This is a genomic window from Bacillus altaicus, from assembly GCF_042136375.2.
Taxonomy (GTDB): Bacteria; Bacillota; Bacilli; order Bacillales; family Bacillaceae_G; genus Bacillus_A; species Bacillus_A cereus_U.
In genome coordinates this window covers 2,127,062-2,242,404 of record NZ_CM143394.1, presented here as the reverse complement: position 1 = coordinate 2,242,404, position 115,343 = coordinate 2,127,062, and the positions used below count along the sequence as shown (strand labels likewise).

Here is a 115,343-nt window from a genome sequence, read left to right as displayed (position 1 = left end):
AGTCTACCGCAATATTTTTTAATACATCCTTATTAACGTCTGGCAACTGAATCGTTATATCTTCCACGCTACTCTTACTATTTTCAATAGTTTTATTAAATTCCTGAATACTTCTAGCAGCCTCCGCTAATGTTTCCATATGTACAGGATTGTTTACATCTAAAACAGTATTACTTCTAAAAACTGCCGTATAATACTGCTTCAAATTTTTCTTCGCTATTTCTTTCTCAGCATTCTTATCAGAAACATTATCCCCAGTCTGCATTTGATCAAAAGTAAGTATAGTATTATTCCCTTTCTCTCCATAATATGTATTGAATCTTTCTTGTAAATCATTCGCTTCTTTTTTTATTTTATAGTTATCATTATTTACTTCTGGAGAGATTTGTCCATCGAAATAAAGTTGAAATTCCAAATACGGTTCATCGACTTGCTGCACAAAAGCTATCCGTCCCTTTGGACCAAGGAAATCCTTTCCATTATCCAGTGTTTCAACTTGGTTTAGTTTAACAGAAATACCATACTCCGATTTTGTATAACTTTGTGCTTTTTGTTCAATTTCTTCATTCGATATATCACATGATGTTAATAGGAATAAACTAAACATTATGATATATATCATTTTTGTTCTTTTCATCTTGCGTCTCCTTTTGCTACTACTGCCTATACAGAAATGTCCTTATGGATTTTAAATTACGATTTATATAAAGAACTTCTTCTAATAACCGCTACATCAAATTTTCTTCGCTGACTTGAATAATAAAAACTCATCATCTTGCTTTAGAAAGCCCTAATAACCACAAGTGTAAAAACACCCATTTGTTATCACTTTACACTTATAGTGTAATTTTACAATATAATCATTTTATCGTAAAGCAAATATAACATCTATTAAAATCACGTTAAAAACATACTAATATTTAGTTCTATAGCAATCACAGTACAGTTTTTATTGTATCCAACTTTAAAGTAATAACTTTAATTTCGTTGCGAAAAAATTAAATAAGCGCCTCCGCTATTGCGAATGTCATTTACTTATCCTAATACATTTAATAATTATGACAAGCAATCATAGGAGGTCACTATATGAGCAAAGAAAATATTATTTTACATGGAACTGCTCTTGAACCAAATTTAATTGGCCCCACACTCCCACCATTTACATTCCCAACCGGACCTACTGGTGTTACAGGACTTACTGGAATCGGAATAACTGGTCCTACCGGTGCTACAGGAATCGGAATAACTGGTCTCACTGGAGCAACCGGTTTAGGAATTCTCCCGGTATTTGGAACAATAACTTCTGAAGTAGGTATCGGTTTTTCAGCAGTAGTTAATACAAATGTTAATTTGACAATTCCAGGACCTGTTAGTGGAACTACTCTAACCCCAGTAGACAACTCCATTACAATTGATACCACTGGTGTGTACTCTGTATCCTTTTCAATTGTATTTGTGATACAAGCTATTTCGTCTAGTATATTAAACCTTACAATAAATGATTCCATTCAATTCGCCATTGAAACACGAGTTGGTGGTGGTTCTGGGGTAAGAACTACATCCGCTAGAACTGATCTATTACCTTTAAACCAAGGAGATGTCCTTCGAGTACGAATAAGAGAAGCCACGGGTGACATTATTTATTCCAATGCATCTCTTGTTGTTTCAAAAGTCGACTAGTTCATTTATTAAAATAAAGATTTAGGAATGATAACAATGTAAAAAGAAGAGGAAACTTATATTTCAGTCTACCTCTTCTTTTCATCACCAATTTACTGCTGAACATATATGGAAACTGAGCCTCCACTTACATGGAACTGCCCCCATCCGTCCTTATTAATTGTTACAGTATTTGTTTGATTACCCGTAATATCGTACCATACTTCCCCAGCGTTATTCTTTCCAACATCCATCCACTTTGATCCTCCTGGTCCGTCCGAGAGTAATGTCGCTAAACCAGAATTAGCATGTACACCATCCCCTTCTCTTGTCCAGCCAATCACATCTGGATGGTCTAAATAATCACGCTGCGTACCATATGCAAAGTTTTTTCGTGCCGTCAAAATTGGATCAATTTTATCTGTTAACGCTGGAATTTCATAACTACTATTTCCACTTGTCCCATAGTAATCACCATAGAAAACTGAAGGATAGCCCTCTGCACGAGTTAAAATAAATGCATATGCCAGCGGCTTAAACCACGGACTTACTACAGATTCCAATGACTGCCCAGGCTGAGAATCATGATTCTCAACGAGAGTAACTGCGAGTGCAGGGTGATTTTTCATTACTGTTCCATTTAAAATATTTCTCATATCATAATTCCCATTTCCTGTTGAAGCATAATGAAAATTGTAATGAAGCGGTGCATCAAACACAGATTGATTATAATTGACTTTCGCTAAATAATTGTTTAAAGCCTGAACATCATTTTGCCAATATTCAGCTACTGTAAACATTTCTTTCCCCGTTTGCTGTCTGGCATGATTTACCCAATCGCGTAAATATTCATGATCAATATGTTTAACAGCGTCCAAACGAAAGCCATCTAAATTTAATTCATTCGCATACCATGTTCCCCAATTTTTCATCTCATTCGCAACATCAGGATGATCAAAATCAAGATCTGCATACATCAAATAATCATAATTTCCATTTTCGCTAGACACTTCCCAATCCCACGCTTTATCTATACCCCTAAATTTATAAATTCGATTTAATTTCCTTCCTTCATCCCAATCCGTTCCGTCAAAATGATACCATTTCCATTTGAAATTAGAATAAGCATCTCCGCGCCCTGGAAAATTAAACCCCGTCCATGCACTAATTTGATAATCACCTGATACTTCAATATTTCGATTGTTACGGTCTACCTCAACAGCTGTTACGGTTTCAGTATAATCAGCCCCACCTTTATGATTCATAACTACATCACCGTATACGTCGATGTTTTGCTTATGTAAAGCGTCAATTGCAGATTTCAACTGTGCTTTTGTCCCATATTTCGTCCGCACCGTTCCTTTTTGATTGAACTCCCCCAAATCATATAAATCATAGGCCCCATACCCTACATCATTTTGCGAAGTCCCTTTATATGCAGGTGGTATCCATACAGATGTGATTCCTTTATGAGCTAAACTTTCAGCATCAGAACGCAAACGATTCCAATGATTCCCATCATTCGGAGCGTACCACTCAAAATACTGCATTAATGTTCCATTGTTCACTGTTGCTGCTTCTGCCTTGTTTCCCTCATATATATTAGGAAAAAGCAAAATAAACAATAAACAGACTACCGTAATCCTTTTCAACATATTTACACCATCCCCTTCAAGAAAACGTTTGCATAATTCGTTAAAGTTATTATAATATTCGTTCTACAGTTAGTAAAGTAACAATCTTTTAATCTCTCACATTATTTTTCAAAATATGAATTCAACTATTCCACAAGTACCCCACATAGTTTAAAATTCACATCGGATTCAAAATTGTATACAATTTATCTATAAAAGTATGACGGAGGGATTTCTATGACAGACTTTCAAAAACAATTTTTCGCACGATTAAATATAGAGAATAAAGAAATAGTTTCTTTTAAAGATTTACCTAACTTTATGTATGCAATGTCACAATCTGTCCCTTTTGAAAACTTAAATATTCTTGAAAACAACTTTAAAGAAATATCAAAAGAAAATCTAAAAGAAAAAATTTTAATAAACAACCGTGGTGGCCTTTGTTATGAACTCAATCCGGCTATGTATTACTTCCTTAAAGACTCTAAATTCGATGTCCATCTCGTTTCAGGAACAGTTTATAACGCTGCAAATTCTATATGGGCTGTAGATTCAGGACATATCGCAACTGTTTTACAACATCATAATGAACTTTACTTAATTGAAGTAGGTTTCGGATCATATTTACCCCTTTCCCCTGTTCCTTTCTCAGGTGAGATCGTTCATTCTGTAACAGGCGACTATCGTATTCGTAAAGAAACGACTGAAAAAGGTAATTATATTTTAGAAATGCGTAAAAACAATGCGTTTCTAGATCAATCTCCTACTGATGATTGGACAGTAGGTTATGCATTTTACTTGGAAGAAGTGGATGAAACGAAAGCAAATGCAGCACAAAAAATTATTGTTGAACATGAAGGTTCACCATTTAACAAAGTACCTCTTGTTGTAAAACTTACTCATGACGGGCACGCATCATTAACAAAAGATAGCCTTACAGTAACGAAAGATAGAAATAAAACAAAAGAAACAATTACAAAAGAACAATATACAAACCTTCTTCATTCAACGTTCGGCATTACATTATAACTTTTAAAGCCTTGCCATTTCCGGCAAAGCTTTTTATTTTCCAGCAGGGATTTTTTGCAATTTGTTGTATTTCATAGTTATATAGGAACATAACTACATATTTAGAAAGGAAATGATTATGACAGAACTTAAAGATCGACTACAAGTAGCTGATAAAGAAAAATGGGATTTAACGGACATTTACCATACAATTGAAGATTGGGAAAGCGACTTTCATAAAATTGAAGTATTAACGAATGAACTACACGGGTTTAATGGAAATATTCACGATGGCAATAGTTTATTAGCTTATTTAACAAAGAGTGAAGAAATATCTAGCATAATATCTTTAATGTTCGCTTATGCAAGACTACAATCTGATCTTGATACACGCGATACTGACGCTCAATCCCTTGTCGATAAAGTATCACAATTACACGTGAAAGTAAGTGCAGCTAAATCTTTCTTTTCCCCATTCTTACTTAGCGTAGATGAAAACACATTACATTCTTACATAGAAGAAGCAGAAGGCTTACAATATTATAAAGAAGACTTATTCGAATTATATCGTTATAAAAAACACGTTTTGAATAAAGACCAAGAAGAGATTTTATCACAAATGGGTGAAGCACTCTCCTCCCCGCAGCATACATTTGGCATGTTAAATAATGCAGATATAATTTTTGGTGAAGTGACTACTGATAATGGAGAAAAAGTAAGCTTAACACGCGGAATGTATGCAAAGTTAATAGAAGATGAGAATCGTGAAAAACGTAAAGAAGCTTATAAAGCTTATTACAAGCCATATGTTCAGTTAAAAAACTCTATCGCTTCTACTTTATCGGCAGCTATTAAAAATAATGTTACTGTTTCAAAGCTAAGAAAATATCCATCAGCTTTAGAAAAATCATTATTTGGCGATATGGTTCCGAAAGAAGTATATGAAAATTTAATCGAGACAACGAAAAAAAATATTCAATCATTACATACGTATAATGAACTTAGAAAAGAAAAGTTAGCTGTAGATGAACTAAGACAATACGACTTGAGTGTTGATTTAGTAAAAGGTGTAAAACAAGACATTCCATACAACGAAGCGTTTGATATAATGATCGCGTCACTAGCTCCTTTAGGTGAAGAATATATCGACACATTAAAAACCTTTAAAGATAAACGCTATATAGACGTGAGAGAAACACCAGGAAAACGTTCTGGTGCTTATAACTTTGGTGTATACGGTGTTCATCCTTTCATTCTTTTAAATCATCACGATGATTTAAATAGCCTTTTCACTCTTACTCATGAATGTGGTCACGGAATGCATACGCATTACTCACACGGATACCAGCCAAGAATTTCTGCACACTATACTATCTTTGTTGCAGAAGTCGCTTCTACAGTAAATGAAGTGTTATTAATTCACTATTTATTAAAAGAAGCAAAAGAAACGAACGTACGTAATCATTTAATTAACTACTTTATCGATAGCTTTAAAGGTACTTTCTTTACACAAATCATGTTTGCAGAATTTGAAAAAATCACACATGAAATGGCCGAACAAGGTAAACCATTAAATGCCAAAGTCTTTAGTGAAATTTACGAAAACTTATTTAGAGAATATAATGGTGACTCCCTCGTATTTGACGAAGAAGTAAAATATGGCTGGTCTAGAATCCCTCATTTCTACCGTCCATTTTACGTATACAAATACGCAACTGGATTCGCTTCTGCCATTCAAATCGCCGATAAATTATTAAGTGGTGATCCAAATGCTCAGAAAAACTATATTGAATTCCTTAAAGGCGGAAGTTCTGACTATCCATTAAACCTACTGAAAAAAGCTGGCATTGATTTAACTACACCAGAACCGATTGAAAGTGCATTAAATCGTTTTAATGCACTTGTTGAAGAGTTTTCAGCATTGTAGAAAAAAAGAATGCAGATTTATAAAATGTACCCTATAGAATAGACACTGAAAAAAAGTCTATTCTATAGGGTATTTCTTGTATAATGAGAGAAAATTGGGATCGGAGAAAGTTCAAAATGACAAAAAAGCTATTTACAGAAAGAGACATTCAAATTCTATCAAATAACCCCTACATAAAATCTGTAAGTCAGAAAGGTATCACTTATACAGATGAATTTAAGCGTATTTTTATTGAGGAAAATGAGAAAGGAAAACTACCTCGAAATATTTTTGAAGAATGTGGTTTTGATATAGATATGATTGGAATGAAACGAATTATGTCATCAGGAAGTAGGTGGCGTGCTGCTTACAGAAAAAATGGTGTATTTGGTTTGCGAGATACACGCACCCAAAACGCGGGAAGAACTCTTGAGAGAGAGCTTACGTTAGAAGAGAAGTATGCTCGTTTAGAAGCCGAACGGAACTTACTAAAGGCAGAAAATGAATTGTTAAAAAAATGAAACTTATGGAAGGGAGGATGAGAAGGAAATAACGTTATCACCTAGTCAGAAATATATCCTGATTCGTTCTGTCATCATAAAATATAACTTAAGAAATATGGTGAGTTATTTGTGTAAAGTAGCTGGTGTATCCCGTTCGGGATACTATAATTATTTTTCCATTTCATCTCAAGAACAACGGAAACAAAAGAACAATCAAGATGAAATCGTGAAAAAAATCATATTAAAAGCACTTCGATTTAGAAATCGAAAGAAAGGGGCTCGTCAAATAAAAATGACATTGGTGGGTCATTTTCAAGTTGTCTACAATTTAAAGCGTATCCGTAGAATCATGAAAAAATATGAGATTATCTGTCCGATTCGGAAAGCAAATCCTTATAAAAGAATGCTGAAAGCTTCAAAAGAACATCGAGTAGTGCCGAATCAATTAAATCGAGAATTTAAACAAAACACCCCAGGAAAACGCTTCTTACAGATATCACTTATTTAGTTTACGGTAAGAATAAAAGAGCTTATTTATCTACAATTTTAGATGGCTCAACCAATGAAATTTTAGCTTACCATGTTTCAGAACAGATGACATTAGACCTCGTAACAACAACTCTTCATAAACTAAAACGGAATAAGAGGATTCGATTGACTGAAGGTGCATATATTCATTCAGATCAAGGAGCCCACTACACAAGCCCTACCTACCAAAAATTAGTCAAAAAGCTAAAGCTCGGACAATCTATGTCAAGAAGAGGGAACTGTTGGGATAACGCTCCACAAGAATCATTTTTTGGTCATCTGAAAGATGAAGCACATATAAAACCTTGCGAGTCTTTTACTGAGTTGAAACAAGAGATTAAGAAATATATGACGTACTATAATCACTATAGATATCAATGGAATTTAAAAAAGATGACTCCTGTTGGATACAGAAATCATCTTCTTGATGTTGCCTAACTTTTTTAAAAATGTCCTTTACAAAGGGTACAGATTATTATACTCTGCATTCTTTTTTCATATAAGTAATATCCCAATGTTAAAAATCGAATATTACGTTTATTCCAAGTGTTGCTGCGTCACACAATGAATCATACCACCATACGCATACAGTTCATTTACATAAACACCGACAATTCTTCTTCCTGGAAATTGCCCTTCAATAATTTGAAGCCCTAACTTGTCATGTTCATCACCGTATATAGGAACCAATACAACCTCGTTTCCAATATAAAAATTTAAATACGACCCTTTACAGTCTGCCTCTTTTACCACTTTTCTTGTTACCGGTACTGGGATGAGTTGAAATGGATTTCCATCTATATTTCTCGCTTGTCGCAATTCTTGATAATGCTTTTCATGTGCCTCCAAAAGGTACGACTCTCCTTCCCCAAAAGGATCATATTCATAAAGAATCGTATTTTCATTTACAAAACGTGCTGCCCCATCAATATGGTAATCCGTATCTTCATCATAATTATCCTCACCGCGAATACCAGTTATCCATATGAAATTCGTTACTCCCAAATACTTCGTTAACTCCATTTCAATCTCTTCCTGACTGAGTGTAGGATTTCGATTTTCATTTATAATAGAAGTTTTTGCCGCCATTAAGGTTCCATTTCCGTTTATCTCTATTCCTCCACCTTCTAGACAGACACTAGATTCAACTTTTGGAATGCTATACATTCCACTTATTTTTTCCGGAATAACAGCATCATTTTCATACGGATATTTATCCCCCCAACCATTAAATACCCAGTGTGTTAAACAGAGATTGCCTTCCTTATCTTTTACAAAGATCGGTCCATTATCTCTTATCCAAACATCATCCGTTTCTTCAATTAAAAAATCAATTTTATCCATATCTACATTCGCTTCAATTAACTTCGATTGGACATGTACTTTTTCTTCCTCATCAAATACAACAATATGCACATTCTCTCCGTAATGAAGCTCCTTTGCCATCGTTACCCAAATATCATCTAGCTTAGATCTGTAACCTTCGCCTCTATGAGCCTTATCATGAGGCCATTGGAGCCATGTTCCCTCATGTTTTTCCCACTCAGCAGGCATATAATATAAACTATTTCCCATATTTCCCATATTTCTCATACATGTTCACCCCTTCTTCGAATGTAAGTTCAGTCTAAACTTTGACATCGTGTTAAGGTCAACAGAAATATCTTCATTTACTTGTAACTACTTCATACGCGGATTCTTTATTCTCCCTTGTGATACACTACTTCTCCTTGTAAAACTGTCATTAAAACTTTCGCATTCGGAATCTTATCGGCACTCATTTTAGTAATATCTTCGTTTAATACTACTATATCGGCTGATTTACCTACTTCAATCGATCCAGTAATTTTATCAAGACCTAGTGCTTTGGCTGGCTTAATTGTATAAGCATCAATAGCTGCATGTACATCGGATAAGCCTTTCTCATCAATACTTAATGCATTCGAAATCGTCACAAGTGGATTTAGTTCATTTACATCCCAATCACTACTAAGCGATACATTTGCTCCTGTTTTCCAAATTCGCCCTAACGGCATAATTCGTTTCATCTGTTGATCTGTAAAATACGTACTTGCCCAGCTTTGTGTAGGATCTTCCGCAAAATCATGGCCTACTTGGAAATCAGCGCTAATACCTAACTTAGCAAAACGATTTATATCACTATCTTCTACCATCTCAACATGTGTGAGCGTATAAGGCTGATTTGCACCTTCTTTTTTCGCTGCTTCAATTGCATTTAAACTCTCTCTTCCCCCGCCATCCCCAATCGTATGAATGAGTGCACCGTAACCAAGTTTATTAAGTTCCGTTAACCACCATTTCATTTTTTCTTCTGGAATATAGTTCAAGCCATACGGTGTTCCCTTAAACCACTCAAATTTATATTTTTCTAGTATTTTAGCTGTGCTGTTAATACTAATTCCATCACTATACATTTTCACTTGATTAATAAGCATTCGAGATGATACATCATCACGCTTAATTTTTTTGAAATACTCCATTTGTTCTGCTTCATTTAAGTTCGGATATACCCACGGACGAAGTACTACTCGTGACGTTAACTTTTTCTCATCATATACTTTATTCCAAACATCTAACCAGCCTCGCTTCCAATAGAGACGTCCATCACCGACTGTAGTAATACCATTCTTTGCAACCTCATCTAAACCGTCTAACAAACCTTCATAGTTTTTTTCAAAGAGGTTTGATTGAGAATTCCATGCTTTTTCCATCACAATATCCCCAGCTGTATCATACAGAATTCCAAAAGGTTCTCCTGTCTCTGGATCCCGGATGATTCTTCCACCTTGCGGATCTTTCGTCTCTTTATTTATTCCTGCTGATTCCAATGCCTTTGAGTTAACCCATACAGAATGAGAGGTTCTTTCCATAATTAATGTCGGATTATTAGGAAACAACTCATCCAGAACTTGTAATGGAGTCTGCTGTTCTGATTTTCCGTCCATATCTTTTAACAGCTCTTCCAAACTAAACCCAGTTCCGCTTACCCATTCCCCTGTCTTTACATCTTTTTTACAAGCCTTTAAATACGAGCGTTGTTCTTGCAGCGAAGCATCTGGTGAGACACTACAATTCCCCGCTGCTGGTGATTTTGCTTCAAAAATATGATTATGATTATCCACAAAACCAGGAAGGATAAAACGTCCTTGTAAATCTATCACTTTCGTATCTTTCTTTATTAATTCTTCTACATCCTTATTTGAACCGACAAAAGTGATTTTCCCATCTTTAATCTCTACAGCTTCTGCCATTTCTTGCTTTTCATTAGAAGTATAGATTGTACCATTTTTAAACACTACATTTTTGGGCAACTGACTAGGTAGAGCAGAGCTACCATTCTCACCTTCTCCTACTTCAGGCGTACACGCTGAAATCCATACCATGCTCAAAATCAGACAAATAATCATGATTGTTCTTTTCATATTCTTTCTCCTTTTTATTATGATAAAGTGAAACTTTAATCAGTGGGGGGGTTCTCCATCACCCACTGATTATTAGCCCACACCAATCCGGCTTTACGGGCAGCAGGGCTCCCACCTAACTCCCTCGCATTCGCCGAATTTTGAGGCGGGAGTCTTACTGCCGCAAATAGCGGGATAAATCGCTCTCGTATATAGAATAAGGATTGACATAATGTTAATGTCAATCCTTATTCTTATTCTATTTTCGTAACTAAAAAACAAATTTGTGTCACATACTCCTCTACTAAACAATCACATTCAGGTCCCTTTATGTAGACCTCATATGGTGAATTATTTATTACATAACCATTTCTTTCAATCCATTCTTCTAACGCTATATAAGCGTAACCTATATAGTCGTAACTTCCATAATGTATAGTAGTAACGATTTGACGCTGATTTAGCTTTTTTATTTCGCATTCTTGTAATACGCCTTTATTGTCCTCATACATAACCGGAATTCTTAATTCAATATCACTGTGATTTGGAATATACTCTTTATCATAAAAAACTACGGATGGAGAACCGACTATTTGAAAGCTATTTTTTTGTACATTTTCATATAAGTCATAAAAATAATCATCCATATCATCTATATCTATTTGTAATCTTTGAGCAATTACCGTTATTTCATTTCTCATTCCAATTAATATATCGTAACTTCTATGACGAGCAATATTTAAACCATTATTCATATTTACCATTTCATTCATTTCTGAAATAACCTGTAAATTTTGTTTCACCTCATGAGACAACTCTATAATTTGTGATTGCATATGTTTAATAAATGAATCTTGATCTGATGATTGAAGAATTATTTTGATTTTCGGTAAAGGAAACTTATACTCCCTTAGCTTTTTAATTTTCAGCGCTATTTCAAGCTGCCCTTGCTCATAATATCTATATCCATTTACCGGATTCACATATGCTGGTTTCAATATTTCCTCTTTATCATAATGCCTTAACATTCGTGTACTCATTTTACAAATCCGTGAAAATTCAGTAATTGTATACATATAAATACCCCTTGAATACATTTTCTTATATATAAGCTTATTTATTAAAACCAATCAAATATTTTTCTGATTGAGGACCCTTCATTCTGATCGTTCAGCCTTTTCATTTTTGAAGGTAACAAATGACTAGGACAATACCACGTTAAACAATTCATCGCGCCTCCCATTGTCGATATTTCTCCTACATGACTTTGAATAACTTGTTTCTCAGTATGCTGTTGAATATATCGTAAAACTTCCTCATCTTTAGCTAATCCAAACTTAGGAACGTAAAGCGTATCACATGTTTCTAACATATTTATATATAAACCTTTTGCTGACGCTATCTCTTCATCGTATTGACCCTTCTCTGTATATGACGAAGGAACAACTATAAATTCAGCCTCTGGCATTTGCTCTTGAATAATCTCTTGAACCTTATATCTAAATTCATGATCCCCTAAAAAATCACTAATAAACATTGTATGTTCATCAATAAATTTAACCATCCCGTCTGCGTGTGCAAGTACATCTCCCTCTTCAGCAGGAATAATAATAACCCGACTCACATCTAAATCCCATTCCAGTTGCTCTATAATTTCTTCTTCCGTCCAATCATAATTATCATCAAATATGCGTTCCGTTAATATAACGGTATCTTTTTTATTCCAAATAAGATTTCCACCGTCTAATATCAATGGAGATGTCACATATTCAAAGTCGTTTTTTTTCAACCATTTATTAAATTGTTGATCTAAATATCGTCCTTGATCTTTCGGTAAGTAATTTGGTTGATATTTGAATTTAACTAGATGATTTGTTACAACTGGTGCAACATCTCTTAGCCAAATATCATCATACTCAAAAAAATTTGTATGAAAGTCTTGCTCTTCAACAGATAAAGATATAAGTTGATCGGTAAATGCTTTATTTTCATTTAAGTATTCATTAAAATAAATAATGTCTTCATAAAATGGTCGATAATATTCATTCGATTCATCTGGTATTGCAGTAAAAATAATGCCACTATGTTTTTGTTCCATATTACTTACCTCGCTTTTTAATAATGATTGAATAACTGTTTTCAATAAGCCAACTATTCCCCAATTCATTTCTCTTTTCATTACAATTTTTGAAACGTGCACATTTCATGAATGGATTATAGCACGGGGTAATATTATATATTTATATAAAAAATATAAAGTGAAACTTTAATCAGTGGGGGTTTTGTCCATCCCCACTGATTATTAGTTGAACCAATCGGGCATTTACGGGCAGTTATCTTCCACCTAACTTCCTTGCATCCGCCATGTTTTGAGAGGGGAGTTTTACTGCCCACAAATAGCGGGATAAAGACGTCGTTAAGCCGTAAACTGACTCTTGACAAGATTTTTAAATTTTAATCGTCGTACACAATGAAGGATTAGATGATTTTTTTATCAAGATTCAAATCCACTACTTCTAATAGAGCGTTTTGATTATATAAATTCACTAAATGCGTTTCTACCCCTATACAAATTCCTTCTAACGGGAGATCATTTGGATCCTGACCAAATGGATCCTCAATTTCAACCCCGATTGCTTCAATCCCTATAAATGCAAAACTTATAAACGTAGTTGCAAGTACTGTAAACCATCCAAGGCTATCAACAAGACCAATCGGTAAAGTCCCGCAAAATATGAGCAGTAAAATTTTAATATGAGCAAAATATGCAAAAGGAATAGGCGTTGTTTTGATTCGATCACATCCACCCACAGCCGTAAGCAGAGTATTCAAATCAGCTTCCATATTAATTATTGCATTTGGATGAATTTGACCCGTTTTCAAACCTTTTGATAGTATATTTTTTAACATAAAAACTATACTAATCGGTAAATGAATAGACTCAGCCAACATTTCTTTTTCCTTCTCAGAACAAATATCAAACAATGCTTTTATTTCGGATAAATCTTTTTCGTCTCTCAAATGTCCTTTCGCTATCTTTGGAAAAGCAATTAATAAATGTAAAAATTTTAGTTTTTCCTTATCCGTATTTTCCTCTTCAGACTCCCAATAACATAAAAAACTAACTGCCAAATTTCTAGTACAAGCACCAATCGTGCCAAATAACTTTCTACCTTCCCAATACCTATCATAGGCAGTGTTAGTACGAAAAACTAACAGTAGACCTAAAGCTCCTCCAACAATTACCCAAGGAGTTTGATTAATTTTTATTTCTACATAATAATAATTAATCACAGTTACTATCGTTGAAATACATATATATAATAAAATTTGCGGGAAAATACCTCTTACAACCGTTCCCTTTAATGTAAATATTTGATGTAAACTATTTTGATTATTGTAATGAACCATATTTACAAAAACCTCTTTCCTTATTAACCTTTTATTCTTTTAAATTATGAAAGTATACAATTAAATAGTAGAATCATAAACCCTATTATTATAAAACTGGTTAAGATTATTTCTTTCAATACTGTTACTCCTTTTTACCAAAAGATAAAACATCTTTTTTGATTTAAACAACAAACGTTCACTCTTCTAAATCACGACGCATTATTTTAGAATTTGCAATGAATAAAGCACTAATTAATACAAGAATCGCGCAAGCATATATCAATGAATCCATTGGACTATCATGGTCTATAATAATTAGACGAACAATAGCCGTAATACCTATATATATAAAATAACGTAATGGAAAATGAAAGTTCATTTGAAAATACTTTATAATCATTACGATGAATTCAAAATATAAAAAGAATACGACAATGCTATCAATTAAATGATAACTAGATTCCTCACTATTTAATTTAAGTTCTTGTATAAATTGAATGACTTCTTTCATAAGAAACACACTTAAAACAATTCCCAAACAGATCAAAGCTACATTTATAATGTACTGTAGAACGATAGGGAAAAACGAAAATACTCTTTTTAAATTCTTTAACACAAACATTTTTCTCCTTTTCCATATAAAACAATAATGACAATATACTTTTATTTAATTATCGTTACATTAAAATTATACATTCCGTTCTTGTTACAGATGTTAAAACAAGACAAAATAAGTAAAGATAGCATTTCACCTATTTTGTCTATAAAGCAACATAACGAAACTATAATCGATTACTTCAATTGAATCGGTTGTTGCTGTGTCACACAATGGATCATTCCGCCATTTTTATAAAGCTCTCTCACATCAATTCCCACTACTTTACGATCCGGGTATAATTTCTGAATCGTATCGTTTGCGATTTTGTCATTTGGATCATTATAGTTAGGCACCAATATAACTGTATTCCCAACATAATAATTGATATACGACCCCTTATAATCTAGAGTTTTTCCACCTTCTAAAGTAACTTTATCTTTACTAAGCGGTAAGTATTCGTACTTATATTTCTGTCCTGAAGCATTTTTTGCATCTAACAATTTATCCATATCTTTGTTTGACAAGCCCCATTCAGCCAAGTCATCTTCTGCCATCGTTACGATTGTAGATTTATCATGGAATTTAGCAAATCCATCAATATGAAAATCAGTAATATCTAAATTAGGCACTCCATCTAACCAAATAAAGTTTGTCACCCCAAGGTCACTTATATATTTTTCAATTTCCGCTTCTGATAAATCAGGATTTCTATTTTTATTCGTTACTGCGCTTCGAGTTAATAAAGCAGTCCCATTGCTGTCTAATTCAATTGCGCCACCTTCAAGGACAAATTTCCCCCAATCAATTCTTTCAATCCCTAATTGTTTACTAACATTCTCACGTATACGGGCATCATTTTTATATGGAGTTTTCTTTCCCCAACCATTAAATGCTGGATCTAATATTTTCAGATTTTTATTATTGTCATAAACAAAAATCGGTCCACTATCTCTTGCCCACACATCATCAGTAGGAGCGATAAAGAAATCAACTTTATCCATATTCAGCCCTTTATCTATTAAAAGCTTATTGATTCGCTCTTTCTCTTCCTCATCATATGCAACAATGTGGACTTTTTCACCCTCAGTTAAAGCACTTGCCATCTTAATCCAAATAGGTTCAACTTCTTGTTTATACTCTTGACCATATGTGTATTCATGAGGCCATTGTAGCCATGTACCTTCATGTTTATCTTTTTCATCCGGCATCGTATATTTTCCAGCGTTTTTCTGTACCTCTACTTTTTTATCCTCTTTCTCTTTCCCTTTGGCATTTTCATTATTCCCTTCAAAAGAACATCCACTAATAATCGTTGTAGATAATGTAGCTATTAAACAAAACTTTACTATTTTTTTCATTTTTCAACCTCCTGTTCATGTCTACAATACTGTAAGGCTTAACATAGTGTGAAGCTCAAGCTTTTTCATCAATGTAAAAATTACCAATTATTCTTCCGCATGATAATCACATAATTTCAATACAAATAGATGACATTCACAAAATACACTTCCTATATTTAACATCCATATCATTTAACTTCCTTCATAAATTTATTCTAATACTAATCCCCTCTCATACATGCTTGTTCACTAAATAAAAAAATCGGTATTGATAATTTTATATCAATACCGATTTTTAAATAATTATTTTCCTTCTATTAAATCATTCGCTAATTTCCTAAACTCTTGATTAAATGTATCATTCATACCATTTTGTACGTTAGAGAATAATATTACAAACGTTCTTTTATCCCAGTTAAAATTATTAAAAGTGTTCCAGCCAGCTAATACACCGTGGTTATGATAATAATCTGGGTAAATATAGAAGCTAAATCCATATTTTCTCGCAGGTGATACTGTAAACATATCTGATAAGCTTTGTTTAGAAATCAGCTTTCCATCCATAATAGCCTCATCTAATCTTTTCATATCTTCAACGGTCGTATACATTTCACCACAACCATACAGCCAGTTCATTTTTAAGCGGGGTGCAGCTATTAACTCATTATCTTTTTTCGTGTAACCTTCTGCTAAGAAAATATCTTCAGGGAGAGTTGCACCCATACCAGATTCATTCATTTCAACAGGAGTAAAAATGTTTTCTTTCACATATTCAGCAAGCGGTTTATTCGATATCTTTTCTACAATATACGCAAGTACCATATAATTATAATCTGTATATTTCCATCCTGTCCCTGCAGGAAATTGCAACTTTTGCGCTCCAATCCACGTTACTAACTTTAAACGTGATGCCGCATCAACACTACCTTGTCCCTGATCTGGTAACCCGGACGTATGTGTTAACAAATTTCGTAACGTAATGTTTTTATCTGCTGGAAACGATGGAATATACTTATTTACATTGTCTTCAATATTCAATTTCCCTTTTTCTCTTAGCTGTAATATAGATATTGCAACTACTGTTTTCGTTATGGAACCGATGCGATATTTTGTTCTTGGCGTTGTTAAAACTTTATCTTTTATATTCGCATACCCGTAGCCTTTTCGTAAAACCACATTATTTTTATCCGTTACGAGAACCGTTCCGTTAAATCCTTTATCTTTTAAATATTGATCGAGTTTCGTTGCTGCAATATCATAACGTTTTTGCTGATTCGCATCAACTTTCGGTTGAACATTTCCAACTTTATCCTCAAAATTTGAAAATGCCTTCAAACTGTATTTCTTTTCTTTATTTGCATGTATGAGTGCAGCGACACTCCCACAAAAAATAGCAAAAATAAAAAAAACAATTAACCATTTCTTAAACATATAGGAACCCTCTTTTATCTAATTTCACTTTATAATTTTCCATTCTATTCTATATCTTTTAATTTTCAAACATTTTATAATCTATCTATCATTCATCATATTACACTAGATTCCTTTTTCTCACACTCTAATTTTGACTACTTTCTATTGTAGTTCTTTTTTACAAAATTTCCACCTTACAATCGGATACATCCCACTTAAATTCATTTTTTTATGTAACATTCGTTACACATTAACAAGAATGGAGGCGTTAATTTGAAAAATACCGATAAGCACCACAATCGTTTAGATGATATGATGTTTCATTATCGAGCAACAAAAAATAACAATATAGTTTTAATTGAATATTACGGAAAACAAATTATGATTTTAAAAGGAAATGACGCTGAAAAATTTTTAAACAAAATAAATCGGACAAATAACGAAAAAGAAAAACAACTTATTATGGCTAAAATTACAGGTAATTTTAAAAGAGGAAATGAGCGTTAATGAAAACGAATCTCATTTCTAAATTGATTATACAGCATATTAAAAAAGAAATGTCACTCCCATGACATTTCTTTAGATTTTCTTCATAAAAGATTTACATTTTTAATATTCGTTTACTTTTATATAAACTTGTCGCTAAAATACAAGAGGTGCTTCTTATTTAATTACACAATAAATGCTTCATTACGTCTTCAAGTAATACGTTCGGCTTTAATACCTCGTTTTCCGTACGCCATCCTATAAATCCATCTGGCCTTATTACTACCGCTCCTCCATTTTCTATCCCATATAAATTTCTAAGATTATTACTTTGATCGATGAACTCACCAGTTAAACCCACCTGATACACTTTTATCTTTACTCCTAATCGGGATGAAACAACATTTGCAGCTTCAGTCCAAGCACTAGGCTCTGCTCCAGTAAGTAACACAAAGTTGCTACCAAATAGATCAAGTATAGAAACTTCTTTTCCTTCATAAGTTCCCCAAAAATGTGGCGTACGCGTTCCCGGGCGTCCGTTCAAATCAACTATATCCATTCTATGCGGTGTGTTACATTCGTCTATAATTGCTTCTGAGCAATACTGATAACCAGCAGTGACAGCTAAACTATCCATATTACTCAAATTACCCCCCTCTCTGCCCGCAGCACGAAATAATATACTACTCGCATGGTCCGTCGTTAATTTTGCAACAGGATATCTCTCGTCATGATACGTTTCTAACAATTTGGGATTTGCTTTACTTTTTATAACAGCAGCCAATTTCCAAGCTAAATTATGTGCATCTTGTATTCCTGTATTTGAACCGAATCCTCCTGTTGGCGGCATAATATGTGCTGAGTCACCAACTAAAAAGATGCGATTGTCCTGAAATTTCACCGCTGTACTTTCACTCGCTTCCCACGGCAAAACACTTAATATTTCTGGCTTAATATCCGTACTTCCAATTGCAGTTTGAATAATTTGTTTACAGCGTTCTATAGAGAAATCCTCTGGTCGCTCCCCTTTTACTGGATCATAAGCTACATGATAAATCCATTTACTTTCGTTATTGACTGGAATAAGCGCACCAATTACTTCTGGATGTAATATCATAGTAAAACCGAATGCGTCTCCTTTAATAAATTCACTCAAATCTGCTTCAAAATATATGTTCATATAATAACCACCGATTGTACCACGGCCCTCGGTTAGAATACCTAGCTGTTCACGTATTTTACTTTTCGCTCCATCTGCTGCAATTACATAATCGCAATAAATAGCGCTCTCTTCTTTCGTTTCACGATTTCGAATAGTTGCTATTACTCCGTTCTCATTTTGCTCATAAGAAACCAGTTCATGATTAAAAGATAGATTTCCGCCTAACTTTTGCGCGTATTGTAACATCATCTCTTCTAAAGTAATTTGATAACAAGCAGTTTGTTTTGATGGGCTAATCTCTTCCACTTTACGAACTAACTTTTCATTATTTTCATACTGTGCCGCCCTTATTTGTTCCAACTCTTCATTCTTTACCTCAGCTATTGTTTGAACCGCAATTCTCCCGTGACAATTCTCTAATGCTTTACCAGCTAATCTAATTCCTTTTTCTAGACCTAATTCTCGAAATAATTCCATTGTGCGAAATGTGATTCCACCTGCTTTCGGATGAATCGCAGTAGACGGATGCCTTTCTATAAGCACATAATCAATGTTATGTTTCGCAAGAAATAATGCAGACGATAATCCTGATAAGCCCCCTCCAACAATTAAAACTGGTACATGTTTTGATTTCATATATTTTCCCTCCACATATATTCTTCTGAGCTCAGTGACATAAATATAATCAAAAAACCAACAAAAATATAGACTTATATTTCATTTTGAATTATCATATAGATAGATTACGCCCCAAATTTCTTTTTTCCTTTTATACAGCTACAACTATGAAGACTGTGTATGAATAAAAGGAAAAAAACAAAAAGAGCCTTCGTTATATAACGAAGGCTCTTTTTGTTTTTATGACAGTTAAATGGACACAATGTAATGAAGTCCTTACAATAGATTTCAAGGGGATCATTTACAATAAACGTATAATATTTTTAATTAACCTCACACAGAATACATATCAGTACAAGAAAATAATTAAAAACCCATTACAATTCAAATTTCAAAAACACACAAAAAGGAGGAGATACGATGACTAATAAAAACGAAACTGGTTGGAATTTAGAGAGTAGTTATACTGACCTGCCCAAATCATTTTTCAACGAAATCCCCCCAACTCCTGTACACTCACCGGAGTTAATTAAACTAAATAATTCTTTAGCAATATCTCTTGGCTTTAATCCTGAGGAACTAAAAAAGGACGCTGAAATTGCCATTTTAGCTGGTAATACTATTCCAAAAGGAGCTCATCCACTAGCTCAGGCATATGCTGGACACCAATTTGGTCATTTCAACATGTTAGGAGATGGTCGTGCCCTTTTAATCGGGGAACAAATTACTCCTTCAGGCGAACGCTTTGATATTCAATTGAAAGGTTCTGGCCCTACTCCATATTCACGCCGCGGTGATGGCCGTGCTGCGCTTGGTCCGATGCTACGTGAATATATTATTAGTGAAGCCATGTACGCACTTGATATTCCAACTACTCGCAGTTTAGCAGTAGTCTCAACTGGCGAACCAATCTATCGCGAAACAAAGCTACCTGGGGCTATTTTAACAAGGATTGCAAGCAGTCATATACGCGTTGGAACATTCCAATACGCTGCAGCTCGCGGCTCAATCGAGGATCTCAAAGCTTTAGCTGATTATACGATAAAGAGACATTATTCAGAGATTGAATCTCATGAAAATCCATATGTCGCACTACTACAAGAAGTTATTAAGAAACAAGCAATCCTTATCGCAAAATGGCAACTCGTCGGCTTCATTCACGGCGTAATGAATACTGATAATATAACGATTAGCGGTGAAACGATTGATTACGGTCCTTGTGCCTTTATGGATAGTTATGACCAAGGAACTGTATTTAGTTCTATTGATGTACAAGGCCGCTACGCATATGGAAATCAGCCGTATATGGCTGCATGGGACCTTGCACGATTAGCTGAATCTTTAATGCCGATTCTACACGAAGATGAAGAAGAAGCGCTAAAGATTGCACAAGATGAAATTTCAAAGTTTAACGTGCAGTACGAAAACAATTGGTTCCTCGGAATGAAGAAAAAATTAGGACTATTTAGCAATGAAGAGCAAGATCAATCACTTATTGAGAAACTTTTAAAAACAATGGAAAAATATAAAGCAGATTATACAAATACATTCCGTGCATTAACTGACACTACATTAGAAAATACACCTTTATTTGAAAGTCCTGAATTTAAAGAATGGTACGAGCTATGGCAATCTCGGTTAGAAAAACAAAAAGAATCGAAAGATGATGCATACAAATTAATGAAAAATAACAACCCAGTAATCATCCCTCGAAACCACCGAGTAGAAGAAGCACTAGAAGCTGCTGTTAAAGATGGAGACTATAGGGTAATGGAGAACCTTCTTCAAGCTTTAGCAAATCCTTATGAATATTCTCAAGAACAAGCGGATTACTGCACGCCTCCAGCGCCGTCGAATCGCCCTTATCGTACTTTTTGTGGGACGTGATTTAGAGAACTAAGACTGTTTTTCTGCTCCTAATTGCATTATTTATTAGTGTAATTCCCACTAAATTCAAGTACACGATTCGTTATTTTCCATAAAGGAACATTATAAATAGAAAAGGTGTTTTCGTATAAAAACACCTTTTCTACTTTTTTCTCCATCTTGTGAAAAAAAACGTAATTTAATACTCTAGTTTGCGTTTATTTTATGTATTACATATCATTAGCATATTCTATGTGATTACAGTTGTATATTATCACCTCTATCAATTTCCTCCCCTGCGAAAAAGGTACATACACCAAACAAGCTGTCACGAACAAAGGAGAGCTCTTTACTTCCTACCTATTTCTTTCCTAATGCGTTAACTTGGTAACTGTTCTATTAAAATTCTTCTATTCAATCTTCATTTTTTCTTATTATATCCAGGTACATCGATAAGGAACAACTATTCTCGAATATAAAAATCTAGCTATTGTACAAATGTTGATAAAAAATAAAGGAGAAGAGAATGAATCCATTTTAATATAACTAATGAGAATTTGCATGTTCCAATATCTTCACTATATTCCTCAACAATCTTTTATTAAAATTCATTACAATATTTTAAAATTATGACGGATTACTTTCAACATAATGTGAAGGTAGCTCTAACAACAAAAAACTTGCTTGTAAACCTTTAATGTTTACAAGCAAGTAAATAATATCAACTAAAGCTAGCACTCTTAAAATAATACTTTAGAGTTGTCTTTCCTCTAAGTATACTAACTCAGGTCCCGTTGGAGACCACCCTTCTCCGTGAGTCGATTGTAACTTATTGACGACAGTATTTGCGCTTGCTGTTTGTTGAATCTTTGGAGTAGTATTTATTGTAAAAACTGTAATACCTGTAACAGCTAAACTCATTACCATTAAACTCAGTTTCTTCATTATTTTAACGCCCCTTTAGCTAAATTTGTTTTTCTTGCTTCAAGACTTAAACAAAAATATTCACTAGACGTTTTATAATCACACATCTCATATAATCTAGCTGCCATCACCTCAGCATATTCTTCTACATAATAAGAAAGATTCTCTTCTTTGAAATAAGAAATTCCTGTAACAATTACCCTTTTTAATTCCTCGATAGTCACATTATTATTTAATGTTTTTAAAATATTGAAATGATGTGTATATTCTTCATTCTCTACTTCTGAACAAAGTTCCAATCCTTTTTCAATAAGGATAGAAGATAAATTTGTTTCACCTAACTTAGAATATTCCCTAGCTTGTAAAAAAACAGCTTTGAAATGATTAGGTATTTTCTCTGTTACTTCTGATAAGTGACGGATAGCTAATTCAGAAAGGTTTTGATTTGCGTATAGCCACCCTAAGTTGTGCCGCACGAATGAAATTAATCTTTCTTCATTATTTTTTTGTAATAAATTTAATGCAGAATTTAAATGTTCCTCGGCCTGTTCAAACTGTTTTAGAGATACACAACTCATTCCAATAGTATTTTCGCAAGAAGCAGTATTACTTTCATAACCTTGGTGTTTAAAGAAGATATCTTTTGAAATAGTTGCATAGTGAATAGCTAAAAGTGGTTCATTATTATTATGATAGAATAAGGCTAACTTAGATTGAAATTCAGCTTGTTCAATTTCTTCTGGAACGTCTTTCAAAAAAAACTCTGCTTTTTCATAATATTTTTTCGCTTCTTTATAATCTTTAAGTATAGTAGCATATACCGCTTTACAAAAATGGTAATAATAAGATAAGAAACCATCCATCGGAATTTTAAAAGAATCTATTTCGTCAAAGCTTCTCTTTGTGATACTAAATCTATCAACAAGCGTTTTATAACGAAAATCTAGTAAGAAATAATATAATAAATTTTGTTCTTGCAACATTTTATTTGATTCTTGTTTCAAAACATCAATATTTTTATCAATTTCTTGTTTTAAATTAGTTGCTTTTGACAATTGTTGTTGTAACATTGCTTGATACCATTCATTAAGTTGCTTTGTAACCTGTTCGCTTCCCTTCACTGGAATGTTCATAAGATCCCCCTTTTTTGAATATTCTCACATAAATAATAACAAATAGATATTAAGATATAAATATCTCATTAATATTTCTCAACATTTATTTAATATTAAATCCATTAAATTAATCACATGCTGTAAATTTTTTAAAACACTAAAGAAAATTGCCTCCCCCTAAATACAGCGTCTAAATTACTATAAAAATCTATAAATACAATATATTAACACTTTATAAGTGTGTATTCACACTCCACCATTATTTTAAACACCCTTCTTCATCAACCCTGCAATCCCCCTGCTCCCCTCACTCTCAACTTTCTCAAGTTCTTCTACAACTAACTTTCTTCTTTCCACAGAATGATTTTGACTTAACTTCGCTTTTCCTTCTATTTTATTTATCTTTATTCTAAACCCAACTATTCCCCTACTTAATCCTTCCATATAATTCGGATCTACATCATTCAGTGAGTACGTGCTCTTTGGATTTTCATATTTATGTACTAAATCTTGAAGAGAATCTATTAATTCCTGTTCATCTTCAACAATTTCTAACTCTCCATATACATGGACCGCAACATAGTTCCATGTTGGTACTGCTTTATTTGTTTCATACCATGACGGAGAGATGTAACTATGTGGTCCTTGAAAAACAGCTAACACTTGTTGATTTCCACTATCTTTCCATTGCTCATTTGGACGTGCAAAATGACCATATAAAGTAAGTGTTTCCTTATTTAACAATAACGGCAAATGTGTTGCGTACGGTGCTCCGTTATGTTGAGAAAATAAAGTTGCAAAGCTATTTTGTTCAATCATTTCGTACTTCGTCTCTTCATCTTGTATAGTGAAATGTTTTGGTATGTACATAAGCTCCCTCTTTTCTTATCTTCTTATTTCCCATTATATTTACGAGATTTATTATTGGGCAGGGACAGATGATAATTGTTTTATAAGGTCAGTGCATATAGTAAAACCTTTGTTTCAAAAATAATAGGTGGCATTATATGATTTCTGCCACCTTAGTCAATTTTTTTATTTATACAAACTCCCTTATTCAACAATCCTTCATAGCTTTTTCTAATACATATTCAATAAATTTCGTTTTACCTAAGCTATAATTTAAGCGATTTTCCGCCGTTTCTGCTAATTCTTTCTTTAGCTTTCCATATTCAATAACAACGTTTGGATTTCCACGAAGATACTCACGAAACGCTACATGTCTTCTTAACTCTTCACTATTCTTATCGCATACATATAAATGATGTTCCATCCAAATTGTATTCTTCCCGTCCCTCGGAACATATTTACCCTTTCTCCCAAAAGCCTCTCTCCCCTTAAAACTCCACTCTTCTTGATGAAAATAACCTACCTGTTCAAGTCTCTTTATTACTTTTGGAAAAACATCATAATCTTCTATTACAACATCGACATCTAATATCGGTTTAGAAGCAAGGCCTTTAACAGATGTACTCCCAACGTGCTCTATAGAAAAAATGAGTTCTCCCATTACGTTATTAATCAACGTCTGTAATTTACAAAATTCACTTTCCCATTGTGTATTATATTTCTCAACAGTAATAAATTGTTTCAATTGACCACCCTTTTCAAATCACTTTTATAACCTCTGAATATGCGTATCCTTAAAATCAGTTTCATACTTCAATCCATACCCAAGCATTCGATCCATTCCAATATGTGCTGTCCATATTAAACCAATCATTAAAATCGTATCCATCTTTAAATAGACCCCTATTAAAACAAGTAATATTGATATGATATATGTGTGAAATAGATTATAAATTTGTGCACCAACACGTTTGTTAATAGAGTACGCCACCATTGCTAAATCAGGTGCAAAAAGTAATACGATAAATAATAACCAACTAAATCCACATAATGCATATATATAAATCGCAGCTAATAAGACGACCAATCCTTCAAAGTGTATAATTCGTTTCTCCAAAATTCATCATTCCTTATCTGTTAGCTTGAAAATTTTATTCGGATTTAAAATATTTTGCGGATCAAGAGCTTTCTTTATTTTCTCCATTACCAATAATGCCGCACCATGTTCTTCTTCTTGATACTTCTGCTTTCCTATTCCAACGCCATGCTCTCCTGTACAAGTTCCGCCACGCTTAAGAGCATACAGTACAATACTTTCATTTATTTCGTCCGCTTTTTTCACTTCATCTTTATCATTTGGATCAATCATTAAGAGCACGTGAAAATTCCCGTCTCCTACATGGCCAAGAATACCACCAACAAGGCCCACCTTATCTAACGTCTCTTTCGCATTTTGAATCGCGCCAGCTAACTCTGAAATTGGCACACATACATCTGTACTCATTAGCTTTTTACCAGGGTAACTATGAACGTAAGAATAAGCTAAGTTATGTCTTGCATCCCATAATTTATTTCTTGCCGCAGTTTCAGTTTCAAAAGCAACTTCTTTACATTTATGATCAAAAACAATTTCCTTCGTAAACTCGATATCTTGCGTTAGCCCTGCTTCATTTCCATGAAACTCTAAAAACAGTGTTGGTTCTTCTCTGTAATTTGTTTCATTGTAATGATTTACTTGTTTCATAGATAATTCATCAACAAGTTCTATTCTCGCAATTGGAATGCCAGCTTGCAGTATATTAATAACAGCTTCTACTGCATCATTTATAGTTGGAAACGATGCTCTCGCAGCCATAACATGTTCTGGTATGCCGTATACTTTTAATGTTAGCTCTGTAAAGCATCCAAGCGTGCCCTCTGACCCTACGAAAATACCATTTAAATGATAACCTGATGATGACTTCGCCGCTAAATTTCCAGTATGTATCACTTGTCCATCAGCAAGTACCACCTCTAAATCACGAACTTGATCACGCATAACTCCATATCTCACCGCTGTCGTTCCGCTCGCATTCGTAGCAGCCATGCCTCCTAACGTTGCATCTGCACCTGGATCTACACTAAAAAACAAACCGTACTTTTTCAATTCTTTATTGAGCTGAGAACGAGTCACTCCTGGTTGTACTTTCACAAGAAAATCTTTCTCTCTTATTTCAAGTATTTTGTTCATTAATGAAAAATCAACTGTAATCCCCTTTTCATAAGGAATTATATGACCTTCTAAACTAGAACCTACTCCAAATGGAATGACAGGTTTTTTATGCTCACTCGCTACTTTCATTATTGCTCTAACCTCTTCCATCGTTTTTGGAAAAACAACTACATCAGGTAAACTACTATTATGGTAAGATTCATCTTTACTATGTAACTCTCTTACTGTCTTATTAACCACTACTTGATCTTCAGGAAGTACATCCTTTAATTCATTTACTAAACGCTCAATTGTTATTTCCATTACATACTCTCCTTTTATATTATTTACTCTACATTAATTATACCATTTTTATACAAAATAATCAGAATAGTTAAATTTATTAAATTTTATATACAAAAAAGAACTTGCAGTATTCCCTACAAGTTCTTTTTTAAAACTATATTTTAGACGATTTTTTCAATAAAATCATAAACCAAACTAAAGTAAATGCCATCAGAGAATGAGAGAATCCTACAATATAAGTTAACCCTTTAAAGTCCGCTCCATTTAGTTGAAGAAGTCCTCTCGCTGCTAGCGAACCTAACATTAAAGTTAATGCGATATTATGTAAAATAAACCAGTTATTAAATCCTTTCACTTCATGAAAAGCGAATACTTTTGCTAACCCTAAAGCAATTAAAAAGAAGAAAAAGCCAAGTACTAACGTATGCGTATGCAAAAGATTTAATAAAGTAGAGCCTAAAATCCCTTTATATTTCCCATACTCCCTAGCAAATATTCCTGACAATAAACCGATAATCAAATAAGTAAACGATGCATTATATAATTTCTTCATTATGTACCTCCTTGAGTAGAATGTGTAGTGTGTCATATTTAGTAATAATGATAGTTATATAGTAAAAACTCCTAGTTTCCTAGGAGTCATTATATAAGTATCTCACTCTTTACAATCAATCCTAATTATAAAATATCCTTTTATACAAAACAATCGAACTTTATGTGAACAGTAACTCTCAATTAAAATAACTTGCACTTTTATTTCGCACAATCCATACTAATTGTTATAACTTTTAAAGGGGGTGCATTAGATTGATAGTTCTTGAAACTGAAAGACTCACTCTTCGCTGGCTCGATGTAAAAGATGCTCCGTTTATTCTTGAATTAGTAAATGATCCTGCATGGATTCAATTTATTGGTGATAAAGGCATTAAAAACTTAGAAGATGCAAAAAAATACATCTTAAACGGACCCGTCGATATGTACAATAAAATGGGCTTTGGTCTTTACTTAGTTGAACGAAAAGAAGATCTCACTCCACTTGGTATGTGCGGCCTTATTAAAAGAGATTCATTAGAAGATGTTGATATCGGCTTTGCTTTTTTAGAAAAATTCCGTTCAAAAGGGTACGGCTATGAATCAGCTGCTGCAGTAATCGAATACGGTGTACAAAAGCTCGGACTGAAACGAATTGTAGCAATTACTTCTATAGATAATGCTGCTTCAGGCACGCTGTTAGAAAAAGTAGGATTGCGATTCGAAAAAACAATTTCAGACTCAGGAGAAGATCTAAAATTATTCGGGTATAACGCATAACAAAAAAGGGTCGCCATGAATGGCGACCCTTTTTTTCACTTCACTTCTACCGTATAATTCCCTGTTCCACCACCATACTGGTATACATGTAAATAGTACTTCCCTGGATACGTATAGTAACTACCTACTAATTTATTTCCTTGTTGCTGTGCATACGTAACATAATTATTTAAATCTGCTTCTGAATAAAGAACCCAGTTTACTCCGATATTATTTTCCTTCGTTACATTAATTTGAAGGTTTTTCGCAGTTTCTACATTTATTTCAAAGAAATCACTTGTATCCCCGTTTCCTAAACTTGCACGTAAAACTTGATTTAACTGCAGTTTATTTGCCGTTTGGAATGAATTATTTGGCTCTTTTTCTACACTGTTACCTTCTTTCTTTTGAACCGTTACACTTGTTGTAGCAGTATTAGTTAATCCTTTATCGTCTGTTACTGTTAATTTCGCCGTATACGTTCCTTCTTTTGTATAAACGTGAGTTGGGTTTTGTTCATTACTTACAGTACCATCACCAAGCTCCCATTTATAAGAAATAATTTTCCCATCTTCATCTTTTGATCCATCGCTTTTAAACGAGATTGCTTCATTCGTATGTCCGCTATACGGACCATTTATAACCGCGACCGGCGCTTTATTCACAGCACCTTCTTCTGTATTAATAACGTGGAACACAACATCATATTCAAATTGCCCTGATGCATTTACACGGTAATTCACGAAGTAAGCTGTTACTGTTTTATAGCCTGTCCATTCTTTTGCACTTAAACGTTTTAACGTATTATTTACATTTTTCGTAATTGTTTTCCAGTCTTCATATTCTCCTTTTGCAGAAGTTCCTGTATATGTCCCTTGCAGTGTAAATGTATTAAAGAATTGTGATTTATTTTTCTTTACTGATACATTACTTAATTTTGCTTCCGCTGTAATTTCTGCGGCAATATCTGAAACTGGTTTCGGTGCATGAGTTGCTAAATAATCATCTGACACTAACGGAACATTATATTTCTCACGGTTGTCTACTAACATTTGCATATAGTCTTGATACTCTTTATTTAAATTCGCATCTTTACTTAAAGCAGAGCGATATGCATCATATGCTGTTACATCATTTTTCCTAATAAGATCATGAACTTTATCAAACATATCGTATCTCTTATTGTACATATACGATTGTAAAGCAAAGGAATAATTATAGAAATCCCACGTTCCATACTTTGCATTTAACGTTCGCTCTGCGGTATAACGTTCTGCTGGATTCGAAGATAGTCCTCCTATAATACTCTTTCTTGGAACGACGTTGTCCGTTCTCGTTGCACCTGCAAAAAACTCAGCATTCCCTTCTTCAAACCAAGATAATCTCTCATTCTCATACATCTTACCTTGTCCCCAAAGTCCTGGCACTTCATATCTACCTTGTAAATAATGCGTGAATTCATGTCGGAACAATTCTTCTAAACTATAAATACTTTCTTCTGGCGTACGTTCATAAGTAAAGAACGTACCTGTTCCTTCTATATAAAGACCGCCGTTATTCGTTTCATACCCGTACAATTGACGATTAAATTGATATTCAGCCGGGCTATTATAAATAACCATCGTTAATACATCATCTGGATTTCCTTTTTCTAACGGTTGGTCACTTTCAACCGTACGATGGAATTGTGCCTTCACTTCTTTTGCTGCCCAATATAAACGTTTAACTTTCTCCTCAGTCACTTTATCTCCCGCTTTTAAAACAATTGCACCATCATCAAACGTATACGTTTTCGGCAAATACTTTTTCTTCCCATCTTCTCGTATTTGATCTAAATTAACAACGTTACCGTTTGCATCTTTCCCGCCATAATTCGTCGTAATTTGCTCAGCTGCTACGAAATATTGCTCACCTAAATAAGGATAGATTTTCATCGCATCTGTTACAACTTGTAATCCTTTTGTCCCTGTACTATGGAATGTGCCAAGTCTACCTGTATAATAAATGCCATTATTAATAAGCCATCCGTTTTTCTCTGTAATCGTTCCCATTAACGCGAATCTACTTAATTCATTAATATAGCTATCTATTTTTTGGTACCATACTGTATCTTTCGGTGCTTTTCTCGTATCGTACAAATACGATTGAATATCGTAATCAACACCTTGCATAATATCGTAAATCGCATTTCCAACTGAAAGATTATCTACCAATGTAGAAAAATTATCATTATATTGCTTAAAAATCTTTGCAGCCGATGTTACCGTTTCCACATCACTCGAAGCATTTCCTATTAATTTCCCATATGATGATACAACTTTATTTTGTTCTAACGTACCGAGTTTGAAATTTGGATTGTTCGCAATCGTTTTTAATGCAGGTAAGCACTTGTCATGATAGCTACGTTCATTTAGTTTACTTAATTCTGTATTATAAAACCCTAAATAAAACCCTGATCGCAAAACTTCCACTAATGTCTCAATCCCTTTTGAATCTTCTTGCGTATAAGCCTGTCCTTGCTGCTTCAATTTATCAATAATTGCCTGCATCCTACTATCATCTTGATAGAATGCAAGACTGTCCTTATTAAACTGAAATAGCCCCGTAATTTGCTCCCAATCGATTGTTACAAGTAAATCTACTAATTGTTGATTGCTTAATTGATTTAATTCAGCAATTGTATAAGTTTTCGCTACAGCTAATTGCTTACTTTCCTTTTTTACTTCAGGCGGTCTTTGTGATAAATCTGCTAATTGTAGCCTTTTCTCAAAAGACTTGCTTTCTAACACTTTAGATGAGTGTGCTAACTCTTGCATTGGCAACTGTACACCAACCGGCTCCATTTTGAGCACATTCCGATAAGAAACTTGCTCTCCCTTAGTATCCTCCGCCAATATGTTCCCTGGAAAACTACTTAACATTAAACTAGCAAAACTTACCCCTACTAACACTTTTTTTGAATAACCTTTCATGTTCTCCCCTACCTTACATTTTTTTAATGTCTCACATCGTTATTTTACTATTCTGACTATTTATTATGTATTGAGAAAGATATAGAAAACGCTTACAAAATTAGCTATTCAAAGAAAATTTCATTATTGACTTCCTGTGCGATTTATGTCAAAAAATGATAAAAAATAGCGAAATTTACACTATTTTTTATCCCTCTTTTTCACTATTGTGATTGTAGCTTTATAAACGTAACTTCCGGTAACGGTTGTATATGTTGAATGATGGTATTTTTTCTTTTTCTAATATATTTTTTAGTTGTATTCCTACTTCATAGATTACTCTTTCCTCCTTTGAACGAATTTCTCTTTCAATACCGATCATTGCTCCTAATAAACCAGCAAATCCGATTCGTATAATAAGATTAACATGTAAGCTCACGGGCACTTCACCCTTTCATTCGTTCTAGATAGATAAACAAAAAATTATCACATGCATCTATCCATCAAAATAAAAGCATTTTATTAAAATACATTTAATATCTCAATTAATTTATGTTAATATTTTAAATATTAACATAAATAAAACAACCTACTTTTCATACGAAAATCTTCAAAGTTCAACGTGTAACTTACTTTCAGCTGAAAATGGCATATGAAATGAGGTTGAGAAAGTTATAAATCACTTGCTTTTTATACTGAAATTTTGTTGAAATAAAACATAAATAAAAGGAGCTTACAAACAATGAATGTATCTTTAATTACACCTACTACCGATTTACAAGAAGAATACTTAGATTTTTATAACGAATGGACAGATAGCGGTGAAACGATGGTTCCGTGGGTTATCTCAAAAGTTCCTTCTAATTTCACGGCAATGATTCAAGAATTACACGATGCACATAACGGAATAAATATACCTAAAACATGGGTACCAGATTCGACTTATTGGCTCGTTACAAATGAAAATAAAATTTTGGGAGCAGTTAATATCCGTCATAGTTTGACGGAGCATTTATTTAATGCTGGCGGCCATATCGGTTATGGCATTCGCCCTTCTGAAAGAAGAAAAGGATATGCTACGAAGCTACTCGAGTTGTCATTAGAGAAAACGAAGGAATTAAGCATTACGAAAGCACTTGTCGTTTGCGATGAAGTGAATACAGCTTCAGAGAAAACGATTTTACATAACGGCGGTCTCCGTGATGAAGATTTCACTGAAGAAGATGGTAATGTTGTGAGAAGGTATTGGATTGAGCTCTAAATAATCAAAAACAAGCCAGAAAGTGATTACACACTTTCTGGCTTGTTTTATCCCGCTATTCGCCGGGCAGTACAACTCCCACCTCAAAATTCAGCTGGAACAAAGAAGTTAGGTGGGAGATTAACTGCCCATAAACGCCCGATTGGTGAAGGCTAATAATCAGTGGGGGATGAACAAAACCCCCACCGATTAAAGTTTCACTTTATAGTGCTTCTATTTCAAACTGCACTGTAATACCACTTGGGTCTACTACATTAAATCCATTTGAAATTTCATTTATTTCATGTTGTTTTTCTATTAATCTTTCTTTCACTTCATCTAACGCTTCTTTATGCGGTAGTACTATCGTATACACTTTTAGTCCCGTTGCATGTGCTGGTGGATGTGGGTTATTTACCCCATTCCACGTATTCGCACCAATATGGTGATGATAGCCTCCTGCCGAAATAAATAAGCAATCATCTTCACGCTGTTGTACTTCAAAACCTACTGTATCTACATAAAACTCATGTGACTTCTCCACATCAGCTATTCGTAAATGTACGTGTCCAATGACGGTGTCAGCAGGTAAACCATCAACCTCATAATCAACGAGCGTTGCTAGTTCTTTTAAATCAAGTGGCGTACTTCCTCCTGGCCCTTCTCCCCACTGATCTCGAGGACGATCCGCATAAATCTCGATACCGTTCCCCTCTAAATCTTGTAAATAAAATGCTTCACTATACGTATGATCACTTGCGCTATTAAACCTTGAAATTGGTAAAATTTCATTTGAATATGTATAACGCCCTTCTTGCTCAGCTGGACTATCTATTACGTTCTTATTACGAAGCACACCAAATAATGCCGAAGCAAAAGCCTCACGAGTCGGAACCAAAAAGGCAACGTGATATATACCCGTCGTGCGCTGTTCTTGCAGCGCTGCATCTTCCAACTGCTCAAGAACAAGTAACGTATTCTTGCCACCCTTTCCAGCTAAGTGTGCTTTATTCTCCTCTTGTTTAATTACTTCTAATCCTACTACATTCTCATAAAAAGCAATTTGACGCCCTAAATCTTTAACTTTAAATTCCACATGACCAATATGTGTTTTCGGATGAATTTGTACCATGAATAACTTCCTCTCCAGTTCCCTTTAGTTTTTTATGTAAGTTGATAGGCAATAGGCCTATTCAACGAATACACCTTAATTTTGTTTTTTTGTAGCATCAACTTTTAGCCACTTTTTCGATATATCGCTTAATGTTCCATCTTGTTCTAATTCTTTTAACGCTTTATTTATATCTTCTAACTTTTCACTCTTTTTTGCAAATGGAAATGCAATCTCTCCCCATTCAAGTGGACCAAATCCAACTTTGACATTATCTAGTTTCGCCTTTGTTATTGTTGTTTCCACTTGAACTTTATCATTATAATAAGCATCGACGCGTCCAAATCCTACTTCATTCAATTCCGCTGTCGGATCCTCTGAGTACGTTTTAATCGTAAAAGCATTATTTTTATTTAAAGCTTTTAACTCTTGCTCTCCTGCTGTACCAAGTCCAACACCTACAGTCTTTCCTTTTAGATCCTCTAGCGATTTAATTGTATTATTATTTTTCTTCACCGCAAAAACAGAACCTGAATACACATATGGGATCGAAAAATCATATTTCTTTTTTCTTTCCGGAGAAACGGATAGTTCATTTGCAATCGTATCAATACGGCCTGAATCTAATAAACCGAATAATCCTTCAAAATCAGAAACATTCCATTCTACTTTATATCCAGCTTTTTTAGCAGCCGCTTCAATAATTTCAGCATCAAAACCTTTTACTTTCTCACCCTCTTTAAATATAAATGGGCTACGACCTGCAGAAGTCCCAACTTTCACTACTTTTTCATCTGTCTTTTTACTTGCTGCATTAGAACCACATGCAGACAAAGCCCCCACTGATAGTGTTAATGCTAATGTTAGTAATAATGACGATTTTCTCATAACTCTTCCTCCTAAATAACGAAATGATTGCCTTCTTCAGAAGCATTTAATTGCCTTAAAAACTTTTTCGTACGTTCATTTTGTGGGTTTTGGAAAATCTCTTCTGGTTTTCCCTGCTCTACGATAATTCCATCAGCCATAAATATAATGCGATCCGCCACCTCTTTTGCAAAATGCATTTCATGTGTAACAATAACCATCGTTATATGCTGTCTTGCCAAATCCTTAATAACTAGCAATACCTCATTAACTAATTCTGGATCAAGCGCTGAAGTCGGTTCATCAAACAATAATACAGCTGGATTTAAAGCCATTGCCCTAGCAATCCCTATCCTTTGCTGTTGCCCCCCTGATAACATTGTCGGATAAAATTTTTCTTTATCAGCTAAGCCTACTTGTTTTAATATTTCTCTCGCTATTCTCTTTGCCTCTTCGTCACTCTTTTTCTGCACAACCGTTAATGGCGTTGTAATATTTTGCAATGCTGTTTTATTTTTAAATAAATTATAATTTTGAAAAACCATTGCTGTTTTTTTGCGTAATTTTATTATTTCTTTTTGATAAAGTTTTTTCGTATGAATCTCTAAATCTTCAATTCTAATACTGCCATCATCCGGTTGTTCTAATAAATTTAAACATCGTAGTAATGTCGATTTCCCTGAACCAGAAGGTCCAATAATTACTACCACTTCCCCTTTTTTGACAGTAAGTGAGATTCCTTTCAGCACTTCATTATGTTTGTAAGATTTATACAAATCTTTTAGCTCAATCACATATATCACCTCATTTCTCTTATAAATACGGTGCATCAAGTTTCTTCTCCAACTTTTTCTGTCCCCAGTTAATTACGATTGTAATAATCCAATACACAATCGCTACCGCTAAATAACTTTCCATATAACGATACGATTGCGCAGCTAGCATTTTCGCTTGTGCTAATATTTCAGCCACTCCAAGTGCAAAAGATAACGAAGATTCTTTTAACAATCCAACAAAATTATTTCCAAGTGACGGCACTGCTACACGAATAGCCTGCGGAAAGATAATTTGTCGCATCGCTTGTGCTTTTGTCATTCCAACTGATAAACAAGCATCCATTTGCCCAGTTTCTACAGCATTTAATGAACCTCGAATGATTTCTGACAAATAAGCAGCATTATTTAAACTGAGGCCAATTAAAGTTGCTTGCATAGCTGTAAGCACTGTAAAAGTTGGGAAAATTTGCGGCAATCCGAAATACAACACAAACAATTGAACTAATAATGGCGTTCCTCTAAAGAAAGAAATATACACCCTGACAATTGGATATAAAAATTTCGTTTTATTTTTTGTAATGATCGCCAAGCCCACTCCTATAACGAAAGAAATAATCATTGAAACAACAGTAATCCCTAAAGTTATGTATACATATTTAAATAATTGCGGAAAACTTTCTAAAAAATACGTTACATCAAATTTCACCCTATCCCCCCTCTCTAAACAAAAAACTCTTCTTACACATATAAGAAGAGTTGAATGTTAATCCATTTCCCTTCATCTTCCAAACGCCTTTTACGTTTGCTGGAATTAGCACAGTGCTTTTTTAGCCTGTTGCTGAGATTTCACCGGGCCAGTCCCTCCATCTCTCTTGATAAGAAAACTAATAAATTTTTCCATTTATTTAGTTGTTATTATGAAGAATACAGCCAAATTAAAACAATGTCAATAGGAAAACTAAGAATTAAATCCCGCTCTTTTTCGGACATACTAGTAATACATCCATTTACTATTCTTAATAAACTGTACATAAAAAGCCATCTCCTCTAAAATTCAGAAGAGATGGCTTCAATTATAGAAACTATAAATCTTTTACTTTATTATCCTTTAACTACATATTTATTTCATCTTATGTACTTCAGCAACTAACTTTCCACCTTGTATACCCATATAAAGCTTAACAGGAGCATCATTCGTGTTTTCAAATACTAAGTCTAAATATGGATACGCAATTGTAGCATCTCTTCCCTGCGGGACATAACCGACTGTTTTAGAATGTGTAGTTCTCTCTACCATTTTTAAACCAGCTTGATCTGCTGCATTGTATAGAGTTGATGATGTTTGACAAACGCCACCACCATAACCATCTACTAATTTACCATCTACAATTTCTTTACCTAATTGATATCCTTTATCTGGCGTTGTATCACCGATTAATGCATTAAAAGAGAAACTGTCTCCTTTTGCTAATACAACCCCATTTATGCTCGCTGCTGACAAACGAATATTTTCAATACGGCCACCTGCTGAGCCACCTAAATTCGTTTCATATCTACCAATTACCGTGCCACTTCCTTGCGCATCACTTAATGTTGCGGTAGGCTTTTTCTCAACAATTGGTAACTGATAAGAAGAATCCCACATACCTACATTTAATAATTTGTCTACTAATTCTTTTTCCATTAATTCATAAGAAGGCTTTCCTTCTTGCCATGATCCATCAGGCGCTATACGTGAAGGGACCATCTTTTTATCAACGCTTTTCCCGACTTCACCTGCAACCTTCGTTACCGATTTTTTGAATTTCGCCTCATCTTCAAAATAACCTAAACTCGATAAGTCTATTTTTTTCACTTCAGTACCAGTACGCCCATCCACTAAGCTAATTGAATCCTGTACATCAGCCTTAGCCTCTACAACGTTCCCACCAAAATCACTTACTAATGCCACATCACTTACTTTTGTACCACAACCACTTACTACAGCTACACATAGCACCCCTACTAATATACCCTTTATTTTTCGGAACAATATACTCTCTCCTTTTCCCCAACATTATTTCATTTTTATGTATGTTTTGTTACAATCATTTTACAATATATTTAGAAAATGTTACAAGTTGTTTTTTACTCTATTTAAATTACTCTTTTCTTTTGTAAATGTCTATACATATTTATATAAATTTTCGAGTTTGATAAGATTGTAACTTTTATGTAACCTATCTCTATCCAGTATATACCATTAAACAGATGAAATACAAATGTAAAACTCCTTCATTTCACCTCTCTACTCACCTGCATATTTCAAAAACCGTAATACCGATTTCTCATATGTGATCCTTATTAAACAACTTAAACCGAGCTTTTATAGGTAAAAACAATCATTCACTTCAGCGTATATAGGTATTTGCCGTGCCACTACTCCGCTTTCACACATACATTATGATGAATTCAACCCACCTTTAAGAAATGGAGGAGTTTTTATGTATCCCTACAATCCTTATGATCCATATAACCAATATGGTTACCAACCTCAGTATGATTTACAAGCACAATACCAACAATATATAGATCAAGCAGAGCAAATTAATCCATATGATCCAAATCGCCAATTTCAACTTCCAATCTCTTTCCCTGGCACTGGAAACCGTCAACTAGAAAGACGAGTAAATGAGCTTGAGCAAAGAGTACGTCAACTAGAAAACACAGTTGAGCGTCATACGCGTAGATTAAACCGCTTAAATCAGCGTTTACGTACAGTAGAAAATAGACTAAACATTCCATTTTCAGCATTAGAAGACGGATTTTAATTTCGAAAATAACAAATATATAAGGAAGGGACTCCCCCTTCCTTATATAAATTGACGAAAGTTTTTTCCATCTCTATACTGATAAGAGTTAATGAAATGAAACAAGGTGATAAATATGGATTTTGAAATAAATTTTCTTTCCTTTTATGTAGTACAAGTAGAAGGTAAAGGTGAAGCAGTTGATAAACGCTATAAACATTTTCAAACATTAGACGCTGAAGAGTATGAAGATAGCTCTTTAAAAGAATTTTTGAATGGTGAATTATTAAAAATTTCAAAGCGAAAAGTAGAACGTCACGCAAAAACAGAACAAGCCCCAACAAAGATTGGTCGCTTTATTGTAGAAGAAGGGCACGAACTCGATTCAAACCCTCATTACAACTTATTTAATCGTATTCGTTTTGCAGAAACAAAAGAAAACTTCAAAGACATGAGCGAACCTCTCGTTTATACATACCTTGACACAAGCGCTGTACGTGGTGGTGTATTTTTAATCGCTCAAGCAAAACTACGCAAATACTTTGATGATCCATTCGTATTCGTAATGAAATGTGACTTCGAACCAAAGGTTGCTTCCATTTCTGATGAATCAACACTTATTCGTAACGTTGAAATGGCCATCACAACAAAGAATATGAAATCTATCCAATACCCATACATGCCTGAAGAAGGTATGGTGGAGCCTGGCGAACTAAAAATACACCAAGCATCACACGCCCGCTACTTTGAAGACTTCTTAAAATTCGTCGAATACGAGCGCTCTATGCCTGAAATTATGAAAACACAAGTAATGGACATGGTATACGACCAAATTGAAGATGTATTTGAAGAAGGTACAGAAGAACGCGAACAGTTCGACCAAGCGATGGAAGTATGGGCTGCCAGTCCAAAACGTGAAATTATGGAACAGTTTTCAACAGAAGAAGTAATGGAAGCTACTGCTCAAATCGTCGAGCACGCCCCTGAAGTAGAATTAAAGCTAAAAGCAGATCATATCTCTGTGAAGGCGTTGCTTGCTGATTTCGGAGACCTAATACATATTGCAAAGGTAAACGACCGATATGTATTAATGATTGAAGCAGACACACTTACGTTTGAGAAAGGCTTCTCTCCAATTGAGTTTCTGAAGCCAGATGAACTGCAAGATGTGATTGAGCGGATTGAGAAGAAGCAGCAGTATAGTTATGGTTCAGGAGAAATCGAATAGAATAATGTAAAAAGGCAACTAAAATAACAATTATGTGTCTACACGTGTGACGATACAGTACTTAAATTTTCGGTTCTATCACTGAATAAATGCTTCCATATAACTATTTTTAACTGAGCGCTGTTAACAAGCGCTCTTTTATTTTGGTCACATTTACGTGTCTATTTTGTGGTCACTAAAAGGATATGGATACTAAAACCACTTATTTTATGACATTTCACATTACTGACCACTTTCTTCTTTTTATAGATTTAATTTTACCATTAACTACTTTCCTCCCCTCTAAAACAATATACATAAGATGCTATATCTATTTGGGAGGTGCAGGGTTGTGTTCTTAAATCAAAATCCAAAGCTTGCTTCGTATGAAATAGGAGCTTGGTCATATGGTGACCTTAATGTTCGTACTTGGGGGGAAGGGGCTTCGCTTAAATTAGGTAAGTTCTGTTCCATAGCCGACCATGTAACAGTCTTTTTAGGTGGCGAACACAGAACAGATTGGATTAGTACCTATCCATTTAATGTGATAGTTCCCGAGGGTGCGGGGTTTAGCGGTCATCCGAAAACTAAGAGAGATGTAATCATTGGTCATGACGTTTGGATAGGCAGTGGCGCTATGATTATGTCTGGAGTCAAAGTCGGAAACGGAGCTGTTATTGGCGCAAGAAGCGTTGTAACACGAGATATCCCACCATATGGAATAGTAGCAGGTAATCCAGCAAAGTTGGTTCGGTATCGTTTCTCACCAGAAGTGATTGAAGAACTTCAACAAATTCCCTGGTGGGACTGGGATATATCTACTATCACGGCGTCTTTACATTTTCTTCTTTCAGATAATGTAAGTGAGTTTATTCGAGAGTATAAGGAATGATCAACTCACTTAAAAAGTAAATACTAAAAAACTCCTATATCTATAAATGGAATAGGAGTTTTTACATTGCGCACTAATAAATTCTCCTCATAACAAGGACTAGCCTTAGCTACCTTAATACATTTACGTTACCTTTCCCTCTTCCTGCACCTTCTTCATCTCAGCCAAATACCTAAGCTGCCGCTCCGCCTTTCTCACCGCAGTAGGAAAGTGTTTTTTCAGAAGTTCTACTGCTGATTCACTTATATAATATCTTTCCGTTATACTTTCCCACGTGTCACTACTTTCAAATGCACTCCATACAAAAGGACGCTCTGTATTTTTTCTCAGTTCTTTAAACACCCATTTTCGCATCCTTTTTTTCGCTTTTTCTGTTAGTTTTCCGTTCTTTACAAGTTCAAGCTCACCATGTCTCTTGTATCGCTTGTTAATATCTCTCTCACCATATACTTTCAGAAAGATATTTGCTGTATTCTCAGCATCTGCGAAAGCACGGTGCTGCCTACCTTCCCATGTTAAACCGAGCTGCTCCACTGCAAATTGTAAACTTGGTGTATGCTCAAATAATTCTTCATATGCCTGGAAAACAAATTTTTGCACATCAAATCTGCTCTCTTTGTCCATACATGGGCATTCTACACCGTGTAATGTACAATCGTGAGATAGAAAACGATAATCTTCTTTTCCCCATGAAATAAATATAGAATCTTCTCCGATGAACTGATTAAATTTCTCTATAATTTGAGGGAATTTCTCTACACCAATTAAATCTTTCTTTGTAATTCCAGTTAATTTTGTTGTATGACGAGTTAATGGGGCACTTGGTTTTACTAACTCTGAAAATTCTCCAATAACCTTCATTGTACTCACATCTATTTTTACAGCTCCAATATCAACTATTTCTGACGGATCTTCTGATTTATACGGCCTAAAATTCCTTTCAATATCAAACACAATGAAATGTGTAGCCTTTTTCAATTTGTATACCTCTTTCTAATTCCTATTAATATGAAAAGCCTAATTAACAGCTTCACTTTATTTTCAGTATCTATTTATACATGCAGTTTATACATTTGAATATAAATCGAAAATTCAGTCTTATTATCACATATAAATAGGAGGACCTTCAATAAAAACGCAAAAAAAAGAAGGGCAAGCCCTTCTTTTTTCATAATTACTTCTTGTTTACGTTTGTAGCTTGAGGTCCACGGTTACCTTGTTCTACTTCGAAAGTAACTTCTTGACCTTCTTCTAAAGATTTGAAGCCGTCGCCTTGGATAGCTGAGAAATGAACGAATACGTCTTCTCCGCCTTCAACCTCGATGAAACCGAAACCTTTTTCTGCGTTAAACCATTTTACTTTACCGTTTTGCATTTAAAAAATCCTCCTACAATGTACCTATATGTACATATTAATTTTCAACCACTTTACAATAATACATCATATATTAAAAAACTGCAACCCCTGAGGAGATTTAATATTGCTATCCTCCTCGGAAGTTACAGCTCATTTAAATCTCTATATTATTAAAAGTAAAATGGTTTAAAGTAACTATATCATATCAATATAATAAAAGTAAAGTTTTTTTAAGCTATACAGCTTTTTTCTTCCATTTCATCTCTTTTAATTCACCTGATCCAGCTACAACATAGCCTTCTTTTTCATTAACAATGCGCCAACCATGCCCTTTAACCGAATCACATACTGTAACAATTCCTTCTTCAAGAAGCACACGGCAAACGGTACTAATTCCCGCCTTATTTTGCGTTGACGTTGTATATAACACATGTTGATCCACACTTAAATCTAAATAACTACTCGCCTTTTGTTCACTTTGACATGTATGCCAACCTATTTTATCACTTTCGATACTCTCATCTATTTTGCAAAAAGAAATATTTCCGCTAATTCCCTTGCACGATCCACTTGCCGCTACTAAATAGGAATTTTGTATAGTCAACGCAGAAATCATCTGATTCATCGCTATTTTAATCCTTTTTAATTTACGTGTCTCTAAATCAAAAAGCCAAACACCACCATATTTAGTATGTATTTTCGTACCGATAAATAAGTAATGTTTATATAAAAATAATGATCGAATAGATGGTGCCTCACTACCGTAATTAAGAAATGGCTGAATAGTCTCCCATGTGGAACCAAAATTATTAGAATGATACAATGTTTTATCTCCATGAGCAATTACTGTTCCATTCTCATTACTACATACATTCCAGCTCGTTGCTTTCGTTGGAAAGCGCTGGATCGTCCACGTTGCTCCACCATTCATACTACGAATAAAAACTCCTTCGTCTCCTACTCCGTAAACTACGTTACCTTCACTATGTAAATCTCGAATTCGTTTTTGGAAACCAGTTAAAACCTGTTTCCATTCTCCATCTTTTTCAATGAATAAACCATTATATGTAGTAGCTAACAAAAGCTTTCCATCTCTTAACTTTGTAATAGCAGTTGCACTTAACATTGTTTCCACGTTGACACTCCCATTCCTAGAACTTCTCGGCAAAAGCAATTGCAAAATCACTGCATTTTTCAACGTCTTCTTTATCTTCTGGAGCTAATTCAATTTTCAATCCTTCTTGTACAAGTTCTGCCCCGCATTTTACAAGACGTTCTTCAAATATCGTTACCGCTTCACAAAACAGTTCATACGCCGTATCACCTGATCCAAAAACAGCCACTTTTTTACCCGTTAAATCTATATTTTCTAACTCATCATGGAAATCTTCCGCTTCAAATGGTAATTCACCATCACCCCACGTATAAGATCCTAAAATGATTCCATCATAAGCTAATAATTCTTCAGCATCCATACCTTCCATCTCTTGCAATACTACTTCATGATCAAAGGCATCTAAACTTACTTTAATTAAATCAGCAATACTCTCTGTATTTCCTGACATACTTGCATACGCTATTAAAATTTTTGCCACTTTAACATCCCCCTCTTACAATAAATGATTCTCATTCTCATTATATTAATAATGAGAATCAATTTCAATTATATTTTTTGTTATTTTATTTAATTCCATAAAAAAAGAACAGATGACTATACAATCATCCGTTCTTTTTTATTACTTTTTAAAAATACCAAATGGTTTTCCAACTGGTAATACAACTTTTTCGAAGTGTGTATTTAACACAGCTGCTGCTGAACCATAGAAAGATAATAATGAAATACATAGTTCAGAATACGCTGCTAAATTATGCATTGCGTGCGGCATAACACCTAAAGTACTTAATGAAAGACCGATAAATAAGAAATCAATAAGGACGAAAATCATAAATAATACTTTATGTGTTTCCATTGCACCAATTGTCATAAAGATCGTGAAAATCAAGTATCCGATAAAGGCTACACCAAGCTGTTTTGAATCTGCAGTTTGGGCTAATTTTTCGCCAAATACTCCAAGTTGAATTAACCAAGTCATTCCAACACCTAACCAAAATAGGCCGTACGCACCAAATGCTGTTGTACCGAACGTATTATTATGCTTTGCATCGTGAATGCTTGCAAAGATTTGTGCAAATCCTCCTAAAAAGATTGCCCATGGTAATACAAGTGAAACGCCATCTGTTAAGCCTAACTTTTGAGATGATGCTACAAGTGTTACCATCGCTAATCCAAATAGACCGATTCCAGATGGATCTGCTGTTGTCATTTTCACATGATGTGTAGTAGTTTGATTGCTCATATAAACCTCCTGATTATAAACATACTCGAATACAATACTTAAATCAGAAGGCTATGTCAATGGTTTTTTTTGTATGTTGTCAGACCTTATTCCCTATAATAATCGAATACATTTTTTGCCACATCATACGGTTTTATATTTACATTTAGCAAATCATTTATCGGCATCCATAAAGGAATATAACTTCCTCTATCTTTCAACTCGAACTCCTCGCCTTTACCACTTCCGAAAACTCCGTCTGTAATATGGGCATTATAATAATACTCCGTACCTTTATACTCCACCTTTGCAATCAGATGCTCCACTTGTATATGTACCCCTAATTCTTCATAAAGTGAAACTTTAATCAGTGGGAGTTTTGTTCATCCCCCACTGATTATTAGTTGAACCAATCGGGCGTTTACGGGCAGTTGATCTCCCACCTAACTTCTTTGCTCCAACTGAATTTTGAGGTGGGGGTCTTACTGCCCGTTAATGCGGGATAAACCTCTCGCTTCGTTGCTTCTTCAGGTGTTTCTCCTTCTTCAATCCCCCCGCCTGGAAAAACAAAATACAACTCACCTTCTCGAACACGTTTTATAAGAGCGATTTTACCGTCCTGTACAATAATAGCTGCACCGCGATTTCTTCTCACTTTATTACCTCAACACCAATCGCAACTGTTCTCCACTCTTTTTCTTGTTCTTTCGTATAGATTTCGTATGTACTTTCTAACATTTCTTCTATATTAAGTTCTTCACAATCAAATAATTTTTTATCAATTTGTTTGTACATCTCTTTAAAACTCTCGTATCGCTTTATCTCTGTTACCTTTACAATAATTGTTTCTGCCGTCGTAAGGTTGGTAAATACAATTTCATCACCATATTTTACTTGTTGACGCTTTTTATCATACAATCTAACTTCAAATACTTTTTCACCCGAATAAATAGATTGAAAAGGTTCATTATATAGTCCCATTTTATGTCTCATATTTCCCACTCCCTGTCGTTAGTTTAACATGAATAAGTTATTATACTATTTTCTTCCTTCACAAGAACTTGTATATTTGTGTTTCATACAGGGATATTCATCTTCCTTCCCCCTTGCATATAATGTTCCATATCCATTACTTACTTGAGAAAGAATGCTAAATAATCATGTTATGTTTAAATCAAAAACCTGAATACGCCCAATATGATATTGGTGATTATACTTATAGTAAAGTAGGCTCTACTATTTTTTCGTGGAATGATGAAACGAAATTAAAAATAGGTAAATTTTGTTCATTATCTACTGTCCAACAAGATCAATGATTTTTTGATCCTCCCGAAAAAGAATCTTCATGAACAATAAAGTGAAACTTTAATCAGCAGGGGTCCATCCCCCACTGATTATTAGCTCACACCAATTTAGCTTTTACGGACATCCCGACTCCCACCTAACTTCTTTTCTTTACAGCCGCATTTTTGGGTGGAAATCTTACTGCCCGTAAATAGTGAGATAAACATAAAAAGAGCATCCTATTCTTTCTTGCAGGATGCTCTTTTGGTATTTATTTTTTATTTATCCGAAAGTGATTACATGGAGAACATTTAAAAGGAAATTTTTCTAAACAATTAAAGTTTGTTGCGCAAATTTGTTCTATCGTTGGAACGAATGGAATAACAACCATGTTACTTTCTATTATTTGTGTAACAGGTGGTAACACTGTACCTATTTGATATTCAAAACGAATATTTGCGGTATTAATATAATTACCTGAACCAATTGGTGCTTGCTCGACTGCTACTTGAAATGAAACGGTGCGTGCTTCACCAGGATTTAAATTACCTATAATGAATCCTATTGCAGGACTTACATTTTGCACTGGCGAACTATCAACCGTCACACTTTCAGGTATAAATCGAACACTACTATCTAACATATCTTGAAAACGAATATTTTGTATCGTTGTATCCCCTGTATTTGTTATAACTGTCGTAAACGTAATAACATCTCCTATCGTTGCTGTTTGAAGATCCGCTCTTTTTACAACTGTCGTTGAGACATTTGGCGTAATAAACGGGATAACGACTGTATTGCTATCACTTTCAACTAATACAGGCGGCTGGTTCGGATTTACAGTTGCGAGTCCATTCACTGTAGCAGTATTTGTGACTAAATTATTTATTTGCCCTCCTGTTATTACAACTTGGAAATTAATAATTGCCGCATCACTCGGCTGAAAATCACCTAATGGGATACCAGCATTCGGATTTGCAAATGGAAGAGGTACATCATTTACCGTTACCGTTCCATTTATAAATAACGTATTAGGATCAATAATATCCGTTAAAACAATATTCGTCACAGGTACTGTACTATCATTTATAACAGCAATTCCGTAAGTGACAACATCTCCTACCATCGCTACTTCAAAGTTTGCTCCTTTTGCAACAAATAAGATTGCAGTATTTACCGTTACAATAACTGTATTACTCGTGTCCATCACTGTAACTGGCGGCTCTCCTGGTACTAAAATATATTCTGCCGATGCCCCAGCAACGTTCACTATTGTACCACCATCTGGAAAACTTGTAATCGTAGCTTCATATGTTACAATCGCCGTCTCACCGACTGGAATGTCCAGTATCGTAAATCCAACCTGTGGATTCACTCCTGGACGCGCTACTCCATTCACCGTTACACTATTTGGTACAAAAACAGCTTCCGGAGATAAAACATCGATAAATTGAACATTCCTTGCATCAGCCGTGCCAGTATTTAATATGCGAACACTGTATGTTACCGTATCTCCTACTCCAACAATTGAATTGTCTACTTCTTTCAGCATATCTAAACTGCCTCTATTTACTGGTGTGACTGTCGTATTACTTGAATTCGTAATTGTAAACGGAGGTTCTCCTGGAATCAATTCGAAATCACCAGTTATTCTCGCTGTATTCATAATGCTACTAGAAGGCAGAATTGCGATTACATTTACTTCAAATGTAATTAATACGCTATCTCCTACCGCAAGATCTGGTAATGAAAAGCCTACGAAAGGATCTAAACCTACTTGTGGAATCCCATTTATCTGTACACTTCCAGGAACAAATTCTAAACTAGCGGATGGAACATCGATAAACTGAACATTCGTCGCCAGTACCGTTCCTGTATTCGTAACTTGCACACTATAAGTTAACGTATCTCCTAATCGTGTTGCTTGTTTATTTACTGATTTAATAACATTAAATCTACCTCTATTTACCCTTGTTATTGTCGTATTACTCGGTTCAGTTACTATAACTGGTGGCTCTCCTGGCACTAAAGTAAAGCTTCCTGTTATATTTGCAACGTTCGTAATTGTTCCTGATGACGGGATGGTTGTAACTGTCGCTTGAAACGTCACTATAACGGTTTCACCAACGAGTATATCTCCAACTCCAAATCCAGTAATCGGATTTAAGTTTGGTTGCGAAACTCCATTTACCGTTACACTATTGGGTACAAATGACGCTCCTGCTGAAATCGTATCAACAAACTGAACATCGTTAGCCGTTACTGTTCCTGTATTCGTTATTTGCACTGTATACGTTAATACATCTCCAACTAAGGTAGCAGCTCTATTGACTTGTTTAATAACATTAAAGCGTCCTCTATTTACAGTTGTGAGCGTTGTGTTACTTGGCTGATTTACTATAACTGGTGGTTCTCCTGGTACTAATATAAAGCTTCCAGTAACATTTGCCGTATTGGCAATTGTTCCGTTTGATGGAACACTAACAACGGTTACTTGGAATGTGACTTCTACACTTCCCCCTGAATTTATATCTGGAAGTGGGAATCCATTATTAGGATTGAACCCAGGTTGTATCACACCACCTATCGTTACACTATTCGGCACGAATGCTATAGAGGAAGGTAATACATCACTATATTGAATATTCGTCGCTGTCACTGTCCCTGTATTTTGAACTACTGTCGTATATGTGATTGTATCGCCTACTGCAACAATTGGCTCACTTACTGATTTTAAAACATTCAAACCAGGTTCATTTATTTCGGTTAATGTCGTGTTACTTGTCGTTGTTTCAGTAATAGGCGGCTCTGTTTCACTTACAGCAAATGTAGCCGTAACATCTACAAAGTTAACAACTGTTCCACCTTCTGGTATGCTCGTTACCATCTCTTGATATGTGACAAGTACAAAATCATCTACAGGTATATCTGGAACTGTAAAACCGATAAAAGGATCTAATCCTGGTGCTGGTACCCCGTTTATGCTCACACTTCCTGGTACAAATGCTACACCCGCGGAAGTAGTATCTATAAATTGAACATTCGTCGCTGCCACTGTTCCAAAATTAAAAATCAATACATCATACGTTAAAATTTCTCCTACAGTCGCTACTTCTTTATCTACTAGTTTTAACGGAAAAATAAACGCTATATTAATTGTCGTAACGACTAAATTTGTTAATATCGTTTCCGTAATCGGTGGTTCCTGCGGATTTGGTTGTGAAGTAAATGTAACGTCTGCATCATTTAATATGACTTCATTATCTGGAATTTCTGTAATCGTCACTCGGAACGTTACCTCAATACTTCCACCATTAATTAATAATGGAGTAACTGTAAATCCTATTTCTGGATTTAAACCAAGTTGCTGCACCCCACCTATCGTTACACTATCTTCTACAAATGTCGTTCCTTCTGGTATGACATCTTGGAAGAACACATCTGTAACAGGTATAATTCCTACGTTTGAAATTAGCACGGTATACGTTAATACATCCCCAACCGCTCCAGTTGCAACGTCAACTGTTTTGGTTGCTGTTACTTCACCAGGAGGAGGTAACGGTATCGTAACTACTGTCGTATTACTTGAATTTGTCGTTGTTACAGGGGGCTGTAAAGGATTTAATAAAAAAGTGGCTGTAGCAGCTGCCGTGTTTAGTACGGCTCCACGCGTGGATGGCGCAACTACTGTTACTTGGAACGTTACAGTCAATGATGTGCCAGCAGCTATATTAGGAAGCGTAAAACCTATATTTGGATCAAATCCAGGTTGAGGAGTTCCATTTATCGTTACACTATTTGCTACAAATGTTGTTTCTGGAGCAATTGGATCAATGAAAGAGACATTCGTTGCTGTTACCGTTCCATTATTTCTAATGACAACAGAATACGTGTAAATTTCTCCAAGTGCCGCTTGTTGTACAGATGAAGATTTTTGTATATTTAACTGTGCTGTGTTTACTTGCGTCACGACGAAATTGCTATTCGTAACAGTCGTTATTGGAGGATTAGCTGGATTTATAAGAAAACTTGCAGTAACGTTTGATTGGTTTCTAATATTTCCACCACTCGGGACACTCGTCACTATAACTTGAAACGTAACTGTAACGGTTTGCCCAACTGGAATATTCGGAACTGGAAAACCTACCACAGGGTCTGCACCTTGCTGAACAACTCCATTTATCGTGACACTATTCGCTACAAACGCAGTTCCAACAGGAATCGGATCTTGAAAAATAATATTTGTTGCAGGAACAGTTCCTGTATTTTGAATAAGAATCGTATACGTTAACGTATCTCCTACACCTGCTTGCGGTGTGTTTACACTCTTTATTACATTAATTGATCCTACATTCACTCGCGTCACAACAATATTACTAATTGTTACAATTGTAATTGGTGGCTGCAAAGGACTTACTTGAAAATCAGCAGTCACATTTGCATTATTCGGAAGAACTCTATTTGGTGGTACACTCGTGATTGTCACCTGAAAAGCAGCTGTTACCATCCCTCCTACTGGAATATTGGCAAGCGGAAATCCAGTCGTTGGGTTTAAACCTGGCTGAGGTGTTCCGTTTATTGTTACACTATTTGCTACAAACGTTGTTCCAGATGGAATAGGATCGAGGAATGATACATTTGTTGCTGCTACTGTTCCACTATTTTGTATACGAACTGTATACGTTAACGTATCTCCTACACCTGCTTCAGTAGCGCTTACACTTTTCATTACATTTAACCCTGAAGAATTCACGACTGTCATAACAGTATTACTTGGTACTGTTACAGTAATCGGTGGCTCTGTTGGATTTACCAGGAAATCTCCAGTTACATTCGCATTATTTACGACATTATTTCCTTGGGGAATTTCATCAATTAATACTTCAAACGTAACAATTACACTCGCGCCAGTAGGCAAATTATTTAATGGGAATCCAAGTTCTGGATCTGCCCCTTCTTGTAAAACACCATTAACAAATACACTGTTTTCAATAAATAATGTCCCTTGTGGAATTGAATCTTGGAAAAATACATTTGTAGCTGGTACACTACCTGCATTTATGACTTCGATTGTATATACTAAAACATCCCCTACCGTTGCAACATCCGTATTCACTGCTTTCACAACTTCAAAATTCCCTGATTGTACAGTTGTATTCACAATGTTACTAGGAACATTGATTGTTACTGGCGGTTCGCTCGGATTCACTTGAAAACTTGCTGTTACATTTGCTTGATTTAAAATATCTTCATTTTCTGGATCCTGTACAATTAATACGTCAAATGTGACTACAACGGTTTGAGCCGCAGGAATATTTGGAAGAGAAAATCCTGTATTCGGATTCAATCCACTTTGCGGTACTCCATTAATCGTTACAGTATTTGCAACAAATGAAACAGCGGAAGAAATAGTGTCTTGGAAAAACACATTTGTTAACGGAACATTTCCCGTATTTTGGACAGCAATTGTGTATATTAAAGTGTCTCCTACTGCCGCTTGAGTTGTGTTCACTTCTTTTATTACATTTAAACCACCTGTATTAACTTGTGTCACAACAGTATTCGTTTGTCTATTAATCGTTACTGGAGGTTGATTCGGTTTAACGACGAAATTAGCGGATACATTTCCACGATTCGCAATCGTACCTCCTGACGGCGTAGATGTGACTCGTACTTGAAAAGTCACTGTCCTACTTCCGCCGGGAGATATATTCGCTACTGTAAATCCAGTCGCAGGATTTGCCCCAGGTTGTGAAACACCATCTACTGTCACACTATTTGGGATAAAAGTCGTTCCAATTGGGATTGGATCTTGAAAAATAACATTCGTCGCAAGTACATTTCCGATATTCTCAATTGTAACGGTGTACGTAAGAACGTCATTAACTGTCGCAAAAGCTCTATCCACTGTTTTTCTCGTTCTTATATCAGCTATATTAATAGTAGTAAATACAGTATTACTTGTCGCTTGACCTGAAATTGGTTGTTGGCCAGGCACTGGAGTAAAGTTAAATGTTACACTTGCACGGTTCGGAATTGGATTTACAAGAGGATTAGATGTTACTCGAACTTGAAAGCGCACTACAGTCGTTTGCGAAGCATTAATACTTCCAAGATTAATACTACTTGCTGGATTCGCTCCTGGACGCGCTACTCCATTTACCGTAACACTATTTGATACAAACGTTGTTCCAGCAGGTATACTATCAACAAAAATAACATTGTTTGCAGCAATATTACCATTATTTGTAACATTAATCGTGTACGTTAATACATCATTAATTGTTGCCGTCTGTAGATCTACAGATTTTTGCAAACTTACATTTGCGCGATTTACCGTCGTCTGTACTGTATTTGAAGAAGCTGTACTTGTGATAGGAGGACTTCCAACAAACGGACGGAATTGGTATGACACCATCGCACGATTTGAAATTGGATTCGGATTCGGGAATGACGTTACTCTCACTTGAAATGTAACGATTCTTTGAGCATTATTAGGTATTGTCCCTAAATTAATTCCACTGGCTGGATTTGCACTCGGCTGGGTTACCCCACCTACTGTGACACTACCAGCAATAAAGGTCGTTCCATTCGGAATACTGTCTTGTAATACAACGTTATCCGCACTTCCCGTCCCTGTATTCGGAACTGTAATCGTATAAGTTAAGGTGTCTCCTACTGCTGCAACTGTTTTATCAACCGATTTAACAGGATTTATAATTGGCCCCGTCGCATCTATTTGAACACCAAAACCAGCTGCAGCATATCCATCTCCATTTGTAACGAAGCGAACAGTCGCTGACGTTTGATTATTTACTAATGATGACGAAGCATCTACATTCGTAATATCCCATCCTTGTCTTCGGACGGCTAAAGCTATCCCTAACGGCTGATTCAAATCCCCAAAGGTGCCAGTTGTATCTAAATTCCCACTGTCATTACAGATTTGTGACTGAAAGAAATTATTTGCGGGATTTCTCGGTCCGAATAAAGCAACTGTAGCATTCGCATTCGGTCCAAAGCGAAGTTGGTCTCCTACAATGTTAGAATCACCTTCTTGAGCAGTTACAAGTACTCTTCCTGTAACAGAACCTGTAGATGGTGTTGCAAAACCCGAAATAGTAGCATCAACTGGTGGTGATGAAGCATCGATAATTTCTTGACCTGCATACACTGACAAATTCCGAAGTGGTAAACTTGCATTTTGATAAACTACCTCAAGCGTCCAACCAGCTGAACGACTAACTGTTGGATCAGCAGAAGTTCTTGTAGCCGGTACAGCACCCGTTGTATACGTTCCTGCTCCTCTTGCGTTAACAAGATTCGTTACGTTAGCAGAGCGTACGTAATAAAACTGGTTCCCTACTGAGCCTTGTTGTGCAGTTGCAGGATCTGGTGTAACAGAAAATGTTCCTGCTGGTGTTGTAAATGAAATATTATCATTTAAAAATGCTGTCACATCTTCAGTATCGGTCCGGTATGTGCCAGCCCACACTAGTTCTGCGTATAAAACACTACTCCCTGCTGGAAGGTTCAAAATTGCATTTGAAGAATTTAATGGCCAGTCATTCGTTGTTCCTGCTGGGAATCCAGGCACTTGAAGCGATGTATTTACCGTTGTAAACACATCAATCGTACCGAAGTTATTGTTTGGTGCAGGTGATGTAGGACTTAGTCCCAACGTATTCCCAGTGAACGTGACGGCACCAGTTACTGTTGTTGTAAAACGATTCATAAAAGGCACACAATCATCTCATTTCATTTATAGTAAAAAGTGCTCTATACTATTAAATGTAGACAAACTATACAATGCACGTTGTCCAACAAAATTCCGCACATACGAGAGGAGATTTTGAAACTATGCGCTACGTTATCGTAACAGGAACTTCACAAGGTTTAGGTGAGGCAATTGCTGCACAATTATTAGAAGAAAATACGAGCATCATCTCTATTTCTAGACGAGAGAATAAAGAGCTTACAAAACTCGCAGAGCAAAAAAACAGCACTTGTATTTTCTATTCCGTAGATCTTCAAGATGTACATAATTTAGAAACTCGTTTTAGCGAAGTCTTTTCATCTATAGAAGAAGACAAAGTTTCATCTATTCATTTAATTAATAATGCGGGCACGGTTGCACCAATGAACCCCATTGAAAAAGCAGAAAGTGAACTATTGATTATGAACGTTCAAATTAATTTAATCGCACCAATGATTCTTACTTCTACTTTCATGAAACAGACGAAAGACTGGAAAGTAGATAAACGTGTTATAAACATTTCATCTGGTGCAGGAAAAAATCCTTCCTTTGGATGGGGAGCTTACTGTACAACGAAAGCCGGTGTAAATATGTTTACACAATGCGTAGCTACTGAAGAGGTGGAGAAAGAATATCCTGTAAAAACTGTCGCTTTCGCACCAGGTGTTGTTGATACAAATATGCAAGCACAAATTCGTGAAACAAATAAGGAAGACTTTATTAACTTAGAACGCTTCATCGCATTAAAAGAAGAAGGAAAACTACTGTCACCTGAATATGTTGCGAAAGCTATTCGTAACTTACTAGAAACTGAGAATTTCCCGCAAGGTGAGGTTATTCGAATTGATGAATAGTAAAAAGGCACGCTCATAGCGCGCCTTTTTACTATTCAATAAATATAAGTATAGACTCCACAATTTTCTCATAACCAATTTCCTGATAAATTTTATTAGATGTTGGATTTGCTAGATCAGTATATAGTGTAGTTGTTTTGTAGCCTTCATCTAACATACGTTGACTGAGTGCCGCCACACAATTAGATGCGTACCCTTTTTTTCGTGCTTCTTTCGGCGTATAAACGAAATTAACTGTTATATTATTTATAGTTGGTCTCGTTTTTGCAGCTACAGAAACGAGTTTACCATCCACTTCTAGACCAAACAGACGATTATTAGTGATTAATGTATGTGCGGTTTGTTTCGCTTCTTCTTTCGTAGTTGGGAGCTTCACGTCTTCGCAAAATTGATATATCCATTTTTCTATTAATGGTAGCTCATCACTATTTATTTCTCGAAAAATCCCCTCCTCGTTCCACTTCTTCTTAACTTGTTGTAATGCATACACACCTTGTTCCATTACAACATTAGTTTTCTTATTTTCTAACACCGCAATCTCTTCCACTAATTTCTGTACGATTTTCTTATTACCGATCAATCCAGGAATATCCGGATATACTTTCGTTAACTCTTTTGCAAGTTCCGCTATATCCTCTTCCGAAATTTCAGAAGTTGCAACAATCATTTGTATCTTCTCTTCTGTTTGAAGAAATACAACTGTAATTTCCTCTCCTTGTTTCGATACCCCCATAAATATCGGTTCTTGAACAACTTGTAATACGCCTAATATTAAATTATTTTCCTGCTCATTCTTTTCTAAAAATGATATAACATCCTTTTTGAAATGAAGAACATCTTCATATACATGCAATTGAATCATCGACAATCTCTTCCCTCGATTTATATTTTAATTAAGTATTGGCGATTAATTCATTAAATCCTTCTTTTACGATTCGATAATATTTGAAACTAATGTGTTCAAATCATTTTCAGCATGCAAAACTCTCTTCTTTTCCTTCTCAAATAGCTCTTCTTCTTTTCGAAACGATTCTTTACGTTTATTAGTCATACGCTCCATCTCTTTTTTACTCGGTCCACCATATACATTTCTTTTTTGAATAAAAGCTTCTGGTGATATAATTTCTTTCCACTCTTCTTCTAATAAATTTACTTTCAAATTTTCTTGTAAGTATACATTTATGTCTTTGAAATTTAATTCATGTAACTCCTTTTTCTGCTGCAATGACATATTCGCAATCGCACTTGCTGCATGATGTGCATGCCGAAATGGTATTTCATAGTTTTTTGTTAAAACATCTGCGAAATCTGTAATCGTAATCGCGTGTTTATATGAACGATTTTTTAACGTTTCCTCTTCTACTTTCATCGTTCGAATAACTGCGTTCATAATACAAAAAACACGAATCGCCTTTTCGATTCCTTTATATAAATACGGCTGCAAGTCATCCTCCGTATCGACAATATCGCCAAATGGTGTATTATGAATCATTTGAAATACAGTAAATGCTTCCCCTAAAGCACTACTCGTAATAGCACGGGCATGTTCAATTGAAACAGGATTTCGTTTTTGCGGCATAATACTACTTATTTGTACATATGGCTTCGCTACAGTAATCCCATCATATTCTTTCGTCGCTAATAGTAAAAAATCATGAATCCACCTACTCGTGTTCGTCATAATAATCATTAGTAACGAGCTAACTTCTAATAAATAATCCGCTCCAGCAACAGCATCATATGAGTTCTCAATTACATTTGTAAACCCAAGTAACTGTGCAACTCGTTCTCTCTTAATAGGAAAACTTGTTGTAGAAAGGGCAGCTGCCCCCATTGGAGAATGATTTACAAGATGATACGCTTTTTTCATTCTTTCTAAATCTCGTTGCATCGTATCGTAAATTGCCAAAACATAATGACCAAATGTTGTCGGCTGCGCCGGTTGTGTATGTGTATAAGCGGGCATAATTGTTTCCATATGTTCACCCGCAAGCTCCAGCATACTTTCTTGCAGCAATAAATGATGTTCCATTAACCGCAATACAAATTGCCGCAAACTCATGCGATACATCGTTACACCCATATCATTTCTACTTCTACCGATATGCATATTACTTACAAATTCACACTTTGCTTCTTGAGAAAGTAAATGTTCAACTAAGAAAAAAAGATCTTCATGTTGCTCTATATATAGCAACTGCTCCTTCGGAATTGCCCCTACCTTTTTAAGTGCGGTTAATATAACTTTCGCTTCTTCTCTTTTCATTAACTTTTCTTCAGTTAACATAATAATATGCGCCCTATGCACTTGAAACATATCTTTTAATAAATAATTACGCTGAAAATTAAATACGTGCTGTAATACACAATCTACATATGTTTTCCCAGGGAAATCAGCGCCTTCCTTCTTAATAAACTCTTCTTTACTCTGTTTCATCACCTTTTCCCCTTTCGCCTAAGTGTTACTACCCATCATACCCAGGGATGGTGAAAAAGTGCTTGTGCATAAAAATAAACTCGGCGCTCATAGCACCGAGTTTATTTAATAAAAGTCGCATCATACTTATCACTTTGCAACACTTGGAAGTGTAGATTTGCTAAATGTTTACGTATTTCAGCACTGTCATCTTCATTTAAATTATTTGCCAAGAAAACAATTTCTGTACAGTTTCCCCGTTTATCCATTGCATAAACTGCTTTTGTTACCGTCCATGGTGTATAACCATTCTTTTGCCCGGCATGCCTGAATGTTTTACGATATTTCTTTGCACTCATATCTGTTTCAACGATATTCGCCCACACTTTTTCTTCCGCTTCTGTAAGACCACCTGGATGATTTGCCTTTTGAAGCAGTACCATATAATCGTTAGCGGAAGCAGCTGGTAATCTATCCGACCAAATTTTGTCGTAACGTTCCTCTAAATATAGGGGAATTTCCTTCTGTAATAATGGTCCCTTCTTTTTTAAGCGTTCATGAATAATCATAGCATATTCACGATATTGCGCTTGAGACATTTCTTTTAACTTTTTCTCTATTTTATATTTTGGAACATGTAATTCTTTATGCAAATATCCCGGAATGTATAAAGATGAAACGATCGGAAATAGCGGTTGATGTGCAGGAAGCGCTAAACTTTGTAAATTCCGATTAATATTGTCTAATCCTAATACCTCCATTAAATATTCAGTATTTGCATTAGAACTAAACTTAACCATTCCTTTTGCAACTTCTTCTAAAGAAACCGCTCCTTCAGTTATCTTTTCTTTTTTTTGTAAATAATTTTGCCATCTATCTTGTGCACCACCATCTGTATTCGGCACATAATAACGATTCACATCATTAATTGAAACGAAACTAGACGGATCGATTTTCCCCTCTGTAACTTGTTTCGTATATTCAAGCGCCACAATTAACTTCATCGTACTAGCAACTGGCAATACAACATCTGGATTTACAGAATACACAACTTTATCATTTCTCTTTACTAGAAGAGCGCTATTTTTTTCATTTTTATGCTCTTCAATAAAGGATGCGATGTACTGCGCATCATCATTATTTGAACTCCACACCTTTTTCACTAAAAAGTTACCCGATATCAGCAAAACAAAAATACCCACAATCACTGCGCATACTATAGTTTTTTTCAAGTAAAATTCCTCTCCTATTGTGTAACTCTTCTCTATTTATCTCTTAAAAACAAAATAATGGAGATGATTATTTAAATAATCATCTCCATTATTTTAACTTGTATGTTCCTATTATGTCTACGTCATAATTTTCACAAAATCCTCAAGAAACTTTTTATAATGTAATGACCAACCAATTTTCACCCAATTTTTCAACGCTTTCGAATCAGGCTGAGGACGAAAATCAGCGATACTTTCTCCTTTTGCAACTCCAACTGTATCTACATCCACACGGCGATAAACATAATCTAAAAGAGATGGATTTGCCGCTACCATCATCGTTACTACATCATGCACTGGGCTCCCTGTTATTTTAGGATTCAGATTTTTATAAGCTTTATAATAATAATTGAAAATCGGTTCTATTAATTTCTTAAAATTCGTTTTAGAATGTTTCGTAATATATTTCACCATCTCCGGTGTAATAATCGCTTCTGATGTAACGTTAAGCGGTATTAATGTCACATTTTTTGCATTTTGCATAACTAATTGTGATGCAATTGGGTCTCCATGAAAATTGGCCTCCGCGACTGGCGTAACGTTTCCAGGCATTAAAAAAGCACCGCCCATTATATAATATTCCTTCACATACTTCATCATCGGTTTCTCCAAAATAAATGCCGTCGCTAACGTTGTTGATCGGCCGGCATCAACAATAATTAGTTCCCCTTTATATTTTTCAATAATATCGAAAAATGCACAAAAAGATTTAATATTGGGAGAAAAAGTTTTTGGAGGCTTAATAGGTCCCAAACCATCTGCCCCATGAATTTCCGGATAATATGTTGTAACGTCCCCTGATAAAGGAATTTTCGCTCCATTAATAACAGGTATATCCTCACGGCCTGCTATTTGCAATAAATACGCCGCATTACTCGTCGCCTTTTCCTGCGTTACATTCCCATATCCCGTTACTACTCCAACAATATCAATATCAGGATGCAACAATCCATACATAATTGCTAAAGAGTCATCAATTCCTGGGTCTCCTAAAAATAATATTTTTTTCATAGACCTCAACTCCATCCCATCAATTGTTATTACTTTATGAATGTATGGTGGAATACAGACTGAAAAAGAAATTTTTTGTTATATACATAAAAAAACGTAGAAACCTCATATTTAGAAGTCCCTACGTTTTTCTATTTTATTATGCTACTTTTTTCATTTTAACCATACTACCAATTATATAAGCAATAAATGCAAAGCAAATCGGGAAAACAACTGTATGTATACCGAATGGATTAGGATAGCAAAGGTGAATAAACATATAGGAACCTACTCCGACTAAAATAGATGCGAGAGCTCCAGTTGCATTTCCTTTTTTCCAATATAAACCTAACACAATCGGCCAAATGAACGCTGCTTCTAAACCACCGAAAGAAAATAAATTTAACCAAATTAAAAAGTCTGGCGGCTTAATAGCGGCAGCATATACGAGTAATCCTACGACACCAGTAATCAATAGGCTACCTTTCCTTATCGTACTATCCGCGGCATCTTCATTTATGTAGTTCACATATATATCCTTAATGATTGACGAACTTACAAGTAATAATAATGAGTTTACAGTAGACATTATCGCTGCCATTGGTGCAGCTAAGAAAACTCCAGCTAACCAAGGTGGCAACACTTCCATCGCGAGTAGCGGCATTACTTTATCTGGTACCGTTATGCCTGGAAGGACTACTCTTGCAAACACACCTGTTAAATGCATACCAATCATAATTGTACCGACGACAACCGTTCCAATAATTAATGCTTGGTGCATAGCCTTTGAATTTTTATAAGACATAGCACGCACACTAATTTGCGGTAATCCAACGACACCAATTCCAATTAAAATCCAAAATGATGTGACATATGATTTCGTTAAACTTCCATCCGCTCCGAACGGTGTTATTAAATTCGGATTAATTTGAATAAGTTCCTGCATAATCTTTTCAACTCCGCCACCAGCAATGATAGTAGCAATTAAAATGATTGTTGTTCCGACTAACATAATGATTCCTAATAACGTATCTGATAAAGCGACTGCACGAAATCCACCAATTAACACATACACAAGTACAGAAAATGTAAATAAAAATAGTGCCGTTGTGTAGGAAAGTCCTGTTAGCGACTCAATTAATCGTCCGCCGCCAACCCACTGGGCTACTGTTGCTGAGAACAAAAAGATTATAATACATAACGCAGAAAGAACAACTACCGCTTTATTATTGTATCTGCCCTTTAAATAATCAATAAGCGTAATTGCTTCCATCTTCCTAGCGATAATAGCAAACTTTTTACCAATAACCGTTAAAACGATATATCCTGTTACAACTTGAATCGCTGATAACAGCACCCATCCAAGACCCATATTGTAAGCAATACCAGGCCCGCCGATAAAGCTACTTGCACTACCGTACGTAGCAATCATCGTCATAGCTAATAATAAGCCACCAAGTTCACGCCCACCAAGAAAATATTCTTGTAAAAATTTATTATTAGCGGTTGCTTGTACACGTCTTGATGCATATACACCAATTAAAAACACAACGATAAAAGAAATTATCATTGGGATTATTACATACCAATTCATCTATCATTCCTCACTTTTTTCTTCCTCATCGAGTGGAATATCTTGAAATAAAAAACGAACAACTAAAATAAGTAAAATAACCATTACGATAAATCCAACGATACAGCTATAAAAAAACCATGCTGGAAAACCTAATACATATGTATATTCACTCGGATCCTTACTTCCAAGCCCATAAGCAAATCCATACCATATTATAAAATTAATAATAGCTAATCCAAGACCAATTAACGCTTCTCTATGGGCAACTCGAAAGCGCGGATCATCATGATAATTCTTCATTTTCCCCCTCCTCTCACGATGTATAATTGTACCACTGTTTTTCTAGTTTTTCCTACTAGAAAACAAAAACGCGCAGGATTTTTTGTAATTATATAGAATACAATGTTTCATTACATATTTTTTACAATTGTAATGAAAATGAAATTTGAATTTTCAGCATTTGTTATTTATGATTTTAAGTAGAGGCTTTTCATCTAGTTCCCACATCCTTGATTTCGGAATAAGCGCCGTCTCGTACTGCGTTTAAATTATATTTTCAAGGGGGTTATACAATGAGTCAACTAGCTGTAAATCTTCATGAAAAGGTAGAAAAATTTCTTCAAGGCACAAAGAAACTATATGTGAACGGAGCGTTCATTGAAAGCGCTTCTGGAAAAACGTTTAAAACTCCTAACCCAGCAACTGGTGAAACACTCGCTATCGTTGCTGAAGCTGGTCGCGAAGACATTCATAAAGCTGTCGTAGCTGCTCGAATGGCTTTCGATGAAGGTCCTTGGTCACGCATGAGCACTGCTGAACGAAGCCGTCTTATGTACAAGCTCGCTGATTTAATGGAAGAGCATAAAGAAGAGCTGGCACAGCTCGAAACTTTAGATAACGGAAAACCAATCCGCGAAACTTTAGCAGCAGACGTTCCTCTTGCAATTGAACATATGCGCTATTATGCTGGCTGGGCTACAAAAATCGTTGGACAAACAATCCCTGTTTCTGGTGAATATTTTAACTATACACGCCATGAAGCTGTTGGTGTTGTCGGTCAAATTATCCCATGGAACTTCCCACTTCTTATGGCAATGTGGAAAATGGGCGCAGCCCTTGCAACAGGATGTACAATCGTTTTAAAACCTGCAGAACAAACTCCACTATCCGCTCTATACTTAGCTGAACTAATTGAAGAAGCTGGATTCCCGAAAGGCGTTGTTAACATCGTTCCTGGATTCGGTGAAACAGCTGGACAAGCTCTCGTTAATCACCCACTCGTAGATAAAATTGCATTTACAGGTTCTACTCCTGTCGGCAAACAAATTATGAGACAAGCATCTGCATCGTTAAAACGCGTTACATTAGAGCTTGGTGGTAAGTCGCCAAACATTATTTTACCAGACGCTGACTTATCTCAAGCGATTCCAGCTGCGCTTTCTGGTGTTATGTTTAACCAAGGACAAGTGTGCTGTGCTGGTTCACGCTTATTTATTCCGAAGAAAATGTACGATAATGTCATGGCTGATCTCGTTCTATATTCAAAAAAATTAAATCAAGGCGCTGGTCTAAATCCAGAAACTACAATCGGACCTCTCGTTTCTGAAGAACAACAAAAACGTGTAATGGGTTATATTGAAAAAGGAATTGCAGAAGGTGCTGAAGTACTTTGCGGAGGAAACAAACCATTCGATCAAGGTTACTTCGTTTCTCCTACAGTATTCGCTGATGTAAATGATGAGATGACAATCGCTAAAGAAGAAATTTTCGGTCCAGTTATTTCCGCATTACCGTTTAACGATATTGATGAAGTAATTGATCGTGCGAACAAATCACAATTCGGCTTAGCGGCTGGTGTATGGACAGAAAACGTAAAAACGGCACATTATATTGCAAGCAAAGTACGTGCAGGTACAGTATGGGTAAACTGTTATAACGTCTTTGATGCAGCATCTCCATTTGGAGGGTTTAAACAATCTGGTCTTGGCCGCGAAATGGGATCTTACGCGCTGAACAACTATACAGAAGTGAAGAGCGTTTGGATTAACTTAAATTAACGAGAAAGAACCTGACCTACTCGGTCAGGTTCTTTTCATTATGTATTCATTTACACTTGCAACCCACCGCTCACATTTAATACCTCTCCTGTAATGTAAGACGCATACTCTGATGCTAAAAAGGCAGCTGCGTTTGCAATATCTTCTGGTGTTCCGATTCTCCCAACTGGAATCGCTCCAACCATTTTCTCTTTTACTTTATCCGGTATTGTTTTTGTCATATCAGTATCCATAAATCCTGGACAAATCGCATTACACGTAATACCAAAACTTCCAACCTCTTTCGCTGCTGTTTTTGTTAAGCCTACAACCCCTGCTTTTGTAGCCGCATAATTTGCTTGTCCAATATTTCCTTCCCTACTAATAGAAGAAATATTAATAATCCGTCCATACTGTTGTTGTCTCATATAAAGAAGTGCTGGCTGCATACAATAAAAAACGCCAGTTAAGTTCACTTGTAATACTTGTTCCCAAGCAGACTTCTCCATCTTATGTAACATTGCATCTTTTGTAATCCCAGCGTTATTCACTAAAATATGTAATGTACCAAATTTTTGCACCGCATATTCAATTAACGACTTCGCTTCATTTTGATTACTCACATCACATCGATATAAGCTCACATCATACCCTTCATCTAATAATTCACGTGTCGTTTCTTGTAGCTTCTCTTCATTTACATCACTAATTAATACTTTAGCCCCTAGTTTTGCAAAAACTCGTGCGATTTCTTTTCCAATCCCCTGCGCAGCACCCGTTACAACAGCTGTTTTCCCATTCAACAAGTCCATCCCTATCCCCCATTTCTATTAGTTATATTGTATATTTCGGCTCTATGCTTTCCAAATCCTCTTTGTATAAAAAAGTCTATTTGTGTCAAACTAACTTTGCAACGCCGCATAAAACACAAGGAGATTGTGTCGAATGAAAAAAAAGAATGTAAATCGAAACAAAGCTGCCGATGGCATTGATGTTGAGTTCGCTCGCGAACTCGCTGACCACAATGACTTAGAAGCAAACGCACGTGCAAATGCCGCTGATGCACGTCAAGAACGCCAATCGACAGAAAAATAAGGCACTACAACGTTCCTTATTCTTTTCAACAGGGACCTACTACCCATCAAAATAAACCGAGAGTATCTCTCGGTTTATTTTCTATATTTCTTTACGTAATGTGCTAAAGCAAGTAACGGATATATATGCCCATAACTATGGTAGCGAATATAAAAGCCACCCGGTAACCCTGTACCAGTAGGATATTTTTCATTCATAGTAGACTGCGCGAGCAAATATGAAATTCCTTTTCGAATAATCGATGTTTCTTGATCGTAGTAAGAAATGAGTGCATCAAGTGCCCACGCTGTTTGTGACGGCGTGCTAAAGGGTAAAGAAATAAATTTTTTCTCTACACTACTTTGACAGGATTCTCCCCACCCTCCGTCTTCATGCTGCAAATGCTCGAGCCATGAAGCTGCTTTTTTCAACGATAGATGAGTAGAAGGCACTCCTAATGCACGTAAGCCTGTCATCGTTGCCCATGTACCATATATATAACATATCCCCCATTTTCCATACCATGATCCATTCTGTTCCTGTACATCCATTAACCATTTGATAGCTTTCTTTTTTCGCTCTTCAGATAATTCATTCGGTGCATACGTTCCGAATAATTCTAACACCCTACCTGTAATATCTGGTGTGGACGGATCAGTTATCATATCACTCGCATTTTCAATCGGCAAATTCGCTAATAACTGGCTCGTTACCCCTCGTTCAAAAGCTCCCCAGCCTCCATCATTGTTTTGCAATCCTTTTACCCATTCCACGCCTCTTCCCCACGCCTTATCTACTCTATCATTCCCTCTACTTCGCGCTAACGCTCTAAGAGCAGCTGTAGTATCGTCTATATCAGGGATCGTCGTATTAACATCTGAAAATCCCCAACCGCCAGCTACAAGTGATGATGCATGTATACTCCAATCTACCTTTTTAGTTTGTTGTTTTTGCAATAAATACTCTGTCACCCTTTGAATCATCTTATCTTCATTTGTAACTTTAGCTTCTTGCAATGAATAGCTAAGTAAAGCGGTATCCCATACGGTAGAAGGAGAATTTTGCAAATGACTTCCTCTGTCCATCTTCCATATATAGGATTTTAATCCTGTCACAGCTTTCTCAATAATTGGAGACTGAATAGAGTGCCCTAATGCAAGAAAAGCATAAATCATATAAAACGTAGCACTCGCGTAACTATATAATGTTCCATTTTCATCTATACGCTCCTTCATAAAGCGCTCTATTTCTTCATATCCTTTATGATGTAACGATAATGGATACGTTATTACCTTTTTCACATCACCTACAAACGATTGAAACAGCGGAGACCGCTCCTCTCGAAACCATTGCCCACCCCCGCCTGCAATATGATTTAAATTTGGCAATAACTTTTTCTCTACACAGAATCTCTTATTCATACAAATCATCATCGGAATTAAATGTATACGCGCTGAGCTGCTTAGCCCAAATATGCTGAGGGGGGAGTCATCTTGTAAAAATAAGATTGGCGTTGGAAAGTGAAAAAGCGCAGGAAATTCATATTCTCCATGAATCGCTAATAAAAATTTCGTCATAAAATGAGCACGAGAAACTCCCCCGTGTTCCTTAATAAACATTTCAGCTCGCCTCATATTCATATCTTCTTTCGAATATTTTTCCGAAGCAAGTAAAGCAGCATATGCTTGAATCGTCGCGGATAAATTCCCTTCCTTTTCATCTTCATATAATTTCCAAGTTCCTTCATTTGTTTGAAGAGATGCTAACCTTTTCACAAACGGTTCTATTTCGTCATTGCGCCCTAATAATTTGAGTAAAAAAATCATGTGACAATCCGTTAGCAAAGCTCCTTCAAAACAAAATGACCACGTTCCGTCTTGCCTTTGCATCGTTTGAAGTGCAGTCGTTCTCCGCTCTATCTCCTCACGTACTTTGTCATATAGTAGCACACCGCTCACCCACCCTTTCTAAGTCCGTATACGATATTCGAAAACTTAGCTAAATATGTATGAAAACAAAGAAAAGCAGAACGTGTATTACACACATTCTGCTTACAAACAATACCCAACCCCGACAACAATTCCTAATAGTGCACCAACAACAACTTGGTACGGTGTATGTCCAACGAGCTCATTTAACTTTTTATATTCTGTTTGTCTACCATGAAAAAAATCATTCAATATTTTCGCTTGCTTACTTACCGCAAGCCTTACTCCTGAAGCATCGTACATAACAATAATGGCAAAAATAGCGGCAACCGCAAATATTGGACTCTCCACACCTTCCACCACTCCGACACCTGTAGCAAGTGCAGTAACAGTCGAAGCATGCGAACTTGGCATTCCACCTGAAGCAAAGAACTTAGCAAAATCAAACTCGCCTGTTTTTATTAATTTAAAAACGACTTTCGTTAACTGTGCTAAAAACCAAGAAATTACAGCTGCTATAAGTGGGTCATTATGTAAAATTGTTTCCATGTTTTTCAGCTCCTCACTGACTATAATGGAATTTCTATATAATATAAGTATAAAGAAAAATGCGTAGAAAATACTACGCATTATGATACTTTTGCTGATTTATTTTTAATAAATTTTGGTTGTTTCTGTAGTAGAAACTTTGTTTTCGCCATTGAAAAGACAAATAAAGCAATCCATATACAGAAAAACGCAATCATATGAGTAGATGTGAACTGTTCACCAAAAACGAACACACCTAAAATTAAACTAATAGTTGGCGCGATGTATTGTAAAAATCCCATCATATAGAGCGGAATAAGTTGTGCTCCTTTAGCAAAATAAAAGAGTGGTAATGCTGTAACAATACCCGCCCCTATTAAAAGAAACGTTGATATTGCCGAAATAGAACCGAACGAACCGAAACCATGCACTCCTGTCATAAACAAATATATAAGTGCAAATGGCGTCACTAACATCGTTTCCATCGTAAGCCCAATTGTTGCGTCGTAATTTAATAATTTTTTCGTTAATCCATATAATCCAAATGAAAAAGCAAGTGAAAGAGAAACCCATGGAATTGATCCGAAACGTATCGTTAAAATAACAACGCCTAATCCAGCTAAACCAACCGCAACATATTGCCAAAAATTAAGCTTCTCTTTTAAAACAACTGTACCAAGTAAAATACTTATAAGTGGATTAATATAATACCCAAGACTTGCTTCGATTACATGGTTATGATTTACGGCCCATATGTATACAAACCAGTTTCCACTAATAAGTACCGAAGCAATTGTTAATGACATTAATAATTTAGGTCGTTTAAAAAGGGACACTAACTCCCCACCAAATTGACGAAACCTCTTCGTTACTCCTAAAACTAACAACATAAAAACAAATGCCCAAACGATGCGGTGTGCTAATATTTCATCTGCCGGTACTTCCTCCACCCATTTCCAATAAATCGGAAGAACTCCCCACATCGTATACGCACCTGCTGCATATATAATCCCCTGCTTTTGCTGTGCTGTTTGACTCCCCATCTTTCTTTTTCTCCTCTTCTCTTTTTTTCTTCATTATAAAGTCTCACATGCTTACTTTACCAATATTCAATCTGCATTTCTTTCGACATTCCTCTTGCAAATCCCTTATATGTACAAAAACACTCCTACTGTTATAATAACGAGCACTGGAATACCGAAGACAAATTTACTTTTATGTGTCTTATGATGAAACATATACATACCAATCCAAGCTCCCACCGCCCCTCCAGCTGCAGCTGATAAAAACAACGTACTTTCTGGCGTTCTCCACTGCTTTTTCTTTGCTTTTCGCTTATCAAGCCCCATCATACTAAATGCTATAACGTTGATAATAATAAAATAAATCCATTTCATCTCTTTCTCTCCCTTAAAAAATTCGCTTTATGTTAACACGAAAATAAGGTGCGCACAAATAAAAATGGCTATAGGTAAAAAAACTTTAGCCTACAGCCATAATTGTAATACCTTATACTCTATTTCTAATCTTACTATGTTTTTTCGCGTATATAAAATAAATAAAAATACCTACAATAACCCAAATTGCAAAACTGATTAAAGTGGTTTTAGAAAGATTTAATGCTAAATATAAACAACTTACTATCGCAAGTATAGGTAAGAATGGAACTAACGGAGCACGGAACGGTCTTTTCAAATTAGGATGTGTCTTCCTTAATACAATTACAGCTATAGATACAAATATGAAAGCTGTTATCGTTCCCACATTCACTAAATTTGCCAACAAATTCAAGTCCAATAAACCTGCTAATACAGCCGCAAGAATACCCGTAATCCATGTATTAAAAAATGGTGTTTGATAACGTTTATGAACACTCGAAAATCTTTTTGGTAACAATCCATCTCGGCTCATCGAGTATGATACTCGAACAAATGCGAACATAGCAACTAACAGAACTGTTGTTAAACCAGCTATCGCTCCAACTGATAATAGACCAGCAATTCTATCCTCTCCTACAATACGCAGTGCATATGCAACTGGATCAGCTACATTCAGATCCGTAAATGGAACCATTCCAGTTAACACGAATGAAACACCAACATAAAGAATTGTACAAATGCATAAAGAGACAAGTAATCCAATTGGAACGTTACGTTGGGGGCGTTTCACTTCCTCTGCTGCTGTTGCAACTGCATCGAAACCTAAAAAGGCAAAAAATACAGTAGCAGCTCCTCCAATAACACCATGGTATCCAAAAGGAAGAAACGGCTGCCAATTCTCTGGCTTTACATAGTTTGCTCCTACAATAATAAATACTAAAATAACAGCCAGTTTAATAATAACCATTATATTATTTATACGTGCACTTTCTTTCACACCACGACTTAGTAAAAATGTAACAACTAAAATAATAATAACCGCTGGCAAGTCGATAATCCCGCCATTCCCCATCCCTGGTGCAGAAGCAACGATTGCCGGAATATGAATATTAAACCCTAGTAGCAATGACTGAAAATAGGCTGACCATCCCGCCGCCACCGCAGAAGTAGCTAATAAGTACTCTAACATGACACACCAGCCAACTATAAAAGCAAAAATCTCACCTAATGTCATATACGTATACGAATACACACTTCCTGAGACCGGGACTGTAGATGCAAATTCAGCATAACAAAAGGCTACACAAGCACATACAATTGCAGCTAACATAAAAGATAATACAATTGCTGGACCAGCATGTTTCGCCGCTACAATACCTGTTAATACGAAAATACCTGTACCAATAATTGCTCCAATTCCTAAAAGTGTTAAATCAATTGCTCCTAAAGTTTGCTGTAACACTTTTTTCTTTTCTTCATTCATTGCTTTCTTTATAAATAAACTCATTCGTAGAAACCTCTTTTTCAAAATTATCCCTTACAGAATTTATGATGCGGGAAAGCCCACGCAGGACTTTAGTCCGTCTTTAGACGTGGGATGAAAGCATCGTTTTTGCATAGCAAAACATGGTATACTTTATTTATAGTCATGCAAAAGACTCTAAAACGACTGTTCTCTGAAAACAGAATACATATGAGGTTGGGGTAGCAAATTCTTCTACTCCGTAAAATGTATTAAGTCGTCATGCAAAAGACGTAAAAACATTTGAGAACCAACAATCTGTACGGTATGGTCACAGTACCGTAGCCCACGAACCTATATGGTCTGTTGTGGGAGTGGTGATGGCACACCGCAATCTTGCACGTCAGCGATACCAGAAATGGACTTCGCCTTTGGTAGCAAGAATCCCACTGACGTTAGTCAGCTGGCCCCTTTAGGGGTGGGAGTGTCAATCATTACAATCTTTATTACTGTTGCTATTACACATTAATAATATTCATACTTTACTTTCACTCCCTATATAAACTCCACAAATTACATGCCTAAAAATCAGAAAAATCAATCTTCTAAAAATACGCTTGTTAACAAGCATGTTTTTAGAAGATTGATTGAATTTATCACACGATTAATTATATTGTCAACAATATAATTAATTCACCCACATCGAATAATTATAAACAAAATAGTATTCCAAAATATACGATACCACTTGAAAATACTGTTAATTCCCATTTCAATACATTTTATATTATTTCGGAATTCATTTTTATACATCGTACTCAATGAAATCCCCATATACAAACACGATAAAACCAGCCGATTCGTTATATAGAAATAATTACTCATCTTGTTAGACCGATTAACTTTCCTGCAAATTACAAACAGTATTTTCACTTAAGACAATAAAAAAAGCGCAGATATTCATCTGCGCTTTATTCTTCCGCTTCAATTTCTGTACTATTATTATCGATATGTTCCTTTTGAGCTTCTTCTTGCAGCTCTGCTGAAATCATCGCATGATAAATTTCTGGATATAATCCAAATATTTGATATACACTTCCTAAAAACGGCATCGGAATCCCTCATTTCTAAAGTTGTATTGCCATTCTTAAGGATTCCCTTTTCACTCATTATACATTCGTTTTTGGCACGTCTTCTTCATCGGGAACATGTAATACATTTTGCCATTTTTTATAAGGCGCACTATTTGGATCCACATACCCTTTCGCATACGAACGATCCCACAATTGTTTCATAAACATCTCTTTCTCTTTCTTTGCAACCATGTCTGCACCTGTTCCGTAATAGTTTTGGAAATACAGCTCAATTTCATCAAGGAATAGCCTTAACAAATCGTCAGATGTTTCTTCTAACGTCGGGTCATATTTTGCCTCACGATCATACATTAAAATCATATCTAAAATATTATGGACATGCTCTTTACGAAGCCATCTAATATCTTGAGCACCTAATACAAATGCATGTGTATATAAATGTCCACCTTGTATCATTGCCTTTTCTTGCTCTTCTTCAAACCTGGACAAGATATTTTCATAAATAAACGGATTATGAAGCAATGCTCTGTGCAACTTATAACTTTCGCTTGAAATATTTTTCCCCATCGACTGGATTAAAAAGCTACGGCCGACACCGTTATATTGATACACGAACTGTCCATCTACAGCCACTAGGCTAATCCAGCGATACATGTACGCGTACAGAAGAGCACGATTACATTTATCGTAATCTAACTTCGTTTGCGTTGCATTCAAGTCTGGCATAAAGGCTGGTAAGTGCCAATATTTATCTAAATGCGGCGTCAAACTAGATTTTTTACTATTTAATTTGTTCACGCGGCGATAATACGATTGAAAATAATCACCTTTATCGTTCATAAAACCATTTGCAATATGCCCAGATGAAAGCTTAGGAAAATCTTGTAGCGATAATCCGTAATGAGCACGATAACAAATCACTTCAAATGGTGAAAACGCCTCGTTTACCGTATCTTTTTCTTTAAACATTTCTTGCAATAACTCTTCTTGCAATTCTTGTTTTAAAGATGGATGTACGCCCCAATATTGTAACTCTCTATGATGAGAAACTTTCGGAACGAACGGACTTGCTAAATGGAAAAGATCTTCAATTTTTTCACGAACATATTCATCACGATCACGTTTCTTGAAATCTGCTTCTTTTCGCAATGCTTCAACGATATTAAGCTCTAGTTTGTCACGATAGCGCACTTGAAGTTCGTCATAACAATAACTCAATATATGTTCACGGTAGAAGTCTTCCACCTTTTTCGACTGAATTTCTTCGGCTTTCGCATCACGACAATATTCCCCGTACAAGCTCATATAAATTTCGGCCGATATATCTTTCGGTAATACACCTAAATTCAAATGTTGCTGCATATCTTGCCAAATTTTTTCTTGCAATTTCTCTTCAGCTAATACGTATACATTCGTCGGGTTCGTTTTCCCCTCAAATTCCTTGCTTCGCTTTTGGATTTCAAACAATAAATTTTCACGTGTTTCGTGTAAATTATCAAAGAATCTTTCCCAATATTGGATCATTTTATCAACTGCTTGGTATAGCGATTGATACACGAGTTCTAATAACATTTCTTTACGATACTCACTTAATTTGTGGACATATTGCGTTACGATATCTTCAAATTCTTTTTTGAACAAACGTTGCTGATTATAAAACATTTTCCCGACCCAGCCTTGTTGCTGGGCAATTTCAACGCGGCGAACAGCCGTTACCGTTCCATCAATATTACTCACATTAAATTTCTTATCGTAGTTTTGAATTAAATTACGCTTTTGTTCATTATTTTCATGCAATCGATTCATCTTCTCTACTAACTGCTTTCGAATTTCATACAGCATAAAACGTGCTGCGACAGGATGAACCGGATCCGTTTTCTTTAAAAACCATGTATTTAATTGATAAGACTGTCCTTCTGAGCCACTCGGTATAAAGCGGTCTGATTCGACCATGTCATATAAAAGTGTAGTCACATGCTCATGTACACGGCTCGGAATCGCATAAGCATATAAACGAACCGCATGATCAACTCTCGCTACTTCACCTTTCATTTGTTCCATCATTTTCAGTTTCGCAGCCGATATTTTACACTCATGCTGCAAGCGGTTTAATTCTTCATCTTTTTGCACTGTACGGTGTACGTAACTCTCTACAGCATCTACAAACAATTTTGATTTTGCAACACCGACCTTACCGCCCTCTGCCCCTTCGCGCGTCTCATTGAACATTTGTCTATAAAAAATATGGGCCTGCTCTGGACGAGTAGCAAGATGCTCTAAATCTTCTAAATAACTTTTCCCGCGCTCTGGCTTTTCACGCTGCATACCGCGTTTTACATCTTGATCGTATCTTTGCTTCTTCTCTTGAAACAGTTGATCTAAATGAAGCCAAGATTCATCTAAACCTTGCACCGCCCATTTTAAAGCACAGTATTTCAAAACGTGCTCATACGGATAAATGAGCTTCGCCGTTCCTGCTCCGCAATATCTCCCTTTCCCACTCGATTCTGCCAATTGCTGAATTTGATTATCTTCTTGCGCAAAATGATTTGCAGACATTGGACTGAATAACTGTAAATAAATCGTATTTGCCATTTGCTCCATATAATCCGATAAATTGTGCAAATGGTGCCCATGTAAATTTTCATAATCATATAAGAAACAATAATTGTACGGTAAATGATGCTGCTTTATCGTATGATTTGTTCTTCCATCTTCATCCACTTGATCAGGACGATATTCTAATTCAATCGTTACGCCGCCTCGTTTTGATAATTCACCAGTCGACCCGAGCGTAATAGCGTGCAACTCTTTTAACGATGCATAACCATTTGCTTGCACAGTTTCAAACTCTTTCGCACTAACCGTTCTCGTCTTAACTAAAACATCTGGCATTAAAAACGCACCGCGAATTAAAATGTTGTGATGCTGCAATTTTTTCCGGAGCATTTCACGCAAATATAATGCGATTTGTAAAAACATCCCTGAGCCTGTTCCGCCAGCTAGCGACGTTACAATAATGACACGCACACCATATTCCGTCTGATCACTTGTAACTGGAAAAATCTTCTCGATTTCTTGCCAAAACGATGTGAGTTTATCTTCTTTCATCGCTGCACGCAACGCTAAACGGGAAATGACACGTAACTGTCCCGCTCCTTCCGTTAACGGTTTATCAAGTATAGTCGGGTCCATTGGGAACCACTCTGGAATCGTTGGATCTCCCGCAATATACTCTCTCGGTGTTTTACTCGAGCTCGTTTGCGTCTTAAACTTCCGAATATGATCAAATTTACTCAATGTATTCACATCCGTATCAAATACATGCATCGCTACCTTTTTACGACGCTCCTCAGGTAATCTTTCATATATTTGATGTGTGACAGTACTACCGATTCCACCTAAGCCAATTAATATCGTTGGAACTTGTAATGTCATGTGAACCACCTTCCTATTCGTGCTTGTTTGAAAAAAAGGATAAAGAGGGCCACTCTGCCTCCGTCTCCCTTATACCTTATCTATTATTCACATTCATACCGGTAAATCTCCTTACCATATCCTCTATCAATTACTAAAAGTTCATTTGGATACAACGTCTTATGCTCCATTCCTACCTCTTCCTCTGTAATAAACATTCCATCAATAATCATCCCAACTACTTGCGATTCTTTCGCTACAAATATAGATTTCGATCCTTTTTTCGCTATTAATGTTACAGATTGCACAGTCTTTCTTTCTGCTCGGAATGGAATGCCAAAATAGTGCTTCCACCATTTATTTTTAAGTAACTCTGGTTCAGATTGATAAAGCCAATCTTTCGCTACTTCTTGATCCCATTCGTAATATAGTAATGCTTTCCGATGAAATCTCGGACGAACAATCCATCCTAAAATAATAATTCCTACTATTAAAAGTAATAAAGTGATAGGAATTACAAATTTAAAAACGAGCGCATACTTCTCAAAAAACGGCGCATTTTCAATGTGCAGTACAATCTTTTCCTTTACTTCTTGTAATTTTGAATCATTGATCGTGATGGTAGCCTCTACGGTGCCGGTATCTGTAAAATTGAATGTGTCGGAGTAATAAGGTCGAGGATAAACATAAACTTGACTACCATGCTGTTTTAATTCATAGTTGATCGATTGATTCGATGTGACACCAGTAGATTTTAATAATTTCTTTACAGCCTCTTCTGTCATCGGTTTACCATTTAACTGTGGCTGTAAAATAAATGGTTTACTATTTTCTAAATTTGTTACCTTTTCTTCATAATCTTTCGTAACAGCTTGAAGTGTTAATTTTGGTTTTTCAGCTGGTTCAATCTTGAATTCTTTCGTCTGTCTATAAAATCCCTTTATATTCATATGGACTTTCCCGCGTACTAACTCTTTACCAACCTTTGTCTCGTAATAAAACACATGTCTTTTATCATCCCACTTCATCGGATACTGCTTTCCGTCTATTTCTACTTCTGCTTCGAAATAAGAAGTTTGAATTGGTAATTCAGTAGGTTTCGCTTCAATAACAGCTGTCACACCTTCATACATTTTCTCAACATTTTTTCTATCTTTATCATCTTTGTCATACGTAGAAACAGTATAATTAAGCGCTGGTTCAACAAGTACTTGTAATCCCTCTTTCTCAATGTCCTGATCCACTTCTATCGTATATGTCCCTGGCTTAATCACTTCCTGATTCGCTGTACTTACATGCACTATATTTCCGAATAATTTAGCTTCTCCGGGTGCATGTATAGAAAAAGAAGACTGCAATTGTAACGGTTTGGAAAGTTGCATAACTTTATAATTAGACAAAGAAGGTGATTGTCGTACAAGCGTCATACGCTTTAATGGAAACGGTGTTGTAATCTCTACTTTTTTCCCTACTATTTTCGTTTTGACAATCGATTCAACAGAAGAAAATGGATCACGATTTGCAACTAATGCTGCCACTTGATTCACACTTTGTACAATACCATCCTCACCGCTAGACGGCATGACAACTCCATTCATTTCTTTTTTCCAAATCTCTTTAAACGTATTTAACTGCAGCTTCTCTTGCTGCCCTAAATCCTCTTCCATCGTGATTAAGACTGGGTGTAAAGAGATCTTTTTAAAATCCATCTCTTTCTTAAACTGTGCTAACTTCTGTGTAATTTGTTCTTTTCCGCCAATCTTATCTTTCTCCAAATCATTAAATGCCCCGTCAGTTAATACAATAAGCCAAAATTCACGTTTCCCATCTATATCTGCTTCCTTCTTTATAGATTGCATCGCCGTTTCTACTGCGCTAAATGGAGTATTTAAATATGTTTTCCACGCGCCGATTCCATTAATTTCTGTTTGCCTTTGATCCTTTGTTAACGAAATGTTTAACGGATCATTTGGCTTACTCATTGGAACGTAAGAAAATTTATCTTTCTCATCTAATAGCGCAACTAAACTTTGCAAGGCGTAATTGGCATACTTCCAGCGATCGTTATTTCTCATGCTGCCCGAATCATCATATACAAGTGAAACGACCCTTTCCTTTACCTCCTCTCCTTTTGCAAAAGCTGAAAAAGGTAAACATATAAATAGAAACAACATGAACGTGGCACAAATTCGAATTTTCATGATGAGGCTTCGCCACCTTTGTAGACAAATTCCTATGTTTAAATTTATGAGGGGAAACAAGATATATGACTTGTATTTTAGGACAACGAACGCACCATAACTTTATTATGTAAATAGATATATAACTTGGTAATATTCCTTCTAGCATTTTCTATCCAATTATATAGGTAAAAAAGCCTGTTTAAGCTCCATCCTCAAAACAGACTTTTCCTACTTTTAAAACTGAAAACTCTTAACAAAAAGTTTGATTATTAATTAGCACATCACTTCAATTGTATATCCTCCAGGTGCTTCAACATAAAACGTATACGCATGTGCATGTTTAGGAGGTTCGACTGGAAATCCGTCTTCCTTCAATCTTTGATTAATTTTATTAACTTGTTCTTCATTTTCTTGTGGAAATCCTACATGAAATGTTTTTGGATAATGAACTTCTTTTCCCTTCATTAAGGTTAATATAAACCCATCATTATCACGCATAACTGCGAAGCCATTTCCTGTTGTTCCACCACAAGTTAAACCAAAATACTTTTCTAAAAATTCTCTAGCAGCTGTTACATCTGTAACTGTTAAATTAAGATGATTAATTTTCAATTCGCTCACCTTCTTTCTTAATTTTCTAACATTTTATCATATAAATAAAAAACACGCCTTTCACAGCGTGTTTCATTGCTTCACATATACCTCAACAATTGGATTATCTTTATTATCTGCATGTAAACGTATATTCTCTTCACCCGTATTATAAATGCTAGCTACCAGCATAACTGTTAACAAATTAGGTATTTTCGCATCACTCCCATATTTTCGTTCAAGAGCTTCTGTATATTCAAAATCCAAATCTCCTTGCACATATGTATACACTTCAAAACCATCTTTTAAATTACATACGACCGTATCAATAATATCCGCCCCTACTTGTTTCTTTATTTCCCCCCGCAATGCTTCAATAAATTCTTCCCAAGGAACTTCGTACGTCTGAAATTGATCTGTAGATTTCATTTCTCTTCCTCCTCGTTATGTATCCTGTTCGTATATTTCCCCTTTCGTATAACAATTATGATAGATAGGTCATTCGTACAAGCCGCACTTGTCCTGCTTACATATCGTATTACGGTAATAAGGAAGGAGGAAAGAACATGCATAGAAAAAGATGTTATGATACATGCCAACGTTATTTCGGTAAAGTTGTTCGAATTGAAGATCGTGATGGTCGCGTTCACTTAGGCAAAATAATCGATGTAACAAATGATTCTGTTTGGATTGAACCAATGCAGCAGCGCTCATCCTTTGATACAGGGTTCGGATACCATAACGCATATTCAAACGGCGGATGTGATATTTGCGGTGGTATTAGCAGATGTGATAACTGTGGATTTGGATGCGGTGGTGGATTCAGTGGTGGATTTAGTGGCTGTGGGTGCGGTGGTCGTGGGTGTAATAGTTGTGGCGGTGGCGGCTGGGGCCTTGAACTCGGATTTGGCTTTATTTTTGGAATTACTTTGGCTGCATTATTTTTCATCTAACATAGTAAAGAGTTGACTATCTTTAGCCAACTCTTTTTCTCTATTTTTCACATATAAAAATGCGATGTCCTAAAATATGTTGATACACAAGCAGTACTTGTTCGTGTTGCACCCACGCTTCATACAATTCTTCGGGAATAAACGGTGATACATTCCACTCTGGTTCTTCCATATGTCCTGCAACTGTTTCTGCAATAGTTCCGCCACCCGCAATTGTAATTCTTTTAAAATTTGCTGCTTTAAATAAATGAATCCACTCATTCTCAGTTAATAATTCTTTCATACCATATAACCGTCCAATCTTTTCTTCCTCTTTCTTCTCAATATGTTTTTCGGTAATCATTTCAATGACAACAAGCTTTCCATCCTTTTGTAATACACGATAACATTCCGAAATAACCTTTTCTTTATTTGTAAAAGCGAGTATAGATTCTCCAAGTACAAGCTCAAATGAATCATTTAAACACGGTAATCCTTCTACATCGCCTTGAATCAATTGTATATTCAAACCATCAAACAACCATCTATCTTTCGCTTTTTGAATCATAATTTCATTCTTTTCAACCGCTGTCACTTTATAACCCAATTCTTTTTTCATATACGCCGCTGTTTTCCCCGTGCCGCAACCTATCTCAAGGACACTAGCTCCATGTCTAAGTGGCAATTGAGATAATAATTGTTTTGTTAACGTAAAACCACCGGGATGAGCACTCCCTATTCCGTAGTAAGCTAGAAAATCGATGTATGTGTTTCGTTTCATGGGATTCTCCTTCAAGTTTTCTATAATACATATATTCATCCATAAAAAAATAGTGCAAAGAAAAAAAACATTTTCAAGTGCTATAATACCGCAACTTGAAAATGCTTTTTTCTTTTATTATTTCTCTTCTACATACGCCCATTTGAAACTATATTCCGGACTAATATTATGTTTCACAATTCCCTTTACATTTGGTTGCATAACATATGCTTTAGCACTTTGATATAAAGGTACAAGTGCTACATCTTCTTCAAGTAACAATTTCTCTGCCTTCCCTAACTCTGCCCAACGTTTTTTTGCATCAGCCATTAATTCTGTCTTACTTTTATTAATAATGTCATCATATTTTGAATTTGAGTAGCTCATTTGGTTCTGCGAATTTTTTGTTTCAAACATATCAAGATACGTCATCGGATCCGCATAATCTGGATTCCAGCCACCATATGAGAAATCATAATCTTGATCTGATTCTAATTTTAGTTTTTGCTTAAATGGTTGAAGTTTAATATTTACTGTTACACCTTTTAGATTCTTTTCAATTTGATCTTTCACGTACTCCCCAACTTTTTTAGCATTACCAGTATCATAATTTAATAATTCAATTGTCACTTGATCTTTTCCAAGTTCTTTTTTCGCTTCTTCCCAAGCTGCTGCTGCCTTTTTGGAATCTTGTTTTAAACCATTCTTGAATGTTTCCGCGAAATCTTTACCGTCTGGTCCACTTGCTAAACCTTTTGCTACTAAGTAATCAACTGGTTTTGAACCATCATTTAAAATTACATTAGTTAAACCCTTCTTATCAACCGATAATGCAATTGCTTCACGTAATTTTTTGCTCTTTAACGGTGTATCTTTCCCACCACGTTTTTGATTTAGACGTAAGTAAAACGTACTTGTTTCCGAATATGCTCCAAACTCATCTTTTTTATTTCTATACTTATCAACGAATTCTCCTGATAAAAGTGCGAAATCAATTGCACCTGTATCATATAAATTTACCCTTGTAGCTACTTCTTTTACTACACTATAATTAATTTCATCTAGTTTTACGGTCTTTTTATCCCAATACTGGTCATTTTTCTTCAATTTCCATCCTTGCTCATGCTTCCAATCAGTAAGCACAAACGGTCCATTATAAACTGTCGTATCAGATTCTAAACCGTATTTATCTCCTTTTTCTTTTACGAACTTTTCATTTAATGGATAATACGATGCGAATGCCATTAAATTTAAGAAGTATGGAACTGGTCCCTCCAGTTCAACTTCAAGCGTATAATCATCTACTGCTTTTACACCTAATGTAGAAACTTCTGCTTTCCCTTGATTAATTGCTTCAGCATTTTTAATATAATAAGCAATAAATGCATACTCAGCAGCTGTTTTTGGATCTACTAGACGTTGCCATGCAAATACGAAATCTTTCGCTGTTACAGGATCACCGTTTGACCATTTTGCATCTTTACGTAATTTGAATGTATATTTTTTACCATCCTCACTTTTTGTGCTAGATTCTGCTACAGCTGGGATTGGCTTATTATCCTTATCAAGACGATATAAACCTTCCATCGTGTTTCCTAAAATTTGTGAACCAAGTGTATCCGTACTTTTTGAAGTATCCATCGTTGGAATTTCATTTGTTTCTGTGCGATTTAATACTTGTTTTGCTGCGTATTTAATATCGGAGTTTTTCTCTTTCCCACTATTAGACGTTGTAGTAGTCGTCTTCTCCCCACCAGATCCAGAACATGCCGTTAACGCCATGCTCATTGCTAAAACTGGTGCTACAACCGCCGTGAACTTTTTCATCTTTTTCTTCATTCTTGTACCCTCCCCAATTATATGTACGAAACTAACTTTGAGAGATTTTCTGCTAACTTTATTTATCAGAAAATTCTTATTAATTAATATTCTACTATTTTTTGGAGTTTTGTAAAGTATTTTTAAGAATATTCTAAAAGTTTATTTTTTTATGATAGTAACTTGTTATTTTACTATTATATGAATAATCCCCCATCTACTATATGTAAACATACCTCCTCTTATTCTTCTCTATTACTAAGTTCTATATTTTTCTCATCAATATGAAATCTCTGCTATCATTTATCTATCCAATTGTTGAACTCTTTTCTAATTTCCTACAGTAGAATTTTAAAAGTAACCTCAAAATTTCCATGTGCCTTATTCTCCTATTCATACAAAAAAAAGCATTTCAAAAGCATATTAGCCACTTTTGAAATGCTTTCATGTTATTTCTTTCCGCCATCCTCAGTTACATACGCCCACTTAAAGCTATATTCTGGACTGATGTTGTGTTTCACAATTCCTTTTACATTCGGTTTCATTACATATGATCTTCCTGTTTGATATAAAGGTACTAATCCAGCATCTTCTTCAAGGAATAATTTTTCTGCTTTCCCTAACGCTTCCCAACGTTTCTTCGGATCAGACAGTAATTCATTACCTGCTTTTTGTACCATTTCATCGTATTTCGGGTTTGAATAACTCATTTGGTTATATGGGCTCTTCGATTCAAACATATCAATAAATGTCATCGGATCCGCATAGTCTGGACTCCAACCTGCATAAGAGATTTCATAATCTTGCGCTGATTCTAATTTTAATTTTTGTTTGAACGGCTGAATTTTCGTATTAATCGTTACACCTTTTAAATTTTTCTCAATTTGATCTTTAACATAATCAGCAATCTTTTTCGCAGTTCCATCATCATAGCTTAGTAATTCAATTGTAACTTGATCTTTTCCAAGTTCCTTTTTCGCTTCTTCCCATGCAGCTGCTGCTTTTTTCGTATCTTGTTTCAGACCATTTTTAAACGTATCTTGATAATCTTTACCGTCAGGTCCTGTCGCAAGCCCTTTTGGAACCAATTGATCTGTTGCTTTTGATCCATTATTTAAAATAACATTTGCTAAACCTTTTTTATCAACTGATAATGCAATTGCTTCACGAAGTTTTTTACTCTTTAACGGTGTATCTTGTCCGTTACGCTTTTGATTTAAACGTAAGAAGAATGTACTTGATTCTGCATACTCACCGTATTCATCTTTATTCGATTTGTATTTATCTACAAACTCTCCTGATAGTAGTGTGAAATCAATTGATCCTGTATCATATAAATTTACTTTCGTAGCAACTTCTTTTACTACACTATAATTAATTTCTTCTAATTTCACAGTCTTATTATCCCAATATTTATCATTTTTCTTCAACTGCCATCCTTGTTCATGTTTCCATGAAGACATAACGAATGGCCCATTATACACCGTTGTATCTGCTTCTAAACCAAACTTATCTCCTTTTTCTTTTACAAACTTTTCATTTAATGGATAGTATGACGGGAATGCTAATAAATTTAAGAAGTACGGTACCGGTTTTTCTAATTCTACTTCTAGCGTGTAATCATCTACCGCCTTCGCTCCTAATTCAGTTCCAGGTTTTTCACCTTTATTAATCGCTTCTGCATTTTTAATATAGTAGGCAATAAACGCATATTCCGCCGCTGTGTTTTTATCAAGTAAGCGCTGCCATCCGTATACGAAATCTTTCGCTGTTACAGGATCTCCATTTGACCATTTCGCATCTTTACGCAGTTTAAACGTATATTTTTTACCATCTTCGCTTTTCGTACTTGATTCTGCAGCAGCTGGAATAGGCTTATTATCTTTATCAAGACGATATAACCCTTCCATTGTGTTCCCTAAAATTTGTGCCCCTAACGTATCAGTGGATTTAGAAGTGTCCATCGTCGGAATTTCTTGGTTTTCCGTACGATTTAATACTTGCTTCGCTGCATATTTAATATCAGATTTTTTTTCTTCCCCACTATTAGATGTAGTAGTCGTTTTCTTCTCTCCACCTGACCCAGAGCATGCTGTCAATGCAACGCTCATCGCTAAAACTGGTACTACAACTGCTGTTAACTTTTTCATCTTTTTTCTCTTCATTTTTATACCCTCCCCAATTATATGTACAATACCAACCCTTGAGAGACCCCTTGCTAAGGATTTGCTTTTCAGAAAATTATAACTAATATTATTCTACTCTATTTTCCGCGTTTGTAAATAGTTTTATTTTAAATATTCAGATTTTTCCTTCGTAATTTAGTATGATTTATCCCTCATCTACTGTATTTACATACTATACCCCTTATTCTTCTCTATTTAATTACACTAAAAAAAGCATTCCAAAAGTAGATTAGCTACTTTTGGAATGCTTTTTTAAATTCTATTATTTCCCGTCTTTCTCGGTTACATAAGCCCATTTAAAGCTATACTCTGGACTAATATTATGGTGAACAATGCCTTTTATATTTGGTTGTAAAACGTAAGCATCTCCACGCTGGTATATAGGTACAAGCGCTACATCCTCTTCAAGTAATAATTTCTCTGCTTTTCCTAGTTCTTCCCAACGTTTTTTCGCATCATTCGTTAATTCACCGCCCGCTTTTTTGATCATTTCATCATATTTCGGATCAGAGAAGCTCATTTGGTTATGAGAATGCTTAGAATCAAACATATCTAAGAATGTCATTGGATCTGCATAGTCAGGTCCCCAGCCAGCAAACGAAATATCATACTCTTGCTCAGTTTCTAATTTTAGTTTTTGCTTGAATGGCTGAAGTTTAATATTTACTGTTACACCTTTTAAATTTTTCTCAATTTGATCTTTTATATATTCTCCAACTTTTTTCGCATTACCAGTATCGTAGTTTAAAAATTCAATCGTAACTTGATCTTTGCCAAGCTCTTTTTTCGCTTCTTCCCATGCTGCAGCTGCCTTTTTGGAGTCTTGTTTCAGACCATTTTTAAATGTCTCTTGGAAATCTTTACCGTCCGGTCCAGTTGCTAAACCTTTTGGTACTAAGAAATCAGCAGGTTGTGAGCCATCATTTAAAATAACAGTTGCTAAATTCTTTTTATCAATTGATAACGCAATTGCTTCACGTAATTTTTTGCTCTTTAACGGTGTATCTTGTCCACCACGTTTTTGATTCAGACGGATGAAATACGTACTCACTTGTGAATATGTTCCAAACTCATCTTTCTTATTTCTATATTTATCGACAAACTCACCATTTAATAAAGCAAAGTCAACTTGACCGCTATCATATAAATTCACACGAGTTGCTTGCTCTTTTACAACGCTATAGTTAATTTCATCTAATTTTACAGTCTTTTTATCCCAATATTGATCATTTTTCTTCAACTTCCAACCTTGCTCATGTTTCCAGTCAGTAAGAACGAACGGTCCATTATAAACTACTGTATCAGATTCTAAACCGTATTTATCCCCTTTTTCTTTTACAAATTTTTCATTTAGTGGATAATACGATGGAAATGCTACTAAGTTTAAGAAGTACGGTACCGCTTGCTCTAATTCAACTTCAAGCGTATAATCATCCAACGCTTTCGCTCCTAATTCAGTTACAGGTTTTTCTCCTTTATTAACCGCTTCTGCATTTTTTAGTGGGAATGCGATAAACGCATACTCAGCAGCTGTTTTCGGATCTAATAGACGTTGCCATGCATATACGAAATCTTTCGCAGTTACTGGATCACCATTTGACCATTTTGCATCTTTACGTAGTTTAAATGTATATTTTTTACCATCTTCACTTTTCGTACTAGATTCCGCGGCAGCTGGAGTTGGCTTATTATCTTTATCTAGGCGATACAAACCTTCCATTGTATTTCCTAAAATTTGCGAACCAAGTGTATCCGTATTTTTCGAAGTATCCATCGTTGGAATTTCATTTGTTTCTGTTCGATTTAACACTTGTTTTGCCGCTAATTTCCCCTCTGACTTGCTATCTCCACTTGAGTTTGTGCTTGTCTTTTTATCTCCGCCTGATGTAGAACATGCTGTTAGTGCCATGCTCATTGCTAAAACCGGTACTACAACTGCTGTTAGTTTTTTCATTTTTTTCTTTTTCATTTTCTGTACCCTCCCTAATTCTAAACGATATCTATTTAAGAATTTTCTGATAATTCTGTTTTTCTTTATATATTTATCAGACGATTCTTACTACTTCTTATTCTACTAATTTTTTTAAATTTGTAAAGTGTTATTATTGAAAATTTTTAAAAAATTATTTTTTTACAGTAATATTCATAAAAATTCTATATAGTTTTTTAACATCATTTTTCATCGTTACATATACACTATTTTAATAGCGTTAATTATGTTTTCTAATAAACAGACTGTAGATTGTCGTTAATAAATAATGTATATTCTAGAAATCTCTTTCCTACAAAAACAAAAAAAGCCCACTTTCTCAGTGGACTTTCTACTTTACAACGGTAAATCCCTCTTCCTAAACACTACAATTGCTAGTATGAAGATACAAAGCGCTCCAGCGGTTAAACCTATACTTACTGGCCATATATTATATGTGCCTTCAGCAATTTCTTTCGGACGAAACAATGTAAACAGGGATAGACTTCTCATCCACTCTAACTTATCACTTAATTTCCCTACCATATCTAATACGAAAAATAAGATTGTTAAACTTGCTGAATAGCTAAGCGCCTTTCTTTCATCATTACATATACAAGAAAAGAAAAATGAATAGGCACTAACTACTAAAAATATAAGCCCTCCGAATACATTTATTTTCAAAAATAATTCTTTATTTAAGTTATTATCTTTTAAAAACCAATCTGCACCTAATATACCAGCTACATAAGTAACAATTACAATTATTAGTAGCCCCAATATGAGAACAGTAGCTTGTGTAATTGCAATTTGCACTCTGGATACAGGTGTTGCTAATAAATATGCCATCGCCCCTTTATCTACATGACGAGCAATTAAATGCGTTGCAACCGTGACACAAAAAATTGTTAAAATGATAATAAACAATAGGCTATAATACTCCCCAGCTAAAAAATCCATTACATTTTGAATTGGACTTTCCATACCAACGATTTTTTTTACACTATCAGGCATGGCACTTATTAATTCATTTAACCCTTTCGCTGAAACCATCGATGGGAATATCCAAATTAATAACCATAAATAAAGAGCTGCACCAGTAGCATAGCTCAATATACTTTTTTGAGTTTCTTTCAAACTAGCTAAAAATAATTGTTTATTCATGCTTTATCCCTTCTTTCTTCTCGTAATAATGCATAAATAAATGTTCTAAATCCGTCGCTCTCGTTTGAAGTGCCGTTACATTATAGTTTGAAAGTATTTGTAAAACAGTTTGGTAGTTTCCTTGCACAATAATTGATGCCTCTCTACCTTTCACCCCTTCAAATTGCAAATCACATTGTTTAAGAGACTCGATTTCTTCTTGAGATGATACTGTTACATCTATCACCTGTCTTCTCATGCCTTGTAAATCATGAATGTTTTCAACTGTTACAAGGCAACCATCTTTAATAATAGCTACTCTGTCACAAGTTCTCTCAATTTCAGTGAAAATATGTGATGACATAAGGATTGTTTTTCCTCTTTGCTTTTCCTCTAATATTAAATCTATAAATACTTGTTGCATAAGTGGATCGAGTCCTGATGTCGGTTCATCTAAAATTAGCACTTCTGGATCATGCATAAATGCCGCAACTATACCTACTTTTTGTTTCATTCCTTTAGACATTTTTCGAATTGGTGTTTTCACATCGAATTGCAAACGTTCTATCAATTCATCTCGTCTTTTTATATCTTTTAACCCACGCATACCTTGCATCAAATTTAAAAACTCTAATCCATTCATTCCTTCAATAAAAGAAATTTCTCCTGGTAAATAGCCAACTTCTCTTTGAATTTTCGAAGCATCTTCCCAACAATCTAATCCAAAAATCGTTGCTTTACCAGCTGCTGGTTTTATAAACCCCATTAAATTACGAATCGTTGTTGATTTTCCAGCTCCATTTGGTCCTAAGTAGCCAAAAACTTCCCCTTCTTTCAATTCAAATGTAATATCAAACAAGCCTTTCCCATTTGAAAACTGTTTTGTGACATTTTGAACTGAAATCATAAGTCCACCTCATTTTTTGAAATATTTAACGTGTTATATTTCAAAATTATTGTACTCCTCATCTTTCATATTCGCAACAACTTTTTGAAATATTTATATGTCCATATTTCAAAAATATTGTTTTCAATTATTTTTTCTTGTATATTTTAAATGAGGTGATTGTATTGAACGGCTTTGAAAAAGTGAAAGAAAAGAAAAAACGTGCCATTAAAGAGGCAGCCTTCGTATTATTTTCAGAACGTGGATTTAATGAAGTGAAAATAGAACATATTGCAAAAAAAGCAAACGTTTCTCAAGTTACAATTTATAATCATTTTGGAAGTAAAGATGCATTATTTAGGGAACTTATACAAGAATTTATAATATCTGAATTTCAATATTATAAAGATCTTACAGAAGAAAAATTACCTTTTCATGATATGATGCAAAAAATGATTGTAAGAAAAATGAATACGGGCGGATTATTTCAGCCTGATATGCTACTACAAATGATGCAAAGAGACGAAGAGCTCCGAGAATTTATTTATAGTTATCAAAACGAAAAAATCCTGCCTTGGTATTTAGAAATATTAGAACAAGCACAGCGCAAAAATGAAATTAATCCTCATCTTTCAAAAGAAATGATGTTACTGTACATTCAAATGTTCACTAAATTAGGTGATAATTTCGGGGCACAGCTTCTTGAAGGAGACCGAGAAAAACATATACAAAATATAGTTACGATGTTCTTTTACGGACTTTCTGTTCCGCAAAAATAAAAAAGACACAGAATCGTGTCTTTTTTATTTTACCGAAATGACTCTACCAGTTTCACTACTTTCAATTGCCAATTGAATAAGTCTAATAACTTCCAAGCCTTCTTCTGCTGTTACAGGTGGTTTCTCACCATTTACAATACTATCTCTTACACCTTTATAATACATGTCATAACAGCCGACTTCTGTTGGAATACGTACTAACGCTTCTTCTGTTTCTAAAGTAGCAAAATTCTCTTCAGGGTCTGCTCCATAACCATTATCCCCTGGCTTCATTCCAGTCTTTAATTGTTCTTCCTGTGAATCCATACCATACTTCACAATAGAACCTTTATCTCCATGCAGTGTAAAATGTGGTCCAGCTTGTTTCACATAACTGCTACTATGTAAAATGACACGCTTTACTCCGTAGTGAAGTACAACATGGAAATAATCATCAATTTCTGCACCTGGTCGTTGTTTTATTACATCTGCATTTATAGCATCTGGCTTTCCAAATAAAGCTAATGCTTGGTCCATTAAATGCGATCCTAAATCATATAAAATTCCTGAACCTGGTAAATTCTTTTCTCTCCAGCGATCACGTACATGTGGACGGAAACGATCGAAATGCGCTTCATATGCGTATACATTCCCTATTCTATTTTCTTGTAATAATTTCTTTATCGTTAAGAAATCATTATCAAGACGACGGTTGTGATACACACTTAAAACGACATTATGTTGCTTCGCTAATGAAATAAGTTCTTCTCCCTCTTCAATTGAAACAACGAATGGTTTCTCCACAACAACATGCTTACCGTGTACAATCGCTTCTTTTACATATGGAAAATGAGTTGTATTCGGTGAAGTAATGACCACTAAGTCAATATCAGCTCGGTTTACTAATTCATCAATTGTACCAACAACTTCAGCATTTGGTAATGCTTGTTTCACTAATTCTTCTTTGGATGATAAAATAGCACGAATATCATACTCTTCTATCGTTTGTAATAACGGGATGTGAAATGTTGTACTAGAAAATCCAAATCCTACAATCCCTACACCTATTTTTTTCATGTTGCCCCTCCATTTGTCCCGCTTTAACGGGCAGTAAGATTCCTACCTCAAAATTCAGCGAAAGCAAAGAAATTAGGTGAGGAATCAACTGCTCGTAAAAGCCCGATTGGTTCAACTAATAATCAGTGGGGATAAAGAAAATCCCCACTGATTAAAGTTTCACTTTATGAGAACGATTTCATTCCATTATTATAACAAGATTATTTTTATATACATAATGATTTGCTTAGAAAAAAGCATCTTGCTATCATTCATAGCAAGATGCTCCCTTTATTCCGTTCTTTTCTTCGTCCACGTTTCAATTACTTCACCAGTATCATTAACATCTAGTACTAAACTACCATTACTATACCGGTCTTTATTTCGAAATGCTTTCGGATCAATTTCTTCTACAATGTGTTTCTCTGTCTTCATGTAAACTAATTCATCATCTCGAACAATTTCAATACCGACAATGCGGTACGGATTACGTTTTAACTCTTTAAAAATTACGAGGCCTCGCTTCGCCCTCGTTGATTTCTCAATTTCCGATGCCTTTATACGTTTCACAGCACCGCGCTGCGTAACGAGAATAAGTTGATCTTTTTCACCATTTAACGGTTTACCAGAAGCAACGTAGTCATCCTCTTTTAAGTTAATTGCTTTCACACCAGCTGCTCTTACACCAACTGGGCTTACTTCTTCTTCATTGAATACAAGTGCATATGCACCATGTGTTGCAAGAACAATATCACTTGTCCCATCTGTCGCAAATATATCAATAACTTCATCATCTTTTTTCAAGTTTACAGCAACGAACGCCCGTGAATAACGCTGCACTTTATATTGGTTTAATTCTGTTTTCTTAATCATACCGTTCCGTGTAACAAATACGATAAATCGTTTTTCTTCTTCAAAATTCGGTACGACTGTTGCCCAAATTAACGATTCATCTCGCTCGAGTGAAACAAGATTCGCAACGTGTTGACCTAAATCTTTCCAACGAATTTCTGGCATTTCATACACAGGAAGATAAATATAATTTCCTTTGTTCGTAAATAAAAGAACGGTTTCTGTCGTGTTTGTATCGAAACGCTCAAGTAAGATGTCACCCTCTTTCATACCGAAGTATTTCCCGTTCGATGCATTATGCGAACGCCAACCTGTTCGTTTCACATATCCTTCTTTCGTTACAGTAACGATGACATCTTCTTGCGGAATCATAACTTCCACATCAATTTTAATTTCTTCAATTTCCTCTTCAATTATCGCCCGGCGATTATCACTATATGTTTTCTTTACTCTCTTCAAATCTGTTTTAATAACTTGAAAAAGTCTGTTTTCACTTTGTAGAATCGACTGTAACTCTATAATTTTCTTACTGAGTTCAGCTGCTTCTTGCTCTAGTGCTGTAATATCTGTATTCGTTAAACGATATAATTGCAGTGAAACAATTGCTTCTGACTGCGCCTCTGTAAATCCAAATTTCGCACTTAAATTATCTTTCGCATTACGCTTATCTTTAGACCCACGGATCGTTTCAATCACTTCATCTAAAATTGATAATGCTTTCTTTAAACCTTCTACAATATGTTGACGATTTTCTGCTTTTCGTAATTCATATTGTGAGCGTCTCGTAACAACTTCTTTCTGATGCCCAATATATGCATCCAAAATCTTAGGTAATGTCATAAGTGTCGGACGACGATTATTTATCGCTACCATATTAAAGTTGTATGGAATTTGTAAATCTGTATTTTTATATAAATAATTTAAAATACCTTCAGCATTCGCTTCTTTTTTTAATTCTACAACGATACGAAGACCTGTACGATCTGTCTCATCACGTACTTCAGCAATTCCATCTAGCTTTTTATCTATACGTAATTCATCCATTTTCTTAACAAGATTCGCTTTATTTACTTCATACGGAATTTCTGTAATAACGATTTGTTGCTTCCCGCCACGAATCGTTTCAATCTCTGCTTTTCCGCGAATAATAATTTTACCTTTACCTGTTTCATACGCTTTTTTAATGCCATCTATCCCTTGTATAATACCACCTGTAGGGAAATCTGGTCCTTTAATAACTGTTAACAAGTCCTCCACAGAACTATTTGGCTGATCAATACGCATCATTGTAGCATCAATTACTTCTCCAAGATGATGCGGTGGAATTTCTGTTGCATAACCAGCGGAAATCCCTGTAGATCCGTTCACTAATAAGTTCGGGAACATTGCCGGTAATACAACAGGCTCTTCACTCGTATCATCAAAGTTTGACACGAATTCTACTGTTTCTTTATCAAGATCACGTAATAACTCAGATGCGATTGGTGATAAACGTGCTTCCGTATAACGCATTGCCGCTGCTGGATCCCCATCAACACTACCGTTATTTCCGTGCATTTCAACTAAAACATTACGTACTTTCCAAGTTTGACTTAAACGGACCATCGCCTCATATACAGAGGAATCACCATGTGGATGATAATTACCGATAACATTACCTACTGTTTTAGCTGATTTACGAAACGCTTTATCATGTACGTTTCCTTCTACATACATAGAATATAAAATACGTCTTTGTACCGGTTTTAAACCATCACGCGCATCTGGAAGCGCGCGGTCTTGAATAATATATTTACTATAACGTGCAAAGCGGTCACCTAACACGTCTTCAAGCGGGAGGTCATGAAACTTCTCTGCCTGCATGTTATTCCACCTCCGTCTCCATAATCATTTCATTTTCTAAAATATTTCCTTCTTCTTGCATACCAAATTGTACATTACGCTCAATCCATTTACGACGAGGTTCTACTTTATCCCCCATCAATGTCGTAACTCGGCGCTCAGCTCTTGATGCATCATCAATTTTCACACGAATTAATGTACGTGTTTCAGGGTTCATCGTTGTTTCCCATAATTGATCGGCATTCATTTCGCCAAGTCCTTTATAGCGCTGCAACATATAGCCTTTACCGACCTTTTTCGTTACACCACCTAATTCTTCATCAGACCATGCATATTCAATTACTTCACTTTTCCCTTTTCCTTTACTTACTTTATATAAAGGTGGAAGTGCAATAAATACTTTACCAGCTTCAATAAGTGGTTTCATATAACGGTAGAAGAATGTCAGTAGTAACACTTGAATATGTGCTCCATCCGTATCTGCATCGGTCATAATAACAACTTTATCGTAGTTAATATCTTCAACAGCGAACTCATTCCCTACGCCGCCGCCAATTGCGTAAATAATCGTATTGATCTCTTCATTCTTAAAAATATCAGCAAGCTTTGCTTTTTCCGTGTTAATTACTTTACCACGTAATGGTAGCACCGCTTGGAAACGGCGATCTCGCCCTTGCTTTGCTGAACCACCAGCCGAGTCACCCTCTACTAAATACAATTCGTTTTTCTGAGGATTACGTGATTGTGCAGGTGTTAACTTCCCGCTTAAAGTACCTTCTGATTTTTTCTTCTTCTTACCAGTACGCGCTTCTTCTCTCGCTTTACGAGCAGCCTCACGTGCTTGCGCTGCTTTAATCGCCTTTCTCACAAGAAGTGTAGCTACATCTGGGTTTTCTTCTAAAAAGTAAGCTAAATGCTCAGATACAATTGCATCAATTGAAGAACGAGCTTCACTTGTACCTAGTTTCCCTTTCGTTTGCCCTTCAAACTGGAGTACGTCTTCTGGTACACGTACAGAAACAATCGAAGCTAATCCTTCACGAATATCTGTACCCTCTAAATTTTTGTCTTTTTCTTTTAATAAAGAAACTTTACGAGCATACTCATTGAACACACGTGTCATTGCTGTTTTAAATCCAGCTTCGTGTGTACCACCGTCTTTTGTACGTACATTATTTACAAATGAAAGAATGTTTTCTGAGTAACCATCATTAAACTGAAACGCTAACTCTGCTTCAATTCCATTTTGCTCACCCGAGAAATATACAACTGGATGAATTGAATCTTTCTCTTCGTTTAAGTATGAAACGAAAGCCTCAATTCCTGTTTCATAATGAAACACATCTTCTAAATCATTACGTTCATCTTTTATCGAGATTTTCATTCCTTTTAATAAGAATGCAGATTCACGTAATCTCTCACATAATGTTTCATAATTATAATTTGTTGTGCTGAAAATAGTTGTATCTGGTTTGAAGTGCATCGTTGTACCAGACTCTTTCGTTTTCCCGATTTTCTCTAACGTCGTTGCAGGAGTACCACCATTTTCAAAGCGTTGTTCATAAATGCTACCATCACGCTTAATCGTTACTACTAGCCATTCTGACAAGGCGTTTACAACTGATGCCCCAACACCGTGTAAACCTCCACTCGTTTTATAGCCTCCTTGGCCAAACTTACCACCAGCATGAAGTACAGTTAAAATAACTTCAGGTGTCGGTTTTCCAAGCTTATGCATTCCCGTAGGCATTCCTCGCCCTTTATCAATTACGCTAATACTATTATCTTTATGTATTACGACAGAAATTTCGTCGCCAAATCCCGCTAATGCTTCATCAACGGAGTTATCTACTACTTCATATACTAAATGATGCAATCCACGGCTATCCGTACTCCCGATATACATACCCGGGCGTTTTCGAACGGCTTCAAGTCCTTCTAACACTTGAATTGCATCTTCATTGTATTGGAACTGATGCTTCGCCAAACTCCTTGCCCCTTTCCTAATCAAATAAGAACATATGTTTCTATTATAGAATAACGCCTCGACTATAGTTTTGGCAAGTTATCTTATCTCTTTTATATACTATTTTCAATAGAAAAATCCTTGTTTTTTTCACAAGGATTCCTCTAGGCTACTATTTCAGAAAAATAATCGTTTGTCAACGAGAAATGGATATGCATTCCAATATTATACATTCCAGACCTTTTTCATGATCCAAATGATCAATATCCAAAACGGGATAACAAGTAACAATCCCCAAAAACAGCCTTTAAAAAATCTCATGATGAACACCTCGTTCATCCGCCCTACTTATGTAAAAAGCGAGGGCTGAATCAATCTTTCTATCTTTAAAGTCTATACTATTTTGTCATTACATGCTCTACTTTAATACAACGATCCATTATTACTGTATAGCCTTTTTCTTGTAAAAGTTTATATGTATCTTCATCTTGTACTCCTAGTTGTGCCCAGAAAACATCTGCATCAATCTCTACAAACTCTTTCGCAACATCCTTTAAAAATTCTGAGCGACGAAATACATTTACGATATCCACATGTTCTTTAATATCCGTCAGTGAAGAAACCGCCTTTTCTCCGAGTACTTCATCTACTGTTGGATTTACTGGAATAATGCGATACCCAGCATCTTGCATTGCTTTTGAAACCATATATGATGTGCGTTCTGGCTTATCTGATAATCCAACAACTGCAATCGTTTTACTTTTCTTCAATACTTCACCAATTTCCGTACGAGTTGGGTTTTCAATTGTCATAATTAATCCCTCCTATACCTTTATTATATCCGATAAAGAAAGTCTCTTTCAACATGAAAGAGACTTTCTTTTATTCCGATTGATGTACGCTAATAAGCAGAAGGAAGAGAACTCTCCACTGATTAAAGTTTATATTTATTGATTCTTTGTAGCTGAATTATCTGCTAACGTAGCTGATTTCGTCATTTTTTGGCCATTGCGATAGAATGTAACCTCTACTTTCTCGCCTACTTTTTTCTTTTCATATAAATATTTACGGAATTGAAGAGCATTCTCTACCTTTTGATTATCTAATGCTACTACAACATCATATTGCTCTAAACCAGCTTTTTCTGCCGGTGATATTGGATAAATTTTACCTAGTACAACGCCATTTGTTACTTCTTTAGGTACCTTTAATTGGTTTACTGCAGCCTGCACATCTTCTAATGAAACGACACCTACTCCAAGAGCTGGACGTTTCACTACTCCATCTTTTTCAAGCGATTCGATGACTGGTTTTGCAATATTAATCGGAATTGCAAATCCGATTCCTTCAACTTCTTGCTGCGCAATTTTACTTGAGTTAATACCGATTACTTCACCGTTTTGGTTAAATAATGCACCACCACTATTACCAGGGTTAATCGCTGCATCTGTTTGAATAACTTGTGCTTGCCAATCTGGGCGTTTGTCCCCATCAATATCAACTGGAATTTCGCGTTCTTTACTACTGATTATACCTTCCGTTACACTGCCGTCAAATCCAAGTGGGTTACCGATTGCGATCGCTTTTTCACCAGCACGAAGTTTACTGGAGTCACCTAGACTTGCAACTTTATTTACATTAGATCCGTCAATTTCAACAACAGCTAAGTCTAACCAAGGATCCTTACCAACTAATTTTGCATCAACTTGCTTTCCATCACTTAGTTTCACAGCAAGTTTATTCGCTCCATCTACTACGTGGTTGTTCGTTACGATATATGCTTTATTTCCTGCTTTTTTATAAATAACACCTGATCCTGAACCAGCTTGTTGTTCTTGACCTGTCGGTTGCATTGCAAACGGATCAATACTTTGTTGCATATTAATTACACCAACAACAACATCCTTTGCACCTTCAACCATACCTGGCAAATCAGTTTCGTTTTTTGATTTATTGACAACAGGAACTACAGTACCTTCTACTTGTTTATTAGAATTGAATGATGAAACTGCAGCTCCATTATTTTGCACCCATGGCATATAAGGTGCTGCAAAACTAATCGAAACCGCCCCGACTACAGCTCCCACTAAACCTGTGAAGAAATAACCTTTTTTACTGCCTGATTTTCTCACTTCTCTCGTTTCACTATGCTCTTCATTCAAATTTGGTCCGTCGTAATATCCCATTTTTTATTTCCCCTCTCTGGTGAATTCGTACTTTCAGTATAGTCACAGTTTGTGTCCTTCTTGTGAACTCATCGTGAAATCCAATTTAAAAAATACTCCTATCTATCATTGTAGATAAGAAAAGTATTTTTTGTACATTTCACCTACAAAGGAGAGTGTAAATTTGCTATATCGCAAAGCCGGGATGCATAGTAACTTAAAGGTTATTCTTCAAATTTGTAACCTACTCGAATAACAGTGCCGATATGCTTCGCCTTATCTCCTAGCTTATTTCGCAGTTTTTTAATATGTGTATCAACCGTTCGGTCATCACCGTAGTAATCATATCCCCATAACTGATCTAATAGATGTTGGCGTGACAACACAATTCCTTTGTTCTCCATTAAATAAACGAGAAGCTCAAACTCCTTATGTGTCAATATAATTTCTTCTCCATCTACTAAAACTGTTCTAGATAGTCGATTCACTTCTATTCCAGCTAATGACATAGTATTTTCTTCTGATACTCCTATCGCTCCATCCGCACGTTTCAATAACGTCTTTGCACGAGCTACTAACACTTTCGGACTAAAAGGTTTTGTTACATACTCATCTGCACCTAGTTCAAAGCCTAGTAATGTATCATCCTCATCAGAACGTGCTGTCAGCATAATAATTGGTACCGCTGACTCTTTTCTAATTCGTCTACAAACAGACCAACCATCTATTTCTGGTAACATAATATCTAACATAATTAAATCAATTGTATGTTCAGCAAATAATTCTAGCGCTTTTTTTCCATCTTCCGCTTCGATTACTTCAAAGCCTTCATTACGAAAATAATCACTAACAATTTCACGTAATCTTCTTTCATCTTCAACAAGTAATACTGTTTTATTCATATAACCTATCCCGCCTTTTTACTCATTCAATCGAATAATACGTTGATTGGAGCTTCCGCGAAATGGAAGTGTTAAATCTTTTTTATCAAGTTCAAATCTTCCATCGACCAAAACATCCCCATAATGTAACAATTCTATCATATCATTATTTTGAGCACTCTGTATCTCTTCTAACGTGTAACCTGTATAAATCCATAGATTTTTTCTCAAATCCTTCACTGCTTTTGCTACTTTTTTCACTTCAGCAGCTTGAAAAAATGGATCTCCACCTGAAAATGTTACATCGGTTAATGAATTTTTTTCAATCTCTTTCACAATTTCTTCTACCGTCATTTCAGTTCCATTGCAAACATTCCATGATTTCGGATTATGGCAACCGATACAACGATGCGGACAGCCCGCAAAAAACACGACTGTCCGCAACCCTTCTCCATCTACTACACTATCATGAATGATATTCATAACTTTCATTTATGCTTCACCCGATCCATCTCTTCACTACGTTTCGCGCTATTCCACTTTGACATATCTCCTACAAGATATCCTGTTATGCGGCGAATTCTTTCTATTTCATTCTCATCTTCATTTCCGCAGCTCGGACATTCATTCCCGATAATGCCATGATAACTACAACACTTACAACGATCGACAGGATGGTTAATTGAGCCGTATCCTACTCCGTACTGCGCCATCGCTAGTACAATTTGCTTTAACGCCTTTTGATTATGCACAGCTGCACCATCTAGTTCAATGTACGTAATATGTCCGCCATTACAAAGAGCGTGAAACGGTCCTTCTAATCGGATTTTATCTATAGCTTGAATATTGTAATACACCGGTACATGGAACGAATTTGTATAATAATTATGATTTGTCACACCGCTAATTACACCAAATTCTTCTCTATCTTTCTTCACAAACTTTCCTGATAACCCTTCTGCTGGCGTTGCAATTACAGAGAAATTGAGTTGATGTTTTTCCGTAGCCTTATCCATTCTCTTCCTCATAAAGGAAATGATTTCATATCCAAGCTTCCACGATTCTTCATTTTCTCCATGGTGCTTTCCTGTTAACGCTACTAAACATTCTGCAAGACCGATAAAGCCAAGACTTAACGTCCCTTGTTTTAAAATCGGCGCCACAGCATCTTCAGGTTGTAACGTTTCTCCACCACGCCATACACCTTGTGAATATAAGAACTGAAAATCTCTTGCTCTCTTTGTACATTGATAAGCAAATCTCTCTAATAATTGCTTAACGCCTAAATCTAAATAATAACTTAGCGCTTCAAAAAATGCTTCTTTTGAACCACTAATTAGCGCTAATTTCACTAAATTAATAGAAGTAAACGATAAATTCCCTCTTCCAATTGCTGTTTCTTCCCCATGTATATTAGACATAACACGAGTACGACACCCCATATAACATACTTCACTTTCAGGTCGACCATCATAATACACAGCATTAAACGGGGCATCTAAAAACGAAAAGTTAGGGAATAATCGCTCAACTGTCGTTTCTAACGCTAATTCAAATAAATCATAGTTCGGATCACACTCTTCAAAGTTCACGCCTTTTTTCATTTTGAAAATTTGAATAGGAAAAATCGGTGTTTCCCCTTTACCAAGTCCAGCTTGCGTCGCTTTTAAAAGTTGCTTAATTAAAAGCCGTCCCTCTTTCGATGTATCTGTTCCGTAGTTAATAGAAATAAACGGTACTTGTCCCCCCCCCCTACTATGCATACTATTTGAATTATGAACGAAAGCCTCACACGCCTGATACGTATCATTTTCTGTTTCTTTCCATGCAAATCCCTCTATTTGTTCTTTCGTAAGCGGATATGACTGCAATCGTTTTTTATGTCTCTCTACTGTTTTTCTCACATATGGAGCTAGATCAATATCAAAGAGTGCAAACGATTGACCACCGTGCTGCATATTTTGATTCGCCTGAAAAATAATTGAAGAAAGCGCCAACGCACTTTTAATATCTTGCGGTTGTCTCATATGTCCATGTCCAGTATGAAAACCGTTAGCAAGCATTTGCGCTAACGGAATTTGCGAACAAGTCGTCGTTCCTGTTGCATAAAAATCTAAATCATGTGGATATAATATATTTTGATCTATCGCTTTTTTCACTTGATCTGATAATAATTTTTCTACTGCATAATACTTTGCGCTCTCAGATGCGAACGTTCCCATTACTCCCATTGGAGATCGGCCATCTACATTTGCATTTTCCTGCATTAAATCTTGTTCATTACCGTGAATAATTGTCTCAAATACTTTCATTAATTCTTCTCCACGTACATTTTGTTTCAACATTCATAACCCTCCACCAACATGTTGTTGTCTTTTGATTAAAATCATACAACATATAGTTCTTCTGTTCCTGTGAAAAATGTAACATTCCTGTGAAAGTTTTTTTAAAAATTAATGACTTTTTCATTTATAAAAAAGAAATGTGCTCTTTACAAATATATGGTACAATATACGGGAAAAACTCTTTTTACCCTTTATCAACACATTTGTATAAAGGAGACTGAACTCATGATTATTACATATCTTTTATTTATCGTTGCCTACTTGCTCGGTTCGATTCCATTTGCATTAGTCGTTGGAAAAATCGGTTATGGAATCGACATTCGTGAGCATGGAAGCGGTAATCTAGGCGGAACTAATACATTCCGTACATTAGGGAAAAAAGCAGGTTTTATCGTAACAATTGCTGACATTTTAAAAGGTACATTAGCAACAGCTCTACCGATTATTTTCGGGGCAGATATTCACCCACTATGGTTTGGATTAGCCGCTGTTCTTGGACATGTCTATCCGATCTTCGCAAAATTCCGCGGGGGGAAAGCAGTTGCAACTTCTGCCGGGGTATTATTATGCTATTCACCAGTTGTTTTTGCAATATTAGCTGTTGTCTTTTTCAGCCTTTTATTTACAACAAGATACGTATCACTTTCTTCTATGATAACAGCTATCGTTGCTGTTATTGCATCCATTGTTAGCGGGGATAGAATCTTCATTATTGCGATGTGTTTATTAGCAGGTATGGTTATTTATAAACACCGTGCAAATATCGGACGAATTATAAATAAAACTGAACCAAAAGCAAATTTTTCAAAAAAGCAAAAATAAGATTGTAACCCACATAACGCAAAAAGAAAACGTGAAGCATATTAATAGCGTCTTTTTGCGTTATTTTTTATACTAAAGAAAAAGCAACATAATTTGGAGGAACTATACATGAATCTTTCCGTAACAAAAGAAGCAGCACAATGGTATAAAAACGAATTACACTTACAATCAGGTGAAACAATACGCTTTTTCGTACAATACGGTGGTTGCAGTACTGTGCAAAAAGGACTTTCTTTAGGTATTCGTAAAGATGATCCTGCGCACCCTGCTGTTCAAATGCAAGAAGAAGGTATTAACTTCTTTATTGAAGGCGATGATGAGTGGTTCTTCGATGGACATAATTTATTAGTTACACTTAACGACGGTGATGATTTCCCTCAATTTAATTATGAAAAATAAAAAAAACGTGGCTTCTGCCACGCTTTTTTTTATTTCTTTTTAATTTCCTCATATTTCGCATACCACTCAGGATATAATTTTTTAAATGATACAGGGCGGAACCCTTCTTTTTTCGCACAAATATTCGTTGTACTTGCAGTAATACAAAGCTCGCCATCACCGTTATAAATTTCATAACCATATACAACACGAAGCGGGCTCAAAGTATCAATCCACGTTTTCACAATTGCTTTTTCACCGTAACGCATCGCTTTACGATATGAAATTTGCAAGTCTAATACAGGAGAGATAATTCCCTCTTTCTCCATTTCAACATACGAAAATCCTAATTCTTGTATAAGTTTCGTGCGCCCAAGTTCCAGCCACACTAAATAGTTTGAATGGTAAACAACACCCATCTGGTCTGTTTCCGCATAGCGGATTTCAACTTCATGTTCTGCTACAAACATTTCTATTCGCCTTCTTTCACTTCTGCTACCTTGCATACATTTAATCATAATACAGTGGAATCAAAAATAAAATAAAAACAGTGAATCTTTTACTGAAAGGGGCAAACACATGATTCAAATTGTAACTGTTCGTAGCGGTGATAGTGTTTATAGTTTAGCATCAAAATATGGATCTACACCTGAAGAAATTGTAAAAGACAATGGACTAAACCCAGCCGAAACACTCGTTGTTGGTCAGGCACTTATCGTTAATACAAAAGGCAATAACTATTATGTACAGCCTGGTGACAGCCTTTATCGAATTTCTCAAACATATAGCGTTCCTCTCGCCAGTTTAGCTAAAGTTAATAACCTTTCATTAAAATCTATTCTTCATGTCGGACAACAATTATATATACCGAAAGGAACAAAACGAGCAGTAGAATCCATCGCTTATTTACAACCTTCAACAATACCGATCAAAGAAAGTTTAGTAAATGCTACACGTGCTATTAATCCATTTTTAACATATTTAGCCTACTTCAGCTTCGAAGCAAAACGAGACGGCACTTTAAAAGAACCAACAGAAACAGCTAAAATCGCTAATATTGCAACGCAAGGGAAAACCATCCCTATGCTCGTTATTACAAATATTGAAAATGGAAATTTCAGTACCGAACTGGCATCTGTTTTTTTACGCGACGCAACGATTCAAAACAAATTTATTACGAACATTTTGCAAACAGCTGAAAAATACGGCATGCGAGATATTCATTTTGATTTCGAGAATGTAGCACCTGAAGATCGCGAAGCATATAATCGTTTTTTACGAAATATAAAAACGCGCTTACCTAGCGGGTACACATTAAGTACAACGCTTGTACCGAAAACAAGTTCCAATCAAAAAGGGAAATTTTTTGAAGCTCATGATTATAAAGCACAAGGACAAATTGTTGATTTTGTCGTCATTATGACATACGACTGGGGTTGGCAAGGCGGGCCACCGATGGCGATTTCTCCTATTGGTCCTGTGAAAGAGGTACTTCAATATGCAAAATCTCAAATGCCACCACAAAAAATTATGATGGGTCAAAATTTATACGGTTTCGATTGGAAACTGCCGTTCAAACAAGGAAATCCACCTGCAAAAGCAATTAGCTCTGTTGCAGCTGTTGCACTAGCTCGTAAATACAATGTTCCTATCCGCTATGATTTCACGGCTCAAGCTCCTCATTTCAATTACTTTGACGAAAACGGCGTACAACACGAAGTTTGGTTTGAAGATTCACGGTCCGTTCAAAGTAAATTTAATTTAATGAAAGAACAAGGAATAGGCGGCATTAGCTATTGGAAGATTGGTCTACCATTCCCACAAAATTGGCGTTTACTCGTGGAAAACTTTACAATCACGAAAAAAGGCTGACGAAAGTCAGCCCTTTTTTCATATTCCTGTTAAAAATATATCTTTAATTCCCTCACAAAAAAGAAGAATGATAACATTCTCCTTTTTTAACCGTTATCAACAATCGGTTGCTTACCAGTTTGGTCTTGCATTTGCTTTCCTTTATTCCCACCAGCTTTTTTCGATTGTGTTCCAATTTGATTTGGTGCAAAGTCTTTTGAATTCTTTTTCGGATTACCCATTACTATCGCCTCCTTAACACTAGTATCGTACTAGTGTTAAGAATTATTCAGCCTGCTTAAAAAGTTTCATTGCATAACGTTTTTCAATACGTTTTTCAATTCGATCCATTGCATCACGATCACTTAATAATTGTTGTTTATTTTCATTTACAAGTTCTTCAAACGATCTACGGCGACTTCTTCTCATGCTGCTCACCCTTTCTTCTACGTTTTCTTATTACATAGTATGAGCAAATGAAAAACTCTTTAATCAGATTTGCAAGAAAATTTTATGTTTTAACAAAAAAACCATACGCAAATATTACGCATGGGATTTTTTCACATCATTATATTTAAATATTTTTTAATTTCTTCATCAGCATCTTCTTCATTCACTCTATATTCATGCAGTGCTCGCAATACAGAATCGTATTCTTCTAAAATGTAGCTCTCTAGCTTGAAAATGTCCTCTACAATGTCAATCATAATTCTCGTGTTGCCAATCTCACTTTTCAATGCTGCCTCACACGTTAAGCTCGTACAAATACCAATTACATCGTCTTCCATTTTTTCTGTTAACACATATTTCTTTCGCCCGTTTACCTTCATCCTAATAATTGGGTAAAAAGCTTTTATATCTAAATAGCTCCCGACATTCATACAGCGAATCCATTCGATATCACGTTTATTTCGCATAAGAATTTCTTTTACTGCTTCGTATGCTACCGTTTCATCAAGCACTTCTTTCTGCACTTTTCTTTTTCCTTCTTCCTCAATAGATGCACATCTTTGATAAACTGCCGCACACGTAATACAATCATCAAATGCATTATGAGAACTTAAGCGAATTCCAAGCATTCGCTTTAACGTTTCAAGTTTATGATTAGGCGCGTGCTTCATATATTTCTTTGCTAAAAACACAGTGTCAATCACTTTATTTTTAGGCTCCGGTAGCCCAAGCATATTTACATTACTTTTCAAAAAACGCATATCAAAAGATGCATTATGAGCGACAATTACATTTGTATGTAAAAATGCTAAAAATAAAGGTAATACTTCTTCAATCGTCGGTGCATCTGAAACACGATAATTTGTAATACCTGTTAAACTCGTTATTCGGTCCGGAATTGAACGCTCCGGATTCACATAGGAAACAAACTGATCTACTAGTTCATGATTACGATATTTCACTGCTGCTACTTGAATAATTTTATCATTATAAGGGTTAAATCCTGTTGTTTCAAAATCAATTACAACATAATCTAACGGTAAGGATACATTCCCCACTCCATACACTCCTTTATCTCTAAACGTTTATATTTCTTTTATCATAACATGCTGCTATCACTACGCGAAAAAGAAAAGGCAGAAATGATAACTTTCCACCTCTACCTTTTCACCATTATTTTAATTTAGCAATCCTTTTTTCCATCTCTTTTTGTGTCATTGGTCCAATAAACTTATCTTGAATGACCCCTTTTGTGTCTATAAAATAAGAGGTTGGGATCGTAATCACTTTATATGCTGTTGTCACGTCAATGTTCTTGTCCAATAAAATAGGAAAAGTAATTCCTTTTTCCTTCGCAAAGTTGCTTACCTTTTCTTCTCCCCCCCCTTTTTCTGAAGGAGTATAGTTAATAGCTAAAATTTCTACATTTTCCTTATGCTCTTTATAAAAGGCCTCCATATCGGGCATTTCTTGCTGACATGGGCCACACCACGTTGCCCAAAAGTTTAAAATCACTTTCTTTCCTTTTAAATCTGATAACTTTACATTTGTTCCATCTAACTTCGTTAATTCAAAATCAGGTGCACTCTTCCCTATTTCAATACCGTTCCTTGCAATCATCTCTTTCATAACAGCTTCACTTTTTTCTTGCTTCCCTTGTACCGCTTGATTTTTTTTACCAAACTGATCATAAGCTGCATATCCCGCTAAACAAAGTAACACTACAATAATCGTAAGCTTCCGCCACATTTTATATCACCCTAACGTGTTTATCTTCTTATAACATAATCATCAAAATACTATATACCTTATTTTAGCTTATACGGACAAGCTTGGAAATATTCACATTCAAAATAGTCGGAATATTTTTAACTAAGATGAAATATTTTCCTTTTTATCATATAATTAGAAATATATATAAAAATTGCGAGGTGATATGTATTTTACAATTACTTATCAACCCTTTCACTTTTGTTTTCTTCACTTTACCATTACTATGTGTTTGTTTTAGCGGCTTGCTATACAAATTCAAATAGGCTGCAATTATTATTTCTTTTACTGTTCCACTTATATTTTTCATTATCGTCTCTGGATTTGATATACACCTAGCTTTACAAAACTCAGACGCTTGGATTGTTTATAGTGCTGTTTATTCTGTACTTTCCTACATAACAGCAGCGCTAATACGAAGAAAACTGCACATGTAGAGCTTTCAAAAAGGGGGATTTTTATGAATTTATTTGAAAAAATACTATTATATATTCTTAGTTTTATATTTTCCCCAATCGGGATTATCACTTGGATCATCTCGCTCTTCAGTAAAGATCCTGAAAAAAAGCGAGTTGGACGTATTTGTCTCTATATCGCTTTAATCTCATTTATCCTTTTAGCTGGTCTCGGTATTGTTAGTTTCTTTACAATGACTATCACCACCACTTCTATACAATAGTTACAGAAAGGATGATTATTTTGGGAGAACATCCTATAAGTAAAGAACTTCGCTATATACGAATATGTTTAGTTATTTTAGTAATCGTCCTCTTATTTTTCAACGGTGGAAGAGTCGTTGAAATTTCTACAAATCATGATTCCATAGAAAATGTTTCCACCAGTAATATGACACAGATTGCTGAAAATACATTTGCTATTCAAGAATATAATCCATCACTAAGTAGCGAACATACGGTCAAAATCTTCAAATATAATCCGGATACAAATGAACTTACTCTAGTCAAAGAGTTTAGTACTAGCGATACTGAATCATATACGTACCAACTTAATAAGAGTGAATAAAGATAAGAGCGCTATATAGCTCTTATCTTTTTATTAGCATCTCTTTAAACAATGACTTACAATTTAATAGTTCTCTAGGATTCCCACATTCCACAATAATTCCATTCTTCATGACAACAACCCGATCCGCTATCATCGCCCTCTCGATATCATGTGTCGTCACAATTCTCGTTACATTCCCCCCTAGCCCTTTAAGCATATTCCAAACCACTTCTTGATTGCTCGGATCTAATCCCGCAGTCGATTCATCTAAAATAATGAGATTCGGATTTGATACAATCGCTCGCAATAACGCAAGACGCTTTCTCTCTCCTCCCGAAAATTCTTCACCGCTTTTATGTAGTACAGTCTGAATACCTTCAGATAAACTCCTAATAATCGGCTTCGCATTTACAAGTTCAATATTTTTTTCTAACTGTTTTTCTAAGACCTTTCCCCCAAAATACATATTCTCTTTTACTGTCGTTCGAAAAAATCGAGGTTCCTGCCACATAGTAGTCATGCTAGCTTTATTTCCGTAATAAGCAATACCACCATTAGATGGTTTATATAAACCCGTAATTAATTTTAAAAGCGTCGTTTTACCTGCACCACTTTCCCCCACAATGATAACGAGTTCGCCAGGATTAATTTGCAAATGAATATTTTTAATTCTACCTCTCTCTTCACCGTTCTCTTGAAATGAAACATTTGTTAATTTCATTCCCATCGCTCTCTCTACATTTCTGTATTCAGCCGGTATATCTAAAAAGCCAAAAACTCGACTGGCCGAAGCGATAGCAACTTGTGTCATCATCAATAAATCACTTGCATAACGAACAGGGTAAAATAACATCTCAATTGTAGCTAATACCGCCACAAGCGAACCGACTTCCATTTCCCCCTTCATTATTTTTTGTGCACCTATAATAAGAACGACTACATATGCGCCTGTTTCTATTACCGTTCCAACTATCCCAATACACTGTTGCAACATCGTCTTCTTTACTTCTGTTTTATAAGATTTTACTGTCACTCCTTTAAATAAGCTAATTGCCCAGCTCTCTTTTTGTAAACTACGCAAATCTTGTATACCTTTTACAAACTGTGACATCATCTCTACAACACTTGAATGATTCTTTTGAGCAATACTCGCAATATTTCTTACTTTTTTCCCCATAAGCATTGGAACAATTGCACTTAAAAATAAAAACGGAGTTACCCACCATATGAATTGTATATCTATATGTTGTAGCGCTATAAACGCACCAATAAATTGCGCAAGTGCATGAATATATTCAATTAATATAGATCCATATAACCTTACCCAATTTGGAATATCAGAAACGACTAATGTTTCTAGCTCTCCTTGTTTTACCTTCTCACTTTCTTCAAACGGTAATGAAAAAAAGTGACGTAATAAGTCTATACGCTTCTCTCGTAATATTCGCTGACTTGCTTTTGAGCTTACATAATCAAATAAAAGATTGTTCACCCACATCAAAAAGCGGCTCCCTGCAAACAAAGCAATATATACATACGCACCTTTTAACTCCCGCTGAATAAGGTTATCTACAATTAGCCCCATAAATAGCGGACGGGATAAGTTTAAAATGGCAGCTACTATCCCGCTACAAATCGCACTAATTAACAATAGCTTTTCTTGTAGTAGCGGCAACATTATTCTTCTATACTCATTCATTGTCATTCCTCCAATTTTGCATAATAAAAGGAAAGGGATGAAACCAAATTGGTTTCATCCCTTTCCTCTGTACATAAAGTAAGGAAGCTAACAAATGTTAGCTTCCTTATCATTCATTTCAATTATTTAGTTTGACACTTTAGACTCTTCGATTTTCGAACGAAGAACCATTTGCAAGATACCACCGTGACGGTAGTAGTCAATTTCAACTTCACTATCGAAACGAGCTACTACTTCAAATTGCTTCTCTTTTCCTTCTGAATCGATTACAACTACTTTTACAAGATCGCGTGGTCTAACTGTTTTGTCAATTTGAATTTCAAATGACTCGTTACCAACAAGACCTAACGTTTCAGCGCTTTCGCCATCTTTAAATTGTAGTGGTAATACACCCATTAACACTAAGTTACTGCGGTGAATACGCTCGAAGCTCTCTGCGATTACTGCTTTAATACCTAATAAGTTTGTTCCTTTCGCAGCCCAGTCACGAGAACTTCCCATACCGTAGTCTTTACCAGCAACAACTAGAAGGCCTGTGCCATCTTCTTTATATTTCATCGCAGCATCATAGATAGATGTTACTTCACCAGTTGGCCAATATGTTGTATATCCGCCTTCTGTTCCTGGTGCGATTTGGTTTTTAATACGGATGTTTGCGAATGTACCACGCATCATAACTTCATGGTTACCACGACGAGAACCGTAAGAGTTAAAGTCAACTGGTTGTACGCCGTTTTCTAGTAAATAACGTCCAGCTGGCGTGTGCTTACCAATTGAACCTGCTGGTGAAATATGGTCTGTTGTTACAGAATCTCCAAATTTACCAACTATGCGTAAACCTGATAACGTTTCAACTTCACCTGGCTCTTTAGATAATCCTTCGAAGAACGGTGGGTTTTGAATGTATGTTGAATCATTATCCCAAGTATATAAAGCTTCATTTGAAGTTTGGATTTCATTCCAGCGCTCATTGCTGTTAAATACTTGTGCATATTCTTTTTTGAACAATTCAGATGTAACAACACTTTGAACTACATCTTCAATTTCTTTAGCTGATGGCCAAATATCATTAAAGTAAACAGCATTACCATTTACATCTTTACCGATTTCATCATTTTTCAGGTCAATATCAACAGTACCTGCAAGTGCATATGCCACAACAAGTGGTGGTGATGCTAAGTAGTTTGCTTTTACAAGTGGATGAATACGACCTTCAAAGTTACGGTTACCAGATAAAACAGATGTTACTAATAAATCGTTTGCTGCGATTGCTTCTTCTAATTCCTCTGCTAATGGACCAGAGTTACCAATACAAGTCGTACAGCCGTAACCAACTGTTTGGAAACCTAATTGATCTAAATACGTTGTTAAACCAGACTTATCTAAGTACTCTGTAACAACTTTAGATCCTGGTGCTAATGATGTTTTTACGTAACCAGGTACTTTAAGTCCTTTTTCAATCGCTTTCTTCGCAACTAATCCCGCTCCAATTAATACGTATGGATTTGACGTATTTGTACAGCTTGTAATCGCAGCGATTGCAATTCCGCCTGTTTTCATCGTTACTTCTTGATCTTTTAATGTAACTTTCACTTCTTTATCAAACTCTTGCTCATTGAATCCAAGTCCTTGTGTTCCAACTGGTGCTAAAACAGCTTTATGGAACTCTTCTTTCATATTTGAAAGCGGAATTAAATCTTGCGGACGTTTCGGTCCAGAAAGGTTAGATTCGATTACATTTAAATCAATTTCAACAAGATCAGTATAGATTGGATCTTTACTATCTGCTGTATAGAATAAACCGTTTGCTTTACAATATTCTTCAACAACGCGAATTTGCTCTTCATCTCTACCTGTTAAACGTAAGTATTCTAATGAAATGTCGTCGATTGGGAAGAATCCACAAGTTGCACCGTATTCTGGTGCCATATTTGAAATTGTTGCACGGTCAGCTAAAGGCATGCTCTTCAGTCCACTACCGAAGAACTCAACAAATTTACCAACTACACCTTTTTGACGTAATACTTGTGTTACTTTTAATGCAACATCAGTTGCTGTTGTACCACTTGGAAGTGTACCAGTTAATTTCACACCGATTACTTCAGGCACTGGGAAATATGAAGGCTGTCCAAGCATTCCTGCTTCTGCTTCAATACCACCAACGCCCCATCCAAGAACACCGATACCATTAATCATTGTTGTATGTGAGTCTGTTCCAACTAATGAATCTGGGTATGCAACTAAGTCACCTTCAGCATTTTTCACCGCATGAACAACCGGTGCTAAATATTCAAGATTTACTTGGTGTACAATACCTGTTGCTGGTGGAACTGCACGGTAGTTATCAAATGATTTCTGTGCCCAGCTTAAAAATTTATAACGTTCTTCATTACGTTTAAACTCTAAGTCCATGTTGAATGCAAGCGAGTCTGCCGTACCCGCTCTATCAACCTGTACAGAGTGATCAATTACAAGGTCTACAGTAATTTCTGGATTAATTTTATCAGGATCCCCGCCCATATCTGCCATTGCTTTACGAAGCGAAGCCAAATCTACAACAGCTGGAACACCTGTGAAGTCTTGTAAGATTACACGAGATGGTTTAAATGGAACATCGATATCTTGAACATCTTTCGTTCCCCATTTCGCTAAATTTGTAACATGTTCTTCTGTAATTACGCGTCCATCTACTTGACGAAGTACAGATTCAAGTAAAACTTTCACGGAATATGGTAATTGAGATACGTTGCCAACCCCTGCGTTTTCAAGCGCTTTCAATTGATAATAATGATACGTCTTTCCATCTAGTTCAAAAGTTGCACGTGATTGAAATGGATTATGTTTGACCATTATGTTTCCCCCCTGTTAAACGTGGCTAAGTTGTCTGAATATAAAATGTAGACAAACTTTTCAATACCTTACGATAATATTTTATTACAACTTTCTAAATAAGTAAATAATAAGAAACTTATGGATTATAATAAGTTTTCTTTATCTTTCTAAATTTGAATAGTGTCCATGCTCCTTATAAATACTATTATTGTAAAGTAAAGCACTCTACTTTACGTTCATATATGTTATGAACAATTCATGATTCATCTTTAAAAAACATTATAGAGGTGAGAAACAATGGGTAAACGAAAAGCAAATCATACTATTTCAGGAATGAATACTGCATCCGCACAAGGGCAAGGAACTGGCTATAATGAAGAGTTCGCAAATGAACCTTTAACTCCAGCAGAGCGACAAAATAATAAGAAACGAAAAAAGAATCAGTAACGAAAAATCCCAAAAGGTATACCTTTTGGGATTTTCTCTAATGTTTATAACGTAACAACTCCGAAACTGTTACAAATCGATAACCCTGCTTTTTCAGCTCAGGTAAAATTTTCGCTAATGCCGCCACTGTTTGACTACGATCACTTCCTCCATCATGCAACAGTACAATATCTCCACTTTTAGCATTTTTCACAACATGATTTACTATGGATTCAGTACCTGGATTCGCCCAATCACGAGGATCTTGATGCCATGACCATAGAACAATTTGATACCCAGCTTTTTTTGCCGTAGTAAATACAGCATCATTAATATATCCACCTGGTGGACGGAACAATAAAGGTTCTTTCGCCCATTTTTCAAAATATTTCTTTCCATTTAAAATATCATGTTCTAATTTTTCATCTGATGAATTGCTCGCATATAAATGATTCATCGTATGATTTCCAACTTCATGTCCTTCTTTCAACACTTGCTTTACTAAATATGGATTACGCTGAACTCGAAATCCAATCATAAAAAAAGTCGCTTCTGCCTGATATTGATGTAATAAATCTAGAATTTGCGGCGTATATGTTGGATCTGGTCCATCATCAAATGTGATTGCAATAACCTTTTCATTATTTGGCACTTCCCACGTTACATAGCCAGTTGGCTCTAACTCTTTTCGTAACAACATTTTAGCTTCCACTTTATCCACTTGAAATATATGTACTGCACAAATTAAAGAAAAAATTAATAGAATAATTTTTTGTTTCTGCATATTAGCGCTAAAAGTTTTGAGGTTGTTGAATTCACAACAACCTTCTTTCACTTTTCTAATTCATCAACGTTTTGCATTATATTTTGGAGATTACTTTCATATTGCTCAAGTTGTGGACGCTGCGTTTCTGATGCTACTTCAAGTGCATTTTGAATCTGTTCGTACGCCTCTTGAACTTCTTGGCGTAACTCTTTTAAGTCATGGCCGTAATTCGGGTCATTTTTCACAATATTATTGAATATATTTTCCGCTTGAACAACCCCTTGCTGCGCGGCCTGAAAAGCCTGTTGCTTATCTTTATGATATGGCATAACACTTTCCCCTTCCTATATGAGTTAGTCCTATTTATCTTTACCCATTTTCCAAAAAACATTCTCGTATAAATTCTCAAACTTCTCTCATTCTAAATAGGAAGAGGAGGTGTAAAATACAATGGATAAAAACAATAATCAATCTAATCGTCAAAACGAGAAAAAAGGGCAATCTTCTGGACAGCCCGAACCTTTAAGTGGATCTCATAAAGTTAAAAATCGTAATCATTCACGTCAAAAAAATCATGCACATCATGATATGTAAAGCAAAAGCATTCACACACACTGTATCTTTCACATAAAATGTTTATATTTTTCTATTTGTTCTTCACCTCTATTTCATTCATGCATAACATAGTATGAATTGAGATTTTACGGAGGGTGTCTTACATGGGCAAGAAAAAGAAGGATTGTCTTTTTCATGTTGATGGTTTCGAAGAATGGATGGATCAATTTTGTTCTGATTCGTATAGTAACTTTAGTTTTCCAAATCAAATTCATATTGACCTTTGTGAAACAGAACAAGAATACATTTTGGAAACAGATGTACCAAATGCAACTGCACAAAATGTACTCATTAAAAAGATGGAGACAGGCCTAAACATTTGTATACTTTATAAAAACACTTCTTTACAGCGGATTGTTCCTTTACCTACTAATATCATTTATAACAAGATGCTAGCCTGTTTAGAGAATGGATATTTAGCCATTCATATTTCCAAAAACGAAGTTGCCAATGAGCATGAAAAGAAAGTTCTTTTTTCAAATTAAGGATTACTGTAAATTCAAATATAAGCCCCAGTCGCTTACTGGGGCTTATGTTATTTCGCACGTATTTCAATATTAGAATCTCTATCATATCTTTTGTTCAATAAACCTTTTGTAACTAAAAGTACAGGAAATGCTACAGTTGAAAATATAGCTAGCGCTGCAAATACTACAAATCCATTTTGATACCCGTAATAATCGAGAAGTACTCCCCCAAACCAAGGACCAATTACTCCTCCAATTCCTGAAAATCCCATCGCTCCGAAGTATGTTCCTTTCAGATTGGAATCAGCGATCTCATCAATAAATACATCTGTCATTGAAAACATTAATACTTCTCCGAATGTAAAAATAATTGTACATATAGCAGCCCCTAACATGGATTCTACTAGCCCAAACCCAAACAATCCCCCGCTCACAAATAACGTTCCAACCATAATAGACGCTAACGGCGTATACTTTTTACACATTTGAATAACAGGGTATTGAATAACTACTACCGTAATTGCATTTAAAGCTAGCATATATGAGAACAACTTCACTCCATCCTGAAATATATGTGCATTTGCAAAATATTGAGATACTGTCGTCGTTAAATGTGAAAAACCACTATTACTCAAAATAATCCCGACTAAAGCAACTAAAAATACTACATCCTTTCGCAAAATGCGAATTGCATTTAACATTGTAACAGGCTTATCTGTATTTACTTTCTTTTGTTCAAGTGGGTACTTCTTAAATTGGAACGCTAATATAGCTGTATATAGAATGTATACTCCAGCTGCTACTAAAAAAGGGATTGTTGATTTTGCACTTCCGATCTGTAATCCGACAAGTGGGCCAATCGCTACCCCAACATTTATTGCACCGTAACGCAAATTATATACGAGTAAACGATACTCTGGTTTCGTTAAATCTGATAATAAAGCTCTTGATGTCGGTTCAAAAAAAGAACGACATAATCCATTCAAAGCGTTTAATAGAAAGAAACTCAAAACATGCTCTGCAACTGAAAATCCTATAAATACAAACACCCAAACAATCATGGACCATATTATAATCATCTTTCGACCAAATCGATCCGATAAATTGCCCCCAATAAAACTAGCAAACACTCCAACAAGCGCACTCGTTCCAATAATAGCACCGGTCATGCCAGCCGATACGTCTTTAACAGTCGTTAAATAAATCGCTAAAAAAGGAATGCTCATTGAAGTTGCAAACCTAGCAAATAATGTCCCTATAATGATACTCATTCCAAGTGGATGAATATTTTGTAACTTCCCCTTCATCTTTAAACCTACTCTCCCTTTTCTTACATAAAAAAAGAAAGCAAAGGATCTGCTTTCTTTTTCCTTTTTCTATACTTGAGATGTTTATACCCGAGCTGTCCTCGTTATTTCCATATCAATTCCATATGTAAACTGTAGTTCTTTACAAACATCTTTAATCAAAATATCTACATTATACTTTTCATTAAATTCTAAAACAATGCTTTCTACCTCTTCATATGTATACTTATATTCGCCAGTAATTACACTTTTTAAATCAAAGCATTCATTAATACAAAGCTGGACGAGTAATTGTTCATACTTCTCTATGACATCTTCTTTTTTCCAAAGTAACTCCTTTACATATAACCGATCAAATTTCACACTTTCTCGATTACATTCCGTTAAAATCCGGGTCATCTCATTTAATTCTCGATATAATTCGGAAATATTTCTGCTTAAACTAAGCAACTTATCTACGCCGTTTTCATATGGCATTTTCATTCCACCCCCGCATTTTCTTCTTATTATAGCAAGAAAATTTCAAAAATAGTTTCTTTCTTCTGAAATATTAGGAAACTAATTTCAATTGCTTTACAATGAAACTAGCTAACACGAAAGGGGAAAGAAAATTGGAGAAAAAATTATATTACAACGACGCTTATCAGCAAACTTTTACAACTAAAGTTATAAAACAAGAGCATGATACAGAAGGAAACTTATATGTTGTCTTAAATGAAACTGCATTTTATCCAACAGGCGGCGGACAACCACATGACACTGGAACTTTAAATGGTATTCCGGTAATTAACGTTGAAGAAGTAGATGGAGAAATTCGCCATTTTATAGTAGAACAATTACATACGGAAGAAGTAGAGGGTAAAATAGATTGGGAGCGCCGTTTTGATCATATGCAGCAACATACAGCTCAGCACATTTTATCTGCTGCTTTTTGGGATTATTTTAACATACCCACTATCGGATTCCATCTTGGAAAAGAAACGATAACAATTGATTTAGAAACGACAAACCTTTCTATCGAAACTGTTGAGAAGGCCGTGCAAATTGCTAATCAAATTGTTTTTGAAAACCACCCTATTCGTATTGAATGGATGAACTTAGAAGAAGCGAAAAAATTACCTCTTCGCAAAGAACCAACTATGACAGAAAATATACGCGTTGTTATAATCGAAAACTTCGATTATAACGGCTGTGGCGGAACACATCCGAAACATACAGGTGAAGTAGGGCCTATTCAAGTACTAGGATGGGAGCGTAATAAAGGTGGTATACGCTTAACATTTATCGCTGGCTGGCGCACACTTAAATTAATGGGGCAACAACAACAAGTTATGAAAGATGTTTCTAAACAATTGAACAGTAGCGAAACTGACATTCCAGTAAAAGTAGCACAACTTCTTACTTCTCAAAAAGAAAACGAAAAAGCAATACAAAAAATGAATGAAAAATTATTATTTGCAGAGGCAAATGCACTATCACAACAACCTGCAGAAATACATGCTGGAACACTTATCTCTAAAGTATTTATAAATCGCTCTATGCAAGAAATCGCAAAGCTTTCCGCTATTATTACAGAACAACAAGAGCATGCAATTACATATTTCGTTATTGAAAATGAAGACAAATTACAATGTATTCTTGCTTGTGGTAAAGCAGTGATACTCGATATGAATGCTCTTTTAAAAGATGCCCTTCCTTCTATTGAAGGAAAAGGTGGCGGAAATAAAAAAAGTGCTCGCGGCGGTGGGAAAGCGATTATGACTGGGGACGAGTTTTTAAATCAACTTATTTCTTCTTTACAGGCGGCGGTGTAGATTATTTTATGAAGTGGATGTCATTGAACTGTGTGACATCCACTTCTCTTTTCTTCTTCGTGCACAGTAGTACAGTAAATGAAATTATATGAACGATTCTATAAGAAATATCGATTTAATCCTTCCACAAAAAGAACATATGTTTTATAATTAAAGAAAATTATGGAAGAAAGAAGTTGTTATATGCATGCGCCCACCTTTAACAAAGTCTATATCTCTTGAAGATTTCCAAAACTATTATTGGTTAAAAACAGAACTGCAAACATTTTGTCGTGAGCATGATTTACCAGCTGGTGGCTCTAAAATCGAAATAACCGAGCGTATCTCACACTATTTAACTACAGGTAAAATATTAAAAAACAGTTCTCATCAAAAAAAGAATAAAACAGCCGTTTCCCATAAAGAACTTTCTTTACAAACGATCATTACCGAAAATCACTGCTGTAGTGAAGATGTTCGTGCTTTTTTCAAAGAAAAAATTGGAGTAAACTTCCGCTTTACAGTAGCCCTTCAAAAGTTTTTTAAAAAGAATATCGGAAAAACGTATGAAGACGCTATAACGTTTTGGTATGAAGAAAACGAACGTAAAAAAGATCCCGCGTATAAAACAACTATCAGCGCACAGTTTGAATACAATCGTTTTACTCGTTCTTTTTTCGAAGATCCATGCAACAAAGGAAAATCAAAAACAGATGCTATCGCTGCTTGGAACGAAATAAAAGCAAAACCTGGTAGCAACGCCTATATTCCTGAAAAAGTAGAAAACTAGTTAGCTTGCTAGTCTTCTACTTTTTCAAATAAAAGAGCAAGTCCAATTCCCCCACCAATTCCTAATGTCGCAATTCCATATTTCATATGCTCTCTTTTAGCCTGATAAAACAAACGTGTTACAAGCATAGCTCCAGACGCACCGTACGGATGACCAAGTGCTATTGCACCACCATTTACATTTAACTTTTCATACGGAATTTGTAACGTTTGCGCACATGCAACAACTTTAGCGGCGAACGCTTCATTCATCTCAATACAATCAATATCTTCTATCACTAAATTCATTTCTCTAAGTAGTTTTTGTACGGCAAATATCGGACCAGTTCCTGGAAGGTTTGGATCCACTCCAACTACAGCACTACGAACGAAACGAAGAACAGGCTTATATCCTAATTTCCGGGCCTGCCCCTCTTCCATTACAAGAACAGCACATGCCCCGTCATTTACACCACACGAATTCCCTGCTGTTACCGTTCCATTTTGTAAAAATACAGGTTTCGTTCTCTTAATCATTCTTTCATAATTCATTTTTTGCTTTACTGCTTCATCTAATAATCCATTAAAATAATGAGGTAATATCTCTTCTTGTATATATCCTTTTTCTAATGCTTGCAGCGTTCTTTTATAGCTAAGACAAGCATATTCATCTTGCATCTCTTTTGTTATGTTATACTGCTCTGCAACATACTCAGCGGCTAATCCCATATCTGGATCCCCAATTGTTTCAGGCGAAAACCGCGCTCTATTTTGAAAAGGTGACGTACTTGTACTCTCTACTCCCCCAGCGATATAGCAATTACCTGCCCCGCCCCCGATAAAATGACACGCAGTACGAATTGCTTCTAAGCCAGCGCCGCATTGCCGATCAATCGTTAAACCAGGAATATGATAACCGAGCCCTGCTTCTAAAGCAGATAATCTTGCAACATTACCTCCTGGTCCAACAACATTCCCTAATATAACATCATCTATTTCTCTCTCAATTCCTTTACTTAGAAACGTAAGAAGCGGCGCTAGTAATTGCTGAACTTCATAATCTTTCAACATCCCATTTTTCTTACCAATGGGTGTCCTTTTCGCTTCTACAATAACCGCTCTATTCATATATCTTCTCCTGATTTTCAATGATACTTTTTGCTGCATTACGAGCTATTTTCCCGCTACTTGTATAAGGGATGTCATCTACAAAATGCCATTCTTTCGGTATTTTAAAAGATGATAATCGTTGTAGGCAA

Annotated in this window: 100 protein-coding genes, 4 pseudogenes and 1 riboswitch (2 of these 105 running past the window's edge); of the genes and pseudogenes, 27 read left to right on the top strand and 77 right to left on the bottom strand. The window is 35.5% G+C overall.

Annotation, left to right across the window (positions count from 1 at the left end; genetic code table 11):
* On the bottom strand, positions 1-637 hold the 5' portion of the coding sequence (locus ACE38F_RS11705; protein ID WP_375370526.1) for a hypothetical protein. 80 nt of this gene lie to the left of the window's left edge; the window shows 637 of its 717 coding nt (coding positions 1-637); its start codon is at positions 635-637; the stop codon falls past the left edge of the window.
* A gap of 449 nt (positions 638-1,086) precedes the next feature.
* Here ACE38F_RS11705 and betA point away from each other — a divergent pair, with 449 nt between their 5' ends.
* Positions 1,087-1,680 carry a collagen-like exosporium glycoprotein BetA gene (gene betA / locus ACE38F_RS11700; RefSeq protein WP_375370527.1) on the top strand — a complete coding sequence of 198 codons (594 nt, stop codon included), beginning with the start codon at positions 1,087-1,089 and terminating at the stop codon, positions 1,678-1,680.
* 92 nt (positions 1,681-1,772) lie between these two features.
* Here betA and amyS read toward each other — a convergent pair whose 3' ends face one another.
* Positions 1,773-3,314: an alpha-amylase gene (gene amyS / locus ACE38F_RS11695; protein ID WP_375370528.1), complete on the bottom strand. Its 1,542-nt coding sequence runs from the start codon at positions 3,312-3,314 to the stop codon at positions 1,773-1,775.
* A 216-nt stretch (positions 3,315-3,530) separates the two neighbouring features.
* Between amyS and ACE38F_RS11690 the strand changes: the two genes are divergently transcribed.
* From ACE38F_RS11690 to ACE38F_RS11680, 3 genes and pseudogenes are all read left to right on the top strand, one after another.
* Complete coding sequence (locus tag ACE38F_RS11690) at positions 3,531-4,322, top strand: arylamine N-acetyltransferase family protein (protein WP_375370529.1); 792 nt, start codon at positions 3,531-3,533, stop codon at positions 4,320-4,322.
* A gap of 118 nt (positions 4,323-4,440) precedes the next feature.
* A complete protein-coding gene (pepF, locus tag ACE38F_RS11685) occupies positions 4,441-6,228 on the top strand; it encodes an oligoendopeptidase F (RefSeq protein WP_375370530.1) in 1,788 nt (595 codons plus the stop codon).
* Positions 6,229-6,344: 116 nt separating this feature from the next.
* Positions 6,345-7,676: pseudogene (locus tag ACE38F_RS11680) on the top strand (IS3 family transposase).
* A 99-nt stretch (positions 7,677-7,775) separates the two neighbouring features.
* Here the strand turns inward: ACE38F_RS11680 and ACE38F_RS11675 are convergent.
* The 8 genes from ACE38F_RS11675 to ACE38F_RS11640 all read right to left on the bottom strand — a co-directional run bounded on the left by ACE38F_RS11675 (position 7,776) and on the right by ACE38F_RS11640 (position 17,422).
* Positions 7,776-8,822 (bottom strand): agmatine deiminase family protein, encoded by a 1,047-nt coding sequence (locus ACE38F_RS11675; RefSeq protein ID WP_375370926.1) that lies wholly within the window; start codon positions 8,820-8,822, stop codon positions 7,776-7,778.
* A gap of 116 nt (positions 8,823-8,938) precedes the next feature.
* On the bottom strand, positions 8,939-10,681 hold the full coding sequence (locus ACE38F_RS11670; RefSeq protein WP_375370836.1) for an amidohydrolase: 1,743 nt from the start codon (positions 10,679-10,681) through the stop codon (positions 8,939-8,941).
* A 233-nt stretch (positions 10,682-10,914) separates the two neighbouring features.
* Positions 10,915-11,736: a MerR family transcriptional regulator gene (locus ACE38F_RS11665; RefSeq protein WP_375370837.1), complete on the bottom strand. Its 822-nt coding sequence runs from the start codon at positions 11,734-11,736 to the stop codon at positions 10,915-10,917.
* Between the two features lie 44 nt (positions 11,737-11,780).
* Positions 11,781-12,758, bottom strand: a complete 978-nt coding sequence (locus tag ACE38F_RS11660) for an agmatine deiminase family protein (RefSeq protein WP_002128426.1) — start codon at positions 12,756-12,758, stop codon at positions 11,781-11,783.
* A gap of 380 nt (positions 12,759-13,138) precedes the next feature.
* Positions 13,139-14,071, bottom strand: a complete 933-nt coding sequence (locus ACE38F_RS11655) for a bestrophin family protein (protein ID WP_375370838.1) — start codon at positions 14,069-14,071, stop codon at positions 13,139-13,141.
* Positions 14,072-14,249: 178 nt separating this feature from the next.
* Positions 14,250-14,669 carry a phosphate-starvation-inducible protein PsiE gene (gene psiE, locus ACE38F_RS11650; RefSeq protein WP_002165314.1) on the bottom strand — a complete coding sequence of 140 codons (420 nt, stop codon included), beginning with the start codon at positions 14,667-14,669 and terminating at the stop codon, positions 14,250-14,252.
* Positions 14,670-14,845: 176 nt separating this feature from the next.
* The gene (locus tag ACE38F_RS11645) at positions 14,846-16,009 is read right to left on the bottom strand and encodes an agmatine deiminase family protein (RefSeq protein ID WP_002142629.1); all 1,164 of its coding nucleotides are present in this window, start codon (positions 16,007-16,009) and stop codon (positions 14,846-14,848) included.
* A gap of 285 nt (positions 16,010-16,294) precedes the next feature.
* On the bottom strand, positions 16,295-17,422 hold the full coding sequence (locus ACE38F_RS11640; RefSeq protein WP_215553743.1) for a serine hydrolase domain-containing protein: 1,128 nt from the start codon (positions 17,420-17,422) through the stop codon (positions 16,295-16,297).
* 255 nt (positions 17,423-17,677) lie between these two features.
* Between ACE38F_RS11640 and ACE38F_RS11635 the strand changes: the two genes are divergently transcribed.
* Positions 17,678-17,911, top strand: coding sequence for a hypothetical protein (locus ACE38F_RS11635; RefSeq protein WP_375370839.1), 234 nt, complete (start codon positions 17,678-17,680; stop codon positions 17,909-17,911).
* A 160-nt stretch (positions 17,912-18,071) separates the two neighbouring features.
* On the opposite strand, the gene ACE38F_RS11630 is transcribed toward ACE38F_RS11635, so the two are convergent.
* Positions 18,072-19,688: an FAD-dependent oxidoreductase gene (locus tag ACE38F_RS11630; protein WP_375370840.1), complete on the bottom strand. Its 1,617-nt coding sequence runs from the start codon at positions 19,686-19,688 to the stop codon at positions 18,072-18,074.
* A 402-nt stretch (positions 19,689-20,090) separates the two neighbouring features.
* Between ACE38F_RS11630 and ACE38F_RS11625 the strand changes: the two genes are divergently transcribed.
* Positions 20,091-21,557, top strand: a complete 1,467-nt coding sequence (locus tag ACE38F_RS11625; protein ID WP_375370841.1) for a protein adenylyltransferase SelO — start codon at positions 20,091-20,093, stop codon at positions 21,555-21,557.
* 732 nt (positions 21,558-22,289) lie between these two features.
* Here the strand turns inward: ACE38F_RS11625 and ACE38F_RS11620 are convergent.
* The 7 genes from ACE38F_RS11620 to ACE38F_RS11590 all read right to left on the bottom strand — a co-directional run bounded on the left by ACE38F_RS11620 (position 22,290) and on the right by ACE38F_RS11590 (position 27,474).
* Entirely contained in the window at positions 22,290-22,481 is a 192-nt protein-coding gene (locus ACE38F_RS11620; RefSeq protein ID WP_375370842.1) for a Phr family secreted Rap phosphatase inhibitor, read from the bottom strand.
* On the bottom strand, positions 22,481-23,593 hold the full coding sequence (locus ACE38F_RS11615; protein ID WP_375370843.1) for a response regulator aspartate phosphatase: 1,113 nt from the start codon (positions 23,591-23,593) through the stop codon (positions 22,481-22,483). Before ACE38F_RS11615 ends, ACE38F_RS11620 begins: the two co-directional genes overlap by 1 nt.
* 246 nt (positions 23,594-23,839) lie before the next feature.
* Positions 23,840-24,445 (bottom strand): FMN-binding negative transcriptional regulator, encoded by a 606-nt coding sequence (locus ACE38F_RS11610; RefSeq protein WP_375370844.1) that lies wholly within the window; start codon positions 24,443-24,445, stop codon positions 23,840-23,842.
* 187 nt (positions 24,446-24,632) lie between these two features.
* Entirely contained in the window at positions 24,633-25,169 is a 537-nt protein-coding gene (locus ACE38F_RS11605) for a GrpB family protein (RefSeq protein WP_375370845.1), read from the bottom strand.
* 24 nt (positions 25,170-25,193) lie between these two features.
* Complete coding sequence (locus ACE38F_RS11600) at positions 25,194-25,541, bottom strand: DUF4260 domain-containing protein (protein WP_375370846.1); 348 nt, start codon at positions 25,539-25,541, stop codon at positions 25,194-25,196.
* A gap of 6 nt (positions 25,542-25,547) precedes the next feature.
* Positions 25,548-26,939, bottom strand: a complete 1,392-nt coding sequence (locus tag ACE38F_RS11595) for an FAD-binding oxidoreductase (protein ID WP_375370847.1) — start codon at positions 26,937-26,939, stop codon at positions 25,548-25,550.
* Between the two features lie 136 nt (positions 26,940-27,075).
* Positions 27,076-27,474, bottom strand: a complete 399-nt coding sequence (locus tag ACE38F_RS11590) for a DUF2871 family protein (RefSeq protein ID WP_044439983.1) — start codon at positions 27,472-27,474, stop codon at positions 27,076-27,078.
* A 254-nt stretch (positions 27,475-27,728) separates the two neighbouring features.
* On the opposite strand from ACE38F_RS11590, the gene ACE38F_RS11585 reads away from it, so the two are divergent.
* Positions 27,729-28,232 carry a GNAT family N-acetyltransferase gene (locus ACE38F_RS11585; RefSeq protein ID WP_375370848.1) on the top strand — a complete coding sequence of 168 codons (504 nt, stop codon included), beginning with the start codon at positions 27,729-27,731 and terminating at the stop codon, positions 28,230-28,232.
* Positions 28,233-28,267: 35 nt separating this feature from the next.
* Here ACE38F_RS11585 and colA read toward each other — a convergent pair whose 3' ends face one another.
* Both colA and ACE38F_RS11575 read right to left on the bottom strand, forming a co-directional pair.
* Positions 28,268-31,183 carry a collagenase ColA gene (colA, locus tag ACE38F_RS11580; RefSeq protein ID WP_375370849.1) on the bottom strand — a complete coding sequence of 972 codons (2,916 nt, stop codon included), beginning with the start codon at positions 31,181-31,183 and terminating at the stop codon, positions 28,268-28,270.
* Positions 31,184-31,508: 325 nt separating this feature from the next.
* Positions 31,509-31,601, bottom strand: a pseudogene (locus ACE38F_RS11575) (MgtC/SapB family protein); the annotation flags it as partial.
* Between the two features lie 303 nt (positions 31,602-31,904).
* Between ACE38F_RS11575 and ACE38F_RS11570 the strand changes: the two are divergent.
* On the top strand, positions 31,905-32,423 hold the full coding sequence (locus ACE38F_RS11570; RefSeq protein ID WP_375370850.1) for a GNAT family N-acetyltransferase: 519 nt from the start codon (positions 31,905-31,907) through the stop codon (positions 32,421-32,423).
* 202 nt (positions 32,424-32,625) lie between these two features.
* Here the strand turns inward: ACE38F_RS11570 and ACE38F_RS11565 are convergent, their stop codons facing one another.
* The 5 genes from ACE38F_RS11565 to ACE38F_RS11545 all read right to left on the bottom strand — a co-directional run bounded on the left by ACE38F_RS11565 (position 32,626) and on the right by ACE38F_RS11545 (position 37,188).
* The gene (locus ACE38F_RS11565) at positions 32,626-33,534 is read right to left on the bottom strand and encodes a VOC family protein (protein WP_375370851.1); all 909 of its coding nucleotides are present in this window, start codon (positions 33,532-33,534) and stop codon (positions 32,626-32,628) included.
* Between the two features lie 75 nt (positions 33,535-33,609).
* Positions 33,610-34,401 carry an amino acid ABC transporter substrate-binding protein gene (locus ACE38F_RS11560; RefSeq protein WP_002066495.1) on the bottom strand — a complete coding sequence of 264 codons (792 nt, stop codon included), beginning with the start codon at positions 34,399-34,401 and terminating at the stop codon, positions 33,610-33,612.
* Positions 34,402-34,412: 11 nt separating this feature from the next.
* Entirely contained in the window at positions 34,413-35,174 is a 762-nt protein-coding gene (locus tag ACE38F_RS11555; RefSeq protein ID WP_375370852.1) for an amino acid ABC transporter ATP-binding protein, read from the bottom strand.
* Positions 35,175-35,193: 19 nt separating this feature from the next.
* A complete protein-coding gene (locus tag ACE38F_RS11550) occupies positions 35,194-35,862 on the bottom strand; it encodes an amino acid ABC transporter permease (protein ID WP_375370853.1) in 669 nt (222 codons plus the stop codon).
* Positions 35,863-35,931: 69 nt separating this feature from the next.
* Positions 35,932-36,038: riboswitch (SAM riboswitch) on the bottom strand.
* A 238-nt stretch (positions 36,039-36,276) separates the two neighbouring features.
* Entirely contained in the window at positions 36,277-37,188 is a 912-nt protein-coding gene (locus ACE38F_RS11545) for a VanW family protein (protein WP_002111070.1), read from the bottom strand.
* Between the two features lie 451 nt (positions 37,189-37,639).
* Here ACE38F_RS11545 and ACE38F_RS11540 point away from each other — a divergent pair, with 451 nt between their 5' ends.
* The 3 genes from ACE38F_RS11540 to ACE38F_RS11530 all read left to right on the top strand — a co-directional run bounded on the left by ACE38F_RS11540 (position 37,640) and on the right by ACE38F_RS11530 (position 40,044).
* Positions 37,640-37,966 (top strand): hypothetical protein, encoded by a 327-nt coding sequence (locus ACE38F_RS11540; protein WP_088079051.1) that lies wholly within the window; start codon positions 37,640-37,642, stop codon positions 37,964-37,966.
* Between the two features lie 115 nt (positions 37,967-38,081).
* Positions 38,082-39,173: a DUF3900 domain-containing protein gene (locus ACE38F_RS11535; protein WP_375370854.1), complete on the top strand. Its 1,092-nt coding sequence runs from the start codon at positions 38,082-38,084 to the stop codon at positions 39,171-39,173.
* 331 nt (positions 39,174-39,504) lie between these two features.
* Entirely contained in the window at positions 39,505-40,044 is a 540-nt protein-coding gene (locus ACE38F_RS11530) for a CatB-related O-acetyltransferase (protein ID WP_375370855.1), read from the top strand.
* A 123-nt stretch (positions 40,045-40,167) separates the two neighbouring features.
* On the opposite strand, the gene ACE38F_RS11525 is transcribed toward ACE38F_RS11530, so the two are convergent.
* The 7 genes and pseudogenes from ACE38F_RS11525 to ACE38F_RS11495 form a co-directional block, all read right to left on the bottom strand.
* Positions 40,168-41,022, bottom strand: a complete 855-nt coding sequence (locus ACE38F_RS11525; RefSeq protein WP_215553766.1) for an exonuclease — start codon at positions 41,020-41,022, stop codon at positions 40,168-40,170.
* 196 nt (positions 41,023-41,218) lie between these two features.
* The gene (gene cspB, locus ACE38F_RS11520; RefSeq protein WP_001179147.1) at positions 41,219-41,419 is read right to left on the bottom strand and encodes a cold shock-like protein CspB; all 201 of its coding nucleotides are present in this window, start codon (positions 41,417-41,419) and stop codon (positions 41,219-41,221) included.
* Positions 41,420-41,636: 217 nt separating this feature from the next.
* On the bottom strand, positions 41,637-42,536 hold the full coding sequence (locus ACE38F_RS11515) for a WD40/YVTN/BNR-like repeat-containing protein (RefSeq protein WP_215553767.1): 900 nt from the start codon (positions 42,534-42,536) through the stop codon (positions 41,637-41,639).
* A gap of 16 nt (positions 42,537-42,552) precedes the next feature.
* On the bottom strand, positions 42,553-42,996 hold the full coding sequence (locus ACE38F_RS11510; RefSeq protein ID WP_001062757.1) for a flavodoxin: 444 nt from the start codon (positions 42,994-42,996) through the stop codon (positions 42,553-42,555).
* Between the two features lie 141 nt (positions 42,997-43,137).
* Positions 43,138-43,758, bottom strand: a complete 621-nt coding sequence (locus tag ACE38F_RS11505) for an acetate uptake transporter (RefSeq protein ID WP_088079053.1) — start codon at positions 43,756-43,758, stop codon at positions 43,138-43,140.
* An 86-nt stretch (positions 43,759-43,844) separates the two neighbouring features.
* A pseudogene (locus ACE38F_RS11500) lies at positions 43,845-44,392 on the bottom strand (NUDIX domain-containing protein).
* Positions 44,389-44,730, bottom strand: coding sequence for an ASCH domain-containing protein (locus ACE38F_RS11495; protein WP_375370856.1), 342 nt, complete (start codon positions 44,728-44,730; stop codon positions 44,389-44,391). Before ACE38F_RS11495 ends, ACE38F_RS11500 begins: the two are co-directional and overlap by 4 nt.
* Positions 44,731-44,897: 167 nt before the next feature.
* Between ACE38F_RS11495 and ACE38F_RS11490 the strand changes: the two are divergent.
* Positions 44,898-45,029: pseudogene (locus tag ACE38F_RS11490) on the top strand (CatB-related O-acetyltransferase); the annotation flags it as partial.
* A 263-nt stretch (positions 45,030-45,292) separates the two neighbouring features.
* Here ACE38F_RS11490 and ACE38F_RS11485 read toward each other — a convergent pair.
* A complete protein-coding gene (locus ACE38F_RS11485; RefSeq protein ID WP_375370857.1) occupies positions 45,293-52,765 on the bottom strand; it encodes a DUF7507 domain-containing protein in 7,473 nt (2,490 codons plus the stop codon).
* Between the two features lie 116 nt (positions 52,766-52,881).
* On the opposite strand from ACE38F_RS11485, the gene ACE38F_RS11480 reads away from it, so the two are divergent.
* Positions 52,882-53,631 carry a (S)-benzoin forming benzil reductase gene (locus ACE38F_RS11480; RefSeq protein WP_375370858.1) on the top strand — a complete coding sequence of 250 codons (750 nt, stop codon included), beginning with the start codon at positions 52,882-52,884 and terminating at the stop codon, positions 53,629-53,631.
* Positions 53,632-53,662: 31 nt separating this feature from the next.
* Here the strand turns inward: ACE38F_RS11480 and ACE38F_RS11475 are convergent, their stop codons facing one another.
* The 6 genes from ACE38F_RS11475 to ACE38F_RS11450 form a co-directional block, all read right to left on the bottom strand.
* Complete coding sequence (locus ACE38F_RS11475; RefSeq protein WP_375370859.1) at positions 53,663-54,499, bottom strand: GNAT family N-acetyltransferase; 837 nt, start codon at positions 54,497-54,499, stop codon at positions 53,663-53,665.
* A gap of 60 nt (positions 54,500-54,559) precedes the next feature.
* Positions 54,560-56,068, bottom strand: coding sequence for an argininosuccinate lyase (gene argH, locus ACE38F_RS11470; protein WP_375370860.1), 1,509 nt, complete (start codon positions 56,066-56,068; stop codon positions 54,560-54,562).
* Positions 56,069-56,169: 101 nt separating this feature from the next.
* Positions 56,170-57,279, bottom strand: a complete 1,110-nt coding sequence (locus ACE38F_RS11465) for a serine hydrolase (protein WP_375370861.1) — start codon at positions 57,277-57,279, stop codon at positions 56,170-56,172.
* Between the two features lie 117 nt (positions 57,280-57,396).
* Positions 57,397-58,329, bottom strand: coding sequence for a nucleoside hydrolase (locus ACE38F_RS11460; RefSeq protein WP_341306151.1), 933 nt, complete (start codon positions 58,327-58,329; stop codon positions 57,397-57,399).
* A 139-nt stretch (positions 58,330-58,468) separates the two neighbouring features.
* On the bottom strand, positions 58,469-59,902 hold the full coding sequence (gene panF / locus ACE38F_RS11455; protein ID WP_341306150.1) for a sodium/pantothenate symporter: 1,434 nt from the start codon (positions 59,900-59,902) through the stop codon (positions 58,469-58,471).
* A gap of 3 nt (positions 59,903-59,905) precedes the next feature.
* Entirely contained in the window at positions 59,906-60,184 is a 279-nt protein-coding gene (locus tag ACE38F_RS11450) for a YhdT family protein (protein ID WP_016105808.1), read from the bottom strand.
* A gap of 272 nt (positions 60,185-60,456) precedes the next feature.
* Between ACE38F_RS11450 and dhaS the strand changes: the two genes are divergently transcribed.
* On the top strand, positions 60,457-61,941 hold the full coding sequence (gene dhaS, locus ACE38F_RS11445) for an aldehyde dehydrogenase DhaS (protein ID WP_375370862.1): 1,485 nt from the start codon (positions 60,457-60,459) through the stop codon (positions 61,939-61,941).
* A gap of 50 nt (positions 61,942-61,991) precedes the next feature.
* On the opposite strand, the gene fabG is transcribed toward dhaS, so the two are convergent.
* Positions 61,992-62,732: a 3-oxoacyl-ACP reductase FabG gene (gene fabG / locus ACE38F_RS11440; protein WP_375370863.1), complete on the bottom strand. Its 741-nt coding sequence runs from the start codon at positions 62,730-62,732 to the stop codon at positions 61,992-61,994.
* A gap of 133 nt (positions 62,733-62,865) precedes the next feature.
* On the opposite strand from fabG, the gene ACE38F_RS11435 reads away from it, so the two are divergent.
* On the top strand, positions 62,866-63,015 hold the full coding sequence (locus ACE38F_RS11435; RefSeq protein WP_375370927.1) for a YfhD family protein: 150 nt from the start codon (positions 62,866-62,868) through the stop codon (positions 63,013-63,015).
* A 74-nt stretch (positions 63,016-63,089) separates the two neighbouring features.
* Here ACE38F_RS11435 and ACE38F_RS11430 read toward each other — a convergent pair whose 3' ends face one another.
* The 10 genes from ACE38F_RS11430 to ACE38F_RS11385 all read right to left on the bottom strand — a co-directional run bounded on the left by ACE38F_RS11430 (position 63,090) and on the right by ACE38F_RS11385 (position 76,005).
* Positions 63,090-64,943 (bottom strand): terpene cyclase/mutase family protein, encoded by a 1,854-nt coding sequence (locus ACE38F_RS11430; protein ID WP_375370864.1) that lies wholly within the window; start codon positions 64,941-64,943, stop codon positions 63,090-63,092.
* A 102-nt stretch (positions 64,944-65,045) separates the two neighbouring features.
* The gene (locus ACE38F_RS11425) at positions 65,046-65,471 is read right to left on the bottom strand and encodes a divergent PAP2 family protein (protein ID WP_002111092.1); all 426 of its coding nucleotides are present in this window, start codon (positions 65,469-65,471) and stop codon (positions 65,046-65,048) included.
* A gap of 80 nt (positions 65,472-65,551) precedes the next feature.
* Positions 65,552-66,493: an EamA family transporter RarD gene (gene rarD, locus ACE38F_RS11420; RefSeq protein ID WP_375370865.1), complete on the bottom strand. Its 942-nt coding sequence runs from the start codon at positions 66,491-66,493 to the stop codon at positions 65,552-65,554.
* A gap of 105 nt (positions 66,494-66,598) precedes the next feature.
* A complete protein-coding gene (locus ACE38F_RS11415) occupies positions 66,599-66,847 on the bottom strand; it encodes a DUF1294 domain-containing protein (protein ID WP_000871335.1) in 249 nt (82 codons plus the stop codon).
* A gap of 112 nt (positions 66,848-66,959) precedes the next feature.
* Positions 66,960-68,336 carry an APC family permease gene (locus ACE38F_RS11410; RefSeq protein WP_375370866.1) on the bottom strand — a complete coding sequence of 459 codons (1,377 nt, stop codon included), beginning with the start codon at positions 68,334-68,336 and terminating at the stop codon, positions 66,960-66,962.
* 926 nt (positions 68,337-69,262) lie between these two features.
* On the bottom strand, positions 69,263-69,403 hold the full coding sequence (locus tag ACE38F_RS11405) for a phosphonate ABC transporter permease (RefSeq protein ID WP_002111095.1): 141 nt from the start codon (positions 69,401-69,403) through the stop codon (positions 69,263-69,265).
* A gap of 57 nt (positions 69,404-69,460) precedes the next feature.
* Entirely contained in the window at positions 69,461-72,823 is a 3,363-nt protein-coding gene (locus ACE38F_RS11400; RefSeq protein ID WP_375370867.1) for a tubulin-like doman-containing protein, read from the bottom strand.
* Between the two features lie 83 nt (positions 72,824-72,906).
* Complete coding sequence (locus ACE38F_RS11395) at positions 72,907-75,003, bottom strand: vWA domain-containing protein (RefSeq protein WP_375370868.1); 2,097 nt, start codon at positions 75,001-75,003, stop codon at positions 72,907-72,909.
* A gap of 255 nt (positions 75,004-75,258) precedes the next feature.
* Positions 75,259-75,597, bottom strand: coding sequence for a VOC family protein (locus ACE38F_RS11390; RefSeq protein ID WP_215553783.1), 339 nt, complete (start codon positions 75,595-75,597; stop codon positions 75,259-75,261).
* 72 nt (positions 75,598-75,669) lie between these two features.
* Positions 75,670-76,005, bottom strand: coding sequence for a hypothetical protein (locus ACE38F_RS11385; protein WP_002066455.1), 336 nt, complete (start codon positions 76,003-76,005; stop codon positions 75,670-75,672).
* A 137-nt stretch (positions 76,006-76,142) separates the two neighbouring features.
* On the opposite strand from ACE38F_RS11385, the gene ACE38F_RS11380 reads away from it, so the two are divergent.
* Positions 76,143-76,529 carry a hypothetical protein gene (locus tag ACE38F_RS11380; protein WP_215553785.1) on the top strand — a complete coding sequence of 129 codons (387 nt, stop codon included), beginning with the start codon at positions 76,143-76,145 and terminating at the stop codon, positions 76,527-76,529.
* Positions 76,530-76,569: 40 nt separating this feature from the next.
* Here ACE38F_RS11380 and ACE38F_RS11375 read toward each other — a convergent pair whose 3' ends face one another.
* The 6 genes from ACE38F_RS11375 to ACE38F_RS11350 form a co-directional block, all read right to left on the bottom strand.
* Positions 76,570-77,289, bottom strand: a complete 720-nt coding sequence (locus ACE38F_RS11375; RefSeq protein WP_375370869.1) for a class I SAM-dependent methyltransferase — start codon at positions 77,287-77,289, stop codon at positions 76,570-76,572.
* A 117-nt stretch (positions 77,290-77,406) separates the two neighbouring features.
* A complete protein-coding gene (locus ACE38F_RS11370) occupies positions 77,407-79,107 on the bottom strand; it encodes a peptide ABC transporter substrate-binding protein (protein ID WP_375370870.1) in 1,701 nt (566 codons plus the stop codon).
* 428 nt (positions 79,108-79,535) lie between these two features.
* Entirely contained in the window at positions 79,536-81,251 is a 1,716-nt protein-coding gene (locus ACE38F_RS11365; RefSeq protein WP_002185196.1) for a peptide ABC transporter substrate-binding protein, read from the bottom strand.
* Positions 81,252-81,534: 283 nt separating this feature from the next.
* Positions 81,535-83,241: a peptide ABC transporter substrate-binding protein gene (locus ACE38F_RS11360; RefSeq protein WP_002185195.1), complete on the bottom strand. Its 1,707-nt coding sequence runs from the start codon at positions 83,239-83,241 to the stop codon at positions 81,535-81,537.
* Positions 83,242-83,598: 357 nt separating this feature from the next.
* The gene (locus ACE38F_RS11355; protein ID WP_375370871.1) at positions 83,599-84,405 is read right to left on the bottom strand and encodes an ABC transporter permease subunit; all 807 of its coding nucleotides are present in this window, start codon (positions 84,403-84,405) and stop codon (positions 83,599-83,601) included.
* Entirely contained in the window at positions 84,398-85,291 is an 894-nt protein-coding gene (locus ACE38F_RS11350) for an ABC transporter ATP-binding protein (RefSeq protein WP_375370872.1), read from the bottom strand. The genes ACE38F_RS11355 and ACE38F_RS11350 overlap by 8 nt, the downstream gene beginning before the upstream one ends.
* Positions 85,292-85,455: 164 nt before the next feature.
* Here ACE38F_RS11350 and ACE38F_RS11345 point away from each other — a divergent pair, with 164 nt between their 5' ends.
* Positions 85,456-86,049 (top strand): TetR/AcrR family transcriptional regulator, encoded by a 594-nt coding sequence (locus ACE38F_RS11345; RefSeq protein WP_375370873.1) that lies wholly within the window; start codon positions 85,456-85,458, stop codon positions 86,047-86,049.
* Between the two features lie 24 nt (positions 86,050-86,073).
* On the opposite strand, the gene ACE38F_RS11340 is transcribed toward ACE38F_RS11345, so the two are convergent.
* From ACE38F_RS11340 to ACE38F_RS11305, 8 genes are all read right to left on the bottom strand, one after another.
* Positions 86,074-87,105, bottom strand: coding sequence for an oxidoreductase (locus ACE38F_RS11340; RefSeq protein WP_341306142.1), 1,032 nt, complete (start codon positions 87,103-87,105; stop codon positions 86,074-86,076).
* Between the two features lie 270 nt (positions 87,106-87,375).
* Positions 87,376-89,799, bottom strand: coding sequence for a DNA topoisomerase IV subunit A (gene parC / locus ACE38F_RS11335; protein ID WP_341306141.1), 2,424 nt, complete (start codon positions 89,797-89,799; stop codon positions 87,376-87,378).
* A 1-nt stretch (position 89,800) separates the two neighbouring features.
* Positions 89,801-91,765, bottom strand: a complete 1,965-nt coding sequence (gene parE / locus ACE38F_RS11330) for a DNA topoisomerase IV subunit B (RefSeq protein WP_215553794.1) — start codon at positions 91,763-91,765, stop codon at positions 89,801-89,803.
* Between the two features lie 377 nt (positions 91,766-92,142).
* A complete protein-coding gene (locus ACE38F_RS11325) occupies positions 92,143-92,556 on the bottom strand; it encodes a CoA-binding protein (RefSeq protein ID WP_002137699.1) in 414 nt (137 codons plus the stop codon).
* Positions 92,557-92,691: 135 nt separating this feature from the next.
* The gene (locus ACE38F_RS11320) at positions 92,692-93,930 is read right to left on the bottom strand and encodes a S1C family serine protease (RefSeq protein WP_215553796.1); all 1,239 of its coding nucleotides are present in this window, start codon (positions 93,928-93,930) and stop codon (positions 92,692-92,694) included.
* A 203-nt stretch (positions 93,931-94,133) separates the two neighbouring features.
* The gene (locus ACE38F_RS11315; protein WP_002111124.1) at positions 94,134-94,811 is read right to left on the bottom strand and encodes a response regulator transcription factor; all 678 of its coding nucleotides are present in this window, start codon (positions 94,809-94,811) and stop codon (positions 94,134-94,136) included.
* Between the two features lie 18 nt (positions 94,812-94,829).
* The gene (gene nrdG / locus ACE38F_RS11310; protein ID WP_375370874.1) at positions 94,830-95,282 is read right to left on the bottom strand and encodes an anaerobic ribonucleoside-triphosphate reductase activating protein; all 453 of its coding nucleotides are present in this window, start codon (positions 95,280-95,282) and stop codon (positions 94,830-94,832) included.
* Complete coding sequence (locus tag ACE38F_RS11305; RefSeq protein ID WP_375370875.1) at positions 95,279-97,135, bottom strand: anaerobic ribonucleoside triphosphate reductase; 1,857 nt, start codon at positions 97,133-97,135, stop codon at positions 95,279-95,281. The genes nrdG and ACE38F_RS11305 overlap by 4 nt, the downstream gene beginning before the upstream one ends.
* 225 nt (positions 97,136-97,360) lie before the next feature.
* Between ACE38F_RS11305 and plsY the strand changes: the two genes are divergently transcribed.
* Positions 97,361-97,957 (top strand): glycerol-3-phosphate 1-O-acyltransferase PlsY, encoded by a 597-nt coding sequence (plsY, locus tag ACE38F_RS11300; protein ID WP_215553799.1) that lies wholly within the window; start codon positions 97,361-97,363, stop codon positions 97,955-97,957.
* A gap of 108 nt (positions 97,958-98,065) precedes the next feature.
* Complete coding sequence (locus tag ACE38F_RS11295) at positions 98,066-98,356, top strand: HesB/YadR/YfhF family protein (RefSeq protein ID WP_002146331.1); 291 nt, start codon at positions 98,066-98,068, stop codon at positions 98,354-98,356.
* Between the two features lie 29 nt (positions 98,357-98,385).
* Here ACE38F_RS11295 and ACE38F_RS11290 read toward each other — a convergent pair whose 3' ends face one another.
* Entirely contained in the window at positions 98,386-98,805 is a 420-nt protein-coding gene (locus ACE38F_RS11290) for an acyl-CoA thioesterase (protein WP_002160928.1), read from the bottom strand.
* Between the two features lie 109 nt (positions 98,806-98,914).
* On the opposite strand from ACE38F_RS11290, the gene ACE38F_RS11285 reads away from it, so the two are divergent.
* Complete coding sequence (locus ACE38F_RS11285) at positions 98,915-100,207, top strand: glycosyl hydrolase family 18 protein (RefSeq protein ID WP_341306138.1); 1,293 nt, start codon at positions 98,915-98,917, stop codon at positions 100,205-100,207.
* Between the two features lie 86 nt (positions 100,208-100,293).
* Here the strand turns inward: ACE38F_RS11285 and sspN are convergent, their stop codons facing one another.
* The 4 genes from sspN to ACE38F_RS11265 form a co-directional block, all read right to left on the bottom strand.
* The gene (gene sspN, locus ACE38F_RS11280; RefSeq protein ID WP_000527988.1) at positions 100,294-100,428 is read right to left on the bottom strand and encodes an acid-soluble spore protein SspN; all 135 of its coding nucleotides are present in this window, start codon (positions 100,426-100,428) and stop codon (positions 100,294-100,296) included.
* Between the two features lie 43 nt (positions 100,429-100,471).
* Positions 100,472-100,615 (bottom strand): FbpB family small basic protein, encoded by a 144-nt coding sequence (locus ACE38F_RS11275; RefSeq protein ID WP_215553800.1) that lies wholly within the window; start codon positions 100,613-100,615, stop codon positions 100,472-100,474.
* Positions 100,616-100,746: 131 nt separating this feature from the next.
* On the bottom strand, positions 100,747-101,694 hold the full coding sequence (locus ACE38F_RS11270; RefSeq protein WP_375370876.1) for a 3'-5' exonuclease: 948 nt from the start codon (positions 101,692-101,694) through the stop codon (positions 100,747-100,749).
* Between the two features lie 115 nt (positions 101,695-101,809).
* On the bottom strand, positions 101,810-102,385 hold the full coding sequence (locus ACE38F_RS11265) for a redoxin domain-containing protein (protein ID WP_215553802.1): 576 nt from the start codon (positions 102,383-102,385) through the stop codon (positions 101,810-101,812).
* Positions 102,386-102,866: 481 nt separating this feature from the next.
* Between ACE38F_RS11265 and ACE38F_RS11260 the strand changes: the two genes are divergently transcribed.
* Complete coding sequence (locus ACE38F_RS11260; protein ID WP_375370877.1) at positions 102,867-103,085, top strand: hypothetical protein; 219 nt, start codon at positions 102,867-102,869, stop codon at positions 103,083-103,085.
* A gap of 11 nt (positions 103,086-103,096) precedes the next feature.
* Complete coding sequence (locus ACE38F_RS11255; protein WP_375370878.1) at positions 103,097-103,429, top strand: YmzC family protein; 333 nt, start codon at positions 103,097-103,099, stop codon at positions 103,427-103,429.
* A 22-nt stretch (positions 103,430-103,451) separates the two neighbouring features.
* Here the strand turns inward: ACE38F_RS11255 and ACE38F_RS11250 are convergent, their stop codons facing one another.
* Both ACE38F_RS11250 and acnA read right to left on the bottom strand, forming a co-directional pair.
* The gene (locus tag ACE38F_RS11250; protein WP_375370879.1) at positions 103,452-105,110 is read right to left on the bottom strand and encodes an ABC transporter ATP-binding protein; all 1,659 of its coding nucleotides are present in this window, start codon (positions 105,108-105,110) and stop codon (positions 103,452-103,454) included.
* A 126-nt stretch (positions 105,111-105,236) separates the two neighbouring features.
* Positions 105,237-107,960, bottom strand: coding sequence for an aconitate hydratase AcnA (gene acnA / locus ACE38F_RS11245; RefSeq protein ID WP_215553804.1), 2,724 nt, complete (start codon positions 107,958-107,960; stop codon positions 105,237-105,239).
* 279 nt (positions 107,961-108,239) lie between these two features.
* Between acnA and sspO the strand changes: the two genes are divergently transcribed.
* The gene (sspO, locus tag ACE38F_RS11240) at positions 108,240-108,389 is read left to right on the top strand and encodes a small acid-soluble spore protein O (RefSeq protein WP_016080671.1); all 150 of its coding nucleotides are present in this window, start codon (positions 108,240-108,242) and stop codon (positions 108,387-108,389) included.
* A gap of 37 nt (positions 108,390-108,426) precedes the next feature.
* Here the strand turns inward: sspO and pdaB are convergent, their stop codons facing one another.
* Both pdaB and ACE38F_RS11230 read right to left on the bottom strand, forming a co-directional pair.
* Complete coding sequence (gene pdaB, locus ACE38F_RS11235) at positions 108,427-109,152, bottom strand: polysaccharide deacetylase family sporulation protein PdaB (RefSeq protein ID WP_375370880.1); 726 nt, start codon at positions 109,150-109,152, stop codon at positions 108,427-108,429.
* A gap of 47 nt (positions 109,153-109,199) precedes the next feature.
* The gene (locus ACE38F_RS11230; RefSeq protein WP_002111141.1) at positions 109,200-109,463 is read right to left on the bottom strand and encodes a hypothetical protein; all 264 of its coding nucleotides are present in this window, start codon (positions 109,461-109,463) and stop codon (positions 109,200-109,202) included.
* A gap of 121 nt (positions 109,464-109,584) precedes the next feature.
* Here ACE38F_RS11230 and ACE38F_RS11225 point away from each other — a divergent pair, with 121 nt between their 5' ends.
* Positions 109,585-109,728, top strand: a complete 144-nt coding sequence (locus ACE38F_RS11225; RefSeq protein WP_375370881.1) for a small acid-soluble spore protein P — start codon at positions 109,585-109,587, stop codon at positions 109,726-109,728.
* 125 nt (positions 109,729-109,853) lie between these two features.
* Entirely contained in the window at positions 109,854-110,234 is a 381-nt protein-coding gene (locus ACE38F_RS11220) for an Hsp20/alpha crystallin family protein (RefSeq protein ID WP_375370882.1), read from the top strand.
* Between the two features lie 50 nt (positions 110,235-110,284).
* Here ACE38F_RS11220 and ACE38F_RS11215 read toward each other — a convergent pair whose 3' ends face one another.
* Together ACE38F_RS11215 and ACE38F_RS11210 are read right to left on the bottom strand one after the other, a co-directional pair.
* Positions 110,285-111,523 carry an MDR family MFS transporter gene (locus ACE38F_RS11215; protein WP_215553808.1) on the bottom strand — a complete coding sequence of 413 codons (1,239 nt, stop codon included), beginning with the start codon at positions 111,521-111,523 and terminating at the stop codon, positions 110,285-110,287.
* 84 nt (positions 111,524-111,607) lie between these two features.
* On the bottom strand, positions 111,608-112,000 hold the full coding sequence (locus tag ACE38F_RS11210) for a hypothetical protein (protein WP_341306131.1): 393 nt from the start codon (positions 111,998-112,000) through the stop codon (positions 111,608-111,610).
* Positions 112,001-112,134: 134 nt separating this feature from the next.
* Between ACE38F_RS11210 and ACE38F_RS11205 the strand changes: the two genes are divergently transcribed.
* A complete protein-coding gene (locus ACE38F_RS11205) occupies positions 112,135-113,337 on the top strand; it encodes an alanyl-tRNA editing protein (RefSeq protein WP_375370883.1) in 1,203 nt (400 codons plus the stop codon).
* A gap of 187 nt (positions 113,338-113,524) precedes the next feature.
* The gene (locus ACE38F_RS11200; RefSeq protein WP_375370884.1) at positions 113,525-114,106 is read left to right on the top strand and encodes a DUF6434 domain-containing protein; all 582 of its coding nucleotides are present in this window, start codon (positions 113,525-113,527) and stop codon (positions 114,104-114,106) included.
* An 8-nt stretch (positions 114,107-114,114) separates the two neighbouring features.
* On the opposite strand, the gene ACE38F_RS11195 is transcribed toward ACE38F_RS11200, so the two are convergent.
* Positions 114,115-115,212: an acetyl-CoA C-acyltransferase gene (locus ACE38F_RS11195; RefSeq protein WP_375370885.1), complete on the bottom strand. Its 1,098-nt coding sequence runs from the start codon at positions 115,210-115,212 to the stop codon at positions 114,115-114,117.
* Positions 115,205-115,343, bottom strand: the 3' end of a protein-coding gene (locus ACE38F_RS11190; RefSeq protein ID WP_375370886.1) for an acyl-CoA synthetase. 1,325 nt of this gene lie beyond the right edge of the window; the window shows 139 of its 1,464 coding nt (coding positions 1,326-1,464); its start codon lies beyond the right edge, outside the window — the gene reads right to left on this strand; it ends in the stop codon at positions 115,205-115,207. Before ACE38F_RS11190 ends, ACE38F_RS11195 begins: the two co-directional genes overlap by 8 nt.

What these genes read in the sequence shown, in the direction of transcription:
- ACE38F_RS11340 (WP_341306142.1), bottom strand. Translation starts at nt 87,105, where the DNA reads ATGAAAAAAATAGGTGTAGGGATTGTAGGATTTGGATTTTCTAGTACA.
- ACE38F_RS11450 (WP_016105808.1), bottom strand. Translation starts at nt 60,184, where the DNA reads ATGAAGAATTATCATGATGATCCGCGCTTTCGAGTTGCCCATAGAGAA.
- ACE38F_RS11400 (WP_375370867.1), bottom strand. Translation starts at nt 72,823, where the DNA reads ATGACATTACAAGTTCCAACGATATTAATTGGCTTAGGTGGAATCGGT.
- ACE38F_RS11320 (WP_215553796.1), bottom strand. Translation starts at nt 93,930, where the DNA reads ATGGGATATTACGACGGACCAAATTTGAATGAAGAGCATAGTGAAACG.
- sspN (WP_000527988.1), bottom strand. Translation starts at nt 100,428, where the DNA reads ATGGGTAATCCGAAAAAGAATTCAAAAGACTTTGCACCAAATCAAATT.
- ACE38F_RS11255 (WP_375370878.1), top strand. Translation starts at nt 103,097, where the DNA reads ATGATTATTTTGGGAGAACATCCTATAAGTAAAGAACTTCGCTATATA.
- ACE38F_RS11275 (WP_215553800.1), bottom strand. Translation starts at nt 100,615, where the DNA reads ATGAGAAGAAGTCGCCGTAGATCGTTTGAAGAACTTGTAAATGAAAAT.
- ACE38F_RS11350 (WP_375370872.1), bottom strand. Translation starts at nt 85,291, where the DNA reads ATGATTTCAGTTCAAAATGTCACAAAACAGTTTTCAAATGGGAAAGGC.
- ACE38F_RS11380 (WP_215553785.1), top strand. Translation starts at nt 76,143, where the DNA reads ATGCATAGAAAAAGATGTTATGATACATGCCAACGTTATTTCGGTAAA.
- ACE38F_RS11665 (WP_375370837.1), bottom strand. Translation starts at nt 11,736, where the DNA reads ATGTATACAATTACTGAATTTTCACGGATTTGTAAAATGAGTACACGA.
- ACE38F_RS11590 (WP_044439983.1), bottom strand. Translation starts at nt 27,474, where the DNA reads ATGAAGAAATTATATAATGCATCGTTTACTTATTTGATTATCGGTTTA.
- colA (WP_375370849.1), bottom strand. Translation starts at nt 31,183, where the DNA reads ATGAAAGGTTATTCAAAAAAAGTGTTAGTAGGGGTAAGTTTTGCTAGT.
- ACE38F_RS11220 (WP_375370882.1), top strand. Translation starts at nt 109,854, where the DNA reads ATGGGCAAGAAAAAGAAGGATTGTCTTTTTCATGTTGATGGTTTCGAA.
- ACE38F_RS11620 (WP_375370842.1), bottom strand. Translation starts at nt 22,481, where the DNA reads ATGAAGAAACTGAGTTTAATGGTAATGAGTTTAGCTGTTACAGGTATT.
- ACE38F_RS11250 (WP_375370879.1), bottom strand. Translation starts at nt 105,110, where the DNA reads ATGAATGAGTATAGAAGAATAATGTTGCCGCTACTACAAGAAAAGCTA.
- ACE38F_RS11215 (WP_215553808.1), bottom strand. Translation starts at nt 111,523, where the DNA reads ATGAAGGGGAAGTTACAAAATATTCATCCACTTGGAATGAGTATCATT.
- ACE38F_RS11460 (WP_341306151.1), bottom strand. Translation starts at nt 58,329, where the DNA reads ATGAAAAAAATATTATTTTTAGGAGACCCAGGAATTGATGACTCTTTA.
- ACE38F_RS11630 (WP_375370840.1), bottom strand. Translation starts at nt 19,688, where the DNA reads ATGAAATCAAAACATGTACCAGTTTTAATTGTTGGAGGGGGCTTATCA.
- ACE38F_RS11305 (WP_375370875.1), bottom strand. Translation starts at nt 97,135, where the DNA reads ATGTTGAAACAAAATGTACGTGGAGAAGAATTAATGAAAGTATTTGAG.
- betA (WP_375370527.1), top strand. Translation starts at nt 1,087, where the DNA reads ATGAGCAAAGAAAATATTATTTTACATGGAACTGCTCTTGAACCAAAT.
- ACE38F_RS11655 (WP_375370838.1), bottom strand. Translation starts at nt 14,071, where the DNA reads ATGGTTCATTACAATAATCAAAATAGTTTACATCAAATATTTACATTA.
- ACE38F_RS11210 (WP_341306131.1), bottom strand. Translation starts at nt 112,000, where the DNA reads ATGCCATATGAAAACGGCGTAGATAAGTTGCTTAGTTTAAGCAGAAAT.
- ACE38F_RS11260 (WP_375370877.1), top strand. Translation starts at nt 102,867, where the DNA reads ATGAATTTATTTGAAAAAATACTATTATATATTCTTAGTTTTATATTT.
- ACE38F_RS11645 (WP_002142629.1), bottom strand. Translation starts at nt 16,009, where the DNA reads ATGAAAAAAATAGTAAAGTTTTGTTTAATAGCTACATTATCTACAACG.
- ACE38F_RS11315 (WP_002111124.1), bottom strand. Translation starts at nt 94,811, where the DNA reads ATGAATAAAACAGTATTACTTGTTGAAGATGAAAGAAGATTACGTGAA.
- cspB (WP_001179147.1), bottom strand. Translation starts at nt 41,419, where the DNA reads ATGCAAAACGGTAAAGTAAAATGGTTTAACGCAGAAAAAGGTTTCGGT.
- pepF (WP_375370530.1), top strand. Translation starts at nt 4,441, where the DNA reads ATGACAGAACTTAAAGATCGACTACAAGTAGCTGATAAAGAAAAATGG.
- ACE38F_RS11230 (WP_002111141.1), bottom strand. Translation starts at nt 109,463, where the DNA reads ATGCCATATCATAAAGATAAGCAACAGGCTTTTCAGGCCGCGCAGCAA.
- ACE38F_RS11405 (WP_002111095.1), bottom strand. Translation starts at nt 69,403, where the DNA reads ATGCCGTTTTTAGGAAGTGTATATCAAATATTTGGATTATATCCAGAA.
- ACE38F_RS11325 (WP_002137699.1), bottom strand. Translation starts at nt 92,556, where the DNA reads ATGACAATTGAAAACCCAACTCGTACGGAAATTGGTGAAGTATTGAAG.
- ACE38F_RS11395 (WP_375370868.1), bottom strand. Translation starts at nt 75,003, where the DNA reads ATGAAAATTCGAATTTGTGCCACGTTCATGTTGTTTCTATTTATATGT.
- ACE38F_RS11505 (WP_088079053.1), bottom strand. Translation starts at nt 43,758, where the DNA reads ATGAGCAATCAAACTACTACACATCATGTGAAAATGACAACAGCAGAT.
- ACE38F_RS11625 (WP_375370841.1), top strand. Translation starts at nt 20,091, where the DNA reads ATGACTAATAAAAACGAAACTGGTTGGAATTTAGAGAGTAGTTATACT.
- acnA (WP_215553804.1), bottom strand. Translation starts at nt 107,960, where the DNA reads ATGGTCAAACATAATCCATTTCAATCACGTGCAACTTTTGAACTAGAT.
- fabG (WP_375370863.1), bottom strand. Translation starts at nt 62,732, where the DNA reads ATGGACTTGTTGAATGGGAAAACAGCTGTTGTAACGGGTGCTGCGCAG.
- ACE38F_RS11385 (WP_002066455.1), bottom strand. Translation starts at nt 76,005, where the DNA reads ATGAAATCTACAGATCAATTTCAGACGTACGAAGTTCCTTGGGAAGAA.
- rarD (WP_375370865.1), bottom strand. Translation starts at nt 66,493, where the DNA reads ATGGGGAGTCAAACAGCACAGCAAAAGCAGGGGATTATATATGCAGCA.
- ACE38F_RS11415 (WP_000871335.1), bottom strand. Translation starts at nt 66,847, where the DNA reads ATGAAATGGATTTATTTTATTATTATCAACGTTATAGCATTTAGTATG.
- parC (WP_341306141.1), bottom strand. Translation starts at nt 89,799, where the DNA reads ATGCAGGCAGAGAAGTTTCATGACCTCCCGCTTGAAGACGTGTTAGGT.
- ACE38F_RS11435 (WP_375370927.1), top strand. Translation starts at nt 62,866, where the DNA reads ATGAAAAAAAAGAATGTAAATCGAAACAAAGCTGCCGATGGCATTGAT.
- sspO (WP_016080671.1), top strand. Translation starts at nt 108,240, where the DNA reads ATGGGTAAACGAAAAGCAAATCATACTATTTCAGGAATGAATACTGCA.
- ACE38F_RS11660 (WP_002128426.1), bottom strand. Translation starts at nt 12,758, where the DNA reads ATGGAACAAAAACATAGTGGCATTATTTTTACTGCAATACCAGATGAA.
- nrdG (WP_375370874.1), bottom strand. Translation starts at nt 95,282, where the DNA reads ATGAAAGTTATGAATATCATTCATGATAGTGTAGTAGATGGAGAAGGG.
- ACE38F_RS11410 (WP_375370866.1), bottom strand. Translation starts at nt 68,336, where the DNA reads ATGAGTTTATTTATAAAGAAAGCAATGAATGAAGAAAAGAAAAAAGTG.
- ACE38F_RS11610 (WP_375370844.1), bottom strand. Translation starts at nt 24,445, where the DNA reads ATGTACATACCAAAACATTTCACTATACAAGATGAAGAGACGAAGTAC.
- ACE38F_RS11480 (WP_375370858.1), top strand. Translation starts at nt 52,882, where the DNA reads ATGCGCTACGTTATCGTAACAGGAACTTCACAAGGTTTAGGTGAGGCA.
- ACE38F_RS11535 (WP_375370854.1), top strand. Translation starts at nt 38,082, where the DNA reads ATGGATTTTGAAATAAATTTTCTTTCCTTTTATGTAGTACAAGTAGAA.
- ACE38F_RS11540 (WP_088079051.1), top strand. Translation starts at nt 37,640, where the DNA reads ATGTATCCCTACAATCCTTATGATCCATATAACCAATATGGTTACCAA.
- ACE38F_RS11690 (WP_375370529.1), top strand. Translation starts at nt 3,531, where the DNA reads ATGACAGACTTTCAAAAACAATTTTTCGCACGATTAAATATAGAGAAT.
- ACE38F_RS11295 (WP_002146331.1), top strand. Translation starts at nt 98,066, where the DNA reads ATGAATCTTTCCGTAACAAAAGAAGCAGCACAATGGTATAAAAACGAA.
- panF (WP_341306150.1), bottom strand. Translation starts at nt 59,902, where the DNA reads ATGAATTGGTATGTAATAATCCCAATGATAATTTCTTTTATCGTTGTG.
- ACE38F_RS11375 (WP_375370869.1), bottom strand. Translation starts at nt 77,289, where the DNA reads ATGAAACGAAACACATACATCGATTTTCTAGCTTACTACGGAATAGGG.
- ACE38F_RS11495 (WP_375370856.1), bottom strand. Translation starts at nt 44,730, where the DNA reads ATGAGACATAAAATGGGACTATATAATGAACCTTTTCAATCTATTTAT.
- dhaS (WP_375370862.1), top strand. Translation starts at nt 60,457, where the DNA reads ATGAGTCAACTAGCTGTAAATCTTCATGAAAAGGTAGAAAAATTTCTT.
- ACE38F_RS11200 (WP_375370884.1), top strand. Translation starts at nt 113,525, where the DNA reads ATGCGCCCACCTTTAACAAAGTCTATATCTCTTGAAGATTTCCAAAAC.
- ACE38F_RS11365 (WP_002185196.1), bottom strand. Translation starts at nt 81,251, where the DNA reads ATGAAGAGAAAAAAGATGAAAAAGTTAACAGCAGTTGTAGTACCAGTT.
- ACE38F_RS11675 (WP_375370926.1), bottom strand. Translation starts at nt 8,822, where the DNA reads ATGGGAAATATGGGAAATAGTTTATATTATATGCCTGCTGAGTGGGAA.
- ACE38F_RS11290 (WP_002160928.1), bottom strand. Translation starts at nt 98,805, where the DNA reads ATGTTTGTAGCAGAACATGAAGTTGAAATCCGCTATGCGGAAACAGAC.
- ACE38F_RS11595 (WP_375370847.1), bottom strand. Translation starts at nt 26,939, where the DNA reads ATGGAAATAACAATTGAGCGTTTAGTAAATGAATTAAAGGATGTACTT.
- ACE38F_RS11570 (WP_375370850.1), top strand. Translation starts at nt 31,905, where the DNA reads ATGAATGTATCTTTAATTACACCTACTACCGATTTACAAGAAGAATAC.
- ACE38F_RS11370 (WP_375370870.1), bottom strand. Translation starts at nt 79,107, where the DNA reads ATGAAGAAAAAGATGAAAAAGTTCACGGCGGTTGTAGCACCAGTTTTA.
- ACE38F_RS11560 (WP_002066495.1), bottom strand. Translation starts at nt 34,401, where the DNA reads ATGAGAAAATCGTCATTATTACTAACATTAGCATTAACACTATCAGTG.
- ACE38F_RS11670 (WP_375370836.1), bottom strand. Translation starts at nt 10,681, where the DNA reads ATGAAAAGAACAATCATGATTATTTGTCTGATTTTGAGCATGGTATGG.
- pdaB (WP_375370880.1), bottom strand. Translation starts at nt 109,152, where the DNA reads ATGCAGAAACAAAAAATTATTCTATTAATTTTTTCTTTAATTTGTGCA.
- ACE38F_RS11265 (WP_215553802.1), bottom strand. Translation starts at nt 102,385, where the DNA reads ATGTGGCGGAAGCTTACGATTATTGTAGTGTTACTTTGTTTAGCGGGA.
- ACE38F_RS11355 (WP_375370871.1), bottom strand. Translation starts at nt 84,405, where the DNA reads ATGAATAAACAATTATTTTTAGCTAGTTTGAAAGAAACTCAAAAAAGT.
- ACE38F_RS11360 (WP_002185195.1), bottom strand. Translation starts at nt 83,241, where the DNA reads ATGAAAAAGAAAAAAATGAAAAAACTAACAGCAGTTGTAGTACCGGTT.
- ACE38F_RS11640 (WP_215553743.1), bottom strand. Translation starts at nt 17,422, where the DNA reads ATGTTTAAGAAATGGTTAATTGTTTTTTTTATTTTTGCTATTTTTTGT.
- ACE38F_RS11195 (WP_375370885.1), bottom strand. Translation starts at nt 115,212, where the DNA reads ATGAATAGAGCGGTTATTGTAGAAGCGAAAAGGACACCCATTGGTAAG.
- ACE38F_RS11565 (WP_375370851.1), bottom strand. Translation starts at nt 33,534, where the DNA reads ATGGTACAAATTCATCCGAAAACACATATTGGTCATGTGGAATTTAAA.
- argH (WP_375370860.1), bottom strand. Translation starts at nt 56,068, where the DNA reads ATGAAACAGAGTAAAGAAGAGTTTATTAAGAAGGAAGGCGCTGATTTC.
- amyS (WP_375370528.1), bottom strand. Translation starts at nt 3,314, where the DNA reads ATGTTGAAAAGGATTACGGTAGTCTGTTTATTGTTTATTTTGCTTTTT.
- ACE38F_RS11285 (WP_341306138.1), top strand. Translation starts at nt 98,915, where the DNA reads ATGATTCAAATTGTAACTGTTCGTAGCGGTGATAGTGTTTATAGTTTA.
- ACE38F_RS11225 (WP_375370881.1), top strand. Translation starts at nt 109,585, where the DNA reads ATGGATAAAAACAATAATCAATCTAATCGTCAAAACGAGAAAAAAGGG.
- ACE38F_RS11425 (WP_002111092.1), bottom strand. Translation starts at nt 65,471, where the DNA reads ATGGAAACAATTTTACATAATGACCCACTTATAGCAGCTGTAATTTCT.
- ACE38F_RS11615 (WP_375370843.1), bottom strand. Translation starts at nt 23,593, where the DNA reads ATGAACATTCCAGTGAAGGGAAGCGAACAGGTTACAAAGCAACTTAAT.
- plsY (WP_215553799.1), top strand. Translation starts at nt 97,361, where the DNA reads ATGATTATTACATATCTTTTATTTATCGTTGCCTACTTGCTCGGTTCG.